Origin of the sequence: Niallia sp. FSL W8-0954 (genome assembly GCF_038005605.1) — a bacterium.
Lineage (GTDB): Bacteria > Bacillota > Bacilli > Bacillales > Cytobacillaceae > Niallia > Niallia circulans_A.
In genome coordinates, this window is the sequence record NZ_JBBOTN010000001.1 from 2,241,575 (window position 1) to 2,354,546 (window position 112,972).

A 112,972-nucleotide genomic window follows, 5' to 3' on the forward strand; every position below is an offset into this window, starting at 1 on the left:
ACGAGCCGTTTATATATTTGCCGCTATCTTAATCTTTATTTCTGCTTTATTATCGTTTACCTTAGTTAAGGTAAATAAAAAGAAATTTTCTACTGTGGATGTTAAGTAATATTAAATGGGACAATTCCTGACTTGGAATAGTGCTTTTTTAATCATACTAAATAGCATCTTTTGTTGAATCGAAAAGCGAATACTAGTGAAACTTCTAATTAGAAAAAAATGTAATATCTCTCTTAATCTTTTACGTAATTGAACTGAGTATCTACTGTAATAATATTAAAATTGTAATATACTATTATAAACGGGTTAACATTGTTAATTCTGCTTTCGTCAAAAATTTCTAGAATGATTTATAAGAAAACACCATGAGGAGTCTTGACATGAAAAAGAAAATGAACTATTTAATCTTACTTTTAACTGCCATCTTTATAGTTGGTTGCTCCAACGTTGAAGATGTATCGAATACGGATGGGAATGCTAATTCACAAGAAGTAACTACTAAAAATAGTGAAAAAGAAAAAACATCGACTGGAAAACAAGTAGTAGAGGAAACGGTAACCCAATCAAAAAATGAACTGTTTAAAGGATACAAGCTTATTGAAGTGGATGGCGGTGATTTGTCTGGGCATCGTGAACCAAATGTTGTTGTTGACGTTGGATATGGGGATCGTGAATATTGGGCATTTACAAATAAGCATGGGCAGCTAGTCCGTGTCGTTGCTGAGAAAATCATTCTACAAGATGACAAAAATGAACCAGTAACATCGTCTGGCAGATACTACTCTGATGAAGCAAAGGTTCCTGGTGTCGAGAGAGCAGATTTAGATGAAGGACATATCATTGCAGATTCACTAGGCGGAGTGTCGAATGCTTATAATATTACCCCACAAGATAGTACGCTTAACCGCCATGGTGATCAAGCCTATATGGAAGACGCAATCCGTAAGGCAGGTGGAGCTACGAACTTTGAAGCCATCATCACCTATCCGAATACAGAAACGCAGATTCCTTCTAGATATCAGTATACCTATACTATAAAAGGAAATGTCATTAAGGATGAATTCGACAATATGAACCCTGATGAAGTAAATAAATCACTTGGACTAACTGGTAGTAAGTCTTCCGAGTCAACTACTTCAAAGGAAAAAGAGGATATTTCAACTATTGATACAAACGGTGATGGTCAAGTAACAATTAAAGAAGCAAAAGCAGCAGGATATAGCATGCCTATAACAAGTGATCACTGGCTGTACAAATATATGCGCGATAATGATAACGACGGTATGGTGGGGGAGTAAGCCGCTAGAACTTTAGGAGATTGGAAAACTCCTCTTATACTAGGAGGAATTATTTAAATTCAGGCATCGAAGTAAGAGATAAAAAGTCCGAATAATAACTATTGATTAACACGTAGTTGGTGTTGGTAAAAGTAGTAAGAGAAAATCGGACTCCGGTAGCGAAGGAATTCTCTGTAAACACATATAAATCGAATGAACTTACGATGAAATGAGGAGCGTTAATTAAAAAATGCAGCTGATACTATCAGTTGCATTTTTTTGTCCTTCTAAGCATCTCTATCGTCATCCGATTTGTTTTATGGACAGCATGAAAATGAAAGTTGCTTCACTCATTTTTTGTGAGCTAACTTTTGCTATTAATATATCTAAAGGTAGAGATGAATTTATTTTCTTTCAGATAAGTCTTCTATAAAAAGAGAGTTATCGAAAGTATGATAAATGCGTTTAAAACCTTTGGAAGAAATAAAATGCTCTAAAAAAGAGCTGTTAATATCATTTTCTGGTTATTTAAAGCAAAGATTTAAAGTCCTTCCATTGGAACGATTAGTTTTGCTATAATTTAAAAAATAAAAAACTATAAGGGACTCTCCTTTAATTAAAGGGAAGTATTTCTCATATTTTGCTGTAGAAGCAGGGGAGTTCAAGAAGAGACTATACAGGATATAGAAACAATTGAAATTTTGGTTGATGAAAAGTCAGGAACCATTATGAATACAGAAGACACACATACGATTTATTCTTTCCCTATTAACACAATCAAAAAAATTAATGGGTTATTTCACTAATGGTTGCGATACTTTTACAAAAAGGTATCGCATTTTTTACTGAAGAGGGAGGTTAGTGGAAGAAGGAAATAATGACTTTATAGCGAAAGATATAATATTAAGCTAAATTAGGGGTGTTCAAAATATTAATAAAATTCTTTGTATATAACTGGCAAGTAAGAGATGAATGGTTTGACTGGTGTAATCAATTAACAACTGAAGAGTTATTAAAAAATCGTATTGGCGGAGTAGGAAATATTTTATTTACACTTTTCCATATAATTGATGTGGAATATAGTTGGATTCGTGGTATTCAAGGGAAAGAGGATGTAGTATTTCAGTTTGATGACTATCATACACTTGAAAAGGTTAAAACTCTTTCAGATAAATTAAGGAATGAAATCGCTGAATTTTTGAAAAACACAGATGACTTGAAGGAACAGAGTGTCAGTGTCCCTTGGGATGAAAAAAAATATGCTGTGAATGATATTATTCACCATATTATTGCACACGAAATTCATCATATCGGACAACTTTCAGTTTGGTCGAGAGAATTAAAACTACAACCTCCATCTTCTAATTTTGTTGGCAGAGAACTAAAATTTGTTCATTTTTCTTGAACTATCGGGGCATTTTTTTTCATAGAAAGTCAATTTATATATTGAAACAACCGCACCAATTAAGGCATAGCCTTAATTAATAACGGAGCACTATAAAGGAACATGGAGAAGGAGGGAATTTTATCTTAGGAATAAAAAATTACAATCCCAAATTGTATGAAGAATCATTTAAAATCATAGCAGAATATAAATATAAGCTGGAATCTCTGAAAGGGCAAACAATAGAAGAACTATGGGTGTCCTGGGATAGTATTAATGATGAATGGTTTAATGACCTGCCAGTAATATTAAAATTTAAAACTTGCCAGTTAGAACTATGTGCATACAAGACTAATCAATATGCTGTAACTTTTAATCACATTGACCTGTTACAAGAGATTAATTACTTTGGTAGAAAACTAGTTTGGAAAAAGAACAAATTGGTAGAGCTTAATAAATTTTTAAAGAAAGAAATAAATACTGTTGAAATTATTCAATGGATGGAACAATTGATTGGCGTCGGTTTTGAAACTAATGAAGGTTTTTTTGCAATATGTAATGGCTTAGATGAAAATGAAATTGTTACAAGAAAGCATATAGATCAGGATTACAAATATATCACTATATAGTTTACACAAAGGGGGAACTTGCTTAAAATAGGTAGCATCATTGTAAGAAACTAAAGTAAGTGAAGAATTGTTCTTAAACTATACCGGGGCATTGATCCAAGACGGATGAATGCTTTTTTATTTATGCAGGCACTAAAGGGGGCTGGTTAATTAAATAGCTAGAAGGAATTTTAATTTACATCTCATTAGAATAATTGCTAAGGAATTCATGAATTTTGTGTTATAGTTTAAAATATAAGGGGAAAAATGGTGATTATTTTATGTTGATATCTTTAACAATAAATACTAAGTGAGGTAATAAATATGAGGAAAGCTTCAATGGCATCATTTTTAAAGAATTATATAGGATTAGCAGCAATTATGTTATTAGCTTACCTAGTTTTAGGACCAAATGAACATACATCCCTACCTTTTGTGCTACTTATGGGCATACCAATAACAGCATTCATGCTTTTTACTGGATTAGATGAAAAACTTAAAAAAATTTTCCCTTAAAATAAATGAAATGTGAAATGATCTTGGGAGGGGCAGTTGCTATAGGCAGCTGTTTTTTTTATGGTTTTAAGGGTCAACTTTCCTGTAATAAATAAAGTTGCGAATAACTATAATACGCTAGTTCTTCAGGAAACTGATGTATTTATCAAGACGGATGAATGCAATTTTATCTATTAAGATATTAAAGAAGTAGGTTAGGGGATAAGGACTTCATCACTATTAGTGTGTAGTGGGCTTAGATGATCCAGTTAAAATAACTTCTGACCAACTTTCAATAAAAGATGTGGAGAAGGTTGAAAATAGTGACTTCGACGGAGTTTCAATTGCTCACCAGTGGGTGCTGCAATTCATTTATTTAATTAATATCGTGCGGGAGAAAATCAAATTTTATACTTATCTTTTATAAAGAATGAGATGAAGTTACATACAAATTCAACGAGTAATTGGACCATGGCTATCACTCCGTTTTTCTTTTTATTACATTGTATTGGCGAAACGAAGCATTAATTACATAAAATATAGGAGGAATTCAAGGGAAGTTTTCTACTTACAAGTACAGATTTTACCTAAGAATATAGATGGAGTTGGAAAAGACGAATGCTGATATACAGAAAAAACTAGACAATGAGATTACCTTACTATCGAGATAGCATTCCTGCAATAAGTGAAATCTTGCTATTGGTAAAGATTTGTTAAATAACGGGAACTTTTTCTAAAACTAATCGTAGTAATACTAATAATATATATTTATCCTATTTCACCATAACTAAATCAAAAATAGACAAGGGCGTGAAAACTATGAAGTTATCTTTATTAGAAAGAATCACTCTTATTATCCTAACTATTTGTACAGTAATTTTTATTTATGGTTTTATAGTAAATCAAAACATAATGTCACTAGTATTTTTATTGATCCCTATTATATATATTACAAGGCTTGTTATAATCAAAAAAAGAAAAAATACCCCAATTTAACTATGTTTAAGTTTTATAATAATAAAAAAACAAAGATCCGGATAAGGTGTGTCATAAAATTTTGAGCTAAGGAGTGATAAGGTTGATCGTCTTGAGAGGTATTGGAAGGTTTCAGGAGCTGCCGGAAATGGCGATGCATATTTATAAAGGAAATATTCCGGCTTTAGAGGCGGAAATCGCAGCAGGCTGGGATATTGAGGAGGGTATCGTACTTAGTAAGCGTATTTCTCTTAGTCCGTTAGATCTGGCGCTAGTATTGCAGAAAAAGGAGGTTATAAAGCTGCTGGTAGAGCATGGCGTTAACCTGAATGTTCATCATAATCCGGCTTTTTTGAGAGCTGTACGTTATTGCGGGGAGGATATCGTCCGTTACATTGCAGCGCAAGGAGCTGAGATGGACAAGCATAATCAAACGGGGTCGGGTGCATATTCAGAAGCCTATTATGGCAACAAAAAAAACATCCCGCTTATTCATGAGCTGGGATTAGATATTAAGCTGTACGGCGGTGCCATCATACGTGAAGCTGCATCGGACCATGACCTGATGACACTCAAATATTTGCTCGATCATGGGGTGGACATCAATTATAATCAACCGGATATGGTCTATCCTTATCAAGCTACTCCATTAACGGTGGCTGCTCGTATGGGGAATATGGGCATGGTTAAATTTTTGATTGAACACGGTGCAGATGTTACTAAAGCGGAAAAAGACGGCGATCGGCCATATACGATTGCGGTCAGCAATAAGGATACGGTCATGGCTAATTATTTGAAATCGCTGGAGCCGGCTGAATTCCATGATCCAGCGAACAAGAAAAATGAGCTTAAAAAATATAAATTACCCGATGAACTGGTCTGCTTTCTTACAGGAAATCAGCTACGCATTGAGCTAGCGCAAAATGAATATGAAATCGAGTATATAGATTTTTTTACGCTGAACGATACAATTGAGATGAAAATCGGTAGACAAAAGCTGCTTCGTCTTTCAGCTGATATCGACAATTACTCTGACCTACAGTTGGTTTGGAACCCAAAGAATAAAGGCCTGATAGGATGTTATGATGTAGAGCATCAGACGTATCTGGATTTATGCAGCTTTACAGAGTTCCTCGAACAGCCTGAATTGTACCTAATAAAGTATCTTGAGGGAGAATTGTAAAGATAAGAAGGATGGAAGATCAGATGAAGATTTTAGCCAAGAGAACAGATGGTATTTTTTTCTTTTTTCTATAGATTATAATTTAGATTTTCTTGAACTTCAATTGATGTGATCTACCTTTATCTTGTTAAGCTAACGGGGCAGCATTCCTGTAATAAGTGAAAGCTTACTCATGTAGAAACGAAGCAGGTTAGTTTTATGTAGATCAGGGTTCTGCGTAAAATTACACAAGAGCAACAGGGGAGATATTAAATGATTAAAGGAATATTGAATTTAAGCGAACCATAGTTAAAAAGTACGTAGAACTTGCTGTACGAGCTGGTGTAAATTAAAAGGAACTTGGGCAGATGGGAAAAATCCGATGAAAAATTGGGAATGTCACAATAGAGCCTTCGAGACTCGAAAAAAAATCCTAAACGATTGGTATGATGAAAAGAGTTCCAATTATTTTTGAAGGGAAAAACCCGGAAATTACAGCAATGTGGAAATCTTTGACTATGGAAAAAATAGATCAATTAAAAAACTCTCTAATGTTGAACTTAAAGGTATGATTCAAGCATCTACATACTTTTCTGATGGACGTATGGAAGAAAAAGGAGAGCTTGATCAGTATATAGGAGTAGCAGCAACAGAAGAATGTCCTGAAAACTTTTCAAAACTTGAAGTTCCTGCATTAACCTGGGCGATATTTGAATCAACGGGAGCTTTTCCTAGTACTTTACAGGAAACTTGGGGGAGGATTTTTTCTGAGTGGTTTCCATCTTCTAATTATCAAGTAACAGAAGGACCCAAATCTTGTCGATTAAAACCAAAGATTTAACTTCACCATTTGTGAAAAGCGAAATTTGGATTGCAGTTTTAAAAAAATAATTTTATTTTTTAGATCAAAGAGCTGCTTGGGTCAGCTCTTTTTTTCTTAAGAGATGGAATGATTGTGAGTGCGATACCTCAACAAAGAGATATCGTATTTCTTGCTAAAGTAGGATAGTTGATTAAATTGAATAATAGATGTGCTAGAATTGGTAATAAGTGTGGGATTGGGTAAATATAGCATACAAGTGTAGGGGGATTAAAAATGAAGATTCGTTCAGTAAATAGTTTAGATTACTATGAAATCTCGCCATTACTAAATCAATGGTGGGGGGGAAGACAAATGGCTGATAAGTTACCAAAGCTCTTTTTTGATCATTTTACAGATACAAGTTTTATTGCTGAAAAAGATGGGGAAATAGTGGGGTTTCTAATTGGGTTTTTATCACAATCACAGCCTGAAGAGGCATATATTCATTTCGTTGGAGTGCACCCAAAATATAGAAAACACAATGTAGGAAAAACACTCTACAATAAATTTTTTTATGTGGTTAAACAAAAAGGTGCTAGTATAATCCGTTGTGTAACCTCACCTATTAATAAAATTTCAATTTCCTTTCATACTAATATGGGTTTTGATATTGAACAAGGAAATGCAGTCGTAGATGGAGTTACTGTTTATAAGGACTATGACGGACCAAATCAAGATAGAGTTTTATTTAAAAAGAATTTACAATAAATTTGGGAGCTCATAGAATTATCGAGGAATTAATCCATGAAGGATTTACCTTTTTTGGCTATGGTACGAACGGAGCAGGTTAGTGCAAGAAGGATAATTCAAAGTAACCTAGAATAAGTATTTAGATTAAAGGAGTTAAAATATTAATAAAGGAAGAAGTAGGAAAATGAATAACAGAGTTAATGAATTTTGGAATCAATTTTGTATAGACACCCAAAAAGAAGGGGTTCAATATAAAGATGCTACTCAATTTGGTGCTTCGGCTGATTGGTTAGCAGAATTAGTTGTAAATGGAAAAAAGACAGCTACAACTTCGGGTTATGTGTTTTACGAAATTGAAAAAGAAGCTATTCCTAAAGTTGGTGAATATTATATTATTTTAAATGGTAAGGAAAATCCAGTTGCTATTATTGAAATTGAATCAGTTCAAATTGTTCCAATGAATGAGGTAACCGAGGAATTTGCTTTAGCCGAAGGTGAAGGTGATTATCAATTCTGGTGGGATGCTCACGAGAAGTTCTTTACAGAATTATTAAAGGAATATGATATAGCATTTACACAAGATATGTTAGTTGTGTGTGAACGATTTAAAAAGGTATATCCTAAATAAGCAATTAAATGATATAGAATAATAAGTAACTTTTAATTTAATAGTTGTACCCTATTCCTAAAAACAAGTTGAATATAGCAACTTGTTTTTTATATTAAAAGTTTAGCACTCCTGTTATAAATAATTTTCTTGTACCACAAAACGGGCAGCCTCAGTTCAACAGTGATTTTTAACTAGTGTTCAACAATCGGGCTATATTCAGGAATACTATATTGTGAATATACTATTAAGTATTGTGTTAGTTTAATTGTTGCCTTAGCACATTCATTTTCTGATGTTAGTTTAGAAGTAGTTAGCCAGAACGTAACTGTAAAGTTGCTGGACTACAAAAAATTACATGAAAAATCCCGTATCAATTTTACTAAGTAATATTGATACGGGATTTTAGTGTTTATTTACACAGTTGCTTCTTCTATGTCTGCTTTCAATTCTTTAAACCAATTTAAGTTCACTAAATGGTGTGAACGAGAATTTTCGTTCATGCGACGAAAATAATCAATTTTACCAGGTAATTCTTTAGTGATAGCTAGGTATTCATCGAGAAGAGCAATTCTGGCTTCAGTTTGATCAATTTGTGATTGGATTAATTCTAATAATTTATTTTTATCGAATTCATCTGCAAAGAGTAACGACCCATAGAATTGTAAGTTTACATACTCGGATTTAGTCCCATATTTGACCATTAATTTATCGAATTCTTCTCTTCCTAAAGACGTGATTTTAAAGGGGTGCATTTCACGCCCATTGTTTGGACTTATTTGATGTGTTTGTTCAATCAAGCCTTTTTCTTCAAGTTGTTGTAAATTGTAATAAAATGATCCTTTAGTGAAGTTAACGATATATTTATAGTGTCGTTTTTCCATTAAACTTAATAGTTCGTATCCATGAGCGCCAGGGTTTTGAATAAGTAAGCCAAGGATAAGTAAGGGAATCAAGGGCGCATCACCTTCGTCATTTGGGCTTCAAATTCAGCGTATGTGATTATACCTAGAGTCAAATTCATACTGTGAATATAAATTTGTTCTGTTTTTGAATAGTTATTGTTTATTTTTAATGATTGATTTTCATCTGAAAGAGGCTCTAAGATATGACATTTTTTCGAAAATGCTTCGAAGTAGCGATAACCGAATTTTCGTTGAGAAACGGCGTTCAAATGAATACCATCTGGATTGGCAGTTAGACCTTTTGCTGATACAAAATAACAATTTTGCTGCTCGTGAGCGAATCGACGTAATTGGTCGTTTATTTCTTGAAACTCTGATGAGTACTTTCCGAAACCAGATTTTCCTAGAAAATCACCAAGCTCACCAATGATTAATGGAACATTTTGAAGGTTTAATTCTTTACGTAAAGTTTCCATGATAAGAGATAACTTTTCATAATACGTTTCATGTAGAGAATTATTGCTATCACTTTCACCTTGATGCCAGAGGATGCCACAAATTTCACTAGTTTCAAGTGCAAATCGAGCTTCAGATAAAGCGTGTTGAAAAAGAATACCCTGCGGATGCCAATCGTTCAAAGAACTGCCACCTTCCGCACAAGGAATCAAACCAATTTCTTCATCCGGGTTGGCATTCGACCAAGCCTGTGCAAAAGATGCTGCTAGACTTACACCAGCAACAGGGCGGTCATAATTAATAGGCTCTGTCATCATTTGCCACTGACCGTTGCGAAGCATTTTTATTTTTTCATTATAGATAGGTTCTACCTCATGCAAGAATCCGCGACCTGCCATATTCGATTGACCTAACATTAAAAAAGATTTTATCATTTAAATTTCAATCCTTTACATAATAGTCGATAGTCTAATTAGATTTCCATATTATATAGTCTAATTAGACTAACGTCAACACACTATTGCTAGTGAATTTTTAATTACGAATTAATAAAGAACTGCCAGCGTTCTAATACCTATTGAAAGAAAATATTGAGCAGCACTAATAAGGTCAAATTTCTTTTAAAAAATATAGATCATTACTTTATTGATTAAATAAGCTTGAGGAAGAAGGATATTAAAAATATGGATTTAAAATTAAGTTGGAAGGTTTGTAGAAAAATGAGGAATATTTTGGTTATTCTAAACCAGTAAAAGGTATTAAAATAAGATTTATGAATTGAAAAACATCAAAGTACAGGGTGCGATTATCATCTTCCACAATCAGGCACTAAAAGGACAGGTTAAGAAGGAAAATGATAAGATATAAAAATTAGTTGAAAGGTGGGAAGTAATGAATACTATTTTAGAGGATTTATTAGAGCTTAAAGAGATAAATGTTGAACATAGATAGACTGATTAGTTCGAATAATATAAAAAATTAGTTGTATTTTTAAAAAGTAATACTGGAGGGGGATTATGAATAGAGGTTGGCAAGATTATGTTCTAGTGAATGACAGAAAAATTTTTATAAATGTAGTAGGCGAAGGAGATGCTATTATTTTTCTGCATGGTGGTTCTGGTAGTAATCATAAATTCTTTCTTCCTCATGTACTACCATTATCTAAGAATTATAAACTTATACTTTATGATCAAACTGGTTGTGGTAAATCGGAACATTTATTAAATAACGAATATTCAATGGCTGATGAAGTAGAAACATTAGAGATGTTGAGGAAAAAACTGAAGTTAGATAAGATACATTTATTTGGTGAATCATGGAGCTCTATACTTGCACTTCTTTATGCCACTGAGTACCCTGAAAATGTAAATAAATTGTTTTTAACGGCTGCAATTGGTATTAGTTCCAGCGGTTACAGACAATTCTCCAAAGAATTAATAAAAAGAATGTCAATACTAGATAAAATTAAACTTTTCATAATCCATAATAGAATGAAAAAAGGTAAGTCTGATGACAGAAATGTTGAAAGTTATCGATCCTTATTATGTATATTCATATGACAACATTCAGAAAAAAGATCAATCACCCATTAATAATATAGTAAATAATCGAATAGGTGATGACATTAGAAATAACTATAATTTAATTCCCCAAATCAATAAATTATCAAAGATACCTATTATTGTAGTACAAGGAAGTGATGATATTTTAAACCCAAAGAGGATAAAGGAGCTGCTTTTAGATTATATTCCTCATGCTGAACTGATTGAGATTGAAAACTGTGGTCACTGGGCTATTATAGAGAATCCTTCTGAACTTAATAGAATTGCAACTGAGTTTTTTCAATAACTTATAGTTGATTCACTGAACTGGAGATTATTTGCCCCCAAAGAAGTATCTTAACTTTACGAACTAAAGGAGGTTAGTTAAACAAGAAGATAAGGTATCATTGAGTTATATAAATCAATAAAGGAAGTGTATAAGTGTTTTATTTTTCAAAAAAGAAGAAAATACGAGGTTGGAAAAGACATAAAAGAAAAATCGAAAGATGGAAGCAAAATGCAATCAATTTAGATATGGACTACTTAAGGAATTATCAAAGACAATACGAAAAATTATGGATTCATCCTTTTTATAAATTAGAACGAAGAAACCCTCCTAATTGGTATCAAAGCCTTTTACTTGATGCAATGATCGAGGTTTACCTAGAGTGGCATCAAAAAATGAAAAAAGAAGAGGAAGACTTTTATTTGAAACTCTGGCTTTATGACCCTCATTTTATTAACTCACAAATTGTTGTCGCATATAGAAATTGTCTTGATTTTTATGATGAAACCTTCAAAAGAAGGCAAGAAAATAAGGGATTTCCTTTTGATAAATTTCATTCTTTGAGAGACAAGTTAGAACAATTTGAATGGGATTTGCATATAGAGAGTGATTATTACGATGAAAATGACTTAAATGAATGGTTAGAAGAAGGTGCTTTAACCGAAAAAGAAGTATCAAGAATTAAGGGAAAAGCCTATGATGCCGTAAGAATTAAAGATGAAGATGGGAGTTTCCTGCAATATAGTCTCGACAAGGGAGATGTTTGGATAGGGACTTTAAAGAGATAAGATAATACACTAGTTCTTCAGCTAAGTGTTACATTGATTCAAGATGGAGGAATGCACTTTTATCTATTAAGGTGATAAAGGATGAGTTTAGTTCAATAACTATTTCTACATCACGAGATAGGTTCTGAATGCTTTTTAGGAAATAAAAAAACATCTACATCCTTTAAAAATATAGATGGTATATGTTAAATGAATTAGCCCCGTTAGGTATAACGGTCAATACAATAAATCCAGGTCCAACTGATACTGGCTGGATGACAGAGGAAATAAAAACTCAATTAAAACCGATGTTTCCTTTTGGTAGAATAGGTGAGCCGAAAGATGTTGCAAAAACCATTAAATTTCTAGTGAGTGATGAAGCAACTTGGATTACAGGTCAGATTATTCATTCAGAAGGTGGATTTAAAAGATAACCTATACAAAAAGACTCATAGCCTGAAGCCTTTTATTATATCAACATAGATATGAGTTTGTAAACTATTGTACTTAAAGTAACAGGTACTTTAGTTTAATAAACTAGGCTGTTACTTGCCATGGCTAAAGCTATATTATGCTAATGTGCCAAAACCCACCATAACTCTTAAATAATGCGGTTCAAGGTGGGGCATTTTATTTTTTTTAGGAGAAAATGCTTTGGCTTTGAAAAAAATAGTAATCAAATTAAGTTACCTATGATGGCCTATCAAGTTACCGACGACTTTCTAGTAATGGCAGCTAATGTATCGTTCGATGGATTGTACTTATCGTATGAACGCTTAAATCATTAAACGTCTAAAACCATGCTAAATAAGGTCTAGACGTTTCTTTATTATTCAATAATCTAGTTAATAGAAAAATGAACATTACTTCTTAAATAATACTGTGCATTAGTATAAACCAAATAGAGAGTCTAGCTGGAGTTAGGACAAGCTAGATTATTTTGCCATTTCCCAGCATTGCATTAATTGATGAATGCATTCCTCGATTTTTTCTAAGGGGATGCCTCCAAATCCTAACAGGAATGTTGGATACTTATATTCGATTGGTTCTATCAGATAATCGCTTAAAGGATAAATGGAGATGTGGCTTTTTGCTGCGATAGCTTTTAACTCATTTTCACTTTTTTGCAAGGGAAGGGAAATTAAAATATGCATCCCGGCTTGATCTCCAGTGATGATGACTTCAGGATAATCTGTTTTAAAGATATGGGTCAGTCTATCAAGTTTTTTACGGTAAATTTTCCGCATCCGATTTAAGTGTTTTGAAAAATAACCGTCTCTCATGAAGCTGGCTACTATATGCTGATCGAATCTAGGGACAGTTGCCGAATAATAACTGAATGTTTCCTTATATTTCTTCAGCAATGTGGAAGGCAAAAGAAAATAGGCCAATCGCAATGAGGGCATTAATGACTTGGTGAAGGTACTTAGATAAATCACCTTGTCGTTTTGGTCCATCCCGTGTAAGGCGGGAATGGGTTTACCGGTGTAACGAAACTCGCTGTCGTAATCATCTTCAATGATATAGCGAGTTTTACTTTTTGCTGCCCACTGCATTAACTGTGTTCTCCTTGTGGCGGAAAGAATCGCACCTGTCGGAAATTGATGAGAAGGTGTAATATAGACTACATTCGCCATTGTTTTTTCAAGCTGTTCCACTATCAATCCGTCTTCATCAACTGGAACAGGGATCGTTTTATTTTGCAGTTGAATTCTTGGGCTTGCTGAATAGCCAGGATTTTCAAGGGCTATGGTTGAATCTTTTTCAAGCAACCGTAAAATCATGGGGAAGAGTTGTTCTGTTCCTGAACCAATCACAATTTGTTCTGGCTTACATACAATCCCTCGTGATTGATAGAGGTATTTGGCTATTTCCGCCCGTAAAGTGTATTCCCCTTGTGGTTCTCCAATCTGTAGCAACTCCTTTGACGGTGTATCAAATAAATTTTTTGCATACTTTCTCCACTGGGAAAAAGGAAAGGAATCTGTATCGATTTTTCCAGGATGAAAGTCAATTCGGATCATTTCTTTCCCTGTATCCTCTATAGGTAACTCATCATGTTCTGTTTCAATATAAGGCAATTCATTTATATCCTCTACAAAAAAACCGATCCGTGGTTTTGAGACAATAAATCCCTCTGCAACTAGCTGAGCATATGCTACTTCGATGGTTGTTTGGCTGATATTTAAGAAATCGGCCAATTTTTTTTTGGAGGGGAGTTGCATTCCAACTTCAATTTGTTGGCTTAAAATAGCAGATTTGATTCCCATATAAAGCTGCTCATATAAGGGTTTTGTTGTGTTTTTATTCAATTCAAACATAAGCATATCCATTCGGGAACTATCCTTTCTGACCATGTTATTTTTATAAAAATTGACACTTTTTATATTGTCAGATTTTATTATACTAGTAATCATGAAGAAGAGGATATTCTTTTTTTAACTGAAAAACAAATACTCGAAGGAAGAGGAGAATATGCATGTATACGACTAAACAAAACAAAACGAGAATTCTGGTTCTCAATGCACTTTTTATTACTTTAACGTTTCTTGCTACAATGTTTATCAACATCAGGCTGCCATTGATGGGAAATGGGGGGCTAATCCATTTGGGTAACGTGCCGTTTTTGATTGCTGCATTTCTTTTTGGCAAGAAATCAGGTGCGATTGTAGGCGCTTTTGGAATGGCTTTATTCGATATTATGTCAGGCTGGACATTATGGGCTCCATTTACATTTATTATCGTTGGTACTATGGGATATATAGCTGGACTTATCGCGGAAAAGATGCCCGGCAAAAAGTCTTTTGTATATATACTGGCAGTTGCAGTTGCCATGATCATCAAAGTTGTCGGCTACTATTTTACAGAAGTGATCCTTTATGGCAACTGGATCCAGCCATTCGGTTCCGTGCCAGGTAATATCATGCAACTTGTCATCGCCGGCATCATCGTCGTGCCACTTACAAAAGGGTTTGAGCAACGGATTCTTAAGAGTGTCCATTAAGAGTGCCTGGCACCACAAAAAGACAAAAGGTATTAAAATGTCCTTTCTGAGAGGACATTTTAATACCTATAAATAGTGTGCCACTCATTAACCAATTTGTTTTGGTATTAGAAAAATTCATACAAGCCTTCGTCAAAATATCGAAATTCATCTATGGTAATCTGATAGTGTTTATAGCCTGCATAAAACGCTTCTTTAAACTTTTTATTATGAACAAAGCTTCTAATGGCCAATGCTTCATCATAGCGAGGATCACCAACTGTCATGCCAGCGACATCAATGAACTTTGTTGCAGCACCATTCACAACAAGAACATTGTCTGTTGTGCAATCTCCATGTATAATCGTTTGGTTTATTGGCGCTGGCTTGTTATTTTTCAACAAAGTGAGAAGTTCAATGGATCCTTCTGTCCATCCTTTTTTTACATAATACTCTGCTTTTAGGAGACGTTCAGATAGCCATTCATTTGCATAATGGAAAGGATCCAATATTTCTGTAGTATGCAGTTTATGTAAAAGTCGGCCAAAGCTTTGAACTAAAGCACATTTCTCTGTGTCTGTTTTTGCTTGGTTTAAAGCTGCCGTTAAGGTAATCCCTTGTTCATAGGACATGATTAAATGACTGCTGGCTTGTTCCTTTAAAAAACCATAGTAATACGGAACAGGAATAAATTCTTTCCCGATTAACTTTTCTAAAACACTTGCTTCTGTCTGTAGCCAATCGCGATATTTTTCTTCAAAAGCACTTTTTAGTATATAGGTGCCACTTCTAGTTTCCACTTGATAAACGGTTGAGGTACTGCCTTGTTCAGCAACAAGAGAAATAGATGGAAGTGATCCAATTATTTTCTCTAGTTGCTTTAGTGGTAACTTCAATTCATTCACCAGCTTTCTATTATTCTATTTTTCATGGTCGAGAAAAGAGCAAAAGAAGAATGCTTGATAAATAGGTCACTAGAATAATTTATAATAATATTATTATGTTAACTAGTGTTTTGAGGATATTTTTTCAAGCATAGCCGCCAAAATGATGGAAGAGTGCAATAATTTATTGCACTCTTCCATCATTATCCTTTTTGCGAAACATATTTAAAAGCAAGTCACAGATTAGATAGACAATGACAAATGCAATAAAAACGTTGTACCAAAGAGTATCAATGTTTGTTAAGATTAATAGAAGACCTAAACCAGTAATCAAAATTTTTATCAATAAATGTAACTTATTCATTATGAAACACTCCTAACCATTTTTTTTAATAAAAGTAACCCCGTTTAAACAAATTAGTAGTAATAACTCTATCAAAGAAAAAACATAAAGAGCTAAAAATAAATCAAAGTAGAATTCTCCTTTAGGAATAAATTCCGTCTTATCTGTTAGCAATAATTGGAATAGAAGGAATATAAGCGTGACGAAAAGGAGTAATACATATATACATATCCAGTGATGATAAAAACTTATCTACCAGTTACTGCGCTAAATCCATAAATTTATAGGCAAAAAAATAATGATAAAAAAGAAAAGCTGTAAAAGAAAATCGATATCGTTCAAATAAAAGAACAAATACAAATGTAGGCAAAAAATAGCGGCATTTATTAGTAAGATGAGTACGTATGATTGCGTTTGCGGCAAATAAACATCTCCAGAAAAAATCTATTATAATTGGAAATCAAGGTTCATTCTAAAAAATTGAAGTAACAAAAGATAAGGACATTGCCGATAAGGCCGCTAATTTGAATGACTCCTTTTTTTAAGAAACCAAAGTTAATCCCAATGAGAGGAAGAAGCCAAAGGAGTATAATAGAAAGAGTATTGGGAATAGAGAAATCCATAAAAAATTCAAGGATATAAGCCATCAGCAATATAATAAAAATAACAAAAGATCCAACGCCAAAGAAAATCTGTATTATATCATCTCCTTTCCTATTTTGTTTAATATTACCATATTGTTGTTTTTTCGGAAATAGAAGAAAGCAAATGTCCTTATTTGATGGCTGTATTTGCAGCTTTTATAAAAATGAGAAGGAGCTTGATAGATAAATGCCTATATATTTCACCAACCAAACAATCGAAGTGGTAAATCAATTAAATAAAACTGGCTATTTAACTGGAAACGCAGAATTTGTAGATAAAGATTTTCTTCCTGCTTATAAATGGATGATAGAACAAATGAGTAAGAGGCTGAATCATAATGGTTCCTATCCTATTTGGGTGTGGACGACCAAACCAAATTTACAGAGGGAAGGACATTTTAATAGAGGAACAAAAGCTGTATGTTTAACAGTCGAGATACCAAAAAATCAAATTCTGTTTTCTGATTTTTATGCTTGGCATTGTGTGTTAAATAACGGTTTTTGCCCTATGACTGAGGAGGAAGATACTTTATTCGACGAGGGAAGATTAACGATTACAAAGGAACAAAGCTGGGAAAGAATTTTCGATTTAGCTAAATTGCGTAGCTCAGAAATGTGGAATAACGGGGACCAAGTTGTTCAAGGGGTGACACCCATAATCCAGAAAGAACAGATTGTAAATATAGAATATTTTATTGCAAAATAATAGTTTTATCGAAATAAAATCATGGATTAAAAAGAGGAATTAGCTTCATTCTATGGAATTTTTTAAATAACGTCATAGACTGGGAGAAAAAGATGAAAAATATATTAGTGCTAGGCGGCACCCGTTTTTTTGGAAGGAAGCTTGTGGAAATGCTTTTGAAAGAGGGACACCGTGTTACGATTCTGACTCGGGGGACAGTAAGTCATCCCTTTGGCAACGAAGTGAAACATATTATTGCTGATCGTTCTAGAAAGGAACAATTACAACATCATTTCGCAGGTCAAACCTATGATATTGTTTATGACAATATCTGTTATACGCCTAATGAAGCAAAAGACTTTTGTGAAGTATTTAATGGTAAAATTGGAAAGCTGGTGTTTACTTCCTCTTTATCTACTTATTCTGTAGATGGAAACGAAAAAAGGGAGGCAGATTTTCATCCATACAACTATCCTATACAACTTGACAAGAACGAGTTTGTTTATGATGAAGGAAAGCGGCAGGCAGAAGCAGCATTTTTCCATTATGCAGATTTCCCCGTTGTTGCGGTAAGATTTCCAATTGTGTTAGGGGAAGATGATTACACGCGCCGACTGCATTTTCATGTTGAGCGGATTCAACAGGATAGAATGATCGGCTTTGTAAATACGGAGGCAGAAATGTCCTTTATTCTTGCTTCGGAAGCGGCCGCATTTTTAAAGTGGGCAGGTTTTTCAGAGGTGGAAGGGCCATTTAATGCGACAGCAAATGGGAAGATTACAATGAAAAAATTAATCCATATAATCGAAAAGGTTACAGGGCATACTGCAAAAATTACCCTTGACGGAGATGAAGAAAATTTCTCTCCGTATGCTATTCCTGCATCATGGTATATGAATACGGAAAAGGCAGAAAAAGCAGGATTTACGTTTACGAATCTGGATGATTGGCTGCCAGCTTTGATTAAGAAGATTGCAAAAGATAATAAAAAATAATGCACTACTGAAAATTTACAAAATAGGATAAAAACGTACCGAAGAAGAAATCCTCCGAGAATAAGACCATATTTAGTGTATGTCTTATTCTCGAAGGATGTTTTTGTTGAAAGGAAAAAGGAGAAAAGAAATTAAAGGAAGATACCTATTATAAAATGGTCTGTTCCGATTGCTAACAACGGAATTATCAATAATAGAAAAAATTTAGTTGATAGGATAAGTCATATACAAAAGATAAATAGCTCTACAAAAGCAATTTTCGGGATACTAGCAGTTGCTTTGTCAACGCAAGAATAGATGTTTATATTTTATAACACTTCCCTCATCTGTAAATTTAACTAAATACAAATTGACATATCGCATTTTTTAGATATAATAAAAGACATGAAACCTATTGAAATCTTTAAAGCCTTATCAAATGAATCAAGGCTGCAAATTTTACACTGGCTAAAAGAACCTGAACGTCATTTTGTACCCCATGAAGGGATTGATATGAGAAAAACAGGGGTATGCGTTAGTCAAATAACAGAGCAATTAAAAATGACGCAATCGACAGCTTCTCAATACCTAAATATACTTTTGCGAGCTGGTTTGATTAAGACAGAGCGTATTGGAAAGTATACGTATTACAAAAGAGATGAAGAAGCAATAAAAAATATTGCAGCTATTTTGGAGCAAGAGATCTAAAGTAAATGTAACTGAATTCTCTCGGAGAATTCAGCTTTATTTACGCTAAACATATCGACATATCACGATATGTTTATAATTATGATTCTCATATCGTCTTTTCTAGATATGTGAATATATTATACGAAGGAGAGATTATTTTGTCTAACACATTTAAAATTTATATTTTAGCACTTATTAGTTTTTTAGTTGGAACATCGGAGTATATTATCTCTGGTGTATTGGATAACATTGCAGATTCACTAGGAATTACTTTGGCGGCTGCAGGACAATTAATAACGATATTTTCACTTGTCTATGCAATCTTTACACCCATTCTTATGGCACTTACGGCAAGCATGGATAGACGCAAGCTTATAATCGTATCATTAGGCTTGTTTGTGATAGCAAACATACTTGCATTCTTATTGCCAGGTTACACGTTATTTGTTTTCTCAAGAATAATAATGGCACTAGGTGCTGGAATGGTAGTTGTTACAGCTCTGACTATCGCGGCAAAAATAGCACCTGATGGTAAACAAGGTAGTGCAATAGCTACTGTAGTCATGGGCTTTACAGCATCTTTAATCATTGGTGTTCCTCTAGGGCGAATTATTACAGATGCATTTGACTGGAAAGCAGTATTTGGCGGAATTGCGTTACTTGGATTATTAGCGATGATCATCATCTCATTTGTAATACCACCAACAAAAGGGGATGAACCGGTTCCATTAATACAACAACTTTCTCTACTAAAGGATCGAAAAGTAGCGATTGGTTTATCCATCACCTTCTTTTGGCTTGGCGGGTATTCAGTTGCTTATACCTATTTATCTCCTTACCTTTTGAACATTTCGGGTATCCATGAAAAATTATTAAGTGGTGTTCTGCTTATATTCGGAGTTGCTAGTTTATTCGGCTCGAAATTCGGTGGTTATAGTACAGACAAATGGGGTGTATCACGTACATTAATAGGTTCAATGCTACTACACATTGTTATGCTTATTCTTTTATCATTAATCACGCACATTTATGTTGGTGTTGTAATCATCCTAATATTGTGGTCCTTTGCTGCGTGGACATCAGCTCCAGCACAACAGTTCAATTTGGCAACCATAAAACCAGAATCATCAGGTGTACTTCTAGGACTAAACCAGTCAATGATGCAATTATCGATGGCTGCAGGGGCAGGAATTGGTGGGATATTTGTAGAAAAAGTATCGCTAGGTTCCATAACCTGGGTAGGAGTACTTGGATTAGCTATAGCTATTTTTATGGTATTAAAGTCTTCTCGTGGCAGCTACATAAAAAGTTGAAAACAAGGTGAAAGGAACAAAAGATTTCAAGTATAATAGGTTTCTCTTTTAGAACACAAAAAGGAAAAGACAATCCAATTAGATATGTAATTAACATGAAAAACGACCGGATTTCTGTCTGGCCGTTTTTCATATCCTATATACGTCAATAATAAGAAATAAAATGGAATAGTAACGACTAATAAAAAATCATTATTTATAATATTGGCGTAGTTTGCAAGTGATTTGTCGCGGTTTGCTAGTTACAAGACATTATCGGGGAGGTATTATTAAACGGTACCATTTGTAAAGAAGGACACAATTACACTTAAAACCTACTAATGTAAATAGAGAAAGGAGGCCCATATATGACGTTGTATGCTTCTGACCGTATTAAAGTTCCGGCAGGATTTTGGACAGGATTAAGTCAATTGGGGATAGACGCTCTCGATGTAGTTCGAAAAGCACAATTGCCATTAACCATTATTTCTGATTCAGTTGTCACCACAGCCCAATATTTTGCGATATGGCAGGCTTATGCCGCTCTCATTGATGACACTGCGAAAGGAATCATCAAGCTTGCGACATCCTTTGAAACAGATCATTTCCCACCGACTGTCTTAGCAACTTACCATGCTCGTGACTACCGTGATGCCTTAAAGCGGATGGCTAGGTATAAACAACTGTGCCCTCCTGAAAGCTTACATATTACCGAGGAAGGGGAACACTGTACAATTGAAATAAAATCATTGCATAGTGAACAACCCGGTCTGACCATATTAATTGGTATTACGATGGCATTTCTTCTCGAACTGGGACGTCGGGGTACAGGTCAACATTTGACAGCAAGCTTCGTAGAATTTTCGACCCATTCAATTGGCGACCTACAGTTACTTGAAGCTTACTTTGGCTGCCGAATTCAGCTCGGTACAAATTGTAACAGGTTGACTATACATCGAGCAGATCTAGATCGTCCCTTTGTCTCATACAATGCAGAATTGCTAGAGATATTAACTCCCGTACTGGAACAGTCGTTGAATGAGCAGGCACGAGGACCTTCTATTACTGAGACAGTCAAGTGGATCATGAAACGCAGCCTAACAGGAGGTCGCCCTGATATTCAGACTATTGCGAGCGAGTTAGGGGTAAGCGATCGTACCTTGCAGCGGCGGCTTATGGAAGAAGGCACAAGCTTTAAGCATTTGTTAACAAAAGTTCGACATGAGCAGGCAAAAGAGTACCTGGCAGACCCCTCACTTGATATTAAAGAGGTCGCCTTTTTAATTGGATATGAAGACCAAAACTCCTTCTATCGAGCCTTTCATCTTTGGGAAGGCGCTACTCCTTTAAAATGGCGCACTGAATATTTCGGTTTAAACTTGATTAATTGACCGTTTACTTTTGGAACTGTATTAACAGTCGGATAAGTATTAATAATAACTAGAATTTACTTAAAACTAAAAGGAGCAATGGATTATGCAGCTAGATTTAAAAAATAAAACAGCTTTAGTCACTGGATCATCAAGAGGGATCGGCAAAGGAATTGCCATTGAACTAGCAAAAGAAGGTGTTAATGTACTAATTAATGGCCGAAATTACGAGGAGGTGGAACAAACTGTAAATGAAATTAAACTAGAGTTCCCTGATACCTTCCCTCAAAATGCCACTGTTGATATAGTAGATATTCAACAAAGGGAAGCATTATTTAAAAAGCATCCTCAAATTGATATTTTAGTTAACAATATGGGGATTTATGAAATAATGAAATACGAGGACGTCAACGATGAAGTATGGGAAAAGTATATCCATACCAATGTTCTTGCCGCAAATGGATTATCTAAATTTTACTTACCGAAAATGATAAAAAATAATTTTGGTAGAATTATTTTTATTGCGAGTGAAGAAGCAGTTATGCCTTCGGGACAAATGCCGCAATATTGTATGACAAAAACAATGCTATTATCATTGTCAAAAAGTCTATCTAAATTAACAATAGGAAAAGAAGTCACTGTTAATACGATTATGCCAGGTCCAACACTCTCCGAAAATGTTCATCAAATAATTGAGGGGATGTATCCTAATGAAGATATGACATTTTCAGAAAAAGAGAAAAAATTTATGACTACAAATCTACCTCAGTCTGAAATCCAGCGATTTATCAGACCAACTGAGATAGGTAGATTAGCTGCCTTTATATGCAGCCCTTATGCATCCGCCTTCAAAGGTTCTCCGATCCGTATGGATGGAGGTATGGTACCGACTATTTTCTAGCACCTTTATTAAACAACTCTTCGTCAAATATCAAGAGGGTATGCTTTCTTTTTCTGTTTCGTGTTGTTTACTGAAAATCACTCTTTTACTATTTATGCGAACTGCGCACCACTATTATTTTAAAGCCTAATATTTATACATAGTGCTTTTGTGAATAAAAATAAACAATTAAAATGTTCTATTTGTACTAAATAAATTGAAACTAATGAAAGTCTTGAGGTTGAACTAAAATTGTCCAACCCAGCTAAAATGCTTATGAAGTTTTTGAATGCATCACTGTGCAAGCATACTAATATTACTCTGTTCAGTATGAAAAAAGGTGAGTTTTTTAACTCATCTCAGACTGTAGACAAACTCCTGAATTTTGGAAATAGAAGTTTGAGTAAAGTATATTTATTAATCTCTTTGAATTTAGACGTTACTTTCCGCTCCGGGGGTTCGCTTTCCGTGGGGCTCGCGCTGAGCCGCTTCGGCTTACAGCCTGCAGGGTCTCAGACTGTCTCGCTAATCCCACAGGAGTCTCACCCCCTCCACTCCAAGCAACGCATGAAAATGCATTTTTACTTCTCCAATATCTTTTTGTCGACAAGCTAAGGTGAGTTTTTTAACTCATCTTTTTCATCTCCTTATGTCGCAAATTTATTAATTCAATGTATTCTAAAGCACAAAAGAACATTTTTCATTGTTCCAGAAAAGCGCTCTTAACGTAAGATTTGATTAAAAATATGTTTTTCTGGACTTTTCGTTCCGAAAACTTTATACTACTTTATATGAATGGGGGTGTTATAAATTGGGTAGAAGGATTAGCTTTAATAAAGAACAGGCTTTGAATAAAGCTATGTATTTATTTTGGGAAAAAGGCTATGATGCTACATACATATCAGATCTTATTGAAAAGATGGGAATAAGTCGATCAACACTCTATGAGAGTTTTGGAGATAAGGATGAACTATTTAAACTGGTTTTAGAACATTATAAAAACTATGGCCGCCAAAAAAGAAATTTACTTTTTAGCGGAATAGACACTAAAGGATCACTTAAATCTTTTTTTTATCAACATATTGAAAAATGCTATTCAGATGACAATCCAAAAAGTTGTATTATAACTAATTCTTCACTGCTTATTGGACATATTGATCCTTCCATAGAAGAAATACTTATAAATGATTTTAATGAATTAGAAAAAGTATTTAAGCAAGTCATTGAAGAAGGAAAAAAGAAAGGAGAAATTTCACAAGAGGCTGACTCTGAATTAGTTGCATATTCTTTATTAAGTTTAAATCATAGCATTAATTTAATGTCCAGATACAAAAAAGAGAAAAATCTAGCCTATAATCTAGTGGATAAGACTATTGCAGACCTATAGTCTTTCTTTTTTTAGTATTTCGGAACGATCGTACCAAAATAAACAAAAGGATTGATAAAATTGATTAAAAAAACAAATTTTCTAATTTTCATTTTGGCAATTAGTTGCGGATCACTTGCTGCTAATATTTACTATGCTCAACCAATCGTACAGTTCATTGCAAAAGATCTAAACATCTCTTCTAATTTATCAGGATTGCTCACTACTTTGACCCAAATTGGATATGGATTGGGATTATTTTTTATTGTTCCAATGGCTGACTTATTTAAAAGCAAAAAAATAATTACTATTCTGATCGGGCTAACCGTTATTTCATTAATTGGTACACTGATTTCTTCTAATGGAATTGTCTTTTTGTTATTAACAATCATCATTGGTATTGGGGCCTGTGCAGCTCAAATATTAGTTCCGCTAACTATAAGGATTGTACCTGTTGGGGAGACAGGTAAATATGTAGGTAAAGTGATGAGTGGTTTATTGATTGGAATTATGATTGCTCGTCCACTATCTATCGGAATAACTGAATGGTACGGCTGGAGAATGGTTTTTCTATTTTCATTAATAATCCTTGTTGCTGTATTACTGATTATTTTAAAATTTTTGCCTAATTATGAAGTTGTATCAAATAGTAACATGTCATATTCCAATTTAATTGCTTCTATGGTGAAGCTGCTAATAAATACTTCTCCTTTACAACAAAGAGCTTTTTATCACGCATGTTTATTTGCAGCATTTAGCCTTTATTGGACGGTACTCCCAATTTTATTAAGGTCTGAACCACTAGATTTACCAAATAACGAAATTGCATTAATTGGATTTGTTGCAATTGCTGGCGCTTTATTAACTCCTACTATTGGTAAACTAGCAGATAAAGGCTATATTTTTGCAATGACTAATGTATCAATGGCACTCGTTCTATTATCTATCGTACTATTATTTTTTGTTCAAGATCATTCACCATTGAGTGTGATTCTGATCTTAATCTCAGGCATTAGCATCGATGTTGGGGTATCAGGAAATTTATTATTAGGTCAAAAAGTTATCTTTAGTTTGAATCCCGAGGAAAGAAATAGACTTAATGGATTATATATGACTATTTTCTTTTTAGGAGGAGCATTTGGTTCATGGATTGGAAGTTATTCATACTATAAATTTAATAGTGAAGTACCATTGCTCATCGGAACAGCTTTGCCTTTAATCGCGTTATTAGTTCATTTAATAAAAAATAATACAATCAATATATCAAAAAACAATAGTAAAAATATATCCTGATTATCTTAATGCCTCCAAAAGCTAGAGTCAGATTCTAATTTTAGGACGGTAGTAGCGATATTTGCTAACTCAGGAGCATATTATTACTTATCTTTATTCGTTAGATCAAGGAATCCTTAAAGAATAAGGTAAGGGAAATGAAAACGCCCGAATTTCTATTTCTCCTTTTGAGGCGGGTGCGAGAGCCAGTTAATCGGTCACGCCTCAAAAGCTGAAATTAGAAATGATGGCCAATGACGAGTTTAATAGATATCCTCAAGGAATCTGGTTTGCATATAAACTTTACAAAATTTTTTTAAACAGCTGCATTAAGATAGATCAATTTTAACAGTTGCTACAGGAGAGGATTATTTTATTTACTGACCATGCTGTTGAACATATAGTTTATAAGTATACTAAATCATTTGTACAAACTGGTGGGGATATCCCTCTTGTTATGGAATCAATTAGTCTGATATATTACTCTACATAAATGCGACTAGGGAAAGCTAAGACTTGCTGGAGACCGACTATTTTTAGTTAGATAAGTTTTTTTATATCATTAATCACCTGTAAATGCATGCCTTCGTGAAAAATCGTACGAACCAGCACTTGTTCGATTGTATGCATGCCCATATCAATTGGTGGATATTCTTTTTCGAGAATAGCTCCATATTTCTCTAATATTGCTTGTGGTTGTGATTGCAAAAGTACTTTTAATTCCGTAAAAGAAGGTGTCTCCACTGTAAAGTTGGCTGGCGTAGTACCGAAACCAAACCATTGATTGAATTGTTTTGAGATAGCAGTGGGTACTTTAGTCAATGCCTCAATCCATAATAACTGGTCAACGTATAGGTGACCAAGATTCCAGCGGATATTATTCCTAAAGCCCGCTGGAATGATTTCTGCTTGTTCTTCTGTCACCAATTCAACAGTCCCTAAAAGTTCCTTTCGATAGGTTTCTAATTGTTTAAGCAAAACTTCCTGACGTGGTTTCATTTTATCCACTCCCTAAACATTAATTTACTCTAAACATTCGCTGTTTTTTTGTTTTTTCCTGCACTGGAAGAATAGAGATTTGTCTAGCGGAAATACTAGAAAAAACAGAATTACAGTTAGGAGAAGAACAATGCCTCGCAAGGATGTAGAGATTAGTGAAGAAGTAGAAAAGGAACAGACGAATACGAAAAAGAAAGAAGGAGAAGAAGATAAATTAAACCGGATGCTGGCAGCCGTATTGGAGTATATTTCCGATGATGAAGTAGAAGAAATCGACATTGATTACATATTGGATCAGACAGAAGGACTACGCGACTGGTGGAATCAATACCGAGAGAAAAACCGCAAACGCATGGAGAAAGAAATAAAAGAGTCATTAGGGGAATTATCCCTTGAAGAATTGGAGAAGATACGGGAACAAATAAAGGCAAAGCAATAAAAAAAATGGTTTTCATCGTCACTGTTGAAAACCATTTTTTAATTTTTTTATTAAAAAAGCAGAAAAATGTGGATGTGAACAGCATTTTCCTTTGATAGAATAAGAGAATCGAATTGGTAGATACAATATTAAGAAATTCTTAAGAATTTTGCTTGGCAGATGTTAAGAATTTTTTTCTATGATAGAGACAGCGAAAGAGAGAGAAAGCAGGTGGTTTTAAGGTGGAGAATGTCAATGTGCTCGTGGTGGACGATGAAAAAGAAATAAGAGATGCTATTGAAATTTATCTTAAAAACGAAGGGATTACGGTATTAAAAGCAAGTGATGGAATAGAGGCATTGGAGATTTTAATGGGAGAAACAGTCCATTTAATTTTAATGGATATTATGATGCCAAATTTAGATGGAATTTCGGCTACTTATAAAATTCGCGAGCAAAAAAATATTCCGATTATTATGCTGACAGCCAAAAGCGAGGATACAGATAAAATATTGGGATTGCAAATAGGGGCAGATGATTATATCACAAAGCCATTTAATCCAATGGAGCTTGTTGCACGAGTGAAATCGCAGTTGCGAAGATATGTAACACTTGGCACCTTTGATGGTGTGAAGAAAAAAATAGACCTTCATGGATTAACATTAGACCAGGAGGCGAAAGAAGTTGCGGTAAATGGAGAAAGTGTAAAGCTGACTCCGATTGAATATAAAATTGTTGTTTTATTGATGAAAAATGCAGGCAGAGTATTCTCGATTGCAGAAATTTATGAAAGTGTTTGGAAAGAACCTGGATACAATGCCGAAAATACGGTAGCAGTACATATACGAAAAATACGTGAAAAAATTGAAGTGGATCCAAAAAATCCTCGCTTCTTAAAGGTGGTGTGGGGCATTGGCTACAAAATCGAGAAGTAAAGGCTTTTTTATTGTTTGGACACTGCTTATTACACTCGCGCTGAGTGGAATTGTATCTGTAGATATGTGGTTTAACCGTTATTTACACACGGATTTTTATCAAACATCGATATTTCAAGAAAGAATGCAATATTATAAGGATCTTCTAAGTGAAAATGAGTTATATTATGTTCCGATTGAAGAGGCAAAGAAAAAAATAACCGTATCAGCTAAAGAAATAAATGAATACCGTTATTATTATGGTGATTTAAATGAACAAATTCAAAACATAAAAAGTCAGTATGAAGAGCAAATTCAGACCGCTAAAGAAACAGGAAGCTCAGAAGCAGAACAGCTATATACAGAAGAAAGAGATAAGAAAATAGCTGATATTACGAAAAATTTCCAAAGTGATGAATACGTAGAAGATAAGATTAAGAAAGAAAAAGCAAGGCAATTAGATGAATACTATCAAGAATTACAGAATAGAGAATATGAGTATAAAGACTGGACTGATTCCTTCCTTTTTTATTTTGAAAATAACAAAACTGGAAAAATAGTAACAAATGTTGATCTTGCACCTGGCGAAACGATTGAGAGTAAGCTGAAACAGAAAAAAACAAAATTTCTTAGCGATATCCATATAGACCCAAAAGATGAGTGGGAACAGCATTATATTTCCATAAATTCTCCTTGGTATGAGTTTGGTGATTCCGATGATGTTGCTATAGAAGTGTCTATTCTAAATGACATCAAGAAGAATATCGGCAGCTTTGAAGGAGTTATTGCGGTTCCTGAAAATCTAAGTGCCAAAAGTATGCTGCATACAGACATGGATAATTATAAAACGCAACAAAAGCAAGTGATCTACTTTAGTGTTATTAGTATCATCAGCCTAGTTGCCAGCTGTATTCTCCTTTTAACAAAAAGAAGAAATTTAACACAATGGGAGTTCCCATTTTATAAGAAAATTCCTATTGATATTGGGATTATTTTTCTCCTTATAAGTTTAGCTGTTGCTATTATAGGTGTATGGGGAGTAAATGATCAAATAGAATTAAATTTATATAATGACGGCTCCTATTGGAAGGAAATTATTTTATTTGGCTGTTTAGCTTGGCTGTTTATATCCTTGTCCTTTATCCAAATGTCTCTATTATATAAGGAAATAGTAAAAGGCGATAAATCAATTTGGACAAAAACATTTGTTGGAAAATGTGTTAAAACAATCGGAAAACCAATGCTGCTATTATTTTCAAGTAGAAGTCCATTGACTAAATTAATCCTTTGTTTAATGATTGTTTTCGCGCTAGGATTTTGTTTAATGGCAGTGATTGTGGAACCATTTTTTGTGTTGTTCTTTCTTATTGCGGTCATAATTATCGGCATACCAGCCATCCATTATTTAGTGAAAAATGCAAAGTCTCTAGGTCAGTTAGTTCTATATACAAAGGAAATCAGGAGCGGTCGAAAAGTAAGTGACTTAGATATAAAAGCATCTAGTGAACTTTCAGCATTAGCAGAGACAATCAATACACTAAAAAATGGCGTGATTTATTCCCAAAATGCTCAAGAAAAAAGCGAACGCCTAAAAACAGAGTTAATTACGAATGTCAGTCATGATTTGCGAACACCTTTAACATCAATCATCAATTACACGGAATTATTGAAGAAAAAAAATCTATCTGAGGAAGAAAAAGAGGGATATCTAGGTATTATCGATCGGAAATCCCAACGATTAAAAGTACTAATTGATGATTTATTCGAGGTTTCGAAAATGGTCAGCGGCAATGTGGAATTAAAGAAGGAAAAAATAGACTTAGTGCAGCTTTTACAGCAAGCGTTAGGTGAATATGATGAAACAATTAAAGCGACAACACTTGATTTTCGTGTAACCAATCAAGAACCGTCGATTTATGCAACTGTAGATGGTCAGAAGCTTTGGAGAGTATTTGATAATTTAATAGGCAATATTTTGAAATATTCTTTAGAGCATTCACGTGTCTATATTTCCATTAAACTAGAAAAAGACCAAGCTATTTTGCAGTTTAAAAATATATCTAAGTATGAGCTTGACGATAATCTTGATGAATTATATGAGCGTTTTAAACGAGGGGATACATCGAGGCATACAGAAGGATCAGGTCTAGGACTTGCGATTGCGAAATCAATCATAGATCTACACCAAGGCATGATGAAAATCGAGACAGATGGCGATCTATTTAAAGTTACGCTCGCATTAAATCTAAGCGATTTGTAGTGAAAAGAAGTATGAATAAAAAACAAGCAGCCAAGCTGTATGCCTTAATATTTCCGATTACTCGCAATAAAAAGACAGCAACAAAAATAGTAATGGAAATGCTTCAGGCCGATGATAACCTAGGAGAGAAAGAATTAGCCCGCAAAGCAGTTAATAGAGCCATTGAAATGGTGAGAAAATAAATACGAAAAATACTTTCTTTTCAACTAGAAAAGGAGGTATTTTTTTGTAGGAGAAATTTATGGTAAAATAATGGAAAGATTGCAAAAAGTCGCAAAAAAAGAAGGGATGGGGGGAAAACACTTGACTCAAAATACACAACCGCAATATGCGCCGCCTAAACATATTGTTTCGGCTGCTTCGATTGTCATCAATGAACAAAAAGAAATCTTATTAATCAAAGGACCTAAAAGAGGCTGGGAAATGCCAGGTGGCCAAGTGGAAGAGGGTGAGTCCCTTAAAGCTGCCGTGATTAGAGAAACAAAAGAGGAATCAGGAATTGATATTGAAGTAATAAAATTTTGTGGAATCTTTCAAAATGTCAATGGTTCTATATGCAATACATTATTCTTAGCTAAACCGGTTGGCGGGGAATTTACTACATCACCAGAAAGCTTAGAAGTAGGATTTTTCCCTATTGAGGAAGCGCTCAACATGGTGAAATATAAGAATTTTAGACAAAGAATAGAATACTGTTTGGATGAGAAGCGACAACCTTTTTATGTAGGATTTTAAAGAGATTAAGATTTAAATAGAAAGGCAGTGAATGATGAGCAGCTATAAAGCAGTTCTATTTGATTTAGATGATACTTTGCTTGATAGAGATAAAGCAGTAGAAAAGTTATTTTTCATTCTGTTAGAAAAGTGTTATGTAGATATTAGTGATTCCTTAAAAAGGGAAATGTTGTTAGAATTCAAAGAACAGGACAAGCAAAGCTACGGTCAAAAAGATAAAACAAAAGTTTTAGAATCATTTTTTGCTATGTTTCCACCAAAATACAGAATTCCACATAATGACATATTAGCTTTTTGGAATAAGCATTTTCCCTATTGTTTTTCTGTGAACCAAGAGAGAATAAATATAGTAAATAAGATAAAGAATAAAGCGAGGGTAGCAATTATCACAAATGGTACAATCCATAGACAAAAAGCAAAAATTCAGAACACCAATTTACATAGCTATTTTGATCCAATTATTATTTCCGATGAAGTGGGATTGAGTAAACCAGACAAACGTATATTTGAACTGGCTTTAAATATGCTGAATGTTCAGCCAGAGGAAGCATTATCGTTGGGGATGACATAGAAATAGATATAAATGGTTGTCAAAATGCCCATATAAAAGGTGTATGGTTTAATCCTCGAAAGATCAAGAATCCTACCGAGATTATGCCATTTGCCGAAATTCATTCTTTTGATTGTTTATTAAATTATTTTTCATAAGATAATAATGTTTGTTTCAGAAAACAGAAGTAGACGTATCCTTCCATAAGGATTGGCACACATTTTTTAAATGTACCTGCTTGAAAATGTAAAAGGGCTGAACCATCCGGTATAGAAAAAAGGGGGATGATCCCTTTTTTCTTACAATAAATAACTATCTATTTACCTATAAAACAAACGCAAAATAAGCTTCTTCCTGCTCAGTATCCTCGAAATATTTAATGCCCATATACTGAAAACCAATTTTGCCGAGTACATCTAAGGAAGCCTTGTTCTCAATACTTGCAGAAGCAATTACTTTTTGGATATTCCCTTGCTCTTTTGCGAACGTTAAACAGGCAATGCCAGCTTCTGTAGCGTACCCTTTATTCCAATTAGCTTTGGAGAAATGGAAAATAAGTTCAGCTTGATCAACAGATTCTTCAATATTAAAGCCTGCTGCTCCAATAACTAGATTGGTTGTCAAATCAATAACGCCATAAACGGAAAGGCCAAAATCTTTTTGGCATTGCTGATAAAAGTCAATAACTTGAGGCAATAATGCAGAAGAAGTGCTGCCACCACAATATTTCATAACTTCTTCATTTCCCCAAAATTGTTCACATGCATCTATATCTTCTATTGTTAATAAACGAAAACCTAGTCGCTCACTTGCAAAAAGTAAATCCAATAAAAAAACTCCTTTAAAAAATTCTAGTGTTTATCTTAATCATTTTAGCGTATTGGAGCCCGTTTATGCAAAATTAAATTGCCTCAGACCGCACTAGTAGAGATATTGTAGACCGAAAAATAGAGGATCGTAAAAAGTCACAAGGATAACAAATTATATACAATTAGAAAGGTAGAATGGGTTCTTAACGGTTAGCAAGAGTCAAACTATTTGAGGAAATTAGATAGGAAAATCGCAGTTAGATCAGAAGGTTGCAACAAACCATCAAGTGGGCGATAACCTTCCACTTGATGGAAGTTATAATATATTATGAAGTTTCATATTTACTAATAGAAGTTGTGATACTTTCAGCTAGTTGGGAACAGTCTCCTTCAAACATGTGAAAAGTTAAAGAATGTAGTAAATGGTCGAATTGATCATGTGGAGATCCTTCATTGCTTATTTCGGTAGACCAATTAATTTTAGGGATGGAAATAACAAACGAATCAGTTGTTTTCATGATGTATAGTTTCGTATCTTTTAGTCCATGTTGGGCAATATCTTCTAATAAAGTAATCATTTCAACAACCTCCCCCCTATTTTTATTTCCATTATACTCCTTTTTTTCGACGTAATTTTCCAAAAATAGAAAATTTAATAAAATTGTTAAAGGATTGTTATGTTTGAAATAAAAAGAGGGAGGATTATTTTGTTATTCTTATCGAGAAGAAGAATTTAATCATGATAATTTTTAACTCATTATAAGTATCTTATTGAAAAAATGGGATATTTTGAAAAAATGAAACGGTAAGAATTATCGTGAATAAAGAGCCAGCAGATGTTAATAAAACGATTTTGCGATTGTTTTGTTCTTTCGATGGCTTCAAAAGCTCATAAATTTGTATAGACCATACAGCTATTGCGGCTAATGCAATAATAAAGATAGCGGTACTATTCATATTTTTCACTCCTCAGGACAGTTTTTTATGATCTATCATTTGTAGAAGAGATGACTGTCTATTATAAAGCGTATTACTTTAAAATCAATTTTATCTTCACAAAAGTCATCTTCATCATATTCTACGGATTTGATAGAAAAATGGTTTCATTTTTTTAGTGCCATGTTTTGCTATGGAGAAAACGCGAAAGTTGTAGAGAAGAGAAAGCACGAGAAATCAACTTTTGAAAAGGTTAATGTTTCAAACAATAGCAGACTGTTATATACTTATAGTTCATTATGTACGTTTTTTACCAGAATAAAAGGATAAGACTAACTAATGATACGTAATATATAAGAAAAATCGGAGTTGATTTTATGAGTAAAGCTAAGGCTAAAGGTAAAGGCGGTACAGGCAGAGGAACAGATAAAAAAGGCTGGAATCGTTGGCAGGCTAGTGCCAATAAAGCTAAGAGTAACAAACCCTATAAAAGCAAAGGGGTTAAGAATCGTAAAAATACAGAAAATACTAGCAATCCTGCTACAACCGAAAAAAAGAACTAATCTCCATATTTAGGATTTCTTACTGAATAGATAAAGTAGCGATGCTTCCTTTAGGAAGGATCGCTTTGTTTTATTCGCCAATGGTAAGTTTTCTTGTACAAGAAAACTTACCATTGGAATGTCATAACCATTTTGCTTTAATAATATGTTTGACAGATGGCATTTCAATAATTCCTTCTCCAGAAGTAAAATGTCCGCCAGAAGGTAATAAAATAAAAGGAATTTCAAGTTTATTTGCTAAGGAATTCGAGATTTGCCAATCGATGATTTTATCGGTTCTGGATGAAATAAAAAAGGATGCTTCGAGTAAATGCTTGATTTTATCCAAATTTAATTCTTGCATATAGGGATCAAATTGTGGGAACGCTGCAATGGGTTCTGCAAATCCAGAAACAAAAATAGCCCCTTTAATTTGTACATTATGACGTAAAAGGTATCTTAAAAACGTAATACAGCCTAAACTGTGGCAAATAAAATAAACATTGTTCGGTTCTTTGATAGCTCTATCTAAATCAAGATCCCATTGCGTAACATTTGCAATTGTGGCATCTGTATAGTCCACTATTTGTATATGGAAGGAATTCTTAAATTCTTTTTTTATATCAGAAAGCCAATTTATTTTTGGTGATCCGCCATATCCATCAATCAAGTATAATTTATTCATTTAATCTTCTCCTAATACTACGATCTAGAGTAATAAAAAAATAACATAGCGTATTCCACCAGAAGATATTTATAATTTCAGTTCTCCCTTTTTGATCGTTAAAAAACGGTTATTCCAAATAGATTCATGATGGTCAATAATATTATCTGCATTTAAAATAGAGCCGTTAATGGTGCTATGAGTGTTTTGATAAAGGAGATTTTGCTGAAATCCCAAGCTATAGGCTGCTCTGATAGTAGTATCAAGACAAAACTCCGTTTGTGCACCAGCGAAAATAAGCTGTTCGATTGCCTTGCTTTTTAAATACTCTAAAAGTTCTGTTTTGTAGAATGCATCCCATTTTGATTTTTTAATTATCTTATCAGTAGTAGATAACAATAGATTTTGATGCAATTTCCAATCGTTCTTGCCCTCATAAAGCGCGGACTGCTCATTCGGATCTGTATGCTGAATAAAGATAACCTGAATATTTTTTTCATGTGCTTGCTTGATTAGTATATTGATGTTTTTTACTAGTTGAATTCTATCGTATAAATAGTTTTTGGGATGGTTAAAGAAAATTTCTTGCATGTCGATGATTATAAGAGCCTGTTTCATAAAATTCCACTTCCTGTTCGTTTCTTTTAAAGTATAGCAAATTGAAAAAGAGCTATACAAGGATATTTAAGATGGAAGCTATGGTTGGTTTGAAATTCATTCTTGTTTAAAAGTCAGAATTAATGAATATTTATATTGAACTTATGATAGATTCGTCTATAATTATAAGAACGAACATATATTCGCTGTGAGGAGGGAGTTAGGGTGAATACCTATATAGGTAGCGCACTAAATCAAATAGAAATAGCTTTAAAAACAACAATCGAAATGGTAGAGACTATAGAAGAGGCTGACTCACAGCAAAGGCCAGATGATAATAAGCGTTCAATAGGTGAGCTCTTAGAGCATATTGCCGTTATTTGTAAGGCTGATTTATTGATATCAAACGGTGCAACACAAAAAGAGATGGATGAATATTATTCGAGTGTTGCATTACTAAACATGCAGGATATAAAGAATGCTATTGCAGATAATTATAAAACATTAAAAGATATTTATATGAATCTCACAGAAATAGAATTACAAGAAAGGACTACATCATATTGGGGAGTAACCTATTCAAGGTACGAGTGGTTGTTAGAAATAGTCGCACATATCTATCATCATAGAGCTCAATTACATACACTACTTGTCTACTGCTGTGGAAAAGACTTAAATATCTCATTATTTGAATAAGGAACTTCCATAGATACATACATTTTTAATTAATAGGGAGGATAAAAGATGCCATACTGCAAAGTGAAAAATGCAAACATATATTATGAAGAAATAGGCGCAGGAATTCCCATTATCATGCTACATGGATTTACGCCAGATCATAGACTCATGAGTGGTTGTATGGAGCCTGTTTTTAAAGAGAACGACGGTTGGAAACGGATATATTTGGATTTACCTGGTATGGGGAAAACTAGGGATTATGACTTAATCAGTAATTCTGATGAGATGTTAAAAGCCGTTGCAAGCTTTATAGATACAAAGATTTCCAATCAACCATTTCTGATTATAGGAGAATCCTATGGCGGCTACTTAACTAGAGGAATCATCAAGCTCTATAAAGAGCAAATATTAGGCGCTGGATTCATTTGCCCGATGATTTTACCAGATAAAGAAAAGAGGACACTCCCAGAACACACGATTGTTTATGCCGATAATGAATTTTTATCCAACTTAGTAGAAGAAGAACGTAATGATTTCAAATCCAATCAAGTAGTTTTAGATGAATACAATTGGAAACGATACAAGCAGGAAATTTTATCAGGATGCAATATTGCTGACACAGCATTTTTGGATAAAATTCAAAAGAACTACGGGTTTTCTTTTGCGATCGATGATGTTCTATTTCAGAAACCAACTTTCTTTTTACTAGGAAAACAAGATTCTGTAGTCGGATATCAAGATGCGTTTGCGATTCTAGGGAATTATCCCAGAGCAACATTTGCCATTTTAGATCGAGCGGGGCATAACTTGCAGATTGAACAGACAAAGTTATTTACTGCGCATATGAATGAGTGGTTAGATAGGGTTGAAGAAGAGATGTAGGAAAAAGTAGTTTGATAGATTGGGATCAAAGGGGAGTAAAAGAGCAGTTATATTTTGCAAATTAATGTAAAATATAACTGCTTTTTTGGATGATTTAACTATTTTTCAGGGTAGAAATATACCCTGATTGAAAAAAAGTAGAAACGGGTAGAAAATAGATAATTATAAAAAAATCAAAAGGAAGAAATCTGTAGTAAAATGATTCATCTAAAGTGTACCACTCTTTAGAATATGACATATAATTTATGAAAAAGGTGATTTGTATAAAACATTTTTGGAAGCCATTCACATTTTTTGTGACAGTAAGCCTCTTTATTATATTTTTCCGATACACCGATATTTTTCAGGCGATTCGTGAAGGGGAGTTAAATTCGGTCACATCTGTATTTAAAGAGAATATTTCTTATGCACTTATTGTCAGTTTATTCCTTATGATTATTCAAAATAGCTTTACCGTTATTCCTTTAATTTTAGTAATTACCCTCAATTTTTACTCATTTGGCTTCATCTATGGCTTTTTATGGAGTTGGTTTTCTAGCATTATAGCCGCAATCATTATCTTTTTAGCCATTCGTTTTTGGTTCCAAGATTTCGTGATTAGAAAGGTGCAAAATCACCAAGAAATGTTAGATAAAATCGAACAAAAAGGAATGCGCTATGTGTTCTATGGAAGGGTTTTTCCGTTCTTTCCGACAAGTATTTTAAATATCATTGCTGGTGTAAGCAAAATATCGATACGACCTTTTACCATTGGCACAGCAATAGGCAATTTCTTTTACTTCTTTATCCTTGCGTTAATTCCTTATGGTGTTTTCTCTACAGATATTAATCCATTAGCATTAATCGTAATTATTTTACTGATAACAGGAATTTTTTATTATTTCAGCAAAAAGAAACCTGCTGTTATGGAAAGAGTAAAGAAAAGAGCATAGGTCCATCTATCCGAAAGGTAGTTTCCTACTTTTCGGCTTTTAATATGAAAAAAATATGAAACTATTTCCAATTATCCTACGTATATAAAATAGAATAGCTAGTGAGGGAGGAATACAGTATGTTTGGAATTATAATGTTGGTATTTGTGGCAATTATCGTGGCTCAAATTTTTTCTCGCAAAGAAAAGACAAACAATATAAATAGCCATAATTATCAGCCTTTTCAAGGAGAAATAGGAGATAGCTCACAAGCGTCTATCTTTGATGGAGGAAATGACTGCGGATCTTCCTTTGATAGTGGAGGAAGCTGTGGTGGAGAATAGATAAAATATCTCTAGAATTTTCTATTTATAAAGAAAAATCGAAACTTTTATACGATATCAATCGTCCAATAATAAAGAGGAATGAAAGGGGACAAAAAAGATCGCATGTTTATGGTGGTAACGATAATTGCTTTTATTTTTGCCTGTATTTGGGTTCTAATGGATACGATTTATTTTTCCAAACCACCAAAACCTGAGGTATTATGGAAGAATAATAGAATTCCGACAACAATTGGCTCAAATTGCTGGCAAGGTTCATTAAAAGGATCTTGTGTTGATTATGTCTATGCATCTCCTTGGGATATGGGGTTACAAAATGGTTCTGTCAAAGTGGAACCTAATTCAATTATTACCATCGACTTTAATAAAAAGCCATTAGCTGGGTCTTTACAGGTTGCAGAAGTATTTGAAGATGGAGAAGAGGAATTTATCAAGGTAGATAAAAATAAAATGACGGTGCCAGCCAAAAAAGGTACACATGTTTATATGATTTATGCTAAATGGGATCAAGGAAATCCCAATTATACGTTTTCTATTAGAGTCGAATAAGGTTGTCTAAACCTTGAGCTAGGGATAGACAGCCTATTTTATCGTGACGATACATATTTTATCTATAAAAAAGGAAGGGAAATGAATGAAAAATCATCCAATATTCAATTTGTTGATCGCACTAGTATTTTTAATATTATTTATTGCCAGTAAGAAGTTATTTGCCAATTACTTAGCAGCACTTATTATTTTTGGTGCCTTTTTTTGTATTTACTTAGGGCGGTCTATCCTTTCTTTAATCCGATATATTGATGAGAAGAAAACCAAGGATATATCTGTCAAAAGCAAGCATAAATGAACAGGAAAACCAACAGTAATCCATGTATGCTATTTTTAAGGATGTGATGAATGTGACATGGTTGGAAGGGTTACAAAAGGCATTAATATATATCGAAAATAATTTGGAAGAAAAGCTTGAAATAGAAGCGATTGCGCGTGTCGCAAATGTTTCATTATTTCACTTTCAACGCACATTTACAATCCTTACGGAAATACCAGTGGGAGAGTATATTAGACGACGCCGATTATCGATGGCTGGACAAAGTTTGCTTCATTCGAGCGAAAAGATAATCGATATTGCTTTAAGATATGGATATGATACACCAGAAGCATTTACGAAAGCATATCGCAGACAACATGGCGTAACACCAAGTGAAACGAGACGAGGAATTGGTAGTCTAAAAATATACAATCCACTAGTCATTCAAGTACAGCTGAAAGGGGCAGAACCAATGAAAGTAAAAGTAGTGGAGAAAGAGGCATTTACGATTGTCGGAATGAAAAAATCTTATACTTTTAAGGAAGATGAAAATCTCCGTGAGATTCCAAAACTGTGGGATGAAGTTAATAAGAATGGAACAGTGAACGAGCTTTTGCTGCTGACTAGGGGAGAAATTCCAGGCGTTCTTGGTGTTTGTGTAGAGGAGTCAGAAGCAGCGGGTAAGGATATGGATTACTGGATAGCGGTTGCAACAGAGGATAAATCTGAAAAATATGATCAGCTCGTTATTCCAGCATCAAAGTGGGCAGTTTTTGAGGTGAATGGACCAATGCCGGAAAGTATGCAGAAAGTTTGGAAGCAAATATATTCAGAATGGATGCCGTCCAGTGGTTATCAACAAGCAGGATTTATTTCCTTTGAACGCTATACAGATGATGATTCATCAAGCGAAAATTGCTACTCTGAAATATGGATTCCCGTTAAATAACAAAAAGCGATGGAATGACTATGCGTGCATAGGTCAGATACCATCGCTTTTTTCATAAATGGTGATTGTTATAGATTTAGAATATGTGAGTTTAAGAGAGAGGGATGCTAAATTTGGAGTATTGGAGGGAGATTCAGTATTTTAATATACGAATGAAAACCATTTTATAGACCGAAGGAAAAGTGGAGTTCAAAAAGGAGATGAAAGCCATTATTCAGGGTAACCGAAGGAAAAGTGGAGTTCAAAAAGGAGATGAAAGCCACTATTCAGAAGAACCGAAGGAAAAGTGGAGTTCAAAAAGAAGATGAAAGCCAATAATCAGAGGAACCGAAGGAAAAGTAGAGTTCAAAAAGGAGATGAACGCCACTATTCAGAGGGACAAGGGAAAAGTAGTGTTCATAAAGGGAATGAAAGCTATTATTCAAGGTAACCGAAGGAAAAGTAGAGTTCAAAAAGGAGATGAAAGCCACTATTCAGAGGAACCGAGGGAAAAGTGGAGTTCAAAAAGGAGATGAACGCCACTATTCAGAGGGACAAGGGAAAAGTAGTGTTCATAAAGGGAATGAAAGCTATTATTCAAGGTAACCGAAGGAAAAGTAGAGTTCAAAAAGGAGATGAAAGCCACTATTCAGAGGAACCGAGGGAAAAGTAGTGTTCAAAATCCCAGGAGTTCAGCCTACAAAACCTGGATGTTTCGCCATTGTTCTCCGACAGTGATATCCTCTTGTCTCCATGCAGTTCTCGTTCTCTATTGTAAAACTATTATTATTGCCGCAAGCATCTGTATTTGCTGATGCACCGCCATTATTAATGGTTTGTCCTAGCATATTCATTTTCTCTGTAGGAGCTTCTCTATAAAATTCTTTCCCATGGTAGATTATCAGTCATCTTCATAAATTAGCGAAAAAATAAACAAATATGCATAGCCAGAATAATAGCAATAGATGAAATGGCAGCAACCAGAATATCTCTAAATGGATGGAATCTAGTTGTTGCCTTTTTTCAGTTGTCAATAAAAGGGATAATATCCGTAAGTAGAATAAGCAGGATTATAGCCATATGGTTGTGTGTATGAAGGGTAAGTTTGGCCATAATTCCAATGTTGTTGTTGAGTCGTTGGTACATGGTGGAATGGCGTAATAATTAGAGGATTACCTGCAGTAAAGCCAGCAGTTGGAGTAACTGCACCAAGAGGAATAGCCCCGACACCCACTGCACCATGTCCCACTCCTGCAAAACCACCGGCTCCAATTGGACCAACAGCACCAATATGTCCACCAAAAGCTCGATTTTGAAAATTCATTATTGTTTCACCTCCTCCAATACTATATGTAGACGGAAATGATTGGCGCTTGCCTTTCTTTTATAAAAATAAAAAAGTATTGGATTCTTCCGAAAAGTATGTGTATAATAAGAAAAAAATATAGGAAATCGTAGAAAAAGAGAGTAGCTGGTTGTAAAGCAATAGCGAATTAGGGACGGTGGAAGCCTAATGTGGAGCAAGCAGTGAAACGCACTTTGGAGATATCATGCTGAAAAGGGAGTAGGCATGATCGGTAACAGGCCGTTAACTGATTTAAGTGGTTATGAAAATAACAATTAGAGTGGTACCGCGGGAATTATATACTCTCGCCTCTTCGTATGAAGGGGTGGGAGTTTTTTTATTTTATTAAAATATCTAATATAGAAAAGGAGAATATAGATGAACATCAAATCAGAACTAGCAAACGTATTAGCATCAAAATTACATGTAGAATTATCACCAGAAGCGATTGAACAGTTATTGGAAAAACCGAAATATGCTCATTTAGGAGATCTTGCTTTTCCCTGTTTTACACTTGCCAAAAAGTTGCGGAAAGCACCTGCGTTAATTGCGGAAGAACTTTCTCATAAGATAGAATCTCCGCTGATTGATCATGTTGAAGTAGTAGGAGCTTATATTAATATTTTCTTAAATCAGCAATTAATTGCCTCTAAAGTAATCAAGGAAGTTCTCGAACAAAAGGAGCATTATGGAGATTTACCTAAGAATAAGGGTGTAATGACAATTGATTTGTCTTCACCTAATATTGCAAAGCCATTTTCAATGGGGCATTTGCGTTCTACCGTTATCGGAAATGCTCTTGGCCTTATTGCTGAGAAAAATGGTTACACACCGATTCGCATAAATCATCTTGGTGATTGGGGAACGCAATTTGGTAAATTAATCGTCGCCTATAAAAGATGGGGAAATGAAGAGGAAGTGCGGAAGAATCCTATTAAAGAATTATTAAAGTTGTACGTGAAGTTTCATGAAAAAGCAGAAGAAGATCCCTCGCTAAATGAGGAAGGGAGAAAGTGGTTTAACTATCTAGAACAGGGAAATGAAGAAGCCATTAATCTTTGGAAATGGTTTCGAAAAGAATCGTTAGAAGAGTTTAATAAAATCTACAAACTATTAGGAATTACATTTGATTCCAATGATGGCGAAGCTTTTTTTAACGACAAGATGGAAAGAGTTGTCGAGTTATTAAAGGAGAAGCAGCTTTTAATAGAATCAGAAGGGGCGCAAGTAGTAGAGCTTGAAGACTTCCCACCGTGTTTAATTAAAAAAAGCGACGGTGCGACACTTTATGCTACACGGGATCTAGCTGCAGCGATCTATCGTCAAGAAAACTACCATTTTGTGAAAAGTTTATACGTAGTTGGAAATGAACAAACTCTCCATTTTAAGCAGTTATTTCAAGTGTTAGAGAAAATGGGCTATGATTGGGCAAAAGGAATGGCTCATATTCCATTTGGTATGATGCTGAAAGACGGCAAGAAGATGTCAACGAGAAAAGGGAAAGTTGTTTTATTGGAAGAAGTGCTTCAAGCAGCTATTCAATTAGCGGAGAAAAATATCGAAGAAAAAAACCCTTCTCTTGAAAATAAAGAAGAAGTGGCAAATCAAGTAGGAACAGGAGCAATTATCTTTCATGACTTAAAGCATTATCGCCTAACCGATATTGAGTTTTCTCTAGAAGACATGTTGAAGTTTGAAGGAGAAACAGGACCATATATCCAATATACACATGCAAGAGCCTGTTCTTTATTGCGGAAAGGAAATTTCATCCCACCAGCTAACTTAGACAACTTACAGTGGGATGAGGTAAGTTTTCCGATCGTCAAGCTATTAATGGATTTTCCGACGACCCTGGAAAAAGCGAATGAGCATTATGATCCTTCTGAAGTGGCAAAGTACGTTATCGATTTAGCGAAAACATTTAATAAGTATTATGCGCATATTCAAATTTTAGAGGAAAATAGTGGGAAAACAGCGAGACTTTCTCTCGTATATGCTGTAACAGTTGTTTTAAAAGAAGGCTTAAGATTACTTGGAATTGCTGCACCAGAGGCAATGTAATAGAAAGAAAATCCCTTGATTAAAGATGAATCATCTTGGCTAAAATGAGGAATAGCTCAGTTAAAGTACATTTGTCATAAAATGTTCACAGAATAGACATAATCTAAGCTGTTTTTTCTTTGAACGAAGTACCCCTATTTGATATGATGAAAGAGGTTAACACATTCAAAGTAGTGTTAACCTCTCTTTTTGCAAAACTGCAGAAATAAGGAAAGGAGATTTGAAATGATACATAAAAAGAAATTTATATCTGGATTAGTAGCATTAGCAGCTGTCTTCTTTATAGCATTACCAGTTAGCGCTCATGTTACCGTGAATCCATCCCAATCTACTACAGAGGCGTGGGAAACGTATACTGTAAGAATTCCAGTTGAAAAAGATGTGGATACAACAAAGGTAACGATTAAAATTCCCGAAAATGTGGAGTATAAAATGTATGAACCTGTCGATGGCTGGAAAACGACTACAACAAAAGATGATAATGATAAAGTGGCAACTGTAACTTGGGAAGCAGAATCAGAAGAGACTGCTATTAAGGCTGGTCAATATCGCGATTTTACTTTTAGAGCACAGAATCCAAAAGAGCCTGGCGATATAGCATGGGATGCATTCCAGTACTATGCAGATGGCAGCATTGTGGAATGGACTGGAGACAGTGATGCTGAGCTGCCTCATTCTATCACAAATATTGCTCAATCTAATGAAACGGTTGATAGTCATGGACACAGCACAAAAACGGATGATGCAGCAGATGATCAACAGAAAGACAAAGATGCCGAGCATGCAAATGAAGGTACAAATGTAAATACGATATTATCGATTATCGCTATTGTTTTATCATTAGCTGCAATTGTAATAATTTTTATAAGAAAAAAATAAGAACTAGTTAAAGAGTTCATTCCTTAAGAGAAGTTTAACTTCAAGGAATGGACTTTTTTCTTTTTACTCTATAGTAAATTATTCCACTACAAGCTTATGAGAATTTAGGGAAATCGGTAGGGAGTGATTAACCACAGTATTATTTATATTCCACAAAATAAATAGTACATTACGAAATAGAAAAAAGGAATGACTATGCAAAATCCATTACGATTTATATCTAGTGTATATTTAGTACTTGTATCAGTTGGCTTAATTGCTCACGTTGAAATAATTCCAGGTATAGTCAAAAGAAATGCGTGGAATAGCGTCCTGTTAACGGTGCTTGATGTGCCACTGTATGTGTTCATACTTCACATAATTAATGCAATCATACATACAAATTCATACATTAAAATAGTAAAACGGTATAGCACACACCATACAATACTATTATTTATTATTACCATTAGGTTTATATATGTTATTAGTGCTTTTATAACGGAAAGAATTTGTTTTCTGGTCGCAATTAACCTATCTGAAAGACTATAATATATTTTTGCTTCGAGGCACGTGCTTTTTTTATGTTTGCTGTGCAGCAATTTAGGGTTATTCTCTATGGGGATATTAAGCACCATACTATGCCCAATCGCGATTTTATTAGGTTTCTTTTTTCCCTTGCAAATACGGAGAATAAAAACTATGAATTATTATTACCGGTATTAGAAAATGGATTTATGCCTGTTTCAAAAGGGCTCATATATATGCTTATCCTAAATTTTCAGGATTGTCCACATATAAGGCTACAATATAACCGCAGTGACCACAATACTTTGCTGATATTGTAGAGGAATTCTTCCTACGGTTTTTTTCGGGATACATATGAACTTGACCAACAGTTGCTGCCATTACTCCTTTTTTTATTTCTTCACTATTGCATTTTGGGCATATATTATTTTTCATACGAGAGTTCTCCTTGTTTATATGGCTCACTAATTATATTGTAACATGGTAAATCCCTTCCTGAAAAATAACAAAGTTACGAAAAGGTTGCTGACAATTGTATTAGCGGAACTAGATTAAGATTAGCTGACAAACTATCCAAGTCTATAAAATAATCTCAAATTTATAAGTAAATATGGTTGGAGTAATGAACTTAAGATAAAAAAGGTATGTTGTATCGAAAGAGCTCAGTGTTGTTTAATGAGGAGAAATTAAGCTATAATGAAACAACATAAAAACGAGATAGCTGTCTTATATGGAGACAAAATTAGGAAAAGAAGTGTGGATACAATGGAGTGGAAACCTGATCGACAAGTAAAAAAAGCAATATATAAGCAGCTGGCAGACTACATTGAAAATGGTATCGCAGATGGATCCTTTCCCTTAGATAAACCGCTGCCATCGGAAAGAAAGCTAGCAAAACTGCTAGAATTAAATAGAAGTACGGTAGTTGCTGCATATGATGAGTTAGAGTCGAATGGATTAATTGAAAGAAAACGCGGCAGCGGAACAATGATAAGTAAAGATATATGGGGAATAACCAAGAAACGTGTTCCTAGCTGGAACCGATATATAGAAGCGGGATCTTTTCTTCCTAATGTACCTGTCATGCAGCGGATACGAAAAGAAATGGCAGAACATGATTTAATTAATTTAGCTAGTGGGGAACTTTCTGAAGATCTTTTCCCTTTAAATTCATTGCGAAAAATTACTTCTGATCGAGCTTACATAGGATCATTGGGGTACGATCATCCACAAGGAAGTGAAGTTCTAAGAAAGACCATTACCAATCATATGGAGAAATATCGTGGTTTACAAACAACGCCTTCTTCTATATTGATTACATCTGGAGCCCAGCAGGCTTTACATTTGGTTATTCAATGCTTGCTGAAACCTGGCGATGCGGTAGCAATGGAGAACCCATCTTACCATTATAGTCTTCCGCTATTTGAATCAGCCGGAGTTAAACCTTATTATTTGACTGCAGATGAAAATGGTATAAAACCTGAGGATTTAATCTTATTACACAGAAAACACCGAATTAAGATGATATTTCTAAACCCAGCTTTTCAAAATCCAACTGGCGTATCTCTCGGTCAAAAAAGAAGAAGAGAGATTTTAGAAATTTCTTCTCAATATGGTATTCCCGTGGTAGAGGATGATCCATATAGTTTAACTTCTTTTAGCGGAAAGCCATTGCTTCCGCTAAAATCGATGGATCAAAATGGCAATGTATTATATATTAGCTCTCTCTCCAAAATTGTCGCCTCTGGTCTGCGAATTGGCTGGATTATTGGACCTAAGCCAGTGATAGAAAGGTTATCCGACGCTAAGCAGCAGATTGATTTTGGCCATTCTAGTTATTCCCAATGGGTAGCAAACGACTTCTTAGAATCACCTTCCTTTGCAGTCCATTTAGATAATTTAGTTAAACAACTTGAAAACAGAAGAAATCAAATCATCGAAAGCTTGGATACATACTTAAAAGAAGAAGTGGAATTTCTAACACCTAATGGTGGGATTCACCTGTGGTGTAAAATAAAAAAAGCAGTCAATGAAAATCGCTTATTAGAAGAGTCGTTAAAAAATGGTGTTATTTATGCGCCTGGATCTACAATGGGGTCAAACGCTAACTATGTTCGTTTTACGTATGCGAAAGAGACAAAAAGCAATATTGATGAGGGGATAAGGAGATTTGCTGCAGCGCTTAAATCCAGTAGAGAATAATGGGGGAAAGATGCAAGGATAAAACTTGCATCTTATTTTTATCCCATGAGAAAAAAGTGGATGGTCAACTTATATGGGAATTGGATGGTCTATTTAGAGAGGAAATTTAGTACTATTAATAACGTAGAAATATTAATTGAATAAGTAATGGAGTGAATGGAAATGACCTGGATTACTATTATAGCATTAGTGTTCTTTTGTATAATAAAAATTTTAATGACGTGTTTGCCAACAGGAGTAGTGGATTGGCTGTTGGATAAATATAGATTGCATTTAAAACTTAATAATATGGAAACAGAAATAATCTACAATGAAATGAAAATAGATGGAGAGAATAAAGAAGCAATTATTAAGATATTCAACGAAGCGATTGTTAGAGAAAAGTATAGTTTATATCCAGGAAGTGAAGAAACATATCTTAACGCTAAAGATGCGGAGTATTCTCTTGTTATTCATACAAAAAAAGGGAATAAGAACATAAACTTATTTTTGAATAGTTATCAAGACCATGTAGATATTGTGAAAAAGTACAAAAATAAAATGGTTGCATATAGCACCTATCCACTTCAACTAGATGTTTTAACTAAAAAATAAAATATATTTTTACAAATTTATAAAAAGCTACTAAAAGGCTAAGCATTTTCTGCTGCCAGTTTAGTAGTTTTTTTATGCATTTTTTGAAAAAAAATATATTAAACAATAATGACAAGGAAATTGGCAAAAAATGTCGAATTTAATACATATAATTTTATTTTGGAGTGTTGCATATAATGGAATTTCTTGTTGACAGTGAGTACTTTAATAGAGCGATAACAGATGTGAGCAAAGCAGTATCCCAGAAAACGCCATTTCCTATTCTTTCAGGTATCAAAATAATGGCTACTAAAGAATCATTAATTGTTATAGGAAGTAATGCTGATATCATAATTGAACAAGTAATTCCGATGGAAATAGATGGAGTACAAGTGCTAGAAGTAAAGGAGGTAGGCAGTGTTGTACTATCAGCAAAATATGTAAGTGAGCTTGTGAGAAAATTGCCGGGTAAAATTCATCTAACAGTAAACGAAAAGCAAATAGCTACGCTTAAAGCGGATGAAATCGTGACAACACTTAATGGTTTTCATGCAGAAGAATATCCAACGCTTCCAAGTATGGAAGAAACAACGCATATTAGAATAGAAAGCACCTATTTAATCGAGATGATCAACCAGACAGCTTTTGCTGTATCAAAAAGTGAAGCGAGAGCCGTTTTGACTGGCGTTAATATGTTATTCGAAGATACAAAACTTACATGTGTAGCTACTAATTCTCATCGACTAGCATGGAGAGAGCTTCCAATTGAATCTGGTGTAAGAGGTGCATTCATCGTGCCAAGTACAAGCCTCCATGAGCTGACCAAGTTAATGCAGAAAACAACGGGAATGATTAAAATATTTGCTACAGATCGCTATATTGTATTTAAAACGAATTCAACTACTCTTTATTCTCGATTAATCGAAGGGAATTATCCTAATGTCGCTGGATTATTCCCCAATAACGCAAGGACAAAGATTACAGTTAATACAAAACAGCTGTTAAAAGGAGTAAATCGAGCTTGTCTTTTTGCAAGTGAATGGAAGAATAACAATATCCATATGGAAATAAAAGATGGTTCGAAATTAAAAATCACCTCTAATTCCTCGGAAATTGGAAAAATAGAAGAAATACAACCGATCAATAAGCTTGCTGGAGAAACAGATTTAAGCATCTCTTTAGATGGAAGCTTCCTTATGGATGCATTAAAAGCAATAAAGGAAGAAGAGATAAAAATCAGTTTTGGAGGTTCCATGAGACCGATATTAATGGAACCAGTTGGAAACAATTCATATATGCATTTGATTTCTCCTGTGCGCTCTTATTAAAGTCCTTTTGATTGGATCATTTGTAAGACAAATCAATGAATGAAAATAAAGAAAGAAGGAAGCGTTATATGATATTAGAAGCTGTGCTGTTACAAGTTAAGGAAGGAATGGAAGCAAAATATGAAGAATCATTTCGCGAGGCATCGAAAATTATTTCTTCTATGAATGGGTATATTTCTCATGAATTACAGCAGTGCTTAGAAGTAAAGGGAAAATATTTGCTGCTTGTTCAATGGGAAACATTAGAAGACCATACAGTTGGCTTTAGACAATCGAATGAATATCAGGAATGGAAAAAGCAGCTACATCATTTTTATGATCCGTTTCCTACGGTTGAACATTTTAAAAAGGTGAAACTTTAACCTAGATGCATAAGTATTTCGCATGAAATAAGAAAATTAGTTTAGTTAACTATTAGGAGAAAGAGCCATGACAAAAGAATTTACTGCCTACCATATTGTCACAAATAAAAAAATGAAGCTTGGACAGATCATTAACTTTGATGAGCATCAAAAAAATACTTTACACCATTACTTTTTTGAAAAAGAACAATTAAACAATCAAAATGAAGACTTTATGCAAATACTTAATAATCATTTTACGGAAACAGGTTTACACTTAGATAAAGAGAATGCCGAAGTGGTTGTTCAGTATGCAGGGCACACCATGAGAGCAATTAGAGAAGTAATAGCTGAAATGGTGAGACTCCAGGATTTTCCTAATCATCCGTCTAGATTGTCTTGCCTGTATGCTGCGAAAAGCTATGAGGATGTCTTAAAATGGAAAGCACTTTTTGATTCCTATAATCGCAAAGTATTACAAATTGTGAAACTTCATGTGTCTGGAAATTATTTTGAAGGAGACGGAGAGCTTCTGCCTAATTTAGAGGCTGTTCCTTTCCATAAAAAATGGAACAAGCGAGAGAGTATTGGAAGGGGAATGCAAAAAATGAACTTCCAGAGCTTTTGATAAATGGAAGAATAGAAGTAATGGAGATTATTCATGAATATTTAGATGAAAGTAAGTCGTGAAAATTCGATAGAAGAATGTTTTAGAAACCCTCGTGGGCGGCAAACGTATGAAAGGAATAAATAGCGAGGGTTTCATAAAGGGAAAATCTATTGTTTGCAATAAATACATTACCATCTATTAATGGGATAATCTTATTGTTTATTTACTAATTTTATAGGAGGGCTTGAAATGAAAAAAGAAAAAGATGCTCCTGAAATAAGAAGAGAAAAAATGCGACAAGAAGAATTGAAACATCCATCTAGTAGTATGCACGGCAGCAATCTTGCTGACTTAGTGGGCGGGTTAGGGTGGAAAGGTACTGGAATACTCATTCTAAGCATAATTGTGGGGGGAATCATTTATGCTGCCCTCTTTCAATAAAGCTGTCTGGCATTTAATGAGAGACCGCACTATTCTATATAAGCTTTGGGAAACAAAATAGTGAAAGCTAGAATCAACTGTAAGAATAGAGATTTAAGCGAAAAGAGGAGTATTAACAGTGATTAATTTAACTTTAATGAATGCAGGTGAATATCAAGGATATCTGTCTAGTGCAATTAAAACGTATGCGGAAGAAAAGGTTTTAGCAGGAAATTGGAAAGAAGAAGAGGCACTTAAGAAGGCAGAGGAGGAATATACAAGACTTTTGCCCCAAGGCGAGAAGACAGAGAGTAATTTTTTATACACCATTCGAAAGGGGGATGAGGCAGTCGGCATTATATGGCTTGCACAAAAGTCTGAAGAACTAGGGTTTATTTATGACATTTATATACTAGAAAAATACCAAGGAAATGGATATGCTAAGGAAGCTTTAAAGAGTATAGAGAATGTTGGTCAGAAACTAGGATTGAAAAAAATAGGTCTCCATGTTTTTGGTCATAATAAAGTAGCCAGAGGATTATATGAAAAACTAGGATATGAGACCACAAATGTATTGATGGAAAAAGACATTTAATATAAATCCACGCATGGTAGGAGTTAATGGTTTCATGTCCTGAACAGGCTGTGAATAATAAGGGTTTAGAAAGAAGTAAGATGCTTGGTAAGCTATTTACAAATGATTTAAAATAGCTTACTATTATACATAGTTTTACTATATACATAGATTATCTTTGTACTATTGTAAAGTTTAATTGATTTAATAAATAGAATTCAGAGGAAGGAGAGAAAGGAAAGAATTGAAGTATTCTGTCATAGGATTAATTTTTCAATTAATTTTTGTTTTCACAATAACTATCTTTAATCCAATTCGAGTTTATGTAATGAATCAATACTCCGTTTATCCTGTAGCATTATTTGAGTTGCTTTTAGGAGTTATAAGTCTAATTTGTGCATTAGTGGGGCTAATAAAGAAAGAGGTTAATGGTCTTTCACTCTTTGTTTTCCTTTTCAGTTTACTAATCTGTGTTTATTTTGTATTTGTATATCTATTAGGAGAAGCAGGAAATCCACCTGAGATTCCATGGTTGTATAAAAAGTAAAAAAATGTATAAGTTAGTTTTCTTAAAAAATATTTTTCGCAGGACCAAAATTGTTTCTTAAAAAGTTAATGGGTGTAATAAGAGGAAATTAAAGAGGAGAGATGTTTTTTATGAAATTTTTACGAGATGATAATTGGGATAATGACGGGTATTGTGAATATTTAAAATCTATCCAGCATGTCTTTGATCCATATACGGGCGAATTCCTTGTGACAAATTCATTCCATGATGGAAGGTTTAAAAAAATGGAGTTAATCAATCATTGTGAAGGAGATATAGATGAAACAATGGATGATCCAACATCAATTAGAGTGGTTATAGAGCACTGGGATGGTACTGTATATGAATTGGTTTGGGATAAAGTGAGAAGATTTTACTTTGATTATGATATTACACGAAATATTGTCGTTAATACAAAAGAAATAGTGGATAATGGAAGAAGTGGGATTGATAATTGGGGTTATGACGAAATTTTAATAACGGAAGATAAGATGTTTTCACTTGAAATAGAACTGCTTTCAAAAACACGGATGTTTATCATCTGTAGACAGTTTCAAATCAAGTCATATTCGGCATAATTAATTCAAAGTACTAGACAAAGTTATAAAATTGATACATAGAAAAAACTTTAATTTAAAGAAGTCAGGAACTTTAAGCTATAGTTATTAAATATGTAGTTTTGGAGGGGAACTATGTTTAAAGTAAAACCCCAATGTTCTAATTGCGGTAAACATATTGAAAGAAATGAAGTAGTTTTTGTCAAAATGCGCTATCCAGAGCGAAAAGGGATGACCGAAATAAAGGCTTTTATCCAAAATGAAGGAAAATTAATTTGTGAAGCTTGCTTTAATACTAAGCAATTTTAAGCAAAGACAAATGGAATGGGATTGGGTGTTTTTCGTCATTACCGTTATATAATCATTAATTTTTTAATAAATTGCTAATTAGGAGACTTAAAAATGTATGAAACTAGATGGGCAACTTACAACGAACTGAATATTGTGGCAGAATGCTGGTATAAAATGGCTTGTGAAATGGGAGAAATCGACAGAATTCCAAAACCAAGTCTTCAACGGCTGGAAGAAGTGAAAAATCTATTTCGGAAAGAATTTGAATTAGGAAATTTAATGTTTCGAGTTGCTTTAGATAGTGATGAAAAAATTGTTGCTTGTGCTGGAGGGTTAATTAGAACAGAGTATGCTTTTCCACTTGCGGAAGAACAAAGTCTTTTTGGGTGGATCATAGCTGTATATACGGTGAAAAACCATCGTAAGAATGGGTTAGCTTCTCAATTAGTTGAGGAAATATGTTTATGGCTAAAACAAAAAGGGGCTAAACGAGCAAGATTATGGTCCAGTTCATCTGGCCGATCTGTTTATGAACAGCTAGGGTTTCATAATATGATGGATTTAGCAAAACCTCTTTCTTAAATGAAAGAAATGATAGGAAGGAAGATATAGATTTCAAGTATTGATTAAAGAATTCATCATTATGATGACATAGAGATAATTATTTTGCAAAAGGTGTTGTAATATGATTAAGGTACCAATAGATCAGTATTCTATAATAAAAAAAGAGATTAGGGAAGCTCCAACATTTGCCCATAGTATATTAGATTTCATGATAGAGGGTACTGTATACAGTGATTGTACGAATTATAATTCATTGCTTTTTCAAGCAGCTTCAGGCTTGTTTTTTGTGACAGGTAGTCCTTCGAACGAGCTATTTATGGAGCATTTAATTGATATTTTTGAGAAAACAGTTTTAAAGGGTAATAGATTTACGTTATTTTCCAATGAAATCGTATGGGAGCAGGCAATAGAGAAGTTTCTAAATAAGCGAGTAAGAAGAATCGAACGTATTGCTTATTCCTTTGATTTACCAACATATATTAATAGAACAACAATAGCTAGTCCGTATGATGTCTATCGAATTAATTCTTGCTTAATTGAAAATAGTTTAGAATTCAATGAAAAATATTATGAGGAGTATTGGGATTCTAAAGAGAATTTTCTTCAAAACGGAATTGGTTTTTGTGTGAAAGATAAAAATCGGATAATTGGGGAAGCGGTTTCTATTTTTAAATCTAATAACTATGCAGAAATAGATATAATAACAGAACCAGCGTACAGAGGAAAAGGGGTTGCAAGTCTTGTTTCGCAACGATTTATAGATTATTGTCTTTCTATCAATATTCATCCGCGATGGGATTGTGATGTTGATAATCGTGCATCCGCATATTTAGCTAATAAATTTGGGTTTACCAATCCTAAAAAATACGCTATTTATATAAAAGCATAGTTGTGAAAATAATATTTCTACACATAATAGAGTTTTGCCAGCCAGCTATTCAAAGAGAGCGAGGAAAACCTTCTGTTTCCTCGCTAGACTCTATTATTCTTTCACGCCAATTATTCGAATCCTTTTATAGTCAGCCATCCATTTTCCATCAATATATAAAGTATCCTTTACATTTCTTTCAACCTTTGCAATGATTTCGTTCTTAGCTTCTGTTGGAATATTATGAAACAGTTGGCTTCCAAACATGTCAATCCAATTTCTTAAGCCATTTTCCCCAATTAAGGGAGTTGATCGATCAAAGTGTTGTGCAAAGGTAACCCGGAATCCGACTTTTTCCATTAAATTTGAATACTCCCCGACACTTGGGTAAAACCAAGGGAAATGCTCTGCGCTGAACGGGAATCCTGCTTGCTTTATTTGCTGTATCACTTCATTTGTTATTGTTTCTACATTGCCTTTTCCGCCAAATTCAGCAACAAATCTTCCACCTTGTTTTAAACATTGGTAAATACCTTTTAATGCTTGGATTGGAGGGTGTACCCAATGGAGAGTGGCATTAGAGAATACAGCATCAAACTCATTTAGATAATCCAAGCTTGTAGCATCACGAACCATAAAAGTTAGACTAGGGTATTTATTAAGAGCTTGGTTTATCATATTTTCTGATTTATCAATACCTAATATTTCTACCCCATATTTGTGGATGGTATTTGTTAAATCTCCTGTCCCACAGCCAAGGTCAAGAATTTTCTCTCCTTGCTTTGGAGCTAATAGCTCGACTAAATTATTTCCGAATTTTGAAACAAAGGAATGTTTATTATCATATAAACTTGCATTCCAATTATCGGTTTCACTTTGATAGCTTCCCATTCTCCCACTCTCCTTATGTATATATTTGTAAGTAGAATTATAATGGAAAAAAGGGATAAAGGGAATTATAAAATAAGTATTTAACAACGAAAGTTATGAATAGGGAAGCTAATATGGATGTACTTTTGATGATGTTTTTCCAAGTTGAAAATGGCGATGGATTTAGAATAGAATAACGGTGACTGAAAAGGAGATAAATTATAAGAAAAGAAACGGGCATTAAAAAGAGGAAAACGTCGAATTCCTCTTCTTATGGCTTAATAGCCAGCCCAAAGACTATAGGCATATTTGTTTATGTTCATGGTGTGTTGCAAATGTTTTTGGAAAAAATCCAATTGTCCTTCGTTGATATCAAAAGTTCCAACAATGGGATGTTCGCTTGATAAATTAAAAATGCTTCGATACTCAGCAAGTGGAATAGCTGGAAGTTGTTCTTCTCCTACAATTATCATGGAGGGATCGTTGATTTCATACCATTGTACTTGCCTGATCGTTTCTTCCTCGGAAAAATAGTATGGTGATTGAAATGCTTCCACATAAAGTCCGTTCCTTGTCGCATAATCGATAGCAGATGGGCAATTAACGTAAGAACCTATGTACATATAGTAATCCCATCCAAAATGCACAAAGAATTTATCTTTAGCATATAACTGACATTCTAGGAAATTTCGCAATACCATTTTGCAAATAAGGCGTATTTCATTCCTCTCTATAAGCATGTCTTCTTGTAGCACTAACTGATCGAATGCAGCTTCATATAAGGAAGCGGTTAAATCTCTTTCTGAGACTTCCTGTTTTGTTAGGTTTAAAATTCTTAATGAATGAATCCCGCTTTCTTCCAAGAATTTCATAACAGCCTCAACATAAGCATTCTCGACTTGAAGATATTCATCTAAAGTGAATTTTTTACCGTTAATGATCTCTCCAATCTGGGTAGGGGAAGTCCATTCCTCCGTTAAGGTAAAGTAGCCATTTTCATCCCGAAACGCTGGATTGTATTTTGTCACACGCCACTGATATTTTATGTGATTAATCATCCTGCACCTCCTCAAATAATTATTATCATAACAGTAAAGACAATGAAAAGTTATTTATTAGTTACTAATATATAGCCTTTTCTTAAAAGGAATAAACAACAGGAAAGGAAATAACTCTTCCTTTAACAGCAAATGACAGACCAAGCTGTGTTATTTGGTCTGTCATTTGGATATAATTTCTCTGTTAAAAATTGAAACTTCCTTATCCTATTTCTGTTTTTTGCCGGTTTTAGCTGCTTCTCTATTTGGAACAGATTGAGGGGAATGATGTTTTTCACTTCCACCATTTGGCGGCCCATATGTATGAGCATCATCCGTAATTTTGGCACCTTCTAGAAAATTATCCTTAGTTTTCATGTATTTCACCTCCGTTTGTAGTATGTGTCTTGTCTAAAATATTATTTATTTGCTGGGAATCCACTTAGTATTAACAGAGTTTTCTTGTCCTGTTGAGTGAAACTAATTCCATTCTGAATCGTATATATAGATAACAATGGGAAGACAGGAGTGAGAGTATGATGGAGATAGTTTTATCAATAGTAGCTGTAATCATACTTGTTATTTCAGTAATTAGCGTGATTAAACAAAGAAAAAAAGCAGGTGTAACTGGATTTAAAAGTATGTTGACACCAATTTCCTTTTTTCTTATAAGTATAAACTGCTTATTAGCCATTTGGTTTAAGTATATGGGACTTGCTGTTTGGCTCATTAATGTAGTTTTGTTATTGCTGGCAGCTTATTGCACAAAATATTTGCCGGAAACTAAAAAATGAACGGGAACTACGGCGAGCAATTTTTTACAAAGAGCTTATGTTGATAATCTAATTATCGCATAAGCTCTTTTTTTCCTTTATTCACTTAGATAACAAGAAAATTCATTTTTGGAATAGCCTAAATATAGATGTTTAAAAATTCGCTAATCCTTAGTAAATAATCTTATAACATAAATAATGTAAATGGTGGTTGCACTATATAGTAACTTTGTATATAATGTGTATATAGTATATATACATTATATTAAGTGTGAAAGATAAAAGAAGAGGGATAAGCATGCAAATAATTATTTCAAACAGTTCAAAGGAGCCGATTTATGAACAAATTACCAATCAAATTAAGTCGTCTATCTTAGCAGGGGAACTAAAGGAAGGAACAGCGCTGCCTTCCATACGCAACTTAGCTAAAGACTTGCAGATAAGTGTGATTACAACAAAACGAGCATATGAAGAATTGGAGAAAGCTGGTTTTATTTACTCGATTGTTGGTAAAGGGTCGTTTGTGGCTGAGCAGAATTTAGATGTAATCAGGGAGAAGAAATTGAAGGTTATTGAAGAACAGCTAAGTGCTGTTATCGCCAATAGTAAAGAAATCGGCTTGCCGTATGAGGATTTACTGCAGTTATTCAATATTTTGTATGAGGAGTGAGAAGAATGGAAAATGTGGTAGAGCTAAGGAATGCCACGAAGAAATTCAAGGGTTTTTCTGTCAATAATATAAATTTAGAAGTGAAAAAAGGCTTTATAACGGGTTTTATTGGCGAAAATGGAGCTGGGAAATCAACTACGATTAAGATGATGATGAATTTATTAAAGCCAGATGCTGGCCAAGTGAAACTCTTTGGATTAGATTATCAAACACATGAAAAGGCAATCAAGGAACGGATTGGCTTTGTATATGATGGCAATGTATTTTTTGAAGGACTGAACTTAATCGATATAAAACGCATTGTGGGACCTGCATACAAGCAGTGGGATGATAGATTATTTTATCAGTATGTAGAAAAATTTGAGTTACCACTAAAAAAAGCTATTAAGACTTTTTCAAAAGGAATGCAGATGAAGGCATCTTTAGCAATCGCTTTATCCCATCATGCCGAATTAATCATTATGGACGAACCTACAGCAGGCTTGGATCCTATCTTTAGGAGAGAACTGTTGAATCTGTTACAAGAGTTAATGGTCGATGGCAATCGTACTCTGTTTTTCTCCACTCATATTACTACAGATTTAGATCGTATTGCCGATTATATTGCCTTCATACAAAGAGGAGAATTGATTTTTAATCAATCAACACTGGATATCACAGAGAACTATGCAGTTGTTAAGGGAGGGCTGGATTTACTGGATAGAGACACAGAAAAAAGCTTTGTTCATCTAAATCGTGGTCCAACGGGGTTTGTGGCATTAACAGATGATCGAAAAGAAGTGGAACAGGTATTTGGTGAGAGTGTTGTGATCGAACATGCGACATTAGAAGATATTATGTACTACACAAAAGGAGGAATGCAATATGTTTAATTTAATAAGACGTGATGCAATCCTTCAGAAAAGGCAACTCTTAGTATTTATCCCTTTTATCGTATTTTTTATTGTGATGAATTTAGACTCTGTTTACATTTTTCTCGTCGCTAGTATTTTTATCCCGTTTAATGCATATGCATATGATGAAAAAGCAGAGACAAATATATTATTAAATTCCTTACCTTATACACGAAAGGAAATCATTGCATCACGCTATATTGGGGCAATTGTGTATATGTTAGCATCTATTCTACTAACAAGTGCAGCCTTGTTTCTTTTTAATAAACCATTTACACTTACAGATATTGTCGTTGGGAGTGGTTTTTTCTTGCTGTTTGCTGCTTTCACCTTTCCGTTGTTCTATATGCTTAAGCCTGGCTATATTACAACAGTGGTTATTATCAGTTTTCTTGTATTATCAGCCATAGGCCCTAGAATCGTTACCTTTCTAGGGGAACATTTAACCAGCATAACAGGTTTTATTATCAATTTATCCCTTCCAACTTTATATACAGGAGCGACCATTTTTATTCTTGTTGTCTATTTAGCCTCATGGGGAGTGGCGACAGTGATTTACCAGCGAAAAGTGTTTTAATATAAATCCCTTCAATATCCAACAAAAATGTAGGTACAGCACTATAACAGACTGAAAAACTGGAGAAGCCAGTAAGTGAAAGAGAAGTTATCCATCAGTGGGGGAAACGAAAGTCTCCATTGATGGGAATTTCTCTCTTTTTTTCAATATAGATTGCTCTATACCTACAAGCTAATGTTTTGTAAGGTTCCAAAATGTCCATTAGAAGCTTGAAAGGAAATTGCGATATTAATAATCAATTGGATCAGAGATCACTCTTGAAATAAGAAAATTTTTTGGGTAAGACAAATCCCTTTTTAAAATGTAAAAAAGTTACCAAGAGTAAGAACGGAAACCTTTTACTAAAAAAGTACTCCTGTTATAATACAAATAAAGATTCTATGTAATAACTAGAATAAGGGGGATACTTATGACTGGTAAAATAGATACAAAGGAAGTGTGGACTCGGTTTATTCAAGAAGGATCTTTAGAACCAGCAAATTTAACACCAGAGATTGAAGAATCTTGGCATCTTTGTCGGCAAAAAGGCTTGAACCCACATGATGGAATAACTGATTGTATCTTGACCCCAGAGGAATTCGAAGAAAGATTGGTAGAAAATGAATTATTAATTACTTTAGCTAAGCAAAATGTTAAGCGTTTACAAAAGTTTCTGCGAGGCTGGCGTTTTGTTATTATTTTAACGGATAGAGATGGGTACATATTATATAAAGAAGGGGAAAGTTCAATTAACATTGCAGCAGAAACGATCCGATTCAAAGAAGGAGCAAAATGGGGAGAAATAGAAGTAGGAACAAATGCAATTGGTCTCGCGGCAAGATATAAAAAACCCATGATGGTTAGAGGGTATGAACATTTTTCGAAAGCATCCCAACAATGGAATTGTTCCGCCGCACCAATTTTTAACCAGCATAAAGAAATGATAGGAGTTTTGAATGTATCTAGTCTCTATCAATCTATTAACCAGCCATATGTGTTAGCATGTGTTAAGCTTATTGCGGATTCCATTTCACTTGATTGGAAAAAAAAGATGCACGAGGATATGGAGTTTTTGCTGCGAACAACTTTCCAAAGCACTGGACAATACATTGTTTGTACCATTGATAAATACATTTGTGCCCTTCCAAAAAATCTTCAGCAAAAATATCAAAAGTGGATTGGCACATCATTAAGTCGATTCGCGCAAGAGACTGGCGCAGTATCTGCTGTACATATCCCAATTATGCACCAACATCGACTCATTGGATATCGAATACCTCTCCGTGCGGAAACAAGCTTTGTTTTAAATGGAAGTAGAGGAGTAAGCGAAAGTTATAAGCAAGTGATGGAATCTATTAAAAATGTCGCACCCACAGATACTACGGTGCATTTAATAGGAGAAACAGGAGTTGGCAAAAAATTTCTTGCGAGTTGTATTCATGAAAATAGCCCAAAATCCACGTCCCCTTTTTATAAATTACACTGTTCGATGCTAACTAAGGATATTCTTCAAAGATTTCTTTCTACAGATTTGCAACGTTTGACTAAGAAAAAGCATCAAGTGGTTGAGGAAGCAACAATTTTTTTGGAAGAGATAGGAGAACTGTCGATTTCCTCTCAGCAAATGCTGTTAACCATCTTACAGGAAAAGGAAAGGGAACATCATAAATCTTATCGTTTTATCACATCTTCCACGAAAGATATCCGTGATCTAGTAGAGCAGGGGATAATAGATCAGGATTTATTCTACTATATTTATGCCTATCCCATTTATCTTACTCCTTTGCGTGAACGAAACGAAGATATAAATGCTTTGATTGATTACTATTGTGACAAAAACAATTGGCATCCGGAGTGGAGGATAAATTGGAAATTACTATTTTCAAAGGGACAATGGTATGGAAATGTTCGCGAATTATATAATGCTCTCGATCGATGCAGAATTTTATATAAAGAGGTTGCGCCAACTGAAGAACAGTTGTATGAGCAAGTAATGATCGCGGAAAAACATATGCAAAAATCGTACTATAGAAAGGATCCGAAGACTAAATTTGAAATTCAGGCAATTACAAACGCATTAAAAAAACATCATGGAAATGTATCAGAGGCAATAAAAGAACTAAATATGTCTCGTGCAACACTATATAGAAAAATAAAAAAATATCAACTAAAAAATTTTTTATAAATGTTCACATTCTCAGTTTGGGAAATAGTGAGACAAAAGTGAGACAAAATTACATGATTGGAGAATAAATAAGACAACCGAAATGGTGGTCTTTCACATTCTCCAATCTTTTTTTTGTTTAATGATAAACAGGTTTTTGCAAAGTAATTATTGACTAAGAAAATGTGCGTCTTTTTTTAAACAAAATGATGGTGAGAAAAGTGAGAAATAATGAGAAAATCTGTCTCATTTTAGTAGTTGAAAAATACGATATATATTGATTTATCAATGTTTTAAGCGCTTTCAAAAAATAAAAATATGTTGTATCATCGAAGTGTGTTAATACTGGAATATAGAATGGAGGAAAGAAAATGAAGAAAGAAACTGCTTATTGGGCCTATACGAAAATGAATGAAATTAGAAAGTTTGAAGATCAAGTTCATAAGATCTTTTCAACCGGGGCTATCCCAGGTTTTGTTCACTTGTATGCAGGAGAAGAAGCAATTGCTGTTGGTGTATGTGCACATTTAACGAATAAAGATTATATAACGAGTACACATAGAGGTCATGGTCATTGTTTGGCTAAAGGCTGTGATTTAAATAGTATGATGGCAGAGATTTTTGGAAAAGAAACAGGGATATGCAAAGGCAAAGGAGGTTCTATGCATATTGCTGACCTTGACGTTGGCATGTTAGGGGCTAATGGCATTGTTGGTGGAGGATTCCCCCTTGCAGCTGGTGCCGCTTTAACAGCCTATGTTGAGGGAACAGATAGCGTAACTGTCTGCTTTTCTGGAGATGGTTCCAATAATCATGGAACATTTCATGAAGCAATAAACATCGCTTCTATCTTAAAGCTGCCTGTTGTTTTTGTAGTAGAAAATAACGGTTTCGGGGAAGCCACTCCATATCATTATTCTACTTCCTGTAAACAAATTATTGATCGTGCACCTGGCTATAGTATTCCAGGAGTAAGAGTTGATGGAAAAGACTTAGTAGCTGTTTATAATGCTGCTAAAGATGCAGTGGAACGAGCTAGAAATGGAGAAGGTCCTACTCTTATTGAAGCGGTTACGTATCGAAATTATGGTCACTTTGAAGGAGATGCCCAAAAGTATAAATCGGAAACAGATCGTGAGAAGTGGCCAGTAGATGAAGACTGTATCGAAATCTTTAAATCGTATGCTTTTGCGAATGACTTGTTAACGGAAAAAGAAGTGGAACAGATTGAGAACGAAGTGGAAAAGGCAGTGGACAATGCAGTAGAATTTGCAAAAAATAGTAAACAGCCTGACCCATCCATGTTATTAGAAGATGTGTATGTCAACTACAAATAATAAAAGAATGAGGTGAAGGAAGAATGGGAAGAAAGATTACATTTTCACAAGCTATCAATGAAGCAATGGATATTGCTATGGAGAGAGATAATAAAGTTATCTTAATTGGAGAAGATGTTGCGGGTGGTGCAACTGTTGACCACTTACAAGACGAAGAAGCATGGGGTGGCGTTTTTGGTGTTACCAAGGGATTAGCAAATAAATATGGCCGTAAAAGAGTTATCGATATGCCGATTGCAGAAGCTGGATATATGGGAGCAGCTGTAGCATCAGCAGTTACTGGTTTACGTCCGATTTCAGAATTAATGTTTAACGACTTTATTGGAAGCTGTTTAGATGAAGTGCTTAATCAGGGAGCGAAAATGCGTTATATGTTTGGTGGAAAAGCAAGAGTGCCTTTAACTATTCGTACAAACCATGGCGCTGGTGCAAGTGCGGCCGCACAGCATTCCCAGACTTTATATGGTATGTTTACCGCTATTCCAGGTTTGAAGGTAGTTGTGCCATCTAATCCATATGATGCAAAAGGTTTATTACTTTCAGCAATTGAAGACGATGATTTAGTTGTATTCTTTGAAGATAAAACCCTTTATAGCATGAAAGGGGAAGTGCCGGAGGGATACTATACCATTCCGCTTGGAAAAGCAGAAGTGAAGAGAGCAGGTAGTGATCTTACCATTGTGGCAATTGGAAAAATGGTTCATGTTGCGATGGAAGCAGCAGATATTTTAGCAAGTAAAGGAGTGGAAGTGGAAGTAATCGATCCACGTTCATTATCTCCACTGGAAGAAGAACCAATTTTAGATTCTGTCGAAAAAACTGGAAGGCTAATTATTGTCGATGAAGCAAATCCACGCTGTAGTGTAGCAACCGATATTGCAGCACTTGTCGCTAATAAAGGATTTGATTATTTAGATGCTCCAATTAAAACAATAACGGCGCCACATACTCCAGTTCCATTTGCAACTAATTTAGAGCAATTATATATACCAAACGCAGAAAAAGTTGTCAATACGGCATATGAATTAATTAATGAATTAACTTTAGCTCGATAATTGGAGGTGAAAATATGTCAACTGCTATTGTGATGCCGAAATTAGGAATGACCATGAAAGAAGGCACCATTGTGGAGTGGTTAAAACAGCCTGGAGAATCCGTCACGGAAGGGGAAGGAGTGGCTGTTATTAGCTCAGAAAAACTTACAAGTGAAGTAGAGGCACCATCAGATGGAGTACTTCTTAAAATTATCGAAGACGTCGATAATGAAGTAGAAGTTGGAAAGCCAATTGGAATAATAGGTAATGAAAAGGAAGCGGAAAGTGAAAGTAATCATGATGTTAAGGAAGGAAAAGATTCAACGTTAGAGGAAAAAGAGCCGGCACAACAAGAGGCGGAAGTGAAAGTGAAAGATACAAATAAGCGAATTCGGATCTCTCCTGCTGCAAGAAAACTTGCCCAACAATTGCAAGTGGATACACAAAAAGTTACAGGAACAGGACCAAATAATCGAATCACGCGAAGAGATATTCAAGCATTTGCTGACAAGCGTGGAGAAGAAAAAGTACCAACAAAACCAAAAGTGGAGCAAGAAACTGCAACTGTTGTACAACCAACAGGCGTAAACGGTGAAAAATTATCTGTTATGCGTCAAACCATTGCAAAACGAATGCAGCAAAGCCTGTTTACAACTGCACAATTAACATTGCATCGAAAAGCAGAAATTAATGCCCTGCTAGATTTTCAAAAGGATATTAAGAAACAAGTAATGGAAAGTGAACTTGATGTCCGATTAACTTTAACGGTGCTTATTGCAAGAGCCGTTACATTAAGCTTGCGTGATAAGTCCTTTATGAATACTCATTTAATTGATGACAAATTATATTTATTTGATGAGGTGCATTTAGGAATTGCCACATCTTTAGATGCCGGATTAGTCGTCCCGGTAGTAAAAAATGCAGAACGGCTTCCACTCGGGGAATTAGCAAAAGCTATATCGTCTGTAACGGAAAAAGCAAGAAATGGACAATTACCAGGAAATGAACTAACGGGATCAACTTTTACTATTTCTAATTTAGGCCAACAGGGAATTGAATATTTTACCCCAGTCCTAAATACCCCTGAAACAGGAATTCTTGGTGTAGGAACATTTATCGACGAATTAAAACTAGAAAATGGAACAGTAAAAACAGTGAAAAAATTACCTTTAAGCTTAACGTTTGATCACCAAGTGCTTGATGGAGCACCAGCAGGAGATTTCTTGAACCGAGTTGTTTATTATCTAGAACATCCATATTTACTAGTGTTATAGATAAAAAGAGTGTAAAAAGTAGATAGGCACGCAAATGAAAAATGATTGCAGCTCTATACCTGTTAGGAAGCAATAATTATTGAGTGTTTGAGAAAATTTAAGAAGCGGAGCAGTGCGATTTTTCTCTGTGATCGTGCTGCTAACTTAAAAGACAAATTCAATATGATTGCTTTGGTTCGAAGCATGGATACTAATTGTCGGCAATAGCTCACCATTTTTCTGTTGCCTCTCTGTAGAAGGAAGGGAATCAAGAATGAAAAAATATGATGTCGTAGTCCTAGGTGGAGGTACGGGAGGGTATGTAGCAGCAATACGTGCCTCTCAAAAAGGAAAGACAGTTGCAGTAATAGAAAAGGATAAGCTCGGTGGAACTTGTCTTCACCGTGGCTGTATTCCAAGTAAAGCATTATTGCGTACAGCAGAAGTATTTACTACATTTAAAAATGCTGCAAGCTTTGGGGTAGAAGTAAGTGGAAATATAGCAGTGAATTTTCAAAAAGCGCAAAAAAGAAAAGAAATGATTGTGCGCCAATTAGAAGCTGGAATAAAAGGATTGATGGCGAAAGGGAAAATTGATGTCTATGAAGGGACCGGTTTCTTTCACTCTAATTCCATTTTAAAAATCACTGATCGAGCAGGAAAAGAAACAAGTATTGAAGCAAAAAATACAATTATTGCGACAGGTTCCAAACCAAGATCCTTGCCAGGCCTAACATTAGATGAAAAGCAAGTTCTTTCATCAGATGGGGCGCTGTCACTTAAAGAATTACCTAAAAGCATCATCATTATTGGTGGAGGGGTTATTGGCATGGAATGGGCCTCTTTACTTAATGATTTCGGTGTAAAAGTTACAGTTTTAGAATATAGTCCGCGAATTGTCCCGACAGAAGATGAGGACATTTCACAAGAATTACAAAAAATTTATACAAAGAAAAAAGTACAGATTGTAACCAATGCTTTAGTTGATGCAAAGAGTTGTAGATTAACAGAAAAAGGGGTGCAAATTAGCGCCGAAGTAAATGGAAAAAAAGACATCTTTTCCGCAGAAAAACTGCTTGTCTCCGTTGGAAGAAGTCCTGTAGTGGAGGGAATTGGTTTAGAAAATACCGCAATTAAACTGGAAAAAGGCGCAATCGTTGTAGATGAAAATTGTCGTACACATGATCATAAAATATTTGCAATTGGAGATTGTATCCCAACACTTCAATTAGCCCATGTTGCCATGCATGAGGGTATTCTCGCAGTGGATACAATTGTCGGGGAAGAAACATATTTGATTCCGTATGAACAAATACCCCGTTGTATTTATACCGCACCGGAAATTGCAAGTGTAGGGATATCTGAAGCAACAGCTAAAGAAAGAGGATATGAAGTCAAAGTTGGATATTTTCCGTTCCAAGCAATTGGAAAAGCACTTGTTCATGGAGAGAAAGAGGGGTTTACCAAGATAATTGCCGATAAGAATACAGATGACATTCTTGGGATAACGATTATTGGGCCACATGCTACAGATTTAATTGGCGAAGCTGCATTAGGTCAAATGCTCGAAGCAACTCCTTGGGAAATTGCCCATACCGTTCATGCCCATCCAACCTTATCAGAAGTATTAGGAGAAGCTGCTTTGGCAGTAGATGGTCTATCACTTCATATGTAATGACAATTGGCTAATTTGTACGATTTGTGTAGATAATATCGATCGTAATTAGCCATTAACCTGTGCAGAATAGTGTCTGCACAGGTATCATATCGTTTGCGGATTGTGAAAAAAAGAAAAGTAACATTAAAACAATGGTTTCCACTCTTTCTAGCTACTGAAAGCAGAATTTTTGCAAGAAACCATGTCATCCGTTAAGCTGAAAGTAAGTTTATTTCCATTCTTATATATATAAGAATGTTACAAAGGCAGGAGATGGCATGATGAAGGTTACAATCACCGATGCAGCTGTTGAGAAATTCCGTAGCTATGAAGTTCCTGAGGGTGCAGTTTATCGATTAAGTACCATTTTTAGTGGCGGCTGCAGCTATGTTTACAATTTTGATTTAGCGGTTGATTTTCCACAAGAAGAGGATAAGGCATTTGAGGATAATGGTTTAACGATTTATTTAGATCCATTAACGATTAAGCATATTAATGAAGATTTAAAGTTCGACTATGTGCAGGGAAAAGGCTTTCGTTTAATTGGACCAAGTGAAATTTATTCTTTCCATTTGGAAGTAAAGCAAAAAGCGAAATAAGGTTGAAAACCGATCAGGTCCTCACATTGGGTCTGATCTTTTTTGTTTAGCGCGATGAAACTATACCTCTCTATTTTCATATAAGGATATAAAGTGGGGGATTAGTTAATGGTTATGTATTTCTTGATGCTATCGTTAGGAATCATTATTCTATTGTTTTAATGTGTTGAACATTAAATTTATATAGTTAAAATAATTTAGTAATTTCTATTCTAACTTTTATTCTTTTCGGTATATACTTATTTAGAGGAATAGTGTCGCAGTACTTTTTAAGTTGATATACCATTATAAATGGAATTATTTATGAACAAAGCATTAGATAAGAATGAACCATCATTTCGTTTTATAATAATAAAAAGGAAGTGAATCGCTTGATTAAATACGAATCCCTTCATCATGTAAGTCTTACTGTAACCGATTTAAAAAAGGCTAAACACTTTTATGAGAAAATATTATGCCTAAAAGAACTTCCCCGCCCTAATTTTGATTTTCCTGGTGCCTGGTACCAAATACAGGATCAGCAACTTCATTTAATTGTCTATCCAAATTCCCAGACAATTCGCAAAGATAAATCGATAAACAGTCGGGAAGGGCACTTTGCTCTCCGAGTTGAAAATTATTATGATACGCGTAGTTGGTTAAAGAAGCATAACGTGGAATTTTTAGAAAAGCCTTATGGAATAAGCGGATTTGCCCAAATATTCTGTGCAGACCCAGATGGTAATTTGATTGAACTGAATGTGGATCAGAAAGATTTATAAGGACAAAATGCCATGAAAATAGATAATGGGAAACAAAGAAAAATACAAGCTAAATATAGAGAATTACAAAATGAAGATAATAAAAAAGATAATATTACGGAAAAGATTGCAATTGTTTTTAGTTTGCTCTTTCTACTTATTATGTTTTTGAATGTGTTTATAAAGTCATTTTAAAATGTATTGCCCATCAGTAATCTGTACATTAAATAGAAAGAAATAGGGTGAATTAATTTATCCCTATTTCTTTCTATTTAAAAAGCAAAGATCACTATGATAGATGTTAAAACAAATAAACATAATAATCCAACAAATAAATAGGCCGATATTTTTACAAACTTTGGAAAAGAGTTAATGTTATAGTTTGTAACTCCTATTTGGTCGCCTGTTGCTTTTTGCAAATGAGCAAATTCTTTAGGTACAAAAATTTCATCGTCATTTGAGAAATCAGCGTCATTCTTCTGTGTTTCATGTGTTTTTATTGTCCTCACCACTTTTCGTTCCTATTTTATCTTTTTGTCATTACTTCAAACTTGTATGGATTATTATGACTTAATTATATCGTTATTTCCTTTTAATTGGAAATTTTTCTGTATTATCTTCTGATAACAGTGACTAAGAAATCTGATTCTTCTCAATCAGTAAAAGGAAATAGCATGGAGGCGGGGGATTTTAATGGAATTAGTAAGACCATCAAAGAAATATAGCAAACAATTAATGGAATATAGATCAGCTTTTTTACAAATAGAAGAACAGCCATATGGTGGAAGCTCTTTGCAAAATTATACAGATTTTCATGAATGGCTTAATAAAGTAAACAGCCAGGAAAAAGGTGAAAACCTCCCACCTAATCGGGTTCCTGCCACTCAATTTTTAAGCATAAAGAATGGGGAATTAATGGGACTTATTAATATCCGCCATCGATTAACACCAGAACTATTGATGGAGAGTGGGCATGTTGGCTATAGTATCCATCCAGCCAAACGAAGGAAAGGGTATGCGACAGAACAACTGCGACTTAGTTTACTAGAAGCAAAAAAGCTTGGTTTAAATAAAGTGCTAGTAACCTGCGATAAAGAAAATACCGCTTCTGCTAAAACGATTCAAAAAGTTGGGGGAGTGTTAGAGAATGAAGTAATTTCCACAGATGGGAAGGAGATTGTTCAGCGGTATTGGATTGAAATTAGGTAAAGTTATATAACCGAATAAAAAATTTAGCAAACTACATTGCAGTCCATTTAGTAATTGATTGGACTGTTTTTTTTGATAGGAACAATTTTATTAAAAAGAACCGAATCGTATTTAGGAGTATATATACCTTTATAAATATATGTTCAACCTGTTTATCAATAAAAAAAGTATAAAAATGAATAAAAATTTATTGTAAAACGATAAAACATGTGGTAAATTTCAATAAGATAATAAATAGAAGAGGTGTTTTTTTATGAAAAGAGGAACTACCCTTTTTTTAAGGGTTGCTGTTGTTCTTATTGGAATTCCAGTTCTTGCTTTAGGATTATGGGGAATGTATGGCTTGGCTAAAAACCCAGTAAATCCAGATTATGCACATATACTATATCCGCTTGTATTGGGAATCTATCTATCTGCAATCCCATTTTATATGGCACTTTATCAGGCTTTTAGACTTTTGGGGAATATTGATAGGAATGAAGCATTCTCTGAGATGTCTGTTAAGGCATTAAGCCATATAAAGAAAGATGCAATCAGCATTAGTATCTTATACGTTCTAATGACGCCTTTTATTTTTCTCTTAGCTCAGACAGACGATGCTCCAGGTCTTATCCTATTTGGAATGATTCCGATTTTTGCTTCCATTGTAATTGCGGTTTTTGCAGCTGTTCTTCAAAAGCTTTTACAACAAGCGATTGATATAAAATCAGAAAATGAGTTAACAGTCTGAGGTGAATGAAATGGCAATTGTAATTAATATTGATGTGATGTTAGCAAAAAGGAAAATGAGTGTAACTGAACTTTCAGAGAAGGTTGGAATCACAATGGCGAATCTATCTATTTTAAAAAATGGAAAAGCAAAGGCTATTCGACTTTCAACACTAGAGGGGATATGCAAAGCTCTAGAATGTCAACCAGGAGATATTTTAGAATATCGTAAGAGCCAAGAAAATGAATAAGTAAAATTGCAAAGGCTATTTGAAAAGTATTGTGACGTATTTTCTAACATAGAGAAATTAAAAACATTTCGGAAGGAGGGAAAGGAATGAAACTACCTTTTTTCAGCAAGAAACAAGCAGCAGTATCCGACCTTTTTCTGAACGAAACGATACCGGAACATGTTGCCATCATTATGGATGGAAACGGACGCTGGGCAAAGAAAAGAGGAATGCCTAGAATTGCTGGTCATAAAGAAGGGATATCAACTGTAGTGAAAATTGTAAAGACCGCCGTTAAATGGAAGGTAAAGGTTCTTACGCTATATACATTTTCTACAGAAAATTGGAAACGACCAAAGACAGAGGTTGAGTTCATATTGAGGCTTCCTAAAGAGTTTCTATCTATATATCTACCAGATCTGATAGCTAGTAATGTTCGCATAGAATTAATAGGAGATATCGAAAAGCTTCCAGCTCATACCCGTGAAGCTGTTGAGGACGCAATCGAACGTACGCGTGGTAATGACGGACTTTTGCTGAATTTTGCGCTTAACTATGGAAGCAGACAAGAGATTTTACATGCGATGAAAGAGATATTTTTGGATATTAACAATGATGAATTTTCGCTACAGGAATTGGATGAACAGAAGTTTTCAGACTATCTATATACAGCTGGTATGAAGGAACCAGACCTCCTTATTCGAACAGGTGGAGAAAAGCGAATAAGTAATTTCCTCCTATGGCAGCTGGCGTACACAGAATTTTGGTTTACTGATGTATTATGGCCAGATTTTTCGGAGAAGGAATTTCTATATGCGTTGGAAGATTTCTGTAAACGAAAAAGACGCTATGGTGGATTATAGGTGGAAGGAATATATTGTGGTAATAAATAACGATTATGCTATTGGGAATTATATAAAAAGTGCAACCTCAAATAATACTTTGTTATATTGATATAATGAATAATCGATAAAGTAGGGAGACTGGAAAATGGAAACGAATGTTTTTGAACAGCTGGCCAAAAGATATGATACAGAAGATAGAAGAGAATTAGCTAATGTGATTGTGAAGGAAGTAAGAAGAGAACTTGAAAACAGTACATCTCTATCTTTAATGGACTATGGGAGCGGAACTGGTCTCGTTAGTTTAGAATTATCGGATTTGGTAGCTTCGATTTTGTTAGTAGATTCATCCGAACAGATGCTGGAGGTTGCCCAAGCAAAAATAGCTAATAGAGGAATTATGAATGCAGATATCCTATATTCTGATTTTACGCAAGACACTCCGAAACATAAGGCAGACGTTATTTTAATGTCATTAGTTCTTCTTCATATCCCAAATACTAAGAAGATTTTACAAGCGTTATTCCAAATTTTAAATCAGGATGGCAAATTAATTATCATCGACTTTGAAAAAAATGATAAAATAAACCATCCAAAAGTGCATAACGGTTTTACAGAGGAAGAATTAAATGAAATATTGTCGGAAGTAGGTTTTCGTTCATCAAAAAGGAAAACATTTTATCAAGGTAATCGTATTTTTATGAATCAAGATGCTTCTTTGTTTATTTCCAGCAGTATAAAGTGAGTTTCAGATGTGGAAGCATCGGCTAAATAGTTTCTCTCTTTTCCTGTTCTGCTTCGTGATATTCGTCTGGCAGATCACTAAGGTAGAGAACGTTGCTTAAAAGTTTAATATCACTATGTATTTGCTTTTTAAGTTGTGCATCTTCACATTTATAATAATCAGCCATTAAACGTTTGATTTCGTTACAAATAAGTTCGATTCGGAGCATGATACCGATCCCTTCGAGTATGATAGACTATACTAATTATGTACCAATTTACTAATGAATGAAAGTGTTAAGTGTTATTTAGTTGGTAGAAGATAAAAAAGAAGTCGTATCCGAACGTGAATCAAGTTTTAGCATGATCGGATGAATTACCTTCTCTCCTTTCCCATGAATTAATTTGATTTTTCTTCGCAGATTAGGCTTTCTTATTGACAAATATAAAAATTTGACATATCTTATAGTTAGTTTCATACTTAGTTATAAATTAATTTTCGCTTAAAAATTAAGACTTTAGCATTCTTTTAATAATGATATTGACTGAATGAAAAAGTAACTTAATAAAGTAAGGAAAAGTGATTTGATAAATAAGTATCCTAAATTATTGTACGAATGTCTTTTATTAATTAAATGAAAATATAAAACCAAATAGAGGTAGCTCTTCAAACAATTCGATGTAATTAGTTGAAGAGAAGCCGACAATTTTTTGAGTTCTCATGATTTGCAGATCATGGTGAATTTAAAAGATTGTCGGCTTTTTTATTGGAAAAATGAAAGGTTTTTTGAAGTAAGTTAGTTAAAGGAGTTTTTAAAATGTTTCTTTTGCACAGTATGCCATCATTACTGTTAGTGTTTTTTATGATGATTATTGTTTCGATGCTGAGTGGACTATTATTTTTGCATCAAAAAGTGCCATTAAGCTATGTAAGGATTCATATCTGGATTGTGTCTTTACCGCCTTTGTTCGCTTTAATCGCGCTTGCGAATCCGAATGGAGCAGAAAATGCAGGTCCTTTTCATATGGATTCCTTGGCTTGGCTGATGACTTTTTTTGTTCTTGTCATTGGTTTAATTGTTCAACGTTTTTCAATCCGCTATTTAATGGGAGATCGATCTTATCGTAAGTATTTTACCCTTTTCACTTTTACCACAACTGCCGCTTCCATTGCTTGGCTAAGTGGAGATCTGCGATGGTTGGTTCTATTCTGGGGAGTAACGCTAGCAGGATTAACCTTACTTATAAGATTAAATAATGGCTGGAAAGTAGCTACTGAGGCTTCTAAATTATCTGGTTATCATTTTTTAATCGGTTGGGTGTCCTTGTTATTGGCAGCAGTTTGGTTATCTCACAGTACTGATTCTTGGCAATTATCAACCGCACTATCGATTGAAAATCTAGCTGGAATTTCGGCATGGGAAAGAACTGGAATTAATTTATTGATTGTCCTAGCGGTTATCATTCCAGCAGCCCAATGGCCTTTCCAAAGATGGTTAGTAGAGTCTGTTGTGGCACCAACACCTGTTTCAGCGATAATGCATGCAGGAATTGTCAATGCAGGTGGAATCATGCTTACTCGTTTTTCTCCACTATTTAATGGCGATTTAGCTTCCACTATTTTATTACTAATATTTGCCGGGATATCTGTCTTGGTTGGTACAGGAATTAGTTTAGTACAAGTTGACTATAAACGTCAGTTAGTTGGCTCGACGATTGGACAAATGGGTTTCATGCTCATTCAGTGTGCCTTAGGTGCCTATGTTGCTGCCATTATCCACCTTATTCTACATGGTTTATTCAAAGCAACGCTATTTTTACAGTCGGGTTCAGCAGTGCGACGAAAGGAAGAGTCTAGTTACAGAAAAACACAGCCCGCTTTTTTATGGACGATCGCAGGGTGGATTTTAAGTTTTGCTGTGGGGCTAGTTTTTTGGCTTCAAGCACCAAGAGAAGGCTATCAAATAATTAGTGCGTTAATTTTAGTTTGGTCTATTTCTATTTCTTGGCGACAGCTTGTTGCTTTTGGAGAAGGGAGCATTGGCCGGATTGCTGGTTTAATTTTTGTAGGAGGAACCGCTGCTATTTATTCTTTTATTCATCATTTTTTCTATGACATATTACAGACTGCTGTTTTCCAAGGTTCGCAGCCGCCATTAGCTGTTGTTCTTATCGTTGGTTGTCTTTTATTAGTTGGCACTGTAATAGGGGCGATCGCTGCTAGAAATCGTTCGTCCATCTTCTTTACTGTCCTATATCTTTGGTTAGTGCGATTAGGAGAAGCAAAGCCAAAAGCAGTAGAAAGTCATCCGAGCTATCTAAAACAACAATTACCATAAAAGGAGGTAATGTGTGATGAGTATTACATCTGTATTAACAAAAGCTAGTTCAAATAAAAAAAATATACCAGATAATTTTGTAGAAAGCGATATTAGTAGTTACATTGAAGCTGCCAGCAAAGTAATTGCGCCGCTTTGGCCAATTTCTACGTTCGCAGCCCGTCATCCGTGGATGGGACTTGAAAAACAAACCTTTGATCAAGTGGCAGATTGGTTAAAACAGACTCGTGATGTTGATATTTATCCTAGTGCCTCTATGATCCTTTCAGCGAAAAAAAAGGGAGAGATTAAAGAGGTATTTGTTAAACAAGGTCTTAAACAATGGCTTGCATCAAATCCCTTTAATATCCCACAAGATGTGGCAGAGCGTTTTTGCCATGCGGCATTAAATTTGGAACCCATTCCATCCAGCTTGCTCACATCTCATGAATTAAAGAAAAAAGCAGAAGAATATAGGAAGCATCATACAGATTTTGCCCATTATTCGTGTGTGCAGCCAATCAGTTCACATCTACAAAGTAAAGATAAGGAAAGATTAATCAATATACTCGATTACCATGTTATTAAGTGGTGTAAATTATATCTTGATGAGTCGCAGGCTGCCTGGACAATGCCACATCGAGAGGAAGGTTTTTATCGTTCTTGGCGCCGGCTGATTTGTTATGATCCTGCCCTTACAAAAAAACAACGTGAAAGTTTAAAAAAGTGGCCAGAAGAGGCAGAAATAGCCTTGAATAAAGGATTAAATGCTCTTTCTATTCCTGAACCAGAAAAACAGAAATATCTTGAAGCACATTTACTATCTTTGCCTGGATGGGCAGGAATGATGCTCTGGCGTTCTAAACAATCGAGTGAGGAAAATAACCTGCTAACCGAATATTTAGCAGTAAGAATTTCCTTAGAATGGGTGCTTATCAATCCGCAGCTTCCTTTTATTCCGAAAAGCTACGAAAATAATCAGTCCATAGATGGTCTTTTAGCAGCTTTGATTCATTGGGGGAGTCTGTCATTAGAGGAATGGTCTCAGTTGTCTAGTGCACAACAACAAGAATACTTGTTATTTGCAGCAAAATTTGATGAGAAGCTTTGCAGAAAACTCTGGCTGGAAGCTTGGGAGCAAACACATGCTGAACAATTAAGTCAAAAAATTAGTGCGAAACAATTCAGTACAAACGATAAGGCAACAACATTAGCACAATTTGTATTCTGTATAGATGTTCGCTCCGAGCCATTTCGCCGTCAGCTTGAAAAAGAGGGACCATTTGAAACAATAGGAATGGCTGGTTTCTTTGGAGTACCGATAGCTACGAATAAATTAGGAAGCGAACACAGTCACCCATCCTTGCCAATTATGCAAAAGCCATTGCATAAAATCATGGAGAGTACGGATGAGAATGAACTTAAAGCCTTTCAACAACGTCAGCAGACCGTTCATTCCTTTAGCGATACTTTCAAATCGATGAAACAGAATTTACTTGCAAACTTACTATTACCAGAATTAAGTGGTCCTTGGCTAAGTCTCCAAATGGCAGCACGCAGTTTTGTCCCAAAAAGTGCCGATCGCTTCATTCATAATCTACGCAAAAATTGGCTGCGTAAACCAAATACAAAACTGGTTCTTTATCATGTTCATCAAACAGAGAACGGGATACCAATTGGGTTTACCGAGGAAGAGAAAGTTAATTATGCCCGCCAAGCATTAAAAATGATGGGGATAACAGATAATTTCAGCCCGTTAGTTGTTATATGTGGACATGGAAGCCACAGTACTAATAACCCTTATGCATCTTCTCTTGATTGTGGTGCCTGTGGCGGGGCTTCAGGTGGATTCAACGCGCGAGTCTTAGCAACTTTGTGCAACCTGCCTGAAGTAAGAAGAGCATTGTCTTTAGAAGGAATAGACATTCCTAAGGAAACGGTTTTCGCAGCTGCTGAGCATAATACAACCGTTGATGAATTAGACTGGATTTATGTTCCAGAGCTTTCCAAATCAGCACAAGAGGCTTTTCGTCGGATTAAAGCCATTTTGCCAAAAGTAAGCAAACAGGCAAATACAGAGCGTTTAGCTAAAATACCGCATTTCCCATCCCAACGCAAAAATTCTCAGTCTGAGGCCTATTGCTTGGCAGAGGATTGGAGTGTGATCCGTCCCGAATGGGGCTTAGCTGGGAATGCAGCTTTTATAATTGGTCAACGTGATTTAACAAATGGCTGTGACTTGGAAGGAAGAGTCTTTCTTCATAACTATAATTGGCAGAAGGATGAAAGCGGAGAAATCTTAGATAATATTATTTCAGGTCCAGGAACGGTTACTCAATGGATAAATCTAGAATATTACGCATCAACAGTAGCTCCACATTATTATGGAAGTGGCAATAAGGCAACACAAACCGTAACAGCAGGTCTTGGTGTTATGCAGGGGAATGCGAGTGACTTATTAACGGGCTTACCGTGGCAATCTGTTATGCAATCAGATGAAGCTGCATTTCATTCACCACTTCGCTTACTGATTATAATTCAGGCACCAAAAAATTATGTAGAGCGATTATTGCAAACTAATGCTGCGTTTCAAGAAAAAGTCCAAAATGGCTGGGTTCGCTTAGCAAGTGTCAGCCCAGAAGGCGATTGGGAGAATTGGTAAAGGAGGGTTCGAGATGATTTTAGATAAGACAAAAAAAGTATTATTTTTGATGGATGTTAGAGATGGATTGGAATCAATTATAAAAGAGGAAACCAATATACAGCCTGAAAACATGCTAACTATAAAATGCTTTGGTCCTGTTATCTCCAATCCTTTTGGAGATATAATGAGGTCAATTATTATTGCTGTCTTTCAGGAAAAAGTAGAAGAAATTTTTGTTGTCGGAACAAGCAGTGAGGCCGATCGTTTTATTTCGATAGATGGACAATTTAAGTCAAGAATACAGACATTGGATTATCTGTTTCAAAATAGCATGCCTGAATTTACTGGTGAAACGATTAATGAATGGCTAAATGGAAAACAAAATACTGGTGACAATATCAAAAATTGTGTTAAGATGATTTGTCATCATCCATTAGTGCCACCAACGGTAAAAGTGCGAGGTTTACTGATTAATAATCAAGATGGAAAGTCTTCTGTTGTGGAAATAAATACAAATAAAACAGCTTAAAAATGTTGAAATATGCTAATGCTGATGGTGTTGCAAATCAGAATGGTATATATTCATTTCTATATAAGAGGTTTTAATCGATTTGTATTAATTTTAATAATAAAGGATGTTCAAGTTTTAAATCATCTTAGATGGCAAATATAGAAAAATTAGTTTTTATCTGTTTAATAGGGGATGCATAATAAAATGAAATTAACAAAAGGTGCTTGTGAAGCGGAAATAAGTAAAGCAATAACACAATGGGAAAAGGATTTCCTTGGTCGGGGATCCTTATCTGTTAAAACAGATATATTACGCGACATGATCATAGTGAATTTGCAGGGCATTCTAACCCCAGCGGAATATACGGTGTGTGAAACAAAAGAAGGACTATTAACCATTAAGAAAACACGCTCCGAATTAGTGGAATCAGGTGTTGAAGAACTAAAAAAATGTATATTAACCATTACGGGAGAGGAAGTAAAAAGCTTTCATACAGACTTAAGCTCTCGCACAGGTGAACGAGTGATGGTATTTAAATTATATAATAATGTTGAAAATCTCTTTGCGTAAAAGGTTATTATCAATTTTTTTAGAAGAAAATAAAGACATTTAATCAGTCTGCGCATAACTTCTACTTATCTTCTTTCATAAGAAGAATAAAAACCCGAATTGGGTTTTTATTCTTTTTAACTGCCTCATTATTTTATAACAGTGTCGTATATAAAAAGGTCGTCTACCGTTGTAGCCAATGCAACGGCTAAGCTAAATGCTAATTGTAAAGTGGGATCATATTTATCATTTTCAATTGCATTTATCGTTTGTCTTGTCACATTACATAGTTTTGCTAATTCTTCTTGAGATAATTTTGCCGATTTTCTTAATTCTCTAATACGATTTTTCATTTATCCACCATATTTCCTCTTAGATAATAATAATGAAATTAAATATATAACTGAAATTGTAACAAGAAAACTAAATGGTTTCATCCCCTCATAATGGCTGTTCGTCCAAGTTGTTACATAGATAGACTCCATAATCTCTAACAATAAAATCCCGAATACAACTACAAAGGTGTATGATTGTGCTCTCATTTTAATGTAATTTGCTCTTTCATCTCCTAATTTTGGTAATGACACAAGATTCGTTACAATTAATAGAATACATATCGCTAAAATAATAAGTAATAAAGCAACTATCCAATTCATCATTCCATCTCCTTTATTAAAATGTAAAAAGTATTTTACATATTAATTTTATCATGAGTTTAATATATGTCAAATTGTTTTTACATTTTTGTTTGTGACAAATTGAAATAATCATGCAACGAAACAATAGAAATTGAAAGGAAAGTAAGCTCAAGTGGGGGAATGACAGTTACCTCTAGTTTTTTCTGCAACGTCCATGCACCCCTAGTTTGCAGTCAAAGTTAAATAAATAGATCCTCATAGTGTACATTTTGATAATTTTCCATTGATTTTAATAAGCTACATTAAGCAAGTATCATCCCTTTTTCCTCCTTTGCATAGTGACATGATAAATATATGATTATCTCTAGCTAGATGTATCTTTTGTTTATAAATAATTCAATAGTTGGAATATTATGTTATTATTGATATAGAAAGATAATAATAAAGTCTATTTCGGATAGAAACTAAAGAGGTTGTTAGGTAAAAGTATAGGTTGATGAATCAATGGGGGTGGTCAAAGTAGTGGAATCAGAAAAGCGAAAAAAGAAACGTAGTAAATGGGTGAATTATTCAATCGGAGTTGTTGTATTACTAGCAATTATGGGGGGATCTCTTGTTATATATAAGCATTTTATAGTAAAAACAAATAATGATTCCTTTGTGGCAGAAACTAAAGAAGGAGAGATTCTTGATGAAACAGGGAAGGAGAGCATTGATTATTCTTATTGGAACGAAGATCGGGCAATATCAACTCTGCATAAAATGACACACCAAAAAGTGTACGCATCCGATAAGTGGGGCGCAGTGCAAATGACAAATGATAGAGTAAATCGGCTTTATGAAATTGTAAAAAACAGTAGTTTTTCCAATAAAGATAACCTCTTAGGGATTCTGGAAAAATGGAAGGTTGGAGACTTTAGCACGGTTGATAAAGATCATAATTATTTTTGGAAATATCAAGGTGGAAACGTTGGGGAAGCAACTGGCATTATGACTGCAGAGGATGAACAAAGTTTCATAGAAAGTACATTCAAACAGACTCAAAATGATGCCGAGGAATGAGTTCCTCGTTTAAAGATGCCAAATGAAAGGATCCAATAAATGAAAAGGATAATAGTTCCAACTGTTTTTATACTAGGAGTAATCGGAATTCTCGTTCTTTTTCTGCCACGAGAGGGTTTTGATATAGAAATCGAAAATCAAGCAAACAAGGATATATCCGGTTTGTATTTGACCTATGAAAATATTAAAAAAGATATTGAAATTCCAACCATTATGGCAGGAGAAAAAGAAGAATATCAGGTGAGTGTAAAAGATAATTCTTCCGATAACTTTGAAGAAGCAGCATTAAAACTAGTCTATGAAGACAATGAAGGGAATCAACAAACAGAGTATATTATTGGTTATTTTGAAAAGGGGTATTATGGAGAAGCTAAAATTAATATCTTATCTGTTGATGAAAAAGGGAAGCTAGAAATAGAAGTAACTGAAAATACAAAATTATTTTAACAAGTCAAAAGGGTGAAAAATTATGATTCATAAATTAAAAGAATACGTAGAGAATGCAAGTGAAGAAGAAGTAAGGTCATTGTTATTTCTTATTCTGCTACAAATAAGTGTGGAAGAACAGCCAGATGAGGAACTTGCGAAAAATCTAAGAAAAACTTATCAAGATTATTTACAAACTAAAATTGATCAACTAAAGCTTGAAAATAAAAAGGATTATAAGGTCGTACATATTGTTTTTGGTGAATCTGCTGCTGGTAGTTTAAGAATGGCACTTAAAGAAATGGGAGTGCAAGAAGAGGAAAAGGTTATCTATTTTTCAGATGATTTTTCCTTTGGACCATTATGGAAGATAGAGGAGGAAATAGGATTCGCACTTAGGCATAAATGGTTAATAAACCATATTAATTATGATGATGAGTATTTATTTAGCTATAAGAGAAAATTCCATAAAACAATTTTAGAAGTAAAGAATATCAAAGAACAGGCGCATATCATCATTTGGGCAGGTGAAAATGCTAATGAACAAACGGCACAACGCTTTGTTCTTTCTTTATTACAACATAAAACGAATGATATTTTCTTAATTAACCCCTTGGAATACAATAAAGAGATAGCTTCCAAATCGGATGCAGAGGTCCATGCAATACATACTGGCGAGTTTACATCTGAGGAGTTACAAGTCATTTATCAAAAAAATAACTGGAAACAGCCACTTACAAAGAGTGCACGATTAAAGTACATCAATGAGTGGAAGAAGATATCCCAACAGAATAAAAATTTAAGAATCTGGGCGGATAAGAAAATTGATAGTGTTGGCGAAGACTATTACGATAATTATATAATAAAAACAGCTAAATTATTACATAAAGAACAGAATAATGCAGATTTTATAAAATCTGCGCGGCTAATAGGAGAGATTATTGGAAATCTCAATCAAAGGATCGGAGATATTTACTTCGAATATCGATTAATCCGATTAGTATTAAAAGGGATATTTGAACTAGAAGGGGTTCCTAAAGCTATGCGGTATTACAGTGTTAAGCTGCAAGAAGGTTATAGGTAGTAAAATCTTTCATATTGTCAATTAACATAAGGAGAATATCTTATGATAGAGAATGAAGAACAAACAGATATTTTTAATTTAGCAATAAAGAAGCTCTGCAAACTTAATAATATTTCTCCAAGGAAACCGAGATTTGAACTCATTGACAACTTAGTTGTGATAAATAATAAAAACCACTTAAAAGATGGCGTAGATTCCGACTGTTTTTTCATATTGAACTGGGTATACCAAATAATAGCCTCATTAGGAATAAAGTTTCGTCAACAATTAATGCTCTTTCCGAACTCGAGGAGAGTGGCTAGTATAGCTGTTTCTTTTAAAAAGAAGGATTATGATACTTTAAATAGAAATTTAAGGGAAGGAAACATTCCTATTTAATAAAAATATATCCAAACTTAGTGAAACTAAATGCTCCCATAAACGTATGTATAAATATATAAAAAATAACGTTTGAACGGAATTCAAACAACGAAACTAAGTTAGCTGATAGGGGAAAAAATGAATAAAGTTGCAATCTTGATAATCGTTGGCATACTACTACTTATGACAGGAATTTACGTATCTGCTTTTCTATCCGCAAATTGGGTAATGATTGGTACAGCACTCACTGTTGTAGGAGGCATTATGACGGGCGGGAGCTCATACTTCCTAATAAATACAAAAAAATAGCCAGATACCTCAATTCCAGAAGAAAATGCCGATTGACAAAGGGGACAAAATGCCTACTAACAAAGGGGACAAAAATGCCTACTAACAAAGGGAATAAACATCCCAAATTGGAAAACTATTTAATATATGGAATGATTTTTGGATTATTAGCTGGTTCTTTATTAGGTACATTTGCAATGATTTCAGGGCATGTATTTATAGCAATAGGCAGCTACGGAGCAGGAGCTGCTTTAGGAATGCTGGTAGGTACCTTATTATATACCATTAAAAAAGGGCGTAGCTAAATAAAATTTATATTCACTGGAAGAGAAAGCAATTATTCCAATTAGAAATAAGTTTTCTCATTAATTCTTAGATAACTATTGAATATTTGTAAATTAACGGAGGTAACTTTAGTGGAAGATTGTTTAATATGCAATCGGATAGAAATGATTAAAAAAGGAACCAATAAGTATTTCGTCAAAGAACTGGAAACAGGTTATATCGTTATTGGTGATCATCAATATTTTAAGGGCTATACATTATTCCTTTGTAAAGAACATAAAAATGAGTTGCATGAGTTGGATAGTGATTTTAAAGAAAAGTTTCTTGTCGAAATGAGTAGGGTATCAGAAGCAGTATATAAAGCATTTAAGCCTATCAAATTAAATTATGAGCTTTTAGGAAATGGTGATTCTCACATGCACTGGCACATATTCCCAAGGAGCGAACAAGAACCTAATCCAACCCACCCAGTATGGTGGACACCTAGAGACCAAATGTATGCTGAGAATGTGAAACCAAATGCTGAAGAACTATCTGCAATGAAAAAATTATTAGTAAGTGAATTAGATAAGATAATGACGTCATACTAAAAACGAAAACCTGCAAAGAGAAATTAGCACACATAATTTCTCTTTTTTGTTTGGAATAACAAATAGATCTTTCCACTTGAATTTATGATTGAGATATAATCTAAAACCCATTTTAGCGTTATCTTCCAATGATCTTCCTTTTATGTTAATCCACTTTCGCAATTTATCATTCAACAAAATCTTCCCTAAAGACAAGTTTCTTTCTTGACGTGGATGCTATTGTGTGACAAAATAAACTACCGAACGGTTGGTAGTTATATAGGGGAGGTAATTAATTTGAATAAATATTGGATGATGGTTTTTAGTGCTGGAATCGTCGAGGTGGCATGGGTTTCAGGCTTAAAACATGCATCAAATCTTTGGGAATGGAGTGGAACCATTTTCGCAATTGCTATTAGTTTTTATCTAATGATATATACGACAAGATATTTGCCAATTGGAACAGTTTACGCTGTATTTACAGGATTGGGAACTGCTGGAACAGTGATCGCAGAAATAGTTTTATTTAATGAACCAATTAACATAGCAAAAATAATATTGATGCTTGTATTACTAATTGGGGTAATTGGTTTGAAAATAGTAACAGATGAAGCAGCAAATCAAGAGGAGGCTTGAATAGATGGCATGGTTAGCTTTAATTGCAGCAGGTTGTTGTGAGATAATTGGCGTTATAAATATTAAAAGATTAACGATGAAAAAGTGGGATGCTTTCCTTTATTTAATCATTGGGTTTATGTGCAGCTTTGCCTTGTTATCTTATGCAATGAAAACTATATCAATGGGAACGGCATATGGTGTATGGACAGGAATTGGTACAGTTGGTTCTGCTCTATTAGGGATGTTTGTATATGGAGAACCAAAGGATGGCAAAAGAATTTTATTTATATCGATGATACTTGTTGCAGCTGTAGGTTTAAAACTAATCTCGTAAAGGAGAGAGTCCGATGAAAAAAGAAGAAATAAAAAAAGCGGCAATTAAGTTCTTTTTGCAAAATGGCTTTGAAGGAGCCTCTCTTTCAGAAATTGCTGAGGAAGCTGGGATAAAGAAAGCTTCTATTTATTCTCATTTTAAAGGGAAAGATGAATTATTTCTTGAAGTATTAAGGGAAGCAAAAGCAGAAGAGATAAAACGCAAAGCGTATTTTTTTGAAAAAAAAGACAGTCATAATCCCGAAACTTTTCTTTACGAATATTTACTATACACAAAAGAATTGTTCCAAGAAAATGAAATGTTGAAGTTTTGGCTAAGAATGGGATTTTTCCCACCCTTACATTTATATGATGTCATCCAAAGAGAGGTTTTTGAAGCAGAGCAATTTCAAGAAGAACTAATTGGCCAAAAAAGCAGCAAATGGATCAAACATAGCCAAATTCATGTAAAAGATACAAACACTTTTAACCTAGCATTCACAGGGATCATCATGGCTATTATGGTAGAAATAGTTTATTTTCATTCGGAAAAAAGAGTAGATGATAAGCTAGAAGCTTTGTGGGAAGTTTTTTGGAAGGGGGTTTCCAGTTAAATAAGAAAGGAGGGGAAATTATTGCAAAAAAACATTATCATGCATATCCCATTAAATGCACGATAATGATTTTTGCTCCATCGAACCAAAGAATATTGGAGCCAACATGAGATGTGGATTTTAAGCCTCACCAAATCCTACTGCGAATGCTAATAATGTAAAAAACACACCTGCTGCCCCATTTAAAAGCACTCCAAGAATAATATTGCTCCATTTTTTCGAAAAAATAGCAAAGATAATGCCCGAAAGAGATAAAATAGGGAATAGCAAGAAGAAAATTCCTGCGTTTTTGGTGCTGAGAAATAAGGATAATATAATACAAATACCTACCATAAGCAGGGACAACCATCCATTTTTAGTCATTTAAAATTACTCCAGTCATTTATCGCAGTAATGTATTTTACAATATAATCAAACAAAAAAGAGGGTTATTACCAATTAATTTAAATGTTGCATATTTTTTTAGAAAGTTATTATAAAATAGCCCTTTTATGCTCAGGTAAGCGTATTTCTCATGACTATTTTGGTAGTTTTAGCATTGATTTTAACTTTTTTTGTACCATCTAAAGCAAAAACGAAAGAACAAGTTAACAGAGTTTCCTCTTCTCTTATTAAGAACGATGATTTTTTAAATCTTTTGTCGTTACAGTGAAGATCATTGGATGCCCGTAGAAATCCCCATTATTTTCCTTGGTAATCTTAAATCCTTCTTTTTCATAAAATGATATATTAGGATTTCCTTTATAAACCGTTAACGAGAGAGTCCAAGGATCAGAGAATTTATTAACTCCTGTGTTCAATAATTGTCTGCCGATTCCTTGCCCTTGGAAATTTGGATGGATATAGAGGGACTCTAAGTATATATCCTTCTTGCATAAATCTCCTGGAAAAATGTATATCCTGTAATTTCATCCTTACTTTCTGCAACAAGCGTTAAAGAAGAGTAAGTCGTTTATCCATTTCACCATCTGAATAAGCATCATTTAAAACTTTCGCTTGTATTTCTTCTGGAATGATTACACTAAATGTATTTTTCCAAGTGACGACAGCAATTTTCCGGATGGAAGCTATGTCTGATCTATTCATTTCTCTAATAGTATACATACTTATATCATCTCCATTTAATGGTGTTTCCCAATAAATAGTAACATAGATCATTCTCTTAAACTATGTAGAAACTAAAGGTGAGGATATTTATATAGTAATAACGAGGTGTGGAAGAAATAAGTTCAGGATATATGTAGTTTGGCTGATAAGCCCCTAGCTTTGGCTGATAAAAATGAAGTTTGGCTGATAAGCCCCTAGTTTTGGCTGATAAAAATGAAGTTTGGCTGATAAGCTCCTAGTTTTGGCTGATAAAAATGTAGTTTGGCTGATAAGCCCCTAGCTTTGGCTGATAAAAATAAAGTTTGGCTGATAAGCCCCTAGTTTTGGCTGATAAATTCACCAATTTGGCTAATTCACTCCCTGCAATTGCTTAAATCTGCAAGAAGAATGGATGTTTGATCAACAGATGACAGATCCTTTGATAAATTTAAATTAAAAATGGAACCAATGAATGTTTATTTAGAAAAACACATCAAAACTTTTGAACAAATATAAGAAAGACCATTTGATGAGACTTATGTGAGGGATAGAGATAGTTAACTGTTGAGTTTGAATATCTTACTGGCATATATTCTAATTATATTTACAACAAAAGAAAAACTCAGACTTTCAATCATTTTTTCATTAAAAACCACTGGCAGAAGAACTTAGCGCAGAGTTAGATTTATAGAAGTAAAACAGGTGTCTTTGGAAATAATGGCAGTATGATATACTAAATATAACCTATGTAAAAAATTTACTTTTAGTCATAAAGAGAAAATATTTTATTATTTCTTTTTAGTATTTCAATGATATTAACTAGTCTATTTGTAACATTTGTTGCTCTGTATGGTTTCCGAGAACCTTAATAACCCAGTTATATAGTAATAGTGAGAATAACTGCGCATTAAGAGATAAGTGTTTATTTATTGAGGGAGGATAGTTGAATAAGAAATGATTTAATCTCTATTGGTTATATAATTGTAGATTACCTTTGAGGAGGAATAAAGATGCTTCAAATACTGAGAAAATCAGATAATTTAATTATTGTCATACATGAAATCTATGGCATTAATCAACATATAAAGAATTTTTGTGATATATTATCAAATCAGGATTTTGATGTAATTTGCCCAAACTTATTAGAACGGGAACAACCATTTAATTATTCTGAGGAGAAAATTGCCTATCACAATTTTATGGAGACTGTAGGATTCTCCGATGCTGCAGATAAAATAAAGAATTTATTAGCAGGTGTTAAAAATAAATATCAAAAAATATATATTATTGGATTTAGTGTAGGGGCAACGATTGCTTGGTTGTGCAGCGAGGAAGATGGTCTTGATGGGGTTGTGGGGTACTATGGTTCGAGAATAAGGAATTTCACGAAAATAGTACCACTATGTCCTATAATTTTATTCTTTCCTCAAGAGGAGCAATCATTTAATGTGGATGAGTTAATTTTAAATTTAGATAAAAAGAATATAGAAGTACATAAATATTTTGGACATCACGGATTTAGCGACCCATACTCTATAAAATTTAATGAGAAATCATCCCAACAAGCTTTCAATGAAATGCTAAACTTCTTAAAGAAACATTGATTTATTAAACAAGGTTGATATTCATCTAAAGGGGCAAGTTCAAGAAGGATTTTTATTGGTTATTCAATAATCGAGCCTTATTTTGAATAGCATTCTTTTATGAAATGTTACCAAAAGAAGATTTTGGGACTTTGAAATATTTATTCGAGGTTCTCGCAAATAAATGCGAATAAATATATGGGGTGGTACAATTGCTAAAACAGAAATTAGAAATTTTAGAGCATCAATAGAAATTTATAGATTTATACAAAAATTAGAAAATTTTAATGAAAATCTGCTTAGAAAACCAATTGGAGAAGGAAAATGGTATGTTATAGAAATCATAGGTCACTTTTATGCTTGGGATAAATTTGTTTTACAATACAGAATTCCATATTTATTATCAGCTAAAGATTTGCCAAAAGGTCCTAAAGCTGATGATTTAAACTCTCAATCTGCATTAATTGCTAGAACCGAAGATATAGAGAGTACCTTTAAAAAGTGCATACATATTCGATACGATTTAATTAATCAGTTAAGCAACATATCTGATGATAATTGGTTAATTGAATTACAGATTAATCAATCTAAACTAACACTTTATGAGTACTTAAAAGGACTAATAGAACTGCGTTAGGATAAAAGACGTAGAGGAAAAAACATTGGAGTTGTATGTAATGAATATCAAACTTAATAAAGCTATAGATCTACGGAAAAATGGAAAGCTCAAAGAATCTAACGAACTGATTGGTGAATTGGTAAGGGATTTCCCAGAGGATGCTATATATAATTATCAATATGCCTGGAGCTTTGATATATTGGGAGAAGAAGAAAAGGCAGTGCCATATTACGAAAATGCTATAAAAATAGGATTACCTTCTAAGGATATGGAAGGTGCAATATTGGGATTAGGGAGTACATATAGAGCTTTAGGAGAATATGAAAATTCAAAAGATGTATTCTTAAAAGGAATGGAATTATTCCCAGATAATCATGCAATTCAAGTATTTTATTCCATGACCTTATACAATTTAAAAGAACATAGTAAAGCGATGGAGCTGATACTAAAGTGTTTAATTAATACGACAAATGACACTGAATTACTAAGTTATAAAAGAGCTATAAATTTCTATTCAGATAAACTAGATGAAACTTGGAAGTAATTTATATATTCAACAAAGTTTTGCATCCTTTCCTTAAACAAGGAGAGGACTGCTCTATGTCACAAAAGGGACAGTTTAGCTAATAAAAAACTTTTTTATAAAAGAATAATGGATACCGTAAAAATCATAAGGTACCCATTGAAGAAAATTTATTTAGCTTCCACTTCACTAATAAATGCATGCGTATTGCCTTCTGTATCTTTAAAGAAAGTCATCCAAGTTTCCATTCCACTCATCTTTGCCACAATATGTGGTTCGTCTACAAAGGATATTTAGAAATGCTATTTTAAATATGTACAATAATGCTTGGATAAATATGTACAAATTTGCTTTCATTTTACATACTAGTCTTGAGGTGACTAGTCATGTATATATCATTAAATGTCGATGTTAATTTTGAGATTAATAGTCTTTCAGACTTACCAAAATTCAAACAAATAATGGAGCATATGAAAATGAAAATTAATAAGAGTAAATTGGCTGAAGAACTTGGAGTAGATCGACGAACAGTTGAGAAATATCTAAATGGTTTTGTCCCCAAGAGGACAAGAAAAAAGTCCTCAAAAATTGATGAATATTATGAAGTGATCGCTGCTCTTTTATCTGAGGATTCTAAACAGGTGTTTTATTATCGGCGGGTGCTTTGGCAGTACTTAAAGGATAATCACGGTTTAGACTGTGGTGCTTCGACCTTTCGAGCCTATATCGCTCGAATACCTGAATTTAATGCTTACTTTGTGGAGGACAAACGTATTGCTTCTCCGAAGGGGACGGTTCGCTATGAAACTCCGCCAGGTAAACAAGCTCAATTAGATTGGAAGGAAAATATTCAATATGAAACAAAAGATGGCGAGCAGGTCGAGATCAATGTAGCTGCGCTTATTCTATCTACTTCAAGATTGCGAGTATTCCACTTGAGTATTTCCAAGTCACAAAGTACGCTGTTTTCCTTTCTAACAGAAGCTTTTGAAACGTTTGGCGGTGTTCCTGAGGAACTCCTTACGGATAATATGAAAACAGTGATGGATGAAGCAAGAACGGAACATTATCCGGGTAAAGTGAATGCAAAGTTTGAGCAATTCGCAAAAGACTTTGGCTTTAAAGTGAAAGCCTGTATCGCTGGCAGACCAAGGACAAAGGGAAAAGTCGAAACGACAATGAAATTGTTAGACGAAATTCATGCCTATCAAGGACAATTCTCTTTAGAGGAACTGCATCAATTTATACAAGAGTTAGCCAACAGAGTGAATCACCAGATTCACCAAGGGACAGGAAGAATACCAATGATTGAATATAAAAAAGAAAGGAACCACTTACTCCAGCTACCAACTGATAAAGTAAGAGATTCCTATCGCATTAAGCACACACAAGTAAAAGTCAATGCATCCAACATGATCTCCTACAAATCAAACCAGTATTCCGTACCACCAGAATATCAAGGAAAGAAAGTAGGTTTACAAGTGTATGATAACAACTTATGGATTTATTATAACATGAAACTTATTGCACAGCATCCAATCAGCAAAGCGAAGCTAAATTATCAGGAAGCACATTATAAAGCAGGTTTGGCTGTTTCAGCCCCTTACTATAACTATCCGGAAATCGATGATTTGGCAAAGAAAAATCTAGCAACGATTGGAGAAGTGTATAAATAATGAATCTATCCACTAATTATCAACAATTATTAAGAAACCTAGAGTATCTAAAGCTGAAGCAAATGACTCTACATTTAAATGAAGTAATTGATTTCGGAGTCCAGAACCAGCTGTCATTTATTGATACGTTAATCAAGTTAACCAACTATGAAATTGATGTGCGAGAACAAAATATGACGCAGTCGATGGTAAAGGTGGCTGCATTTCCACATATGAAAGAAATAAAAGATTTTGATTTCACTTTCCAAACCTCAGTCAATCAGCAACAGATTCAAGATTTTCTAACCTTTCGCTTTATTGAAGAGAACGAGAATATTGTTTTCTTAGGACCAAGTGGTGTTGGCAAAACACACTTGGCCACCGCCATAGGGATTGCGGCAGCAAAGAAAAGAACAAGTACCTATTTCATTAAATGCCATGATTTAATTCAGAATTTAAGACGAGCACGATTGGAGAACCGCTTAGAAACTCGTCTAAAACATTATACAAAATATAAACTATTAATCATTGATGAGATTGGTTATTTGCCAATTGATCAAGAAGATGCGAAATTATTTTTCCAACTGATTGACATGCGATATGAAAAGCGCAGTACGATCTTAACAACGAACGTAAACTTTAAGGCATGGGATGAAGTATTTCAGGAGCCTAAGCTGGCAAATGCCATCTTAGATCGCATCTTACACCATGCGAAGGTTGTGACAATGGTGGGAAATTCCTATCGTTTAAAGGATCATTTAGTGCAAGAAAACGAGTGATTTTGTACATCCTTAAACGAGCGAAAATGTACATATTTGTGTTGACATTTATAGATATTCCCTCATTTGTAAATTTTTCATAGGTTTCCTTTATGTTTTCTACTTGAAAGTAAAGGACAGAACTCGGATGAGCAAACTCTTCTTTTTCAGGTAAACTGAGTAGAATTCTTGTTCCATTACAATCAAAAAATGCCATTGTATCTGTTGAAAAAAGTAAGGGAAGATCAAGAGCCTTGTAAAACTTTACTGCTCTATTAATGTCTTTAACTGGTACTCCGATTTGATTTATATTTTGTATAGTAGTCATTATTCTCTCCTTTATTGTGTCTTACCACTATAATAATTCATAAATGCTGAAACGGATAGGGGCGCAGCTGGATTTTTCCGAAAATACTGATTTTAGATAACTGGTTTGGGTGCATAATCTACAGGTGTAGAATAGGTACTAATGTGAATTAAGAAACAAATAACTAGTAAAAATGTGGGGGATTGATTCTAGAAGGATTAATGCTTTTTTGATGAATTTATTTACTAACAAAGCTGAACAAAAATCAAATAATATCAGAAGTATAAAACAAAAATATTAAAGAGGGAAAGAAATTGATAAAAGGAATATATAAAGGAGAATCTCCTACTTAATAAAAGTGAGAGATTCTCTTTTTAAATATTATAAAACATTTAGCTGTTGCTTATATCTTTCAAAATTAAAGAGAGTTGTAATATTTTGTCCGGCCTGAATATACACTTTAGAAGTTAAAAGTAGCAGCATCTAAGTATTAGTTAGATAAATCAATAAACCACCTAAAATAATCTATTTTATTTTAGTTCATTATTTTCTCGCAAAAAGCGAATAAATTTTTTTAAACCTGGTGTTTGCTGTTTTTTGTTTTTGATTAAAAAGTCTATTTTTATCTTTTTAGGTAGTTCTGTAAATATGATTTCCTTGGTACCTTTTCGAGTTTCTGCAATATCTGCAGGTATTATGCTGATACCCAATCCATCGTGAACTGCTTGAATAATAGACTCGAGAGAATCAAATTCAATGATGTGAGAACTATGAAAATTGCTTTCTTTGGACCACTCCAATAATTGTTTTCTATATATGCAATTTCTATCACTATTAACTATCAACGTCTGATTAGAATTAATATGAATTGGGTTAAGTATAGGGGAAATTAGTATAATTTTCTCTAAGTAACTATAAACAATCTCGCAATCAGATGTATTTTTACTACTATTATTTACAAATATACCATCCACTTCACCATAGAAAAGCATTTCTTCTAACATCAAATTATTACTTGTTCTTACTTTCACATCTAGATTATTAGATTCTTTTAAAAATGCAGAAAGTAAGGAAGGAATCTTAACGGCAGAAATTGTTTGAGAAGCTCCTATTTTTAATGATTCTCTCCACTTATTAGGATTAATAGCTGTTTTAGCTTCGTCTATCAATTGTAGAATTTCATTTGTATAATCTAATAATTTTTCGCCTTCTTCAGTCAATGTTACTCCCCGATTATTTCGCATAAATAATCGCACGCCTAGTTCATTTTCTAAATTTTTTATTCGTTGACTAACGTTTGGTTGTACATATCCTAATTTTTCGGCTGCTTTTGATACTGATTGCAATTCTGCAACATGTTTGAAAATCTTTAATTCATGACTTTCCAATAGTTTCGCCCTTCTCTCTGGTATCATTTAAAATGATACCTAATTCATTATTCTGTATTATACTCCTCATTTTAATTAAAGCATAATGTAATAGTACAAATAAAAATAAGTAAGGATGATACGGAAATGGAATTAATGAATAAAGTAGTAATCATTACTGGGGCTGGAACTGGAGTAGGAAGAGCTACAGCTGTAAAACTAGCTGCCGAAGGTGCAAAAGTAGTGATAAATTACAACCAATCTGAAAAGGAAGCTCATAAAGTTGTTAATGAAATAAGACAAAATGGCGGGATAGCTATTGCTTATAAAGCAAATGTAGCAAACGAAAAGGAAGTAAAGGAATTAGTATCCCAAACTGTTCAAACTTTTGGATCTATAGATGGATTAGTAAATAATGCGAGTATCACAGCTCAAATAGCTATGGATAACTTAGATGCATTAACAGATGAAATATGGGATTCTCTTTTCAGTGTAAATGTGAAGGGAATGTTCCATTGCATAAAAGCCGTTGTCCCTTATATGAAAAAACAACATTCTGGAGTAATTGTAAATATGGGGAGTGTAGCAGGAATGACTGGTATAGGTTCGTCTATCCCATATGCAGCAACAAAATCTGCTATACATACGATGACAAGGTCATTGGCTATCGCATTGGCACCTTCCATAAGAGTTAATAGCATTTCTCCTGGAGCTGTTGAAACAAGGTGGTGGGCTGGTAATGAAGAGAAGATGTATCAACTTGCAGGTAAATTACCACTACAAAGAATTTCCACACCAGAAGATATAGCTGAAGCAATAGTTTTTCAACTAACTCAAAAATCTATAACCGGACAAGTATTTACTATAGATAATGGTCAAACCCTCTAAATAGAGGGTTTTATGTATTAAGCTGCCGTTCTGTATTTGTTCTGTTTGTCAAAAAAGCCAGTGATCCTTATTGCACATTCTATTAAGATGAATTAGTGTATTCCTTTTTGACTATGTTTCACAGATTGTAAGTAATAGCGATTTGTCTTCCGCAGTTAAGGAGGAAAAAAATATATAATAATGTAATATACAGGAGTTTTCAGAAGGTCGTCGAAATAGTTATCTATAATCAGAAGGAGTGTGATTAGTTATGTCTCGCGCGAAAGACGTTTTGCAGGATCAATTGTTAACAAATGCGAATGATCCTAGCTGGTACGTATCGTTTTCGGAATCTGTTGTAAATTTAACAGAGGAAGAAGCGTTTTGGAAACCTAATGATGAAAGCAACAGTATTGCAGAAATTGTACAACATCTTCTTTACTGGAATGAAACTTGGCAAACAAGATACAAAGAATCTCATGTCAATGCTGTTGCCCCTATAAATGATAATAATGAAAGCTTTGTTATTCCAGAAAATATAACGTTTGCTGCTTTAAAAAAGTCTCTTTTAGCTGTTCTGCTTCAATGGCAAGACCTACTGACACAAGAAAAGGTTGATAATGATGTAATTGGTTTTCCGGAGACGGCAAAGTGGTGGGAGGTTCTAAGCAATTTGACCACTCATAATGCATACCACATTGGACAAATCGTTTATATTCGGAAACTGCAAAAAAGTTGGAAAACTAATCTTAAAGGGGATTAAATAAGGTAACTTTTATTTCATTGCTCTGTTATGGATTTACCCTTAGTAAGAAGTCATATTTTATACATAAAGGTATCAGAATTTGTTAAGGTAAAAAGAGTAAGAGTATTTTCACTTAAGCTATCGAATGTTTAATTTACAACGAAAAATAGTAAGATGATAAAGCGCTTGAATTTTTTTCAAGCGTTTTATCTGTATTTAAGGTGTATTACTGCTTTTTTAGGTTTTCCGCGCATTAATGGAACTAATTGATTTTCCGTTATTACACTATATGATAAACTGTTTTTAACAGAATTTTTCGAAACGAATTGCGCTGTTAATATAATTTTTACAAAAATAGATTCAGATACTCAGGAGGTACAGAATGAATATAGAGAAAAGACTATATGAAGAAGCAGTAGCGTTAATAGAAAAAAGGTATCCAGTAGGTTGGGGAGGCGCTGCTGCTATGTATACAAATGAAGGGGAAATATTGAGTAGTGTTGCTCCTGAAATTATTAATGCTTCTACAGAATTATGTATAGAAACAGGTGCTGTACTTGAAGCACATAAACTTGCTGTCCGAATTACCCATTCCATTTGTGTAGTGAGGGAAAATGAAAAAGCTGCTTTTACAATCCTCACGCCATGTGGAATATGCCAGGAAAGGCTTTTTTATTGGGGATCAGATGTGAAAGTAGCTATTACGAATCCTGGCAATGAAATTATTTTTAAGACATTAACAGAAGTACAACCATATCATTGGTATGAAGCATATCGAGAAAGATAATCCACTTTAATACATCCCAGGTATGAAACTTAAGAAACCTGCAAATACTGCTAGCGACCTAACTGGATGATGATTGATAATATTCTAGTAGAAAAATTAATGGAGTTTATTAGCAAATTGAAGATAAGGAATAGGGAGAATGGCTAATCTATAATTATTCTTTGTAATCCGCATTATCAACCAAATGCTTCTTATAGGAGACGACATCATAATAACCAGTTATATTTTTCCTCCCCGGGATACGAATGACCATTCGAATGAAATTATAAGGAGGATTATGGGCTCCTTCAAACCCAACTACATGGAATGTGACATCATACGAATCTTCATGTTCGTTAAAAGTAATCGACTCTATTTTTTCATTCATATAAAGCTGGTTATCGCCATGCTTTTCCATGATTTCAAGTATGGTTGGACCGAGAAATCTTAAAAAAGCAGACTCTGTTAATGTAGAGTTTACCTTTGGAGGAATGCCTTCTGATATGGTGGTTACATCTACCACAGGATGTAAAGATGTGAAAAGAAGTAATAATAAAAAAGAGGTTCTCATAATAAAAATTTTCTCCTATAAATATTGTATTATGATTAGTTTTTGTTATTATTTTGGAAATATACAGTTGGAAAAAGAGGGTAAGGAGCATTTACCCAATTCTATCGAGCTGATGTAATTTTCATATAAAGAGAAATAGTCTTATATGCATAACACTCTTATAAAAATAATTCTTCTTTTTCTCCTAAGTGCATATTTTGAACAACCATTGTCTTAAATGTATAATTGCTATTTTTTCATTTATAGCTTTAGTTGGAATACAATAGAACCTTTCGAACTAGTAATATGCAATATCATACATTTAAAATTAAAATATTTAGGAGGCAGCCTATTGAATGTCTATTGGTTCGGTCAACTTTTCTGGTTATTAACTGGTGGCGCCTTCTTATTCTTCCTAATAGGATTACGGTGGCAATCTTGGGAAATTGTTTTAATTAGTGGAATTCTCTTTTTTGTGCCTGCCCTTTATTTTTTAGGAGCGAATAATTGGTTTCGATTATTAGTGATTGTACCGTTAATTCCATTTTGGTTTGCATTTAGGATAAAAAAGAGCATGTAGCCTTGTTATAATGGAAGGGAATTATTTTCCTTTTAAATCACAAAATCATTGTTTTTTTTTCACGATTCTTTTCCTTGTAGTTTTATAAGTGTGAGCATGATATTTATATTCTCTTCTGTATTGGGGATTTTTCTATTTATTTCCATCGCGATTCATAATTATTTGTTTCTATGATCTTTTTTATACCGCCTGGCTCATCAACATTGCGAAAGTTAGTTCTAAGTAAGCTAGTGGCTTTTTTAGTATTTAAAGAAGTATCAAAAGCATGAAAAGGTTTTTCGTACTTGTTAATGGAAAAGGGCAGAAGATTTGTAGTTGCAAATCCAAGTTGCAATAATCTTTTGCCATAAAAAGAATAATAGCTTTCCTTTTGTATTGGACCAACGTGTAAAATTCCTGTTAAATTCATATTGATGATTTCATTATTGCGTTTGATAAATCATCAATATGAACAAAAGTTTTGAATGTGTTGGCAGGGGCATGCGCATATCCATCTATTTTAATTTCATGAATGAGTCGTTTTGTTCTAGCTTAAATCTCTTGATTAGCATCTTTGCCATAAATAGGACCTGTCCGAATAATTAGATGGTTTGTGTGATTTGTAAGGAGTAAATTCTCCCCAATGTGTTTGGCATTTATATATGTAGATAATGGTGCTCCACTAGGTAGAAATCCTGGTAGATCTGTTTCAGAATAGTTACCTTTGCCGTCCACAAAAACTGCATCTGTTGACAAATATATTAATTTTGTTTTTGGAGAAATGACAGTTAATATATTGTGGAGGCCAATTTCAATAAGCTGCTTCTCATTTTCTCCATCCATCAAAGACCAAATAACAACATCAGGATTAATATGGTTCATTAGTTGGGTTACTTGATGTTTGTTATTCATGTCCAGTTGTAAAATATGTGAATGGGCATTTGCAAAACGAGAAGTCCCGTAAACGGAAAAATCAGGTATGGATGAGGCAAGTGCAAATAAGGAAGATCCTAAAAATCCAGTAGAGCCTAATATGATAATTTTCATAAGCAATACTCCTAGTTCATGAGTTTAGAAAAATCTGTTAATATGATAGTATCATAATTTAATTGGAAGAATCATGAATTTTTTTAAAAGGAGAGATTATTGATAGAAATTAAAAATATTGGGCGTATTTGTCGGACAGATTCAAGAGGCAATATCATAAATGATTCGACTATAAATGCCATAAAGCCTGAATTTAAATGTATTATAGAAGCGGCGGTAGCAACATATGTATCTCATTTAGGAGAACATTTACATAGTGTGTATATTAGAGGTTCTATTCCTCGTGGGTTAGGAATAGATAATGTATCAGATTTGGATACAATAGCTATTACCAATAAAAATATTGATTCCATTGACTTAAATTGGGTTGATAGAGCAGAAGAAGTTTTAAATGAAAACTTTAAAGCAGTTGATGGCGTTGAACTTAGTTTTTATTTTATTGAAGATATTTTAGAGACTACTAACTTTTCGATAATACCATTTATGATAAAAACTCATAGTATTTGTGTTTACGGAGAAGATATAAGGGATTTTTTACCTAACTATAAAGCAGACAAAACACTTGCCAATGAACATCTTGTCAATTTAAAAAGTCAAATTCAACAGGCAAAAGAAGAACTTTCTGGGAACGAAGATGTTGAAGATGTAGTGTATTGCTGCAGGTGGATTATGAAAATTATAATTAGGTCAGGACTAGCCCTGGTTTTAGTGGAAGAAAACAAATACACAAGGGATTTGTACCCAGCATATAAAATATTTTCTGAACACTTTCCAAGCAAACAATCAAAAATGAAACAAGCACTGGAGTATGCTGTTAACCCAATAACTAATTCAGAGGTAATCATAAACTTTTTAAATGTAATGGGAGACTGGATGATAAGTATCACGGAAAAATGGCTGCAAACTCATAATCCTATAATGGAGAGAAATATGAAAATATAAAAAGCGAGATAGGTATAGTGAGTTGCAGCTTCGGGGATAAATAAACGCTATTGGATATTTTTTTATTCATAAGGCATACTGCCAAAGGAGAATTATATGCAAAAGATTATCATTCAAAATTATAACGAATTAAATATTAAATATCTAGTTGCGTCCTTCGCTTCATTATTTACCTTTAGAAAGATACATCATATAGAGAAATCTAGAAAAGAGATTTATAATCTGATAGTGCATCTTGACCAAGAAAATGATGATAAGAAATTATAGAGTAGTAGAGGCGATTATTGAAGATCCAGATGGATATAATATATAGATTTCCGACCTTTGAGATAATGGATATAACATAAAAAATAGGGGGTGAGATTATGATTAAAGTTAGAAAAGCGGAACCGAAAGATGTCGAAGGAATTGCAAAGGTATGCAGGGATGGCTACTGGGCAACATATGAAGATCTCAGTTCAAAAGAATATATTACTAGAATTATTTCAACGTTTTATAATCGGGAAAGAATTCACAAGGAAGTTACGGAAACAAGTAGAGAATGGGGAGGCTATTTTGTTGCCGTTGATAATGATGAAATAATCGGTGCCATCGGTGGTGGCATGATAAATGATACCGCTGGCGAAGTGTTTGTTTTATACATCAATCCGGATAGGCGGAATGAAGGCATTGGTACAAAATTATTAGATGTTCTCACAAAACAGCAGAAGGAAGAGTTCGCTGCAAGTGAGCAATGGGTGTCAGTAGCGAAAGGTAATCAAAAAGGAATCCCATTCTATGAAGCGAAAGGATTTATTTTTAAGAAAGAACAAGATACATACGGCAATGTAGAAGGAGAGTGTTACACTTCCTTGCGATATTGTCGTGTAATTTAAAAGCAGAAAGTAATTAACTATAAATGTACACATTTTTCCATATGTATTTAAGTAGACCATCTAATTTGATTTCTTAGGTGGTCTTTTGAATTCTTTTAAATGGAAACAATGATCGAATAATACTAATAAATGAACCATAGGGATTTTTAAATAAATGATAATCACGGCAATAATATAGAATTAACAACAAGGAATAGTCAGATTAGACTACAAAAAGTTGGAACAATAAGGTAAAATAGACTTTTACATAGTAGTGAGGATAAAAAGCTTGCCCTTCGTTTGACAAGAAATTGAACGTCTTAGTGAATAAAGATTACAAATTGTGTACTATAAAAACTTCAGTTATGATTATGATGTACCATTTTTCAGGAGCATTTAAATAACCTACAATTTAATATTAATGTGAGGACTGTTTTAATGATAGACAATGAATTTTTACCTAGTATAAAGCTTTATCGTATGATTATTGGCTTATTCATCATATTAATGAGCGCAGGGATAGTGATAGTTTACATAGAGGATAATCGAATTATTTCGATGTCTTTAATCTTGCAATGTTTATTCGTTGTAAGTATTTCTATTCTACTAGTCATTTTTCCCAAAAAAGATACATTAAATTTTAGAGCAACGATTATTTTTTTGATGTCTGCCTACTTTTTCTTTATGTATTTACGGTTTCCTGACAGATTTGCTTTGATATTGCTGATTTGTTTTATCCCAGTTATTCCTGTCTTATTTTTACATATTAGATTATTTTATATTACATTGTTAGGGAACATTACTATTATGTTATGCGTAATTATTTATTTGATGATGAATAAATCCCCTGGCATACATAGTTATAGCTATTTGGATTTTATAGGAGTTATCACTAATTTCTTGGGGACACAGCTTTTGCTGCTATTTCTTTTCCTGCTTTTTCAAAAAAGAATGAAGGATCAAGAGCTATATTATGTTCAAGTTAAGCAAGCTGAAAAGCTGAGGACAACAGGGCAGCTTGCAGCAGCTGTTGCACATGAAATTCGCAATCCTATTACGGTAGTAAAAGGATTTATCCAGCTTCATGAAAAGGATAAGGAAATACCAGAACATATAAAAAAACAATATAAGCTAATGTTAGATGAGCTAGAAGCAGCCGAAACGGTTATTACTGATTTTTTATCATTAGCAAAACCAAGCGAAACGAAGACAGAGATTATTTCAGTCAAACTAGCTCTGCATACTGTGATGGACTTACTGAATTCATATGCAATGAATGATACAATACATATTGAATTAGAAAGTGAAACGGACTATAAGATTCAATGTAATATCATGGAATTTAAACAATTATTCGTAAATTTATTGAAAAATGCGATTGAAGCCTCCCAGCCTGGTGATACAATTCATGTAAAATTAATAGGAGAATTAGACATATTAAAAATTGTGATTATCGATAACGGTACAGGGATGAACGAAGAACAATTAGAGCAGATTGGAACACCCTTCTATTCCTTAAAAGCGAAAGGAACAGGGCTTGGATTAATGATTTGCTATAATATTATCGAAAAGTATGATGGAACCATTCATTTTAAGAGTAAGGAAGGAAACGGAACAGAAGTTACTGTTACTTTTCCTATTGTATAGAAATAATACCTGATTTAATTATTCATTTTTAGTACATCACTAAGTATTCTATTAGGAAGCCATTAATCATTGTTGAAACGCGATGATTAATGGCTTTTGTTTTTATGAAGTAAATAACTAAGCTCAAAAATCTTATGAAACTAATAATTTGACTCATAGTTCATGTATTTAGAAAAATCTGTTAAAATTATACAATACTAAATGAAAAAGTTTGAGAGGAATTGAAAATGGCAAAAACATCAGGTTGCTTTACGATAGTAATAAATGACAAAGGACAAGTCTTATTGACGAAACGAAAGGATTTTCCAATTTGGGATTTGCCTGGAGGTAGATGGGAAAAAGGCGAAACATTAGAAGATTGTGCCATTCGTGAAACAGAAGAAGAAACTGGATACCTTATTCAAATTAAACGAAAAATCGGGGAATATTTCCAACCGCAATTCAATGATATGCAGTATTTATTCTTGGGGGAATTGAAAGGAGGAAAACCAATAGAAGAAGGACCGGAAACAGAAAAAGTTGCATGGGTAAATATACGCCATTTACCTTTACATATGGTGCCTAATAGAAGAAAACAAATTAAAAACTATTTACAGAATAAGAATCACGTTGTAAAACAATCAATAACTGTGTCTCCTATTATAAGAATCCTTTTAAAAGGGTATTTGAAAGTATTTAGATAATTATTAACACGTATTAAAATAAAGAAGCTGCTTCAGATTTTATTCCACATGGTAGATTAATGGAGACCTGTAAACATTGACTGTTATAGAGACCAGCTGAACTTAATAGAATTTCTGCAGAATTTTTTAATTGATTCTAAAGTTCTCTCTGATAATTTTGGGATAAATTATTCTTATTCTATTCTCCCATCTTTGGTTATATAATTCGGTTGGTTTTTTGCCAACAAAAAAATAAAAAAGAATGAAAGACTAATAAAATTTACACTATAAATGATTTGTTATTAGATTTAAAATATTCCCTTTATTGTGTTATATTGGAAATAAAAACGTGAGTATAGGAGAGTGTAAAATGACACTTGAATCGTATGGTAACTATTATGATAAACGTGTGGAGTCAATTGATGAAAAAATATGTGAATTAATAAGTCAAAGAAAAATAATATCAAGTGATCCTGGAGATCCAACTTCGCAGCATATAGCTATTTGGTCTAAAAAATATAATTTGAATGGGGAGTTTTTAAATGATGTTTTTAGCCATTTACTAAGAGAGGATATATATAAACCAATAGAAGTACCTAAAGGATTTCTGAAAAATAAACCAGTTTTAAAATCGTATGAAGATAATAATGTTTTCTATTCAGTATCATTTATTCGTCAATATGAAAATGCCAGCGTAGTTCACTTGAATATTGATAAGGACGTCTCCGAAGAGAAGCCTGGAGATATGCACCATTTTATATTTATAGAACTTTCCATCAATGGCACCAATATTGTTTACGACTGTCGAAACGATCATGGTGGAGCTTCCGGTGGGCATATATCATTCGAATTCATTGTAACACCGCCCTTGCCTGATAATATGTCAAACATTAAATTAATATTTAAGGAATACAATGAGCCTCTCAAAAGAAAGCCAACTGGTCTTGAATTCGAGTTTACTTTGGACAAATAGTTCTACTATTATATAAGTATCTAACTGTATTGGTAGCATATTCTTTCTAAGATGAATAGAGGAGGATTTTAAAAATTTTCTTCTATTTTCATATAAAGAATTATTAGAATTTTCGGGAACTATTTGTATGCAGCGACGTACAAATAATGAAAAATCTATGGGAGGTAAGGGGTAACTTTGCGGGGAATCAAATACTATCTTTTGATATTTACAATATTCTTCTTATCATCATGTCAACAAAATGAGGTAGTAGAACAAGAAGAAAAGGTAAAAGAAGGACTTACATACTCATTCCAACATCCTGAAACTGGTCAAGCGTACAATATAATTCACGTATATAAACTATATGAGAACTTCGAGAAAAGGATGAAAAAAGATGTAAATATGTCAGAAAGTCAGGTGTTTGACGAGGAAGTAATTAATCCTATTTATGAGGCATGTTATCAGGATGCAGAGTATTTCACAGAGACTGTTAAAGCACCAGAAAATAGAGAAGAAGTTAATAATATCATTCAAACAATGGATGTGAAGGCTATAAATTCAGCCATTGAGGAAAGTTTAATAAAATCTTCTAATTATATACCATCAAATCAAAAAACGAATATATGTATTTATCCTACAGAGGCAACTAAGAGTACAACTTTAATGTTTACAGAGGGAGCAGGAAAAATCAGTGTATTATACAATGAATATTTTAATGAGGGAACTCTTAAAGCAGGAATTGCTCACGAATATCATCATAGTGTGTGGACGGAAAAGTACTTTAATAATTCTCACTCTCATACCGTATTGGATAACTTAATTCTTGAAGGAAAAGCAGTAATGTTTGAAAAGCTTGTATATCAAGATATTACTCTAACTACTGTTAATTACAATTTTAATAAGGATGATTGGAATCAAATTGAACCAGATTTATTCCAAGAAGATCCCTACAGGGCAGCAGAAATAATATCGGCCGGGAATGGACTGCCTTATAATTATGGTTACAATGTCGGTTATCAGATGATGAGATCCTATTTAGATTTACATCCAGATTTCACACCCCAAGAATGGACAGCTCTTGGCGCAAGAGAAATTTATGAAGAAGGAAAATACAACGAACATTATCAATAATAGAAGTTACATATCGAACTAATCCCTTTTACTCTAATACAAAACATTCTCCAGCAAAACAGTGTAGGAGATGGGAAAATTTGTATTTTAACTAATTTATTTGTTAAAATCAAGGTGTTTATATAAATGTTCCTCCTCTTCATTAGGATTGGGGGAAGCTTGTCTAATTTCCTTATCAATACGTATATATTCATATTTTTGGTCCGGTTCATCTCTAAAAGTCACAAACGTGGTAAAGTGATAGCTTGCTTTTGTCAAGGTAGTATCAATTTCTAGTATGTCCTCTTCTTGATATTTTTCCAAAAGATATGCATATACGTCATTTTTTAATGAATGTTTTTGATAGTTGATATATCCTAATATAGCAAAAGGACATAGTATCATTAGCCAAGTCACGGTAGTAAAGATAATAAGCGCTTTTTTCTTCAAATGTTTGCTCCTCCTTTAAAAAGACTTACCGACAATTAAAAAGTCAATAAACATTGTTTATGATACGATCTTTTTCTTGCCTAAATCGCTTTATGGATTCATCTATAAGAAAGAACATAATAGATATACTTAAGGAGTAGATAAAGAAAATCCAAAGAAAAAAGAAAGGTAGAAAACCAAAGAAAACATATAATATAAAGCTGAATGCAAGCCTGCCTTGAGGAAGTTTGCTTGATATTTTCTCTATTAAGATGGAGATCGGAAGCCCATATAGAAGTAAACCTAAGCTGAAAAAAAGAGTATAGCTTATAAGATCTTCTTTTAAATCAACATCTTGAATAACCGGTTGAGTAAAAAATGAGTCTAGTGGAAGAAAAACAGTAAATACAAAAGTGGATAAAAATAAAGTCAGAATAGCTGATACTACTTTTCTTTTAAGCATGTTGTCTTCCTCCAATTCTCTTCACTTTCTTTATTTTAACAAATAATGTAATTAAAAAGGAGAATCGTTTAAAAAAAATGAATTTAGTACAGAGAAAAAATTTTAACATTAGGGAGGGGGATCGACAATTAACCATGATTAAAGCGATTATATTTGATTTAGATGGTACCTTATTGAATAGAGATGCATCAATAGAAATGTTTGTGGATTGTCAATATGATAGATTGAATATAGAGCTTGGCCATATTCCCAAAGATACATATACAAAGAGATTTATTGAATTGGATCAACGCGGCTATGTTTGGAAGGATAAGGTATATCAACAATTAGCAGCTGAATTCGAGCTTAAGGAGATAACATGGGAAGAGCTCTTACAAGATTATCTTAGCCAATTTAAAAATCACTGCATGGCTTTTCACAATCTTAAGAAGATGTTGGAGGGATTAAAAAGCCAGAATCTTCTTTTAGGAATGATAACCAATGGGTTTGGACAATTTCAAATGGATAATATGAAGTCTTTGCAGATTGAAAAATATTTTGATGTCATATTGGTTTCCGAATGGGAAGGAATAAAAAAGCCGGATCCTAGGATATTTAATAAAGCTTTAAACATACTGAATGTGCAGCCAAATGAAGCTATATTTGTCGGAGACCATCCAGAAAATGATGTGCTTGCTGCGAAAAAAGTAGGGATGAAAGGGATTTGGAAGAAGGATTTGCATTGGAGAAATGCCGAAGCAGATTATATTGTAGATGATTTAGGAGAATTGCCTTTCATTATAGAAAAGTTAATGTAAGAATAGAACGATGCTAAATGGAATGATATTTTAAGTCGAGAAGCGTATAAAAGAAAGGATTTGAAAAAGGAGTGGAATAAGGGATGAAGCGAGATAAGGAAGAGAAATTACAAAAACAGAAAATGGTCCAAGAACTATATAGAGAAAGAGTAAAACAGAAAAGTAAAGATAAAAACGACAACCGAATTGGGAAATTAATTGTAAACCTTTGCATTGTGGTGTTTTTTGTATGTACGATAATGGCAATCTTGTTTGACTGGGGAGTAAAAGTGCCACAGTTTTTCGGGATTTAGAGCCCAAAATAAAACAAATATACTGGTGCTCTATAATCTTTTAAGAGTAAATAAAATGTGAGGGGCTATATGAACCATATTGGAATAGATTTTGATGATACACTTGTTGATATGAGAAAATCGATTGTAAAACTTTTAAATAAAATACATAACAAAAATTGGGATTACGAAGAAATGGTAGAGTATGGAGTTTCGGATTTATATGGATATTCCTTTGAAGCATTTGTAGATTTTTTTACAAACAACCAAAAGGAACTGCATTCAGCTAAACCATATCCATTTTTAATTGATGTACTTAGTGAACTAAGCAAAACTTCAAAACTATCAATCATGACGGGGAGGCCTAAAGCGTGGATGAATTCAGCGGAACTTTGGATAGTTAAAAATAAGTTGCCCATAGATGATATAGTATGCGCTTCAGAATATATAAATGGTAAGCCTGAATGCGCTTTCATTCATAATGTTACTCTATTTATTGAAGACAACCCTACCCATGCACTATCTATTGCAAATAGTGGAATAGATGTATTGCTACTTGATAAGCCATACAATCAAATGTGTAAGCACGAACGAATAACAAAAGTGAAGGACTGGGAAGAAGTAGGTAGGTTGTTATTAAGTTATGGCTTCTATAAATGAAAAATAACTTTGAATCCATTATAGAAGCTAATTAATCTACACAAATCTTAATTCGAGCAACGGCCTCTTTATAATGAAGTATACAATCATTTATTGATAATACAGCGAAATAGGAAAAAGAGGTTAAATCTTCTATTATAGAATTATCATAAATAAAGTTAATATGTAATGGTTTTTTGGGGATGATTTTTTCTTCTAATAGTATAGTTGAAATATCATGATAGATATGCTCTATTGTTTCGCCCATAGCTCTTTCAATGGAAAATCCACCTGCTAGACTAGTCCACCAAGTGAAAAAGGAATCATATATTTGATCAAAAGCAGTTAGATTATCGACATTAACATCACACAATTCATGATAAAATAAGTGTTTTTCATTATAGAAAATATCCTGGTCAATATCTCTATTCTCAGAAATACTTTTCGTTACCTTAGTCCATAAGTCGCGATACTGTAATAAAAAATCCTTTCGAAACTCGCACGTTGTTAGCGGATAGGGGAATTTCCAATTATCCTTATTATCATTTTGGTTGAGAAAGATATTTTGAACATAAACCAAAAAATTTAATGAATAAGAAGCTTCTGCTATTATTTGTAATGAGTTTTTCATACGTTTCCTCCTAATTTCTCACAGCACATTTCAATATTTATTCCGCTTTTTTCTGAAGTAACAGAGAATCAACTTTCCAAAAAAGAGATGCACACAAAATAAAAGATGGAAGAATGGAAAGGATCTTCCATATCAAAAAAACATGGCAACAATCCATGTGACAACACCAGAAAAAACATTATAGATCGCGAGGTAGAGAATGCTAAATTTTTTTGGTCTTTGATTTAGCAAAATTTGCAGCGGCGACGCAATAACCAGATAAAAGCAAAAGAAAATAAAACTAAATAATAGTATTCCCAACAAACTAAAATAAGAGGAATTAATAAGGTAAATCGTACTAATGCAAATAGCGGTTATCAGAGAAGTAAGCAATGAGTGAGCGATCATATCAATATCTATCTTCTTTAATTGCATGAAATTTCCCCCATAAATGCATCTATTTCATCCTTAAATCGTGAAGCTTCTTCTAGAAACGGATAATGATTGCTTTGATTAAATATCAATAATTTTGAATGAGGAATGCACTCATTCATTTCAAGCGAATAGGAAAGAGGGCATTGAACATCGAATTTTCCACAAATGATTAATGTTGGAGTTGAAATCAACTTAAGCTTCCTAGTAACATCAAAAAGTTGCACTTCCCGGCTAAAATAGTTCAGTCTAATCGAGGATATTTTCTTTTGAATAGGAAGGGAAAAATACTCTTCGTAGTTTTCAGGAGTATATAAGGTTAACTTTGTTCGTTCTTTCGTAATTCTCATCTTTTCTGTAATTGTTAAATCAGATCGTTTTAGCTTTTCTATCAAATCTTGCATTTTCTTAAAAGATGGGTGTTTATCAATGTATATACAGTCAGGAGAAAATGTCATATATTCTCTTGCAGCAGCTCCTACTAAAACAAGTTTGCTCAAACTGTTAGAGTAATATATCCCATAAATAACTCCTAGAATACCCCCAGTGGAATGTCCTGCCAAGTTCCATTTTTTAAATCCTAATGCTTCCCGTATTGCTTCTAAGTCGAAGATAGACTCTAGTAACCCTAGTTCATATGGTTGAGTAGCCTTATCGGAGCTACCAGCTTCTCTGAGATTAACTAGAAATACTTTATGCGTATCGACAAAGGATTCTGCAAAATAATCTCCTGTCTCATTAAATTCTGCATAATGGTGGGTTATACAAAGAGGTTCACCTTGCCCTTTAATAAAAATTTCAAATTTTCCCCTAGAGGTATTTAATAACTTTCTAGTCCAATTCTTCATATATACTCCCTTCAAATGCAATAAGGTAATCTCTTGTTATGTATGAGGATGTAAAAGGTTTACTTATTAATCTGCTAATTTTATTAACTCAGCATCATGCCGGATATTTGTTGAAAGCACTACATAGTTGTTACCATATTTTAGCATTTGGGAGAGGAGTTATAAACAGTTTCGTAAGACAATCGAAAAATTTGATCCTGCAGGTAATATGATAGGATAAAAAAACGAAACATTTATTAAGCTCAATCTTCAAGACATTTTTTACTTCATAGTTATTACAGCACCAAGAGGAATCCTTCTAGGGGCGATTAATTCCATCACTTTTTAAACGCTCTATATCTTATTTAATTTGCATAATATTTCATTACCATATATTGGTCTTTTTTCAACAAGTATTTTATAATCTATTAATAAAGGAGGGGAAAACTTGAATCAAAAAAATAAGAAAGAATTTATATCCATTATTTTAACATTATTCTTATTCTTAGCCTCAATTGCAGTTTTTCTTTTTGTAAGGGGGTCTAATTTAACTCTGTGGATACCAATATCCTTATATTTATTAATAGACTTAGGCCTACTAGTTTCACTTATTATAGGTGTACAATCTAAAAATAAAAACATAAAAATTTTTAGTATTTTATCTAATATTATTTTGTTGATTCCAATAACCATTTGGACATATTTTTTGTTGCTGGCAAATGGAATTTCAGAAAAATAAAAATTATTGCTGGCTTAATTTTAATGGTTATTTGAAAAGATAATTAAAAGGATGGATTTAATGGAATCATCAAAACTTCTAAGAGGAACATTTCTTTTAACGCTAGGAACAATTATCTCAAAAGTTCTTGGTATGCTCTATGTTATTCCTTTTTATCATATAGTAGGGGAAAAAGGAAATGCTTTATACTCGATGGCTTATATCCCTTATTCTATTTTTATCAGTATAGCCACTGCTGGCTTGCCATTAGCAGTGGCAAAGTTTGTTTCTAAATATAATTCTCTAGAGGAGTATGCAGTAGGGAGAAAACTATTTAAATCTGGGCTTATTATGATGAGTTGTACTGGAATTGTTGCATTTGTTATTTTATATCTCTTTGCGCCCATTTTAGCAGCAGCTAGCATACCTGATAACGCCGATGTAAGTGTTCAAGATGGGACGACTGTTATTCGTGCGGTTAGCTTTGCTTTAGTCATAGTTCCATTTATGAGTTTAATTAGAGGTTTTTTTCAAGGGCATCAATCAATGGGACCTTCGGCAGTTTCTCAAGTAGTTGAGCAGATTGTACGAGTTATTTTTATGCTTTCTGGTGCTTATATCATACTAAATCTCTTAAAAGGAAGTTTGGTTACTGCGGTCAGTGTAGCAACTTTTGCGGCATTTATTGGTGCAGTTGGAAGTTTAGTAGTCTTATTATGGTATTGGTATAAAAGAAAACCCCATCTTGATAAGCTTCTTTTAGAAGATAAAGGAGTCATTGATGTTTCACTTAAGGAAACATATAAAGAGATTATCGTATATGCAATCCCTTTTATTTTTGTAGGGCTTGCAAATCCATTATTCCAGTTTATTGATGAACTTACTTTCAAAGGTGCAATGGAATCTATTGGCTTAAAAGATCAAGTAGTAACTGCATTTGGTGTTTTGACTTTAAATACTCATAAACTTGTCATTATTCCAGTCTCTTTAGCAACTGCTTTTTCGTTAACGCTAGTTCCTGCCATTACGAAGGCATATACAGAAAAAGATCATGTCAGTTTAGTTCAACAAGTGAATCAAACAATTCAGATTGTTCTATTCTTTACATTACCTGCTGTTGTAGGTCTTTCGCTGCTTGCCGAACCGATCTATACCGTATTTTATCATCATAAAGAACTTGGTACGGACATATTAAGAATATATGCTCCGGTAGCTATTCTATTTTCCCTTTTCTCTATTACAGCAGCGGTTCTTCAAGGAATAAATAAGCAAAAATATACTATTATAAGTTTGCTGTTAGGTTTAATGGTGAAATTATGTCTGAACATACCACTTATCAAAATTTTTGCAACCAGTGGGGCAGTAATAGCTACTAGTATTGGGTATTTAATGGCAATTATAATTAATTTTTATGTGATAAAAAAGTTTGCTGGCTATTCTTTAAGATTAGTTATCAAAAGAGTACTGCAAATCGGATTCTTTACACTCGCTATGTTTATTGGAACACTATTTACCTATATGCTATTAACTTTATTTTTATCAGCTCAAGCTAAGGTAGACGCATGTATTATAGTGATTGTTTGTATGGTTGTGGGAATAAGTATTTATTTTTGTCTAAGTGTTAAGTCTAATTTAATTATTCAGCTCTTTGGGGAACGAGCAATACGAGTAATAAAGAAGTTGAATATCAATAAATCTTTTTAAATGGAGTCTACTATGCTTTATTCTATTTAATATGAGAAGCCTAGATATTTGGAGTTGAAATTATAATGGGGAGTTATGGTGGATAAATTAATAGGCTCTCAATTAAATAGAGAAGTATATAATATCAGCCATAATATGAAGGGAATCAGCTGAATAACGAATTTATTAGCCAAAATAAGAGGGAAATCAGCTAAACTGCGAAATTATCAGCCAAAGTAAGGTGGGAATCAGCCAAATTACGAAATTATCAGCCAAAGTAAGAGGGAAATCAGCCAAACTAGGAAATTATCAGCCAAAGTATAGTGGGAATCAGCCAAACTAGGAAATTATCAGCCAAAGTAAGAGGGAAATCAGCCAAACTGCGAAATTATCAGCCAAAGTATAGTGGGAATCAGCCAAACTGCGAAATTATCAGCCAAAGTAAGGTGGGAATCAGCCAAATTACGAAATTATCAGCCAAAGTAAGAGGGAAATCAGCCAAACTGCGAAATTATCAGCCAAAGTAAGAGGGAAATCAGCCAAACTGCGAAATTATCAGCCAAAGTAAGGTGAGAATCAGCCGAACTAGGAAATTATCAGCCAAAGTAAGGTGGGAATCAGCCAAATTACGAAATTATCAGCCAAAGTATAGTGGGAATCAGCCAAATTACGAAATTATCAGCCAAAGTATAGTGGGAATCAGCCAAACTGCGAAATTATCAGCCAAAGTAAGGTGGAAATCAGCCAAACAAGGAAATTATCAGCCAAAATTAGAGGAGAATCAGCCAAACACCGAAATTATCAGCCAAAAAAGAAGAGGATCAGGCCGAACTGCATATAATAAGTAGAGAAATTTTTAAAGCATTTTTGCACATACAGCATTAAACAGGATAGATTACCAATTCATATGAGGGGATGATTAGGAGAATGCGTACTAATGAAATGCTGTCTCAAACATTTTTAACCTTTGCAGAAAAGGAATGTAAGGGATCAAGCGTCCTCTACGCACTTTTGTCTAAACAAATTGCAATGGATAAAACGCTTCTTAATATTGCTAAATGTGCTAGAGTTGGGCAGCCTGTCCCTAATCTATTATTTGGTGCCGTTCACTACCTTCTGTTAAAGGGGACCAATCACTCGCTAAAAGATTATTACCCTAGTATCACAGAGAATCCCAAAACAGCTAAGGCTTCGTTTCCTATTTTTAAAGATTTCTGCCTCAAATATCAAAAGGAGATTACATGGATTCTCCAAACGAAGTTAGTTCAAACGAATGAGGTGAGAAGATGTTCTTACCTTTATCCTGCTTTTTGCATGATATATAATCTAGCTAAGAAACCGCTAGCGTTAATCGAAATAGGCACTAGCGCAGGCTTTCAGCTTCAATGGGATAAGTATGCCTATTCATACGGTAAAGAATGGTATGGAAATTCAGAGTCAGAACTGCCAATTACTGCGACTGTAATAGGAGAAAATATGCCATTCTTATTGAAAACTTCTCCTCCTGTTACGATAAGGATTGGTTTTGATTTACATACGATAGATTTACATGACAAAGACGAAGAATTATGGCTAAAAGCATTGATATGGCCAGAACATAGAGAGAGATTATTCTTATTTGAAAAAGCGGCAGATTACAGAAGAGAAGGTGCTTTGAACGTAGTGAGCGGTGATGGAGTAAGCTTGCTGCCATATTATGCCGAAACTATTCCAGAGGGCAGTGCCATTTGCATCTTTCATACCCATGTAGCGAATCAAATACCAAGAGAAGGGAAGGAGCTTCTGTTACAAGGTGTGGAAGAAATTGGGAAGCACAGAGAAGTATTTCATCTTTATAATAATATTCAAGATAGATACTTACACTTAGATTATTATATGGCCGGTAAGAAGAGTGAAAATAGCATTGCAGAAACAGACGGACATGGACGATGGTTTAAATGGTTAAAAAATGATACTAGATAAGGAAGTAATTAAGTTCTATGATAAAGAGCTAGCTTTATACTAAAATAAGGGAATATACTTCTAGGGCTATTAAATGTGGAATGTATATAATAGGAGGCATTAAAATAGGATGGGGTTACTGAATATTGGGAGCCTGGTGCTTGGTTTAATTGCTTGGATATTGCCGGCTACAAACTTAATGAGAGATAAAAAGAAAGTTCAGAGAAATGGGCTAATGATTTGTTTTCTTAGCATGGGTGCTTGTGCGATTTCTATCTCTTTTCAGATTTTCTATAGCTATTATCTTGTAAAAATGGAGGATTGGAGTGCAATGATGGACACATCAGGTGGGGTAGTGGTTGCGACTGCCTTTCTCCTTTCTGTGACAATTATTTTGAACACGGCGAATTATATTATATATCGTAAAGTTACAGCAAAATAGCCTTTAAAATAAATACATATAAACGAAAAAGGACACTTATTACGGTGTCCTTTTATTACTTTAACAACATCTATTTAATGTAAAATCAACTTTAGCAAATATTTCTAGTTAATTCCAAAAAAAGAGTTATAATGTAGCTAGAAGAAAAATTAAAGGAGTTTTTATGGAATTAATAACGTCAAAGGTCATCATCATATCTATTTTACTGTTAGTGATTACAATGATAGAAACATTAGCCTATTCAACGAGAATATCTGGTACGAGAGTTAAGTTAATAGCTACTGCAATATCGTTATTTAGCACGATGGTTATTGTTTCGCGATTTTCTACTATGTTTCAACAGCCATTAACAGCAAAATTGATAGCAGAAGTTCCCAAAGGGGCAGACAAATTAACTTTTATTGCGGCGCAATATCGAATTTTAATAGGAGTAACATCAATGGGGGTATTAATTGGTATCCTGTTGTTTCCAACATTTATAAATATCTTTTCACGAGCAATTGTCCAATTAGCAAATGAAAGAGGGTCCATGCTAGCTCTTTTTTCTAAATTATTCAAGAAGAACAACCTAAACAAGCTTCTAAAATGTCTTAAATTACCGCGATTATCCTATTTTAAAGGAATTACCTTAAACACAGTTCCAAAGCGTTTATTTGTATTAAATGTCATTATTTCAGCTATATTTACGACGGGTGTCATATCCTCCATATATGCTTCCATGTTAGTTCCAGCAAAAGTTTCTCAGGCAGCTTTAATGTCCTCAGGGGTAATAAACGGGATTGCCACCATCATTCTGACCTTATTTATTGATCCAAAGGCGTCTGTGTTAGCTGATCGCGTCATGAAAAAACAAACGGACTATATTTATTTGAAAAGCTACTCATTAACAATGGTTAGCTCTAAATTTATCGGCACGATAGTAGCGCAAATAATCTTTTTGCCTGCAGCTTATTATGTGGCTTGGTTTGCAGAATGGCTTTAATCTAAAATAGGAGCTGAAAAGTAAATTACCGCCATCAATAAAATTGTCGTTAGATCTATTAGCTTTTCAAACGAATGGAAGAACATTTGAGAATTATCAAAATAATTTTTACTAAAGGAGGAATTAAAAATGACAGTGTCATTAGAGTTTAGGTTAGCGACATTACAAGATTTAGATCAGATTGTAGCTATGCTTGCTGATGATATGTTAGGCAGTAAGCGAGAGCGCTATGAACAGCCGCTTCCTGCCAGTTACCTGCAAGCGTTTCAAGCTATTGCAGAAGATCCCAATAATGAATTAGTGGTAGCATGTTTTGGAAATGAAGTAGTTGGTGTTCAACAAATTACTTTTACTCCATATATTACCCATCAAGGAGGATGGCGAGCGACTATTGAAGGGGTAAGAACTGTCTCTTCTGTACGAGGTAAAGGGGTAGGTACTCAACTAATTAACTGGGCAATCGAGCGTGCTAAAGAAAGAGGCTGTCATTTGATTCAGCTTACGACTGACAAACAAAGACCAGATGCCATGCGTTTTTATGAACGATTAGGCTTTCAAGCAACACATGAAGGGCTGAAAATGAAACTATAGCAAGGAGGGTGGAGAGATAAAGTGGTTCGGCTGTTATCAATAGAGAAGCATTAAATCTGTAGGAGAATGTATATAGTTGATGAACATTCCATTTAAAAGATAAGGAGGAGAGACGATGTTTGAAATCTTGAATGTAAATGCTGAAAACGTGGATGAATACGGATTTTTTTGTATGAGAAGCAAACCGAAATCAAAAGGGTATCAAAATAAACTAGCGTGGATGAAGAAACGGTTTAAAGAAGGGTTAAAAGTAAAAATCCTTTTAGAAGACGGTAAACAAAGAGGTTTTATTGAGTATATTCCCAGTGAATTTACATGGCGAGCGATAAATGCCAAGAAATATATGGTGATTCACTGCTTCTGGATCGTTGGCAAGAGCAAAGGAAAAGGTTATGGGAGCAAGCTTTTAGAGGAATGTATAAAGGATGCGAGAGAATTACATTTGGATGGTGTTGCAATAGTCACCAGTAAGAAAAGCTGGTTACCAGACAAAACTCTCTTTGAAAAAAAGGGTTTTAATCAAGTGGATAAAAGAGGGGATTTTGAATTAATGGCTTATGCTTTTCAAAATGATCGGAAACCTAGCTTTATCGATTGGTCGCTGATAGCAAACGAATATGATAATGGGATTACGGTGTTCAAGTCAGACCAATGTCCGTTCACGCAAGATGCTGTTGATAATTTGCAAGCTGCAGCAGATGAGCATGGCTTAAAAGTAACTGTCCTTGAAATGAACGATAATGAAATGGTACAACATCTGTCTCCGACACCTTTTGGCGTATTTACTGTTATATATAATGGGGAAATCATAACTTATCATCCAGAAACAAAGAATAAATTTCTACAATTAATAGAAAGACAGGATTTGAAAATGAGTAAGTAAACATGAGCGAAATGAAATAAAGAGCAATCTTCAAATGGATTCTAAAAG

General features: G+C 34.0%; 140 protein-coding genes, 6 pseudogenes and 1 other annotated feature (1 of these 147 only partly in view). Of the genes and pseudogenes, 111 read left to right on the plus strand and 35 right to left on the minus strand.

Annotated elements, in window-relative coordinates; translation table 11 throughout:
- The 10 genes and pseudogenes from NX902_RS10855 to NX902_RS10900 form a co-directional block, all read left to right on the plus strand.
- Positions 1-109, plus strand: the 3' portion of a protein-coding gene (locus NX902_RS10855) for an MFS transporter (RefSeq protein WP_095328330.1). It extends 1,115 nt beyond the left edge of the window; only the last 109 of its 1,224 coding nucleotides appear in the window; the start codon falls outside the window, past its left edge; the stop codon is at positions 107-109.
- Positions 110-380: 271 nt separating this feature from the next.
- Entirely contained in the window at positions 381-1,298 is a 918-nt protein-coding gene (locus NX902_RS10860; RefSeq protein ID WP_095328331.1) for a DNA/RNA non-specific endonuclease, read from the plus strand.
- Positions 1,299-2,211: 913 nt separating this feature from the next.
- Positions 2,212-2,682, plus strand: coding sequence for a DinB family protein (locus tag NX902_RS10865; RefSeq protein ID WP_095328337.1), 471 nt, complete (start codon positions 2,212-2,214; stop codon positions 2,680-2,682).
- A 152-nt stretch (positions 2,683-2,834) separates the two neighbouring features.
- The gene (locus NX902_RS10870) at positions 2,835-3,290 is read left to right on the plus strand and encodes a hypothetical protein (RefSeq protein ID WP_341160725.1); all 456 of its coding nucleotides are present in this window, start codon (positions 2,835-2,837) and stop codon (positions 3,288-3,290) included.
- Positions 3,291-3,608: 318 nt separating this feature from the next.
- On the plus strand, positions 3,609-3,785 hold the full coding sequence (locus NX902_RS10875; RefSeq protein WP_163188258.1) for a hypothetical protein: 177 nt from the start codon (positions 3,609-3,611) through the stop codon (positions 3,783-3,785).
- A gap of 229 nt (positions 3,786-4,014) precedes the next feature.
- Complete coding sequence (locus NX902_RS10880) at positions 4,015-4,191, plus strand: hypothetical protein (protein ID WP_341160726.1); 177 nt, start codon at positions 4,015-4,017, stop codon at positions 4,189-4,191.
- A 651-nt stretch (positions 4,192-4,842) separates the two neighbouring features.
- Positions 4,843-5,922, plus strand: coding sequence for an ankyrin repeat domain-containing protein (locus NX902_RS10885; RefSeq protein ID WP_341122827.1), 1,080 nt, complete (start codon positions 4,843-4,845; stop codon positions 5,920-5,922).
- 419 nt (positions 5,923-6,341) lie between these two features.
- Positions 6,342-6,792: pseudogene (locus NX902_RS10890) on the plus strand (GyrI-like domain-containing protein); the annotation flags it as partial.
- 205 nt (positions 6,793-6,997) lie between these two features.
- Entirely contained in the window at positions 6,998-7,471 is a 474-nt protein-coding gene (locus NX902_RS10895) for a GNAT family N-acetyltransferase (protein WP_172860335.1), read from the plus strand.
- Positions 7,472-7,637: 166 nt separating this feature from the next.
- The gene (locus tag NX902_RS10900) at positions 7,638-8,081 is read left to right on the plus strand and encodes an ASCH domain-containing protein (protein WP_095328339.1); all 444 of its coding nucleotides are present in this window, start codon (positions 7,638-7,640) and stop codon (positions 8,079-8,081) included.
- A gap of 395 nt (positions 8,082-8,476) precedes the next feature.
- Here NX902_RS10900 and NX902_RS10905 read toward each other — a convergent pair whose 3' ends face one another.
- Positions 8,477-9,016 carry a PadR family transcriptional regulator gene (locus tag NX902_RS10905; RefSeq protein ID WP_172860336.1) on the minus strand — a complete coding sequence of 180 codons (540 nt, stop codon included), beginning with the start codon at positions 9,014-9,016 and terminating at the stop codon, positions 8,477-8,479.
- Complete coding sequence (locus NX902_RS10910; protein ID WP_172860337.1) at positions 9,013-9,855, minus strand: sialate O-acetylesterase; 843 nt, start codon at positions 9,853-9,855, stop codon at positions 9,013-9,015. The genes NX902_RS10905 and NX902_RS10910 overlap by 4 nt, the downstream gene beginning before the upstream one ends.
- A 582-nt stretch (positions 9,856-10,437) precedes the next feature.
- Here NX902_RS10910 and NX902_RS10915 point away from each other — a divergent pair.
- The 4 genes and pseudogenes from NX902_RS10915 to NX902_RS10930 all read left to right on the plus strand — a co-directional run.
- On the plus strand, positions 10,438-10,980 hold the full coding sequence (locus NX902_RS10915) for an alpha/beta fold hydrolase (RefSeq protein WP_171509570.1): 543 nt from the start codon (positions 10,438-10,440) through the stop codon (positions 10,978-10,980).
- Complete coding sequence (locus NX902_RS10920) at positions 10,931-11,269, plus strand: alpha/beta hydrolase (protein ID WP_123257556.1); 339 nt, start codon at positions 10,931-10,933, stop codon at positions 11,267-11,269. Before NX902_RS10915 ends, NX902_RS10920 begins: the two co-directional genes overlap by 50 nt.
- Positions 11,270-11,460: 191 nt before the next feature.
- Positions 11,461-12,036, plus strand: a complete 576-nt coding sequence (locus NX902_RS10925) for a hypothetical protein (protein ID WP_371471106.1) — start codon at positions 11,461-11,463, stop codon at positions 12,034-12,036.
- Positions 12,037-12,227: 191 nt separating this feature from the next.
- Positions 12,228-12,449, plus strand: a pseudogene (locus NX902_RS10930) (SDR family oxidoreductase); the annotation flags it as partial.
- 501 nt (positions 12,450-12,950) lie between these two features.
- Here NX902_RS10930 and pdxR (NX902_RS10935) read toward each other — a convergent pair.
- Positions 12,951-14,348: a MocR-like pyridoxine biosynthesis transcription factor PdxR gene (gene pdxR / locus NX902_RS10935; RefSeq protein WP_171509571.1), complete on the minus strand. Its 1,398-nt coding sequence runs from the start codon at positions 14,346-14,348 to the stop codon at positions 12,951-12,953.
- A 146-nt stretch (positions 14,349-14,494) separates the two neighbouring features.
- Between pdxR (NX902_RS10935) and NX902_RS10940 the strand changes: the two genes are divergently transcribed.
- Positions 14,495-15,019: an ECF transporter S component gene (locus tag NX902_RS10940; RefSeq protein ID WP_123257558.1), complete on the plus strand. Its 525-nt coding sequence runs from the start codon at positions 14,495-14,497 to the stop codon at positions 15,017-15,019.
- 107 nt (positions 15,020-15,126) lie between these two features.
- Here NX902_RS10940 and NX902_RS10945 read toward each other — a convergent pair whose 3' ends face one another.
- The gene (locus tag NX902_RS10945) at positions 15,127-15,903 is read right to left on the minus strand and encodes an aminoglycoside phosphotransferase family protein (RefSeq protein ID WP_249878638.1); all 777 of its coding nucleotides are present in this window, start codon (positions 15,901-15,903) and stop codon (positions 15,127-15,129) included.
- A 163-nt stretch (positions 15,904-16,066) separates the two neighbouring features.
- Entirely contained in the window at positions 16,067-16,246 is a 180-nt protein-coding gene (locus NX902_RS10950) for a hypothetical protein (RefSeq protein ID WP_095328347.1), read from the minus strand.
- Between the two features lie 810 nt (positions 16,247-17,056).
- On the opposite strand from NX902_RS10950, the gene NX902_RS10955 reads away from it, so the two are divergent.
- The 8 genes from NX902_RS10955 to NX902_RS10990 all read left to right on the plus strand — a co-directional run bounded on the left by NX902_RS10955 (position 17,057) and on the right by NX902_RS10990 (position 25,419).
- Positions 17,057-17,575, plus strand: coding sequence for a DUF3841 domain-containing protein (locus NX902_RS10955; RefSeq protein WP_163185624.1), 519 nt, complete (start codon positions 17,057-17,059; stop codon positions 17,573-17,575).
- 92 nt (positions 17,576-17,667) lie between these two features.
- Complete coding sequence (locus NX902_RS10960; protein ID WP_163185621.1) at positions 17,668-18,549, plus strand: NAD-dependent epimerase/dehydratase family protein; 882 nt, start codon at positions 17,668-17,670, stop codon at positions 18,547-18,549.
- A 384-nt stretch (positions 18,550-18,933) separates the two neighbouring features.
- Complete coding sequence (locus NX902_RS10965; protein WP_047940192.1) at positions 18,934-19,236, plus strand: ArsR/SmtB family transcription factor; 303 nt, start codon at positions 18,934-18,936, stop codon at positions 19,234-19,236.
- 140 nt (positions 19,237-19,376) lie between these two features.
- The gene (locus tag NX902_RS10970) at positions 19,377-20,531 is read left to right on the plus strand and encodes an MFS transporter (protein ID WP_163185618.1); all 1,155 of its coding nucleotides are present in this window, start codon (positions 19,377-19,379) and stop codon (positions 20,529-20,531) included.
- A gap of 347 nt (positions 20,532-20,878) precedes the next feature.
- Positions 20,879-21,901 carry an AraC family transcriptional regulator gene (locus tag NX902_RS10975; RefSeq protein WP_171509572.1) on the plus strand — a complete coding sequence of 341 codons (1,023 nt, stop codon included), beginning with the start codon at positions 20,879-20,881 and terminating at the stop codon, positions 21,899-21,901.
- Positions 21,902-21,986: 85 nt separating this feature from the next.
- On the plus strand, positions 21,987-22,781 hold the full coding sequence (locus tag NX902_RS10980; protein ID WP_123257561.1) for an SDR family NAD(P)-dependent oxidoreductase: 795 nt from the start codon (positions 21,987-21,989) through the stop codon (positions 22,779-22,781).
- Positions 22,782-23,571: 790 nt separating this feature from the next.
- Positions 23,572-24,147, plus strand: a complete 576-nt coding sequence (locus NX902_RS10985) for a TetR/AcrR family transcriptional regulator (protein WP_095328354.1) — start codon at positions 23,572-23,574, stop codon at positions 24,145-24,147.
- A 60-nt stretch (positions 24,148-24,207) separates the two neighbouring features.
- Complete coding sequence (locus tag NX902_RS10990; RefSeq protein WP_341160727.1) at positions 24,208-25,419, plus strand: MFS transporter; 1,212 nt, start codon at positions 24,208-24,210, stop codon at positions 25,417-25,419.
- 519 nt (positions 25,420-25,938) lie between these two features.
- Here NX902_RS10990 and NX902_RS10995 read toward each other — a convergent pair.
- Complete coding sequence (locus tag NX902_RS10995) at positions 25,939-26,397, minus strand: DinB family protein (protein ID WP_095328356.1); 459 nt, start codon at positions 26,395-26,397, stop codon at positions 25,939-25,941.
- 130 nt (positions 26,398-26,527) lie between these two features.
- Between NX902_RS10995 and NX902_RS11000 the strand changes: the two genes are divergently transcribed.
- From NX902_RS11000 to NX902_RS11025, 6 genes and pseudogenes are all read left to right on the plus strand, one after another.
- Entirely contained in the window at positions 26,528-26,836 is a 309-nt protein-coding gene (locus NX902_RS11000; protein WP_095328357.1) for a hypothetical protein, read from the plus strand.
- A gap of 221 nt (positions 26,837-27,057) precedes the next feature.
- Positions 27,058-27,750, plus strand: a complete 693-nt coding sequence (locus tag NX902_RS11005; RefSeq protein ID WP_095328358.1) for a response regulator transcription factor — start codon at positions 27,058-27,060, stop codon at positions 27,748-27,750.
- Complete coding sequence (locus NX902_RS11010; RefSeq protein WP_341160728.1) at positions 27,728-29,989, plus strand: histidine kinase dimerization/phospho-acceptor domain-containing protein; 2,262 nt, start codon at positions 27,728-27,730, stop codon at positions 29,987-29,989. Before NX902_RS11005 ends, NX902_RS11010 begins: the two co-directional genes overlap by 23 nt.
- An 11-nt stretch (positions 29,990-30,000) precedes the next feature.
- Positions 30,001-30,171 carry a hypothetical protein gene (locus NX902_RS11015; protein ID WP_172859271.1) on the plus strand — a complete coding sequence of 57 codons (171 nt, stop codon included), beginning with the start codon at positions 30,001-30,003 and terminating at the stop codon, positions 30,169-30,171.
- 121 nt (positions 30,172-30,292) lie between these two features.
- Complete coding sequence (locus NX902_RS11020) at positions 30,293-30,724, plus strand: NUDIX hydrolase (RefSeq protein WP_172859270.1); 432 nt, start codon at positions 30,293-30,295, stop codon at positions 30,722-30,724.
- A 34-nt stretch (positions 30,725-30,758) separates the two neighbouring features.
- Positions 30,759-31,432, plus strand: a pseudogene (locus NX902_RS11025) (HAD family hydrolase).
- A 166-nt stretch (positions 31,433-31,598) separates the two neighbouring features.
- Here NX902_RS11025 and NX902_RS11030 read toward each other — a convergent pair.
- The 3 genes from NX902_RS11030 to NX902_RS11040 all read right to left on the minus strand — a co-directional run bounded on the left by NX902_RS11030 (position 31,599) and on the right by NX902_RS11040 (position 33,040).
- A complete protein-coding gene (locus tag NX902_RS11030) occupies positions 31,599-32,102 on the minus strand; it encodes a GNAT family N-acetyltransferase (RefSeq protein ID WP_095328361.1) in 504 nt (167 codons plus the stop codon).
- Between the two features lie 307 nt (positions 32,103-32,409).
- Positions 32,410-32,661: a YueH family protein gene (locus tag NX902_RS11035; protein WP_095328362.1), complete on the minus strand. Its 252-nt coding sequence runs from the start codon at positions 32,659-32,661 to the stop codon at positions 32,410-32,412.
- Between the two features lie 190 nt (positions 32,662-32,851).
- Positions 32,852-33,040, minus strand: a complete 189-nt coding sequence (locus tag NX902_RS11040) for a hypothetical protein (protein ID WP_095328363.1) — start codon at positions 33,038-33,040, stop codon at positions 32,852-32,854.
- Between the two features lie 356 nt (positions 33,041-33,396).
- Here NX902_RS11040 and NX902_RS11045 point away from each other — a divergent pair, with 356 nt between their 5' ends.
- A complete protein-coding gene (locus NX902_RS11045) occupies positions 33,397-33,582 on the plus strand; it encodes a DUF3934 family protein (RefSeq protein ID WP_095328364.1) in 186 nt (61 codons plus the stop codon).
- Between the two features lie 121 nt (positions 33,583-33,703).
- Here the strand turns inward: NX902_RS11045 and NX902_RS11050 are convergent, their stop codons facing one another.
- Together NX902_RS11050 and NX902_RS11055 are read right to left on the minus strand one after the other, a co-directional pair.
- Positions 33,704-34,246 (minus strand): RBBP9/YdeN family alpha/beta hydrolase, encoded by a 543-nt coding sequence (locus NX902_RS11050; RefSeq protein ID WP_163185603.1) that lies wholly within the window; start codon positions 34,244-34,246, stop codon positions 33,704-33,706.
- Positions 34,247-34,315: 69 nt separating this feature from the next.
- Positions 34,316-34,843, minus strand: coding sequence for an isochorismatase family protein (locus NX902_RS11055; protein ID WP_095328366.1), 528 nt, complete (start codon positions 34,841-34,843; stop codon positions 34,316-34,318).
- A gap of 204 nt (positions 34,844-35,047) precedes the next feature.
- Between NX902_RS11055 and NX902_RS11060 the strand changes: the two genes are divergently transcribed.
- The 9 genes from NX902_RS11060 to NX902_RS11100 all read left to right on the plus strand — a co-directional run bounded on the left by NX902_RS11060 (position 35,048) and on the right by NX902_RS11100 (position 39,979).
- Positions 35,048-35,518, plus strand: coding sequence for a DinB family protein (locus tag NX902_RS11060; protein WP_341160729.1), 471 nt, complete (start codon positions 35,048-35,050; stop codon positions 35,516-35,518).
- A gap of 48 nt (positions 35,519-35,566) precedes the next feature.
- On the plus strand, positions 35,567-36,382 hold the full coding sequence (locus NX902_RS11065) for an alpha/beta fold hydrolase (RefSeq protein ID WP_172860288.1): 816 nt from the start codon (positions 35,567-35,569) through the stop codon (positions 36,380-36,382).
- Between the two features lie 245 nt (positions 36,383-36,627).
- Positions 36,628-37,314: a TVP38/TMEM64 family protein gene (locus tag NX902_RS11070; RefSeq protein ID WP_163185597.1), complete on the plus strand. Its 687-nt coding sequence runs from the start codon at positions 36,628-36,630 to the stop codon at positions 37,312-37,314.
- Between the two features lie 119 nt (positions 37,315-37,433).
- Complete coding sequence (locus NX902_RS11075) at positions 37,434-37,637, plus strand: hypothetical protein (protein ID WP_095328370.1); 204 nt, start codon at positions 37,434-37,436, stop codon at positions 37,635-37,637.
- A gap of 81 nt (positions 37,638-37,718) precedes the next feature.
- Positions 37,719-38,186 carry a hypothetical protein gene (locus NX902_RS11080; protein ID WP_172860232.1) on the plus strand — a complete coding sequence of 156 codons (468 nt, stop codon included), beginning with the start codon at positions 37,719-37,721 and terminating at the stop codon, positions 38,184-38,186.
- A gap of 85 nt (positions 38,187-38,271) precedes the next feature.
- Positions 38,272-38,484, plus strand: a complete 213-nt coding sequence (locus tag NX902_RS11085) for a hypothetical protein (RefSeq protein WP_163185594.1) — start codon at positions 38,272-38,274, stop codon at positions 38,482-38,484.
- Between the two features lie 22 nt (positions 38,485-38,506).
- Entirely contained in the window at positions 38,507-39,394 is an 888-nt protein-coding gene (locus NX902_RS11090) for an AraC family transcriptional regulator (RefSeq protein ID WP_341160730.1), read from the plus strand.
- A gap of 304 nt (positions 39,395-39,698) precedes the next feature.
- On the plus strand, positions 39,699-39,824 hold the full coding sequence (locus NX902_RS11095; protein ID WP_341122834.1) for a hypothetical protein: 126 nt from the start codon (positions 39,699-39,701) through the stop codon (positions 39,822-39,824).
- Positions 39,825-39,853: 29 nt separating this feature from the next.
- Positions 39,854-39,979: a hypothetical protein gene (locus NX902_RS11100; RefSeq protein WP_341160731.1), complete on the plus strand. Its 126-nt coding sequence runs from the start codon at positions 39,854-39,856 to the stop codon at positions 39,977-39,979.
- 86 nt (positions 39,980-40,065) lie between these two features.
- Here the strand turns inward: NX902_RS11100 and NX902_RS11105 are convergent, their stop codons facing one another.
- Both NX902_RS11105 and NX902_RS11110 read right to left on the minus strand, forming a co-directional pair.
- On the minus strand, positions 40,066-40,227 hold the full coding sequence (locus NX902_RS11105; protein WP_171509575.1) for a hypothetical protein: 162 nt from the start codon (positions 40,225-40,227) through the stop codon (positions 40,066-40,068).
- Positions 40,228-40,403: 176 nt separating this feature from the next.
- Complete coding sequence (locus tag NX902_RS11110; RefSeq protein ID WP_095328374.1) at positions 40,404-40,697, minus strand: hypothetical protein; 294 nt, start codon at positions 40,695-40,697, stop codon at positions 40,404-40,406.
- 122 nt (positions 40,698-40,819) lie between these two features.
- Positions 40,820-41,034, plus strand: a binding site (T-box leader).
- A gap of 62 nt (positions 41,035-41,096) precedes the next feature.
- On the opposite strand from NX902_RS11110, the gene argS reads away from it, so the two are divergent.
- Both argS and NX902_RS11120 read left to right on the plus strand, forming a co-directional pair.
- Positions 41,097-42,779: an arginine--tRNA ligase gene (gene argS / locus NX902_RS11115; RefSeq protein WP_171509576.1), complete on the plus strand. Its 1,683-nt coding sequence runs from the start codon at positions 41,097-41,099 to the stop codon at positions 42,777-42,779.
- A gap of 225 nt (positions 42,780-43,004) precedes the next feature.
- Positions 43,005-43,658, plus strand: coding sequence for a YcnI family copper-binding membrane protein (locus NX902_RS11120; protein ID WP_095328376.1), 654 nt, complete (start codon positions 43,005-43,007; stop codon positions 43,656-43,658).
- Between the two features lie 747 nt (positions 43,659-44,405).
- On the opposite strand, the gene NX902_RS11125 is transcribed toward NX902_RS11120, so the two are convergent.
- Positions 44,406-44,600, minus strand: a complete 195-nt coding sequence (locus NX902_RS11125) for a PF20097 family protein (protein WP_095328381.1) — start codon at positions 44,598-44,600, stop codon at positions 44,406-44,408.
- A gap of 330 nt (positions 44,601-44,930) precedes the next feature.
- Here NX902_RS11125 and pdxR (NX902_RS11130) point away from each other — a divergent pair, with 330 nt between their 5' ends.
- The 12 genes and pseudogenes from pdxR (NX902_RS11130) (at position 44,931) to NX902_RS11185 (ending at position 53,061) form a co-directional block, all read left to right on the plus strand.
- Complete coding sequence (pdxR, locus tag NX902_RS11130; RefSeq protein ID WP_095328452.1) at positions 44,931-46,367, plus strand: MocR-like pyridoxine biosynthesis transcription factor PdxR; 1,437 nt, start codon at positions 44,931-44,933, stop codon at positions 46,365-46,367.
- Between the two features lie 162 nt (positions 46,368-46,529).
- The gene (locus tag NX902_RS11135; protein ID WP_341122837.1) at positions 46,530-46,961 is read left to right on the plus strand and encodes a YfmQ family protein; all 432 of its coding nucleotides are present in this window, start codon (positions 46,530-46,532) and stop codon (positions 46,959-46,961) included.
- A gap of 176 nt (positions 46,962-47,137) precedes the next feature.
- Positions 47,138-48,268: a DNA polymerase III subunit beta gene (dnaN, locus tag NX902_RS11140; protein ID WP_095328383.1), complete on the plus strand. Its 1,131-nt coding sequence runs from the start codon at positions 47,138-47,140 to the stop codon at positions 48,266-48,268.
- Positions 48,269-48,336: 68 nt separating this feature from the next.
- Positions 48,337-48,630 (plus strand): antibiotic biosynthesis monooxygenase family protein, encoded by a 294-nt coding sequence (locus NX902_RS11145; protein ID WP_095328384.1) that lies wholly within the window; start codon positions 48,337-48,339, stop codon positions 48,628-48,630.
- Between the two features lie 67 nt (positions 48,631-48,697).
- Positions 48,698-49,299, plus strand: a pseudogene (locus NX902_RS11150) (DUF2441 domain-containing protein).
- Between the two features lie 169 nt (positions 49,300-49,468).
- The gene (locus NX902_RS11155; RefSeq protein WP_341122839.1) at positions 49,469-49,660 is read left to right on the plus strand and encodes a DUF6366 family protein; all 192 of its coding nucleotides are present in this window, start codon (positions 49,469-49,471) and stop codon (positions 49,658-49,660) included.
- A 118-nt stretch (positions 49,661-49,778) separates the two neighbouring features.
- A complete protein-coding gene (locus NX902_RS11160) occupies positions 49,779-50,234 on the plus strand; it encodes a GNAT family N-acetyltransferase (RefSeq protein WP_371471088.1) in 456 nt (151 codons plus the stop codon).
- 223 nt (positions 50,235-50,457) lie between these two features.
- Positions 50,458-50,760 (plus strand): hypothetical protein, encoded by a 303-nt coding sequence (locus tag NX902_RS11165; protein WP_095328386.1) that lies wholly within the window; start codon positions 50,458-50,460, stop codon positions 50,758-50,760.
- Between the two features lie 110 nt (positions 50,761-50,870).
- On the plus strand, positions 50,871-51,338 hold the full coding sequence (locus tag NX902_RS11170) for a hypothetical protein (protein WP_172860018.1): 468 nt from the start codon (positions 50,871-50,873) through the stop codon (positions 51,336-51,338).
- A gap of 114 nt (positions 51,339-51,452) precedes the next feature.
- Positions 51,453-51,626, plus strand: coding sequence for a Fe3+ hydroxamate ABC transporter substrate-binding protein (locus NX902_RS11175; RefSeq protein ID WP_123257571.1), 174 nt, complete (start codon positions 51,453-51,455; stop codon positions 51,624-51,626).
- Positions 51,627-51,719: 93 nt separating this feature from the next.
- On the plus strand, positions 51,720-52,190 hold the full coding sequence (locus NX902_RS11180; RefSeq protein ID WP_123257572.1) for a GNAT family N-acetyltransferase: 471 nt from the start codon (positions 51,720-51,722) through the stop codon (positions 52,188-52,190).
- Between the two features lie 103 nt (positions 52,191-52,293).
- A complete protein-coding gene (locus NX902_RS11185; RefSeq protein ID WP_123257573.1) occupies positions 52,294-53,061 on the plus strand; it encodes a GNAT family N-acetyltransferase in 768 nt (255 codons plus the stop codon).
- Positions 53,062-53,154: 93 nt separating this feature from the next.
- Here the strand turns inward: NX902_RS11185 and NX902_RS11190 are convergent, their stop codons facing one another.
- From NX902_RS11190 to NX902_RS11200, 3 genes are all read right to left on the minus strand, one after another.
- Positions 53,155-53,931 carry a class I SAM-dependent methyltransferase gene (locus tag NX902_RS11190; protein ID WP_123257574.1) on the minus strand — a complete coding sequence of 259 codons (777 nt, stop codon included), beginning with the start codon at positions 53,929-53,931 and terminating at the stop codon, positions 53,155-53,157.
- A gap of 257 nt (positions 53,932-54,188) precedes the next feature.
- On the minus strand, positions 54,189-54,968 hold the full coding sequence (locus tag NX902_RS11195; protein ID WP_123257575.1) for a DUF7683 domain-containing protein: 780 nt from the start codon (positions 54,966-54,968) through the stop codon (positions 54,189-54,191).
- A 207-nt stretch (positions 54,969-55,175) separates the two neighbouring features.
- Positions 55,176-55,325 (minus strand): hypothetical protein, encoded by a 150-nt coding sequence (locus NX902_RS11200; RefSeq protein ID WP_163185526.1) that lies wholly within the window; start codon positions 55,323-55,325, stop codon positions 55,176-55,178.
- A 161-nt stretch (positions 55,326-55,486) separates the two neighbouring features.
- On the opposite strand from NX902_RS11200, the gene NX902_RS11205 reads away from it, so the two are divergent.
- From NX902_RS11205 to NX902_RS11260, 12 genes are all read left to right on the plus strand, one after another.
- Positions 55,487-55,741 (plus strand): hypothetical protein, encoded by a 255-nt coding sequence (locus NX902_RS11205; protein WP_095328454.1) that lies wholly within the window; start codon positions 55,487-55,489, stop codon positions 55,739-55,741.
- A gap of 277 nt (positions 55,742-56,018) precedes the next feature.
- The gene (locus NX902_RS11210; protein ID WP_047940229.1) at positions 56,019-56,390 is read left to right on the plus strand and encodes a GntR family transcriptional regulator; all 372 of its coding nucleotides are present in this window, start codon (positions 56,019-56,021) and stop codon (positions 56,388-56,390) included.
- Between the two features lie 5 nt (positions 56,391-56,395).
- Positions 56,396-57,262, plus strand: coding sequence for an ABC transporter ATP-binding protein (locus tag NX902_RS11215; protein ID WP_171509582.1), 867 nt, complete (start codon positions 56,396-56,398; stop codon positions 57,260-57,262).
- Complete coding sequence (locus NX902_RS11220) at positions 57,255-57,860, plus strand: ABC-2 transporter permease (RefSeq protein ID WP_095328394.1); 606 nt, start codon at positions 57,255-57,257, stop codon at positions 57,858-57,860. Before NX902_RS11215 ends, NX902_RS11220 begins: the two co-directional genes overlap by 8 nt.
- A 409-nt stretch (positions 57,861-58,269) precedes the next feature.
- Positions 58,270-60,024 (plus strand): sigma-54-dependent Fis family transcriptional regulator, encoded by a 1,755-nt coding sequence (locus NX902_RS11225; RefSeq protein ID WP_341122840.1) that lies wholly within the window; start codon positions 58,270-58,272, stop codon positions 60,022-60,024.
- 350 nt (positions 60,025-60,374) lie between these two features.
- Entirely contained in the window at positions 60,375-61,340 is a 966-nt protein-coding gene (locus NX902_RS11230) for a thiamine pyrophosphate-dependent dehydrogenase E1 component subunit alpha (protein WP_095328396.1), read from the plus strand.
- A 23-nt stretch (positions 61,341-61,363) separates the two neighbouring features.
- Positions 61,364-62,395 (plus strand): alpha-ketoacid dehydrogenase subunit beta, encoded by a 1,032-nt coding sequence (locus tag NX902_RS11235; RefSeq protein ID WP_095328397.1) that lies wholly within the window; start codon positions 61,364-61,366, stop codon positions 62,393-62,395.
- A 14-nt stretch (positions 62,396-62,409) separates the two neighbouring features.
- Entirely contained in the window at positions 62,410-63,648 is a 1,239-nt protein-coding gene (locus NX902_RS11240) for a dihydrolipoamide acetyltransferase family protein (protein WP_123259502.1), read from the plus strand.
- A 253-nt stretch (positions 63,649-63,901) separates the two neighbouring features.
- Positions 63,902-65,302, plus strand: a complete 1,401-nt coding sequence (gene lpdA, locus NX902_RS11245) for a dihydrolipoyl dehydrogenase (protein WP_163185544.1) — start codon at positions 63,902-63,904, stop codon at positions 65,300-65,302.
- A 263-nt stretch (positions 65,303-65,565) separates the two neighbouring features.
- Positions 65,566-65,883: a HesB/IscA family protein gene (locus NX902_RS11250; protein ID WP_164463626.1), complete on the plus strand. Its 318-nt coding sequence runs from the start codon at positions 65,566-65,568 to the stop codon at positions 65,881-65,883.
- 371 nt (positions 65,884-66,254) lie between these two features.
- Positions 66,255-66,644 carry a VOC family protein gene (locus tag NX902_RS11255; protein WP_095328401.1) on the plus strand — a complete coding sequence of 130 codons (390 nt, stop codon included), beginning with the start codon at positions 66,255-66,257 and terminating at the stop codon, positions 66,642-66,644.
- 12 nt (positions 66,645-66,656) lie between these two features.
- Complete coding sequence (locus NX902_RS11260) at positions 66,657-66,818, plus strand: hypothetical protein (RefSeq protein WP_164463627.1); 162 nt, start codon at positions 66,657-66,659, stop codon at positions 66,816-66,818.
- Positions 66,819-66,895: 77 nt separating this feature from the next.
- Here NX902_RS11260 and NX902_RS11265 read toward each other — a convergent pair whose 3' ends face one another.
- Complete coding sequence (locus NX902_RS11265; protein ID WP_169188912.1) at positions 66,896-67,132, minus strand: hypothetical protein; 237 nt, start codon at positions 67,130-67,132, stop codon at positions 66,896-66,898.
- Between the two features lie 184 nt (positions 67,133-67,316).
- Here NX902_RS11265 and NX902_RS11270 point away from each other — a divergent pair, with 184 nt between their 5' ends.
- The 5 genes from NX902_RS11270 to NX902_RS11290 all read left to right on the plus strand — a co-directional run bounded on the left by NX902_RS11270 (position 67,317) and on the right by NX902_RS11290 (position 70,357).
- Positions 67,317-67,832, plus strand: a complete 516-nt coding sequence (locus NX902_RS11270) for a GNAT family N-acetyltransferase (RefSeq protein ID WP_171509583.1) — start codon at positions 67,317-67,319, stop codon at positions 67,830-67,832.
- A 253-nt stretch (positions 67,833-68,085) separates the two neighbouring features.
- The gene (locus tag NX902_RS11275) at positions 68,086-68,562 is read left to right on the plus strand and encodes a DUF2975 domain-containing protein (protein ID WP_095328404.1); all 477 of its coding nucleotides are present in this window, start codon (positions 68,086-68,088) and stop codon (positions 68,560-68,562) included.
- Positions 68,563-68,572: 10 nt separating this feature from the next.
- Positions 68,573-68,791: a helix-turn-helix domain-containing protein gene (locus NX902_RS11280; RefSeq protein ID WP_095328405.1), complete on the plus strand. Its 219-nt coding sequence runs from the start codon at positions 68,573-68,575 to the stop codon at positions 68,789-68,791.
- A gap of 86 nt (positions 68,792-68,877) precedes the next feature.
- Positions 68,878-69,633, plus strand: coding sequence for an isoprenyl transferase (locus NX902_RS11285; RefSeq protein ID WP_123259501.1), 756 nt, complete (start codon positions 68,878-68,880; stop codon positions 69,631-69,633).
- A 127-nt stretch (positions 69,634-69,760) separates the two neighbouring features.
- Complete coding sequence (locus NX902_RS11290; RefSeq protein ID WP_095328407.1) at positions 69,761-70,357, plus strand: class I SAM-dependent DNA methyltransferase; 597 nt, start codon at positions 69,761-69,763, stop codon at positions 70,355-70,357.
- A 22-nt stretch (positions 70,358-70,379) separates the two neighbouring features.
- Here the strand turns inward: NX902_RS11290 and NX902_RS11295 are convergent, their stop codons facing one another.
- Positions 70,380-70,565, minus strand: a complete 186-nt coding sequence (locus tag NX902_RS11295; protein ID WP_095328408.1) for a hypothetical protein — start codon at positions 70,563-70,565, stop codon at positions 70,380-70,382.
- A 588-nt stretch (positions 70,566-71,153) separates the two neighbouring features.
- Here NX902_RS11295 and NX902_RS11300 point away from each other — a divergent pair.
- From NX902_RS11300 to NX902_RS11315, 4 genes are all read left to right on the plus strand, one after another.
- On the plus strand, positions 71,154-72,674 hold the full coding sequence (locus NX902_RS11300) for an NADH dehydrogenase subunit 5 (RefSeq protein WP_095328409.1): 1,521 nt from the start codon (positions 71,154-71,156) through the stop codon (positions 72,672-72,674).
- A 16-nt stretch (positions 72,675-72,690) separates the two neighbouring features.
- Entirely contained in the window at positions 72,691-75,315 is a 2,625-nt protein-coding gene (locus NX902_RS11305) for a DUF2309 domain-containing protein (RefSeq protein ID WP_172859161.1), read from the plus strand.
- A gap of 13 nt (positions 75,316-75,328) precedes the next feature.
- Entirely contained in the window at positions 75,329-75,826 is a 498-nt protein-coding gene (locus tag NX902_RS11310) for a carbonic anhydrase (protein WP_095328411.1), read from the plus strand.
- A 186-nt stretch (positions 75,827-76,012) separates the two neighbouring features.
- Positions 76,013-76,378, plus strand: coding sequence for a DUF2294 domain-containing protein (locus NX902_RS11315; RefSeq protein ID WP_047940244.1), 366 nt, complete (start codon positions 76,013-76,015; stop codon positions 76,376-76,378).
- 128 nt (positions 76,379-76,506) lie between these two features.
- On the opposite strand, the gene NX902_RS11320 is transcribed toward NX902_RS11315, so the two are convergent.
- Together NX902_RS11320 and NX902_RS11325 are read right to left on the minus strand one after the other, a co-directional pair.
- On the minus strand, positions 76,507-76,710 hold the full coding sequence (locus NX902_RS11320) for a helix-turn-helix transcriptional regulator (protein WP_095328412.1): 204 nt from the start codon (positions 76,708-76,710) through the stop codon (positions 76,507-76,509).
- Positions 76,711-77,013 carry a DUF2178 domain-containing protein gene (locus NX902_RS11325; protein ID WP_341160732.1) on the minus strand — a complete coding sequence of 101 codons (303 nt, stop codon included), beginning with the start codon at positions 77,011-77,013 and terminating at the stop codon, positions 76,711-76,713.
- 504 nt (positions 77,014-77,517) lie between these two features.
- Here NX902_RS11325 and NX902_RS11330 point away from each other — a divergent pair.
- From NX902_RS11330 to NX902_RS11375, 10 genes are all read left to right on the plus strand, one after another.
- The gene (locus NX902_RS11330; RefSeq protein WP_171509586.1) at positions 77,518-78,057 is read left to right on the plus strand and encodes a DUF6241 domain-containing protein; all 540 of its coding nucleotides are present in this window, start codon (positions 77,518-77,520) and stop codon (positions 78,055-78,057) included.
- A 39-nt stretch (positions 78,058-78,096) separates the two neighbouring features.
- A complete protein-coding gene (locus NX902_RS11335; protein ID WP_217279888.1) occupies positions 78,097-78,504 on the plus strand; it encodes a hypothetical protein in 408 nt (135 codons plus the stop codon).
- A 22-nt stretch (positions 78,505-78,526) separates the two neighbouring features.
- Positions 78,527-79,567, plus strand: a complete 1,041-nt coding sequence (locus tag NX902_RS11340) for a DUF1835 domain-containing protein (RefSeq protein ID WP_095328415.1) — start codon at positions 78,527-78,529, stop codon at positions 79,565-79,567.
- 42 nt (positions 79,568-79,609) lie between these two features.
- Positions 79,610-79,945 carry a hypothetical protein gene (locus NX902_RS11345; protein WP_123257588.1) on the plus strand — a complete coding sequence of 112 codons (336 nt, stop codon included), beginning with the start codon at positions 79,610-79,612 and terminating at the stop codon, positions 79,943-79,945.
- 120 nt (positions 79,946-80,065) lie between these two features.
- Positions 80,066-80,236, plus strand: coding sequence for a hypothetical protein (locus NX902_RS11350; protein ID WP_164463628.1), 171 nt, complete (start codon positions 80,066-80,068; stop codon positions 80,234-80,236).
- Positions 80,237-80,310: 74 nt separating this feature from the next.
- On the plus strand, positions 80,311-80,520 hold the full coding sequence (locus tag NX902_RS11355) for a hypothetical protein (RefSeq protein WP_095328417.1): 210 nt from the start codon (positions 80,311-80,313) through the stop codon (positions 80,518-80,520).
- Between the two features lie 111 nt (positions 80,521-80,631).
- Positions 80,632-81,090 carry an HIT family protein gene (locus tag NX902_RS11360; RefSeq protein WP_235850188.1) on the plus strand — a complete coding sequence of 153 codons (459 nt, stop codon included), beginning with the start codon at positions 80,632-80,634 and terminating at the stop codon, positions 81,088-81,090.
- 276 nt (positions 81,091-81,366) lie between these two features.
- On the plus strand, positions 81,367-81,705 hold the full coding sequence (locus tag NX902_RS11365) for a DMT family transporter (protein WP_095328419.1): 339 nt from the start codon (positions 81,367-81,369) through the stop codon (positions 81,703-81,705).
- Between the two features lie 4 nt (positions 81,706-81,709).
- Positions 81,710-82,021 carry a DMT family transporter gene (locus tag NX902_RS11370; protein ID WP_095328420.1) on the plus strand — a complete coding sequence of 104 codons (312 nt, stop codon included), beginning with the start codon at positions 81,710-81,712 and terminating at the stop codon, positions 82,019-82,021.
- Between the two features lie 13 nt (positions 82,022-82,034).
- On the plus strand, positions 82,035-82,613 hold the full coding sequence (locus NX902_RS11375; RefSeq protein WP_095328421.1) for a TetR/AcrR family transcriptional regulator: 579 nt from the start codon (positions 82,035-82,037) through the stop codon (positions 82,611-82,613).
- Between the two features lie 120 nt (positions 82,614-82,733).
- Here the strand turns inward: NX902_RS11375 and NX902_RS11380 are convergent, their stop codons facing one another.
- The 3 genes from NX902_RS11380 to NX902_RS11390 all read right to left on the minus strand — a co-directional run bounded on the left by NX902_RS11380 (position 82,734) and on the right by NX902_RS11390 (position 83,717).
- On the minus strand, positions 82,734-82,976 hold the full coding sequence (locus tag NX902_RS11380; protein WP_123257589.1) for a hypothetical protein: 243 nt from the start codon (positions 82,974-82,976) through the stop codon (positions 82,734-82,736).
- A gap of 248 nt (positions 82,977-83,224) precedes the next feature.
- Positions 83,225-83,512: a GNAT family N-acetyltransferase gene (locus NX902_RS11385; RefSeq protein ID WP_163188537.1), complete on the minus strand. Its 288-nt coding sequence runs from the start codon at positions 83,510-83,512 to the stop codon at positions 83,225-83,227.
- 34 nt (positions 83,513-83,546) lie between these two features.
- Positions 83,547-83,717: a hypothetical protein gene (locus NX902_RS11390; RefSeq protein WP_163188533.1), complete on the minus strand. Its 171-nt coding sequence runs from the start codon at positions 83,715-83,717 to the stop codon at positions 83,547-83,549.
- A gap of 992 nt (positions 83,718-84,709) precedes the next feature.
- On the opposite strand from NX902_RS11390, the gene NX902_RS11395 reads away from it, so the two are divergent.
- From NX902_RS11395 to NX902_RS11405, 3 genes are all read left to right on the plus strand, one after another.
- Positions 84,710-85,303, plus strand: coding sequence for a dienelactone hydrolase family protein (locus NX902_RS11395; RefSeq protein ID WP_095328425.1), 594 nt, complete (start codon positions 84,710-84,712; stop codon positions 85,301-85,303).
- A 163-nt stretch (positions 85,304-85,466) separates the two neighbouring features.
- Positions 85,467-85,919, plus strand: a complete 453-nt coding sequence (locus tag NX902_RS11400; protein ID WP_171509588.1) for a hypothetical protein — start codon at positions 85,467-85,469, stop codon at positions 85,917-85,919.
- A gap of 40 nt (positions 85,920-85,959) precedes the next feature.
- Positions 85,960-86,445: a tetratricopeptide repeat protein gene (locus NX902_RS11405; protein ID WP_095328427.1), complete on the plus strand. Its 486-nt coding sequence runs from the start codon at positions 85,960-85,962 to the stop codon at positions 86,443-86,445.
- A gap of 149 nt (positions 86,446-86,594) precedes the next feature.
- On the opposite strand, the pseudogene NX902_RS11410 reads toward NX902_RS11405, so the two are convergent.
- Positions 86,595-86,717 (minus strand): annotated as a pseudogene (locus NX902_RS11410) (VOC family protein); the annotation flags it as partial.
- Between the two features lie 93 nt (positions 86,718-86,810).
- Between NX902_RS11410 and istA the strand changes: the two are divergent.
- Together istA and istB are read left to right on the plus strand one after the other, a co-directional pair.
- Positions 86,811-88,100, plus strand: a complete 1,290-nt coding sequence (gene istA, locus NX902_RS11415) for an IS21 family transposase (RefSeq protein ID WP_061801336.1) — start codon at positions 86,811-86,813, stop codon at positions 88,098-88,100.
- Positions 88,100-88,858 carry an IS21-like element helper ATPase IstB gene (gene istB, locus NX902_RS11420; RefSeq protein ID WP_061801337.1) on the plus strand — a complete coding sequence of 253 codons (759 nt, stop codon included), beginning with the start codon at positions 88,100-88,102 and terminating at the stop codon, positions 88,856-88,858. Before istA ends, istB begins: the two co-directional genes overlap by 1 nt.
- 52 nt (positions 88,859-88,910) lie before the next feature.
- On the opposite strand, the pseudogene NX902_RS11425 reads toward istB, so the two are convergent.
- Positions 88,911-89,165 (minus strand): annotated as a pseudogene (locus NX902_RS11425) (VOC family protein); the annotation flags it as partial.
- A gap of 509 nt (positions 89,166-89,674) precedes the next feature.
- Entirely contained in the window at positions 89,675-90,532 is an 858-nt protein-coding gene (locus NX902_RS11430; RefSeq protein ID WP_163188527.1) for a LysR family transcriptional regulator, read from the minus strand.
- Positions 90,533-90,658: 126 nt separating this feature from the next.
- Between NX902_RS11430 and NX902_RS11435 the strand changes: the two genes are divergently transcribed.
- The 3 genes from NX902_RS11435 to NX902_RS11445 all read left to right on the plus strand — a co-directional run bounded on the left by NX902_RS11435 (position 90,659) and on the right by NX902_RS11445 (position 92,910).
- Positions 90,659-91,399 carry an SDR family NAD(P)-dependent oxidoreductase gene (locus NX902_RS11435; RefSeq protein WP_171509590.1) on the plus strand — a complete coding sequence of 247 codons (741 nt, stop codon included), beginning with the start codon at positions 90,659-90,661 and terminating at the stop codon, positions 91,397-91,399.
- A gap of 250 nt (positions 91,400-91,649) precedes the next feature.
- Complete coding sequence (locus NX902_RS11440; RefSeq protein WP_171509591.1) at positions 91,650-92,141, plus strand: DinB family protein; 492 nt, start codon at positions 91,650-91,652, stop codon at positions 92,139-92,141.
- Positions 92,142-92,505: 364 nt separating this feature from the next.
- The gene (locus NX902_RS11445; RefSeq protein ID WP_341160733.1) at positions 92,506-92,910 is read left to right on the plus strand and encodes a cytidine deaminase; all 405 of its coding nucleotides are present in this window, start codon (positions 92,506-92,508) and stop codon (positions 92,908-92,910) included.
- Positions 92,911-93,064: 154 nt separating this feature from the next.
- Here NX902_RS11445 and NX902_RS11450 read toward each other — a convergent pair whose 3' ends face one another.
- Positions 93,065-93,460, minus strand: coding sequence for a hypothetical protein (locus NX902_RS11450; protein ID WP_171509592.1), 396 nt, complete (start codon positions 93,458-93,460; stop codon positions 93,065-93,067).
- 331 nt (positions 93,461-93,791) lie between these two features.
- Here NX902_RS11450 and NX902_RS11455 point away from each other — a divergent pair, with 331 nt between their 5' ends.
- Positions 93,792-94,019, plus strand: a complete 228-nt coding sequence (locus NX902_RS11455) for a hypothetical protein (RefSeq protein ID WP_171509593.1) — start codon at positions 93,792-93,794, stop codon at positions 94,017-94,019.
- A gap of 136 nt (positions 94,020-94,155) precedes the next feature.
- On the opposite strand, the gene NX902_RS11460 is transcribed toward NX902_RS11455, so the two are convergent.
- Entirely contained in the window at positions 94,156-94,428 is a 273-nt protein-coding gene (locus tag NX902_RS11460; protein ID WP_171509594.1) for a hypothetical protein, read from the minus strand.
- Between the two features lie 122 nt (positions 94,429-94,550).
- Entirely contained in the window at positions 94,551-95,045 is a 495-nt protein-coding gene (locus tag NX902_RS11465; protein WP_171509595.1) for a sugar nucleotide-binding protein, read from the minus strand.
- A 99-nt stretch (positions 95,046-95,144) separates the two neighbouring features.
- On the opposite strand from NX902_RS11465, the gene NX902_RS11470 reads away from it, so the two are divergent.
- From NX902_RS11470 to NX902_RS11495, 6 genes are all read left to right on the plus strand, one after another.
- Entirely contained in the window at positions 95,145-95,987 is an 843-nt protein-coding gene (locus NX902_RS11470; protein WP_171509596.1) for a nucleotidyltransferase, read from the plus strand.
- A 365-nt stretch (positions 95,988-96,352) separates the two neighbouring features.
- A complete protein-coding gene (locus NX902_RS11475) occupies positions 96,353-96,862 on the plus strand; it encodes a GNAT family N-acetyltransferase (protein WP_171509597.1) in 510 nt (169 codons plus the stop codon).
- A gap of 417 nt (positions 96,863-97,279) precedes the next feature.
- On the plus strand, positions 97,280-98,488 hold the full coding sequence (locus NX902_RS11480; protein ID WP_171509598.1) for a sensor histidine kinase: 1,209 nt from the start codon (positions 97,280-97,282) through the stop codon (positions 98,486-98,488).
- A 227-nt stretch (positions 98,489-98,715) separates the two neighbouring features.
- On the plus strand, positions 98,716-99,171 hold the full coding sequence (locus NX902_RS11485; RefSeq protein ID WP_171509599.1) for an NUDIX hydrolase: 456 nt from the start codon (positions 98,716-98,718) through the stop codon (positions 99,169-99,171).
- A gap of 349 nt (positions 99,172-99,520) precedes the next feature.
- On the plus strand, positions 99,521-100,123 hold the full coding sequence (locus NX902_RS11490; RefSeq protein ID WP_171509600.1) for a hypothetical protein: 603 nt from the start codon (positions 99,521-99,523) through the stop codon (positions 100,121-100,123).
- Between the two features lie 201 nt (positions 100,124-100,324).
- Complete coding sequence (locus NX902_RS11495; protein WP_341160734.1) at positions 100,325-101,236, plus strand: DUF2268 domain-containing putative Zn-dependent protease; 912 nt, start codon at positions 100,325-100,327, stop codon at positions 101,234-101,236.
- Between the two features lie 96 nt (positions 101,237-101,332).
- On the opposite strand, the gene NX902_RS11500 is transcribed toward NX902_RS11495, so the two are convergent.
- Together NX902_RS11500 and NX902_RS11505 are read right to left on the minus strand one after the other, a co-directional pair.
- The gene (locus NX902_RS11500) at positions 101,333-101,665 is read right to left on the minus strand and encodes a DUF3139 domain-containing protein (protein ID WP_163188500.1); all 333 of its coding nucleotides are present in this window, start codon (positions 101,663-101,665) and stop codon (positions 101,333-101,335) included.
- 43 nt (positions 101,666-101,708) lie between these two features.
- Positions 101,709-102,107, minus strand: coding sequence for a hypothetical protein (locus NX902_RS11505; RefSeq protein WP_163188498.1), 399 nt, complete (start codon positions 102,105-102,107; stop codon positions 101,709-101,711).
- A gap of 134 nt (positions 102,108-102,241) precedes the next feature.
- Between NX902_RS11505 and NX902_RS11510 the strand changes: the two genes are divergently transcribed.
- The 3 genes from NX902_RS11510 to NX902_RS11520 all read left to right on the plus strand — a co-directional run bounded on the left by NX902_RS11510 (position 102,242) and on the right by NX902_RS11520 (position 103,836).
- Positions 102,242-102,904 (plus strand): HAD family hydrolase, encoded by a 663-nt coding sequence (locus NX902_RS11510; RefSeq protein WP_163188514.1) that lies wholly within the window; start codon positions 102,242-102,244, stop codon positions 102,902-102,904.
- 83 nt (positions 102,905-102,987) lie between these two features.
- Entirely contained in the window at positions 102,988-103,197 is a 210-nt protein-coding gene (locus tag NX902_RS11515) for a hypothetical protein (RefSeq protein ID WP_095328445.1), read from the plus strand.
- Between the two features lie 69 nt (positions 103,198-103,266).
- The gene (locus tag NX902_RS11520) at positions 103,267-103,836 is read left to right on the plus strand and encodes an HAD hydrolase-like protein (RefSeq protein WP_163188496.1); all 570 of its coding nucleotides are present in this window, start codon (positions 103,267-103,269) and stop codon (positions 103,834-103,836) included.
- A 31-nt stretch (positions 103,837-103,867) separates the two neighbouring features.
- Here NX902_RS11520 and NX902_RS11525 read toward each other — a convergent pair whose 3' ends face one another.
- From NX902_RS11525 to NX902_RS11530, 3 genes are all read right to left on the minus strand, one after another.
- Complete coding sequence (locus NX902_RS11525; RefSeq protein WP_123257607.1) at positions 103,868-104,446, minus strand: hypothetical protein; 579 nt, start codon at positions 104,444-104,446, stop codon at positions 103,868-103,870.
- A 132-nt stretch (positions 104,447-104,578) separates the two neighbouring features.
- The gene (locus NX902_RS25830) at positions 104,579-104,860 is read right to left on the minus strand and encodes a UPF0715 family protein (RefSeq protein WP_163188494.1); all 282 of its coding nucleotides are present in this window, start codon (positions 104,858-104,860) and stop codon (positions 104,579-104,581) included.
- Positions 104,851-105,705 carry an alpha/beta fold hydrolase gene (locus tag NX902_RS11530; protein ID WP_341160735.1) on the minus strand — a complete coding sequence of 285 codons (855 nt, stop codon included), beginning with the start codon at positions 105,703-105,705 and terminating at the stop codon, positions 104,851-104,853. Before NX902_RS11530 ends, NX902_RS25830 begins: the two co-directional genes overlap by 10 nt.
- A 427-nt stretch (positions 105,706-106,132) precedes the next feature.
- On the opposite strand from NX902_RS11530, the gene NX902_RS11535 reads away from it, so the two are divergent.
- The 9 genes from NX902_RS11535 to NX902_RS11575 all read left to right on the plus strand — a co-directional run bounded on the left by NX902_RS11535 (position 106,133) and on the right by NX902_RS11575 (position 112,924).
- Positions 106,133-106,423, plus strand: a complete 291-nt coding sequence (locus tag NX902_RS11535) for a hypothetical protein (protein WP_095328450.1) — start codon at positions 106,133-106,135, stop codon at positions 106,421-106,423.
- 60 nt (positions 106,424-106,483) lie between these two features.
- Positions 106,484-108,106, plus strand: a complete 1,623-nt coding sequence (locus NX902_RS11540; protein ID WP_123257610.1) for a putative polysaccharide biosynthesis protein — start codon at positions 106,484-106,486, stop codon at positions 108,104-108,106.
- A 302-nt stretch (positions 108,107-108,408) separates the two neighbouring features.
- Entirely contained in the window at positions 108,409-108,612 is a 204-nt protein-coding gene (locus NX902_RS11545) for a hypothetical protein (protein ID WP_163188490.1), read from the plus strand.
- A 42-nt stretch (positions 108,613-108,654) separates the two neighbouring features.
- Positions 108,655-108,933, plus strand: coding sequence for a hypothetical protein (locus NX902_RS11550; protein ID WP_171509602.1), 279 nt, complete (start codon positions 108,655-108,657; stop codon positions 108,931-108,933).
- Between the two features lie 79 nt (positions 108,934-109,012).
- Positions 109,013-110,047 (plus strand): DUF2332 domain-containing protein, encoded by a 1,035-nt coding sequence (locus NX902_RS11555; RefSeq protein WP_095328457.1) that lies wholly within the window; start codon positions 109,013-109,015, stop codon positions 110,045-110,047.
- Positions 110,048-110,156: 109 nt separating this feature from the next.
- Positions 110,157-110,468, plus strand: a complete 312-nt coding sequence (locus NX902_RS11560) for a hypothetical protein (protein ID WP_163188486.1) — start codon at positions 110,157-110,159, stop codon at positions 110,466-110,468.
- Positions 110,469-110,631: 163 nt separating this feature from the next.
- Positions 110,632-111,450: a lipid II flippase family protein gene (locus NX902_RS11565; RefSeq protein ID WP_095328458.1), complete on the plus strand. Its 819-nt coding sequence runs from the start codon at positions 110,632-110,634 to the stop codon at positions 111,448-111,450.
- A 129-nt stretch (positions 111,451-111,579) separates the two neighbouring features.
- Complete coding sequence (locus NX902_RS11570; RefSeq protein WP_095328459.1) at positions 111,580-112,041, plus strand: GNAT family N-acetyltransferase; 462 nt, start codon at positions 111,580-111,582, stop codon at positions 112,039-112,041.
- Between the two features lie 115 nt (positions 112,042-112,156).
- On the plus strand, positions 112,157-112,924 hold the full coding sequence (locus NX902_RS11575; RefSeq protein ID WP_123257614.1) for a GNAT family N-acetyltransferase: 768 nt from the start codon (positions 112,157-112,159) through the stop codon (positions 112,922-112,924).
- Positions 112,925-112,972: the final 48 nt, after the last annotated feature.

Coding starts and splice junctions, on each gene's coding strand:
- NX902_RS11055 (WP_095328366.1), bottom strand. CDS start 34,843: ATGAAACAGGCTCTTATAATCATCGACATGCAAGAAATTTTCTTTAAC.
- NX902_RS10940 (WP_123257558.1), top strand. CDS start 14,495: ATGTATACGACTAAACAAAACAAAACGAGAATTCTGGTTCTCAATGCA.
- NX902_RS11570 (WP_095328459.1), top strand. CDS start 111,580: ATGACAGTGTCATTAGAGTTTAGGTTAGCGACATTACAAGATTTAGAT.
- NX902_RS11085 (WP_163185594.1), top strand. CDS start 38,272: ATGAAAAATCATCCAATATTCAATTTGTTGATCGCACTAGTATTTTTA.
- NX902_RS11190 (WP_123257574.1), bottom strand. CDS start 53,931: ATGGGAAGCTATCAAAGTGAAACCGATAATTGGAATGCAAGTTTATAT.
- NX902_RS10950 (WP_095328347.1), bottom strand. CDS start 16,246: ATGAATAAGTTACATTTATTGATAAAAATTTTGATTACTGGTTTAGGT.
- NX902_RS11230 (WP_095328396.1), top strand. CDS start 60,375: ATGAAGAAAGAAACTGCTTATTGGGCCTATACGAAAATGAATGAAATT.
- NX902_RS11220 (WP_095328394.1), top strand. CDS start 57,255: ATGTTTAATTTAATAAGACGTGATGCAATCCTTCAGAAAAGGCAACTC.
- NX902_RS11170 (WP_172860018.1), top strand. CDS start 50,871: ATGAAATTTTTACGAGATGATAATTGGGATAATGACGGGTATTGTGAA.
- NX902_RS11290 (WP_095328407.1), top strand. CDS start 69,761: ATGGAAACGAATGTTTTTGAACAGCTGGCCAAAAGATATGATACAGAA.
- NX902_RS11050 (WP_163185603.1), bottom strand. CDS start 34,246: ATGAATAAATTATACTTGATTGATGGATATGGCGGATCACCAAAAATA.
- NX902_RS11240 (WP_123259502.1), top strand. CDS start 62,410: ATGTCAACTGCTATTGTGATGCCGAAATTAGGAATGACCATGAAAGAA.
- NX902_RS11515 (WP_095328445.1), top strand. CDS start 102,988: ATGAAGCGAGATAAGGAAGAGAAATTACAAAAACAGAAAATGGTCCAA.
- NX902_RS11310 (WP_095328411.1), top strand. CDS start 75,329: ATGATTTTAGATAAGACAAAAAAAGTATTATTTTTGATGGATGTTAGA.
- NX902_RS10895 (WP_172860335.1), top strand. CDS start 6,998: ATGAAGATTCGTTCAGTAAATAGTTTAGATTACTATGAAATCTCGCCA.
- NX902_RS11560 (WP_163188486.1), top strand. CDS start 110,157: ATGGGGTTACTGAATATTGGGAGCCTGGTGCTTGGTTTAATTGCTTGG.
- NX902_RS11100 (WP_341160731.1), top strand. CDS start 39,854: ATGAAAGCCACTATTCAGAGGAACCGAGGGAAAAGTGGAGTTCAAAAA.
- NX902_RS11345 (WP_123257588.1), top strand. CDS start 79,610: ATGATAGAGAATGAAGAACAAACAGATATTTTTAATTTAGCAATAAAG.
- NX902_RS11285 (WP_123259501.1), top strand. CDS start 68,878: ATGAAACTACCTTTTTTCAGCAAGAAACAAGCAGCAGTATCCGACCTT.
- NX902_RS11000 (WP_095328357.1), top strand. CDS start 26,528: ATGCCTCGCAAGGATGTAGAGATTAGTGAAGAAGTAGAAAAGGAACAG.
- NX902_RS11295 (WP_095328408.1), bottom strand. CDS start 70,565: ATGCTCCGAATCGAACTTATTTGTAACGAAATCAAACGTTTAATGGCT.
- NX902_RS10965 (WP_047940192.1), top strand. CDS start 18,934: ATGAAACCTATTGAAATCTTTAAAGCCTTATCAAATGAATCAAGGCTG.
- NX902_RS11035 (WP_095328362.1), bottom strand. CDS start 32,661: ATGATTACTTTATTAGAAGATATTGCCCAACATGGACTAAAAGATACG.
- NX902_RS11275 (WP_095328404.1), top strand. CDS start 68,086: ATGAAAAGAGGAACTACCCTTTTTTTAAGGGTTGCTGTTGTTCTTATT.
- NX902_RS11355 (WP_095328417.1), top strand. CDS start 80,311: ATGCCTACTAACAAAGGGAATAAACATCCCAAATTGGAAAACTATTTA.
- NX902_RS11045 (WP_095328364.1), top strand. CDS start 33,397: ATGAGTAAAGCTAAGGCTAAAGGTAAAGGCGGTACAGGCAGAGGAACA.
- NX902_RS11015 (WP_172859271.1), top strand. CDS start 30,001: ATGAATAAAAAACAAGCAGCCAAGCTGTATGCCTTAATATTTCCGATT.
- NX902_RS11435 (WP_171509590.1), top strand. CDS start 90,659: ATGGAATTAATGAATAAAGTAGTAATCATTACTGGGGCTGGAACTGGA.
- NX902_RS11475 (WP_171509597.1), top strand. CDS start 96,353: ATGATTAAAGTTAGAAAAGCGGAACCGAAAGATGTCGAAGGAATTGCA.
- argS (WP_171509576.1), top strand. CDS start 41,097: ATGAACATCAAATCAGAACTAGCAAACGTATTAGCATCAAAATTACAT.
- NX902_RS11250 (WP_164463626.1), top strand. CDS start 65,566: ATGAAGGTTACAATCACCGATGCAGCTGTTGAGAAATTCCGTAGCTAT.
- NX902_RS11540 (WP_123257610.1), top strand. CDS start 106,484: ATGGAATCATCAAAACTTCTAAGAGGAACATTTCTTTTAACGCTAGGA.
- NX902_RS11215 (WP_171509582.1), top strand. CDS start 56,396: ATGGAAAATGTGGTAGAGCTAAGGAATGCCACGAAGAAATTCAAGGGT.
- NX902_RS11200 (WP_163185526.1), bottom strand. CDS start 55,325: ATGAAAACTAAGGATAATTTTCTAGAAGGTGCCAAAATTACGGATGAT.
- NX902_RS11555 (WP_095328457.1), top strand. CDS start 109,013: ATGCGTACTAATGAAATGCTGTCTCAAACATTTTTAACCTTTGCAGAA.
- NX902_RS11485 (WP_171509599.1), top strand. CDS start 98,716: ATGGCAAAAACATCAGGTTGCTTTACGATAGTAATAAATGACAAAGGA.
- NX902_RS11090 (WP_341160730.1), top strand. CDS start 38,507: ATGTATGCTATTTTTAAGGATGTGATGAATGTGACATGGTTGGAAGGG.
- NX902_RS11075 (WP_095328370.1), top strand. CDS start 37,434: ATGTTTGGAATTATAATGTTGGTATTTGTGGCAATTATCGTGGCTCAA.
- NX902_RS10955 (WP_163185624.1), top strand. CDS start 17,057: ATGCCTATATATTTCACCAACCAAACAATCGAAGTGGTAAATCAATTA.
- NX902_RS11340 (WP_095328415.1), top strand. CDS start 78,527: ATGATTCATAAATTAAAAGAATACGTAGAGAATGCAAGTGAAGAAGAA.
- NX902_RS11080 (WP_172860232.1), top strand. CDS start 37,719: ATGAAAGGGGACAAAAAAGATCGCATGTTTATGGTGGTAACGATAATT.
- NX902_RS25830 (WP_163188494.1), bottom strand. CDS start 104,860: ATGCAATTAAAGAAGATAGATATTGATATGATCGCTCACTCATTGCTT.
- NX902_RS11195 (WP_123257575.1), bottom strand. CDS start 54,968: ATGATTAATCACATAAAATATCAGTGGCGTGTGACAAAATACAATCCA.
- NX902_RS11460 (WP_171509594.1), bottom strand. CDS start 94,428: ATGAATTTAACAGGAATTTTACACGTTGGTCCAATACAAAAGGAAAGC.
- NX902_RS11120 (WP_095328376.1), top strand. CDS start 43,005: ATGATACATAAAAAGAAATTTATATCTGGATTAGTAGCATTAGCAGCT.
- NX902_RS11335 (WP_217279888.1), top strand. CDS start 78,097: ATGAAAAGGATAATAGTTCCAACTGTTTTTATACTAGGAGTAATCGGA.
- NX902_RS11305 (WP_172859161.1), top strand. CDS start 72,691: ATGAGTATTACATCTGTATTAACAAAAGCTAGTTCAAATAAAAAAAAT.
- NX902_RS11510 (WP_163188514.1), top strand. CDS start 102,242: ATGATTAAAGCGATTATATTTGATTTAGATGGTACCTTATTGAATAGA.
- NX902_RS11400 (WP_171509588.1), top strand. CDS start 85,467: ATGCGAATAAATATATGGGGTGGTACAATTGCTAAAACAGAAATTAGA.
- NX902_RS11405 (WP_095328427.1), top strand. CDS start 85,960: ATGAATATCAAACTTAATAAAGCTATAGATCTACGGAAAAATGGAAAG.
- NX902_RS11095 (WP_341122834.1), top strand. CDS start 39,699: ATGAAAGCCAATAATCAGAGGAACCGAAGGAAAAGTAGAGTTCAAAAA.
- NX902_RS11070 (WP_163185597.1), top strand. CDS start 36,628: ATGAAAAAGGTGATTTGTATAAAACATTTTTGGAAGCCATTCACATTT.
- NX902_RS11110 (WP_095328374.1), bottom strand. CDS start 40,697: ATGAATTTTCAAAATCGAGCTTTTGGTGGACATATTGGTGCTGTTGGT.
- NX902_RS11450 (WP_171509592.1), bottom strand. CDS start 93,460: ATGAGAACCTCTTTTTTATTATTACTTCTTTTCACATCTTTACATCCT.
- NX902_RS11210 (WP_047940229.1), top strand. CDS start 56,019: ATGCAAATAATTATTTCAAACAGTTCAAAGGAGCCGATTTATGAACAA.
- NX902_RS11530 (WP_341160735.1), bottom strand. CDS start 105,705: ATGAAGAATTGGACTAGAAAGTTATTAAATACCTCTAGGGGAAAATTT.
- pdxR (WP_095328452.1), top strand. CDS start 44,931: ATGGAGTGGAAACCTGATCGACAAGTAAAAAAAGCAATATATAAGCAG.
- NX902_RS11490 (WP_171509600.1), top strand. CDS start 99,521: ATGACACTTGAATCGTATGGTAACTATTATGATAAACGTGTGGAGTCA.
- NX902_RS11280 (WP_095328405.1), top strand. CDS start 68,573: ATGGCAATTGTAATTAATATTGATGTGATGTTAGCAAAAAGGAAAATG.
- NX902_RS11445 (WP_341160733.1), top strand. CDS start 92,506: ATGAATATAGAGAAAAGACTATATGAAGAAGCAGTAGCGTTAATAGAA.
- pdxR (WP_171509571.1), bottom strand. CDS start 14,348: ATGGATATGCTTATGTTTGAATTGAATAAAAACACAACAAAACCCTTA.
- NX902_RS11270 (WP_171509583.1), top strand. CDS start 67,317: ATGGAATTAGTAAGACCATCAAAGAAATATAGCAAACAATTAATGGAA.
- NX902_RS10975 (WP_171509572.1), top strand. CDS start 20,879: ATGACGTTGTATGCTTCTGACCGTATTAAAGTTCCGGCAGGATTTTGG.
- NX902_RS11105 (WP_171509575.1), bottom strand. CDS start 40,227: ATGAATATGCTAGGACAAACCATTAATAATGGCGGTGCATCAGCAAAT.
- NX902_RS10915 (WP_171509570.1), top strand. CDS start 10,438: ATGAATAGAGGTTGGCAAGATTATGTTCTAGTGAATGACAGAAAAATT.
- NX902_RS11180 (WP_123257572.1), top strand. CDS start 51,720: ATGTATGAAACTAGATGGGCAACTTACAACGAACTGAATATTGTGGCA.
- lpdA (WP_163185544.1), top strand. CDS start 63,902: ATGAAAAAATATGATGTCGTAGTCCTAGGTGGAGGTACGGGAGGGTAT.
- NX902_RS11525 (WP_123257607.1), bottom strand. CDS start 104,446: ATGAAAAACTCATTACAAATAATAGCAGAAGCTTCTTATTCATTAAAT.
- NX902_RS11125 (WP_095328381.1), bottom strand. CDS start 44,600: ATGAAAAATAATATATGCCCAAAATGCAATAGTGAAGAAATAAAAAAA.
- NX902_RS11040 (WP_095328363.1), bottom strand. CDS start 33,040: ATGAATAGTACCGCTATCTTTATTATTGCATTAGCCGCAATAGCTGTA.
- NX902_RS10860 (WP_095328331.1), top strand. CDS start 381: ATGAAAAAGAAAATGAACTATTTAATCTTACTTTTAACTGCCATCTTT.
- NX902_RS11395 (WP_095328425.1), top strand. CDS start 84,710: ATGCTTCAAATACTGAGAAAATCAGATAATTTAATTATTGTCATACAT.
- NX902_RS10900 (WP_095328339.1), top strand. CDS start 7,638: ATGAATAACAGAGTTAATGAATTTTGGAATCAATTTTGTATAGACACC.
- NX902_RS10960 (WP_163185621.1), top strand. CDS start 17,668: ATGAAAAATATATTAGTGCTAGGCGGCACCCGTTTTTTTGGAAGGAAG.
- NX902_RS11300 (WP_095328409.1), top strand. CDS start 71,154: ATGTTTCTTTTGCACAGTATGCCATCATTACTGTTAGTGTTTTTTATG.
- NX902_RS11325 (WP_341160732.1), bottom strand. CDS start 77,013: ATGAATTGGATAGTTGCTTTATTACTTATTATTTTAGCGATATGTATT.
- NX902_RS10910 (WP_172860337.1), bottom strand. CDS start 9,855: ATGATAAAATCTTTTTTAATGTTAGGTCAATCGAATATGGCAGGTCGC.
- NX902_RS11575 (WP_123257614.1), top strand. CDS start 112,157: ATGTTTGAAATCTTGAATGTAAATGCTGAAAACGTGGATGAATACGGA.
- NX902_RS11350 (WP_164463628.1), top strand. CDS start 80,066: ATGAATAAAGTTGCAATCTTGATAATCGTTGGCATACTACTACTTATG.
- NX902_RS11505 (WP_163188498.1), bottom strand. CDS start 102,107: ATGCTTAAAAGAAAAGTAGTATCAGCTATTCTGACTTTATTTTTATCC.
- NX902_RS11320 (WP_095328412.1), bottom strand. CDS start 76,710: ATGAAAAATCGTATTAGAGAATTAAGAAAATCGGCAAAATTATCTCAA.
- NX902_RS11225 (WP_341122840.1), top strand. CDS start 58,270: ATGACTGGTAAAATAGATACAAAGGAAGTGTGGACTCGGTTTATTCAA.
- NX902_RS11465 (WP_171509595.1), bottom strand. CDS start 95,045: ATGAAAATTATCATATTAGGCTCTACTGGATTTTTAGGATCTTCCTTA.
- istA (WP_061801336.1), top strand. CDS start 86,811: ATGTATATATCATTAAATGTCGATGTTAATTTTGAGATTAATAGTCTT.
- NX902_RS11145 (WP_095328384.1), top strand. CDS start 48,337: ATGATATTAGAAGCTGTGCTGTTACAAGTTAAGGAAGGAATGGAAGCA.
- NX902_RS11185 (WP_123257573.1), top strand. CDS start 52,294: ATGATTAAGGTACCAATAGATCAGTATTCTATAATAAAAAAAGAGATT.
- NX902_RS11065 (WP_172860288.1), top strand. CDS start 35,567: ATGCCATACTGCAAAGTGAAAAATGCAAACATATATTATGAAGAAATA.
- NX902_RS11520 (WP_163188496.1), top strand. CDS start 103,267: ATGAACCATATTGGAATAGATTTTGATGATACACTTGTTGATATGAGA.
- NX902_RS11390 (WP_163188533.1), bottom strand. CDS start 83,717: ATGTATACTATTAGAGAAATGAATAGATCAGACATAGCTTCCATCCGG.
- dnaN (WP_095328383.1), top strand. CDS start 47,138: ATGGAATTTCTTGTTGACAGTGAGTACTTTAATAGAGCGATAACAGAT.
- NX902_RS11565 (WP_095328458.1), top strand. CDS start 110,632: ATGGAATTAATAACGTCAAAGGTCATCATCATATCTATTTTACTGTTA.
- NX902_RS11155 (WP_341122839.1), top strand. CDS start 49,469: ATGAAAAAAGAAAAAGATGCTCCTGAAATAAGAAGAGAAAAAATGCGA.
- NX902_RS11205 (WP_095328454.1), top strand. CDS start 55,487: ATGGAGATAGTTTTATCAATAGTAGCTGTAATCATACTTGTTATTTCA.
- NX902_RS10920 (WP_123257556.1), top strand. CDS start 10,931: ATGACAGAAATGTTGAAAGTTATCGATCCTTATTATGTATATTCATAT.
- NX902_RS11370 (WP_095328420.1), top strand. CDS start 81,710: ATGGCATGGTTAGCTTTAATTGCAGCAGGTTGTTGTGAGATAATTGGC.
- NX902_RS11175 (WP_123257571.1), top strand. CDS start 51,453: ATGTTTAAAGTAAAACCCCAATGTTCTAATTGCGGTAAACATATTGAA.
- NX902_RS10875 (WP_163188258.1), top strand. CDS start 3,609: ATGGCATCATTTTTAAAGAATTATATAGGATTAGCAGCAATTATGTTA.
- NX902_RS10995 (WP_095328356.1), bottom strand. CDS start 26,397: ATGAAACCACGTCAGGAAGTTTTGCTTAAACAATTAGAAACCTATCGA.
- istB (WP_061801337.1), top strand. CDS start 88,100: ATGAATCTATCCACTAATTATCAACAATTATTAAGAAACCTAGAGTAT.
- NX902_RS11480 (WP_171509598.1), top strand. CDS start 97,280: ATGATAGACAATGAATTTTTACCTAGTATAAAGCTTTATCGTATGATT.
- NX902_RS11260 (WP_164463627.1), top strand. CDS start 66,657: ATGAAAATAGATAATGGGAAACAAAGAAAAATACAAGCTAAATATAGA.
- NX902_RS11235 (WP_095328397.1), top strand. CDS start 61,364: ATGGGAAGAAAGATTACATTTTCACAAGCTATCAATGAAGCAATGGAT.
- NX902_RS11440 (WP_171509591.1), top strand. CDS start 91,650: ATGTCTCGCGCGAAAGACGTTTTGCAGGATCAATTGTTAACAAATGCG.
- NX902_RS11315 (WP_047940244.1), top strand. CDS start 76,013: ATGAAATTAACAAAAGGTGCTTGTGAAGCGGAAATAAGTAAAGCAATA.
- NX902_RS11135 (WP_341122837.1), top strand. CDS start 46,530: ATGACCTGGATTACTATTATAGCATTAGTGTTCTTTTGTATAATAAAA.
- NX902_RS11380 (WP_123257589.1), bottom strand. CDS start 82,976: ATGACTAAAAATGGATGGTTGTCCCTGCTTATGGTAGGTATTTGTATT.
- NX902_RS11375 (WP_095328421.1), top strand. CDS start 82,035: ATGAAAAAAGAAGAAATAAAAAAAGCGGCAATTAAGTTCTTTTTGCAA.
- NX902_RS10980 (WP_123257561.1), top strand. CDS start 21,987: ATGCAGCTAGATTTAAAAAATAAAACAGCTTTAGTCACTGGATCATCA.